Raw genomic sequence first — 115343 nt, forward strand, 5'->3', positions numbered from 1 at the left:
CGCTATCGTGACGAAATTCGCAGTTGGGCTCGGATCACCGGCAACCCGGTTCCGGGTTCCGTCAGCGAAGGCGATGACACGGGATCAGGCGGCGCTCCGGCAGCCGTGGCTTCGGCTAGTCCATTGGCCGCGGGCGATACCGGCGAAGGCCCCACCGGCCCGGGCTGGGTGATCCAATTGAATTGCTACCACTATTACAACAGCCCCGACCGGATCGGTTTCGAAGGCAGTAACCACGTCCGCAACCTGATGACCACGGCGTTCCTGAAGAACACGGTCAAGCTGCCGATCGGCTTGGATGCCCAGGGCGAACAGCAATACATGGAGTTCACGCTGCCCGAAATGGGCATCACCTATCCGCTGCTGTTGGACGACAACAAAGACCAACCGATTACGATCAACAATCCAGACTTTGATCCCGAAGCGATCATGGCGGCCAACATGGCGGCTCGCAACGGGACCGGCCCGGCGATCGATCCCAAGGCCCCGATGGAACCGCCAACCTTGACGGTCCGCCGATTGGATTTCATCTACCAACTGTGCTGGCAAGAAAACGTTCTATCGGAACGGGTCGAAGCACGGCGTTTGAAAGAAGCAGAAGAAGCGGCGGCTGCCGAAGCAGCCGGCGAAAACATCGAAGGTGAGAACGGATCTGGCGAAGATCCCGCCGCCGGAGACTCGGTCGCTGCCCTGCCGTAACCGCAGCAGTGAAAATTTCACCGGCCAAGCAATCGCCGGTGGATCCACAACCTCGACTCATTGTGTTCCCGTCGCTCGCCCCTCCACTTATCTCAGCTGTTTCCAGTCATGGACCAAATCAAAGAAAAACTAGCCGTCGCACTGAAGTACGGCTTCTGGATCGGTTCGGCCGTCGTGTTCGTCGGTTCGCTGGGCGTCTGGTTCTGGTCGACGACCAAATTGGCGGATGAATCAGCCAGCCAGACGCAAAAGATCAAGTCCGCGATTCAGACCGTCAGCGGCGTCGAAATGGAGTTGCCCGAGCACCCCAACGATCTGTCGCACGAGAAGATGAACGAACTGATCGCGATTCGACAGGATGAAGTGCTGAAGTCATGGAAAACACTGTTCGACCGGCAACGGAACATCCTGACCTGGCCAGTCGACAAACTAAAGGAAGACTTCGTCAAGGAATATCGCGACAAGCTGCCGATCGAAGTCTTTGTCGAGTCGCCGACCCCGGAAGAAGACGAACTGGAAACGACCCTGTTGGTTCGCTACCAGCGTTACATCAAGAACGCTTTGCCCGACATCGCCAAGATGGCCAAAACCGAATGGGAGGCCGAGTTTGAATCGGTCGGCTCGGAGATGGGAATGAGCGGCATGGGTGGTGGTATGGGCGGCATGGACATGGGGATGGGCATGGGCGGCTATGGCCAGGCCGGCCCCCGCGTCAGTATCACCGGTGCGACCGAGGGGCCGCTGGTGAAATGGTCCTCGTCCAGCCAGTCCGCTTTGCTTTCGGACCTGTTCCCTTGGCGTGGTTCGGTGCCGTCGACGCTAGAGGTCTACTATTCGCAAGAAAACCTGTGGGTTTTGACCCAGTTGATGCAGATCATTGCCGAAGTCAACGGCGATGCTCGCCAACCCTATCAAGCCAAAATTCACGAGATCAATACGATCGCGATCGGCAGCTCGGTCAAGAACGGATCCGGCACGATCTCACTTCCCGGTGCGAACGCCACCGGTGGAATGGGCGGCATGGGAGGCATGGATGGCATGGACATGATGGGAATGGACATGGGAATGGATTCCGGCATGGACATGGGGATGGACTCCGGCATGGACATGGGAATGGGCGGCGGTGGCTTGGGCTTTGAAGCCCCCGACCCAGCAGAAAATCGCTACGTCAACGAAGCGATGGAACCGATCGCTGCGGCCGATCTACGAGCCGCACTCAATAGCAATCTGCCCAGCGATGTGTCGCTTGCCGTTGCCAAACGAGTCCCTGTGATGATGTCGGTCAAAATGGACCAACGATTCGTCCCCGAATTGCTGGCTGCCTGCGGCAGTGCACCACTGATGGTCCAAGTCACCCAGGTTCGCGTGCTGCCCCCCGGCACCAGCGCCTCGGCCGGGATGGACATGGGGATGGGAATGGGTGACGAGATGAGCGGAGGAATGGGCGGCGGAATGGACATGGGAATGGGTGGCGGTATGTCACAACCCAACGTGACCAAAGAACCCGTCAAGGAGTTCCCCCTGGACATGGCCGTCGAGATTTATGGTGTGATCAATATCTACAATCCACCGGACCCCGACAAATTGGCGTTGGACCAAGTCACCAAGGAAAACGTGGACGAGTTGATCGAAGATCCGAAACCGTCGGCGTCCACCAACGATGAACTGCCGGTTCCACAAGCGAACCCAGCTGGCGAACCACCAGCCGCAACCGACCCGAATGCGGATCCAGCAGCGACGCCACCGGCGGCAACAGACCCGGCTACCCCACCGGCTACCACACCGGCTACCACACCGGCCCCAACAGACCCGGCTACCACACCGGCGCCCTCAGACCCGGCCGCGGCCGACCCGGCGGCAGCCCCCGCCACACCAGACCCCGCGGCAGCGCCGGCTCCGTAACCTGATCGGCCTCGTCGACGAGACGGGCCAAGACACCGACGACCTGCCGCCATCACCGCGGCAGGTCCCTGGCAAATCGTTTCGCATCGGCGAAAGAATCGCCACGCAAAGCTACCAATTCCAACACGCCCCACATCGTCACCGCTTTTCCCAACCAGAGGCTGTCAGTCATGGACACCGACAAAATCAAACAGTTCTTTTTGTTGCACTTCGAGAAGATGCTTCTGGGTGTGCTGATTCTGGGATCGGGATTCTTGATCTACACCGGGATGCAGCTGCCGGATTTTTTGAAGGAGCATCAACCCGACAAACTGACGACCCAGGCATCGCGGGTGAAGCTTGCGATCGATGACGATCACACCGAAGCGATCATCGATGGGCAAGAGCGAAAGCCAACCTTCGACATCCTGGCGGAAACCGAAAAGCTATACACCCCCGTCAATGCCAAGCCCTACAAACTTGGACATACCTGGGAAGCCATCAACGAACAATCGATCGTTCGACGCCAAGACCCTGCGTTGCTGCCACCGTTGGAATTGATGACTCAGGGCGTGCTGACAACCATCGCCATCAAAGGCTCCAAATTGTCCGCCGATGACTACCCCATCGCTTCGCTGGAACCAGCCGACGAACTGGAGAAAGTCGAAAAGCCCAAACCTCGTGCCCGTCGCAGCCGCAACCGTGGCATGGACATGGGGATGGATATGGGAATGGACATGGGCATGGAAGAGATGTACGGCGGCATGGACATGGGGATGGATATGGGCATGGACATGGGGATGTCAGGATCCACCGGACCGGTTCGCAAACTCAGCAACGATTTTGACTTCGGCGTACGCCCGGTCGCCGACTCGGACAAACGCAATCCCAAGCCAGCAGTCGGCTGGTTCATTGCCGGCGTGGCTCTGCTGCCACACCGCGAAATCTACGAAGCCTATGAACTGGCTTTGAAGGACGCCGACGCCTATGACCCTCGCCGCGACACGCCGCTGTACTTCAATTTCGAAGTCGAACGCGCCGATGTGACGAACAAGCCGGTCGACACCTTGGTCGAAGCCGATTGGACCAAAGTATGGCACCTGAAAAAATACGCTCAGTTGGCCGATGGCTACTGGGCCGGATTCGCACCTGAAATCGTGCACCAAGATTATCGCGAAGACCAACTGACCGTCTGGATCCCGCCCGTCTTGGTCGATGACTACCGCCCCTTTTCGCTGCACCCCAAGATTCCAGTGCTATCGCAAGTGGAATTGGACAAACTGAAAGCCGAGCAACGTCAGATCGAAGCGGACGCCGAACAAAAGATATTCGATTTCCAAGACAACGATGATGTCGAACTCGCGGTCCCGGGTGCCGGGCGTGGCGCCGGCGGCATGGACATGGGAATGAGCGGCATGGATAGCGGCATGGACATGATGGACATGATGGCTGGCGGCGGCATGATGATGATGGGCCGCGGCAAGGTCGAAGCCAATCCGGTCGAGTACAAGTTGATGCGGTTCTATGACTTTGCTGGTGATCGTCTATTCCGAAACGCGCCCGTCTTCGGACGCACCTATGTCTATCGGTTGCGATATGCGGTGATCGATCCGAACTTCCCCGCTAGCCAGATCATGCAGCCGAAGACCAGTTCCCTTGGCCCCGATGTGGCTAAGCGAGTGCTGGACAAGATGAGCGATGCGTTGGCCAACAACAAACGCGACTTCCAACGTTGGAGCGAGTGGAGTGCGCCTTCGCCGCCCGCCACGCTGCCAACCATGGAACAGTACTACGTCGGCCCCGTTCAGCCCGGTTCGGTTTCTAAATGGACCGTCAACGGTCGACCAGTCGACTACCAACGCGATACTCCGACCGCCAAGATGGTCGTTTCGCAAATGGTTCCCGAATACGGCGTCAAAGTGCCGATGCAAGTCGAGATCACCGAAGGCAGCGTGCTGAGCCGTAAAGCGGAATCCGCCGATGTCGTGGATCCGATCACGTTAGAGGTCAAAAAGTTGCCCGAGCCGGAATTCAACAGCTCGACCACCGTTGTCGATCTGGACGGTGGCCGCGAATTGACCATCACCGATGATCTAACCGAACCGGGATTGTTCTTGCTGTTTGATCAGTCAGGCCGATTGACACTTAGCGATGACATCGATGACCAAGAGTTCTATCGGATTCAAACCTACGCCGAAGAACGCGGGGAGTAACACGCGTCTGAATTGAATTCGTAGGTGACCACGGGACCGTGCCCCATCGAGATTCGATACGGTCCTGTTAGGCAGGGGTTGGCTTGCAATCGCTGCCCGTGGATCTTCGCACGGCGGCGAAGGTCCGGTCGAATGTCCGGCACGGTTCCTCGCCCACTGTTGGGCGGACCGCCATGTCACTGCTGCCATGGCGAAACCCGCCATGCCAAATCAACGTGCACACCGGCATTCCTTTGGCGATGACCGATCCGTCCGGTGGGACGTCCGCGATCCGTGTGTGAGGATCCAGCAACCGATGGACCCGATCGCGGCGAAAGCGAAAGGTTGCCCTGGCGAACACGACTCGCTTGATACCGAAGCCATGCCCTGGCAATTCGGTCGACGATGGCCAGTCATCCCCCGACAGGCTGGCGATCAGCAATGACGGGCAACGCGTCGGGGATGCTTGATTGGCCAGGCTTCCACCAACCGATCGCAGATTGCCGAATCCAGAATCAGCTTCGTCCTGGCTGTGATTTCCCTGGCTGCGATCGACATGCTGGATCGACGGATGTTCAATCAGTTCACTGGAACCACTCCATCGCGGATTCGCTTCCAACAACCAAGTTCTGCCCTGGCGGTCGAGGACAAAATCCAGATTGCAAAGCCCCACCAATCCGGTCGCGTCCGCAATCCGGTTCCCCATCTGGACCAAGCGATCAGCGATCCAGCTGGGGCAGGGAAACGGCCCCGCAGACCCGGCGTAGACGAAGGGATACCGAAGCCCGCCGATGACCATGCTTTGGTGGAAAGAACGGCAAACGCCCAACAGTTTCGCTCCGCGGCTGCCTAGCATGAAGGTCGCGCCCATCGACCGGCCCGGAATCCATCGTTGGACGCTCGGCGATTGCAAAAGCCCAGGTGCGGTGGCATCCGGATCCGTTGGTCCGAACCAACGAACACCTAGCCCACCGGAACTATCCTGCGACTTCGTCAGCCATCGTCCACCGGCATCCGCAACCCGCGGATCGCCCACATCGACGGTTTCCGGGTAGTGCAGACCGGCCGATTCCGCCCACCGCTTCAGATTCGCCGGGGCTGCCACCATCGCCTGGCGGGTCAACGATGGTCGCAGCCGATCCGCAGCCCCCCCCAGTCGCTCGGCAATCCGGCTGACGCCTCCGACTTGGACGATCGGCTGGTTCGAATCCTGTTCCGACATCCAGGCCTGGATCGCATCCCGGTCATTCAGATCGGTGAAATGGCTGCAGGCTTGGCGGGTATCCTGGTCGCCAAAAAGGTCCATTCCGTGGACCAGATACCCGGCTCGCTGAGCCGACTGGGCGGCTGCCCGAATCGACGCCCCGACCATCACAATCGTCTGTTTGCGGGGTTTAACGGCCTGATTGGGCTGTGGATCTGGACGTTTCGAGGGCTCGGGTGGTTGCATCGGCAGTGGGGTCTGTTACTTTTTCGTTACGCTCCGCGTGCGGAATTTCCTGCTGTCCAGGCAATCCCGGGCGGACGCATAGTCTACTGTCCCCGATTCGAACCCGCCCGGCGGTCTGCGTCGTATCTTCGCCCGCTTTGCCGTGTCGAATCGTGGCCAAACTTTTTGTTGTCCCCCTAGCACTTAAATAGGCAGTCTCTGCAATGCAGTTCAATGTTGGTGAAGCACTTGTTGGCGATGGTAATGAAGTCGCCCACATCGACCTGATGATCGGTAGCAAGAACGGACCAGTCGGTACCGCGTTCGCAAACGCATTGGCTACGCAAAGCGAAGGCCACACAAACCTGATGGCCGTTTTGGCTCCTAACGTCGCCGTTAAACCTTCGACCGTCATGGTGACCAAGGTCACGATGAAGGGCATGAAGCAAGTCGTGCAAATGTTCGGCCCTGCACAAGCAGCGGTTGCCAAGGCGGTTGCCGACTGCGTCGCCGAAGGAATCATTCCAAAGGATCAAGCCGAAGACTTGGTTTGCGTCTGTGGCGTGTTCATTCACCCAGCCGCCGAAGACGACGAAAAGATCTATCAGTACAACTACGAAGCCGTCAAGCAATCGCTCGTCAACGCAATGGGCAACAAGCCAAGCGCTGACGAAATGATCGCTCAAAAGGATTCAGCTGCTCACCCATTCAAGGGATTCTAAGCAGCGGCGCAGTCGCCAACGATCCAACGAAAGCTTTTCGGCGATAATGCCGGAAAGCTTTTTTTATGCATCCACCTTTCCCGTTCCAGGCATCCCGCAACGGGTCGCCCTAGTTGACTGGCATCATGACCAAGAAAATCCTGATTCAATTCGACATCGATTCCCAACCCAGTTCGTTTGACTCGGTCGTGGCGATTGATGCCGGCGTCGATCACTTGTTGCGTTACGAAGGCATCCAGGTAACGAACGTCACACCGCTGGTGCATGGCGCCATGTTCACCCGTGGTGGCGATGACCTGAAGAACACAGCGATCTTCATTGGTGGCAGCGATGTGGGCCAAGCCGAAAAACTATTGGAAGCCTGCCAGCAAGCGTTCTTTGGCCCGGTGCGCGTATCGTTGATGTTGGACGCCAATGGCTGCAACACCACCGCGTCGGCAGCAGTCGTCGCCGCAGCCCGCCACGTCAACTTAGACGGCGCCCGTGCGGTCGTCTTAGGTGGCACCGGTCCGGTGGGACGCCGCGTGGCTCAGCTGTTGGCCAGCGATGGTGCGGATGTCGTGCTGACCAGTCGATCACTGGATCGCGCACAGCAGGCCGCCGATCAGGCCGCCACCAACGCGTCGACCGATTCCACCTCGGCAGGCTCTGTCAGCGGTGGGCAAGCCGGGTCCCCAGGACAGACCGCCGAAGTTCTTGACGGCGCAGCGATCGTGATCGCCTGTGGCGCCGCCGGTGTGGAACTGGTCGATGCCGCGACCATCCAATCGCTCGCCACGTTGAAAGTCGCGATCGACCTGAACGCGGTTCCGCCGGCGGGAATCGAAGGGATCGCGATCACCGACAAAGCCAAAGAATTTGGTCACGGCGTGGGGTACGGCGCGATCGGCGTGGGCGGTCTGAAGATGAAGACTCACCGCGCTGCGATCGAGTCGCTGTTTACCAGCAACGACAAAGTGCTGGACGCCGCTGAAATCTACGCGATCGCAAAGTCGATCGGATGAGCCGATAGTGAGTTCCGCGAAGCAAAAATCGCCCCCACGGATAACCTCAGAAGTCGAAACCGGACGGCTTGCGCCATGTGCCGCTACAAACGAGACGACACTGGGCGCCAGCCGATGGATACCGACGGCCAACCGAAACTAGTTCAGTTGAGCCAGGTTTTGCTTGCGTAGCCCGTCGACATAGTCGTGGGTCACGTTCATGACTTCGCGGTTATAGAAGTTGTCCCGGTAGATCTCTTCGGCACTCAACTGGGTTTCCAGAGTCTCTTCCTCTTCTTCCTTCTGGGAATCCAATTCTTTGCGGCGAGCCATGAACTGTTCTTCGTCCAACGACACCGTGTTCTGTTCCTTCTGAGACACATACAACTCGATGCGACGCAGCAGATCACCGAATTCCTTGTCGGCTGCAATCCGAGTCATCGATCGTTGGCGGAGCGATCCAATCAGATCGGCTGGCTTCATGTTATAGACACTGTGCCGAGCCGCTTTGACGCGATCGTGTTCGAGTGCAAACTTCAGATCGCCTTCGCTAACATCCATTTTGGATGTGATGCTGGGCAGGATCACGTCGGCTAGCACGCCCTTCAATTGGGTGCTTTCGCCATCGGGCAGATAGAACTGTTGCAGCGTAACCTTCAACGCACCGAAATTGGCTCGGTTGTTGCGGAACAATTGTTGTCCCAAATCCATCAGGGTTTGGACGGTTCCCTTGCCGTGGGTGGCGGGGTCACCGATGACGATTCCGCGGCGATAATCCTGGATGGCACCTGCGAAAATTTCGCTGGCACTGGCGCTGAACTTGCTAGTCAGAACGACCAACGGCTTGTCCCACGCGGTTCCCGAATCTTCGTCGGCATACTGTTGGACGCTGCCATCGGAATTTTTGACTTGAACCACGGGGCCGCGATCGATGAACAGTCCGGTCAGATTGATCGCTTCGGTCAAACTGCCGCCACCATTCTTGCTGAGGTCCAACACCACACCGTCGACCTGTTTGGCTTGGAAGTCTTGCAGAATGCGACGAACGTCTCGCGTGCTGCTGCGGAAATCTTGCTTGTCTTGCCGAGCCGATTCCATGTCCAGATAGAAACTGGGCAGATTGATGTAGCCGATTTTCAGCGTTTCGGGGGATCCGTCCATCGTGTGTTCGATGATCTCGCCACGAGCGGCTGATTCTTCGAGTTCGATACGGGCACGCACGATTTTGTATTCTTCGACGTTCCCAACGCCACCGGCTTTGACGCCCAAGCGGACGGTGGTTCCAGCTCGTCCACGAATCAAGTTCACGACGTCCGACAACGGCATTTCGACCACATCGACCGATTCACCCGAATCGTCTTGGCCGACCGTCACGATCACGTCATCGGTAGCCAGCTTGCCGTGTTTGGCAGCGGCACCGCCGGGGATCACGCGAGTCACGGTTGTCTTTCCGTCCTTCTCGCTCAACTGGGCTCCGATTCCGTCCAAGTTCAACCGCATTTGAATCTGGAAATCTTCCAGCGTTTGCGGCGACATGTAAGTCGAATGCGGGTCGTAACCCATCGTTACCGCGGTCAGGAACATTTCCAACAGGTCGTCGCTGTCGGTTTGTTTCCAGCGTCGTGCGTAGCGAGTGTAACGCCGTTTCAGCTGATCGACTGCTTCGGCTTGATCTTTGCCGTCGTCCTTCAGATCCAATAGCGAATACTTGATCTGACGACGCCAGCGATCACGAGCTTCATCTGGATTGCTAGCGTACTTGGCGGACTCGGGATCGATCACGATCGATTCGTCCGCGGTGAAATCGAAGTCACCATCTAGCAGTTCTTGAGCCACGGCGACGCGTTCGTCGACGCGTTGAATGAATCGGCCAAAGATGCTGTACGCCAGCGCCAGATCGCCTTGGCGGACCATGTCGTCGATCGAGGTAGCGTTAAGATCAAATTCACTGATGTCGCTTTGATAGAAATATAGTTTCAGCGGATCCAGCGAATCGGTGAACAGTTTCAGCGCCCGTTGGCTGATCGTATCGTTCAACACCTGAGCCGAAATGTGGTTTTCAGGCATCAGTTTGGCAATCGTCCGTGCCACCACGCTGTCGCGAGCCGATGGGACAGCAAGCGGTGCCGCAGCGGCGGGCTGTGCAGCAACGGCGGGCTGTGCAGAAGCGTCTTGCGGGCTCGAGCAGACCATCACCAATGAAGCGATCAACATCATCGACGACGCCGACCATCGATTGGCCAAAATGCGGCACGGAGACAACGATCGCAATGGATGCAGGAGGGTTTTCGGACGCAGACGACTGTCCATAGCGGATTCCTAGAAGGGTTTAATGCAAGCGGGAGTGCCAGAAGCAGGGCATGCCGGGTCATGATGGACCGCAATCCCACAGATTGGGGATAGTAGGAAAGCAGCGAAAAACGAGCAACTCCGTTTCTCAGCCCAGTTTACCACCATGGGGCAAGCGAAAACGACATCAGTCCGGCGCCGACACCCAAAAAAGCCCGCCCCCAATCACGCCACGCCATTTCCCAAGGCCCGTCGCGAATGCCGCCAAGACTTTCGGCAATTCCCAACCGCCGAAACTCTTGGCGAGTTGGTTGATTGAATCAGCCGAATGGGCGATCGGCGATTACTGGTAGATGAAGTCGATGGGGGCATCGATTTTGGGATGCAGACTCTGATGCACCGGGCATTTCCGTGCGGCCGATTCCAAGCGTGTCCTCATAGCATCATCGATCGCCAGACCGGCGGGCACCGTGACGACCGTTCGCAGCGATCCAATCCGGCGGACCGGGTCAGCGACCATTTCTTTCTCGACATGCACGCTGGTACTGCTTAGATCCAGATCGTGTCGATCGGCCACCAAGCCCAAGATCGTCATCACGCAGGTCCCCAGCGCGGTGGCCACTAAATCGGTGGGCGAAAACGAAGCACCTTTGCCGCCATTGTCCGTCGGTGCGTCGGTTTCCAGGCTGGTCCCGCTGGGGCCATGGGTGGCTTCGCAGTGAAGACCGCCACGGTACAAGATGTCGATTTCAACGGCCATGAAGCTACTTTTATCGGATGGAGGAAATTCAGGACTGACCGATCAGTCGCGTTTGCCAGACTCGTCACGTTGAATGGAACCACGGTTGCGGCGCAGCTGGCCACAGGCGGCATCGATTTCGCCGCCCTTGCGTTGCCGGAACTGCACGTTGACGCCGCCGGTTTCCAGAATCTTTCGAAAGTTATCGATCGCTTTCTTGCTGGGTGTTACGTATGGCAACCCTTCGACGGGGTTGTACGGAATCACGTTCAGCATGGCGGTGCGTTTGCGGAGCAGCCGAGCCAATTGTTTTGCTTCGTCATCGGAATCGTTCACACCGCCAAGCAGCACGTATTCGAAGGTCAGCCGCCGGCCGCAGGAATCGAAGTAACGATCCGCCGCCCCCAGCACCGCATCGACACCGATTTTATGGTTCACCGGCACCAACTTGTTTCGCAGTTCGTCATTGGGTGCATGCAGACTAACGGCCAGATTGTAGGGCACACCGCTGCGTGCCAACCGATCGATGGCCGGTGGCAGGCCGACCGTGCTGATCGTGATCCGACGTGGACTGATCGCCAGCCCGTCGCTGCTGCGAGCAACGTCCAGCGCGCCGAGCACCCGATCCAGGTTCGCAAGCGGTTCGCCCATCCCCATCATCACTATGTGGCTTAGCCGTTCGCCTTCGTCCAACTTGGATTGCAAACGAAGCATCTGTTCCAGAATCTCGCCCGTGGTCAGATTCCGGTCGACGCCATCCAGGCCGCTGGCACAAAACACGCATCCCATCGCGCAACCGACCTGGCTGCTGACACAAATGCTGCGCCGGATACCATCGCGAAGCAGCACGCATTCGACTTCGCCACCATCGGGCAGTCGCACCAACACCTTTTCGGTTCCATCGGATGACGTGACCAGCGTGGCCTCTTCGGTCACCCAGATGCGAAACGATTGTTCCAATTTTTGCCGCAGGGCTTTGGGCAGATCGCTCATTTCGGCGAACTCTTGCACCCGCCGCTGGAACACCCAATGGACGATTTGCTTGGCCCGAAATCCCGGCTGGCCTTGCTCCTTTAGCCACTCCTTTAGCTCGTCAACCGAAGTATCCAGCAGGTGCCGACGGGCATCCGCCGGGGGGCGGGCCGTCGCTGGCTGGGCAGCGTTGGGGTCGATGACTGGCAAATTCACGAGAAACGGTGACCGTGTTGAGTAGGTGGCAAGAAAGGAGGATGATAAAGCACGACCATATTCTAATGACCCTGCCCCGATTCTCCTGTCCCCGAGTGTAACGTGCCAGCGAAAAAGAACGAAGCTGATACTCTGATCGAAGTCGATTCCAAGTCGGCACTGGAGCGATTCATCTCGCTAGCACGGATCCCGGGCAAAAGCGGCGAAGAAGCGATGGTGGCGGCGGCGATCATCGAACACTTGAAGGAAGCCGGCGTCGCCGCTTCGCAGATCAAGTTCGACGATGCCAATACCCGCACCCCCATCGCCGGTGACTGCGGCAACCTATTCGTCTCGCTGCCGGGAAACGGTTCGGGACCACGAACCCTGCTATCGGCCCACATGGATACCGTGCCGATTTGCGTGGGTAGCCAACCGATGATCGATGGGAAAGAGATCCGCAGCAGCGTCGAAACGGGTCTAGGAGCGGACGACCGAGCCGGCTGCGCAGCGATCTTGACCGCCATCGTGGAACGGCTTGCCAAGGGCGACGAAAACTATCCACCGGCCGTCATCAGCTTTCTGATCCAAGAAGAAGTCGGCCTGCAGGGTGCCAAGGCCATCGACAAAGACGCGATCGGCCACGTCGACCGAGCGTTCAACTTTGATGGCGGAACCGTCGAAAAACTGACCATCGGTGCAATCGGCGGCGAGCGGATGTCGATCCAGGTCAACGGGATCCCCGCACACGCCGGCGTCGCCCCCGAAAAGGGTGTCAGCGCCATCGTGATCGCTGCACGCGCGATCGCCGACCTGGACGCCCGCGGGTGGCTAGGCAAAGTGGTCCAGGATGCTGGGGTCGGCACCGCCAACGTCGGCGTCATCCAAGGCGGCGATGCAACCAACGTGATCACCCCCCAAGTCAATCTGCGCGCCGAAGCCCGCAGCCATGATGCGGAAATGCGAACTCGAATCGTCCAAGAAATCCGCTCGGCCTTTGAACGTGCGGCCAGCGAAGTGAAGTCGGACGACGGCCGAACGGGCAGCATCGAATTCGATTCCAACGTCGACTACGAATCCTTCCAATTGGCCGATGACCATCCCTCGATCGCGGCTGCTTTCGATGCGATCCGCCGGATTGGCCGCGAACCGTTCGCCGAAGTTTCCAACGGCGGACTGGATGCCAATTGGTTGTTCCTGCATGGCATCGAAGCGGTGACGATGGGGTGCGGTCAAAAGAACATCCACACCGCGGACGAACGACTGGTGATGGCCGACTATGACGACGCCTGCCGAATCGCCACTTGGCTGATCACCGACGGAGCCAGCGGATGATCGACGAAGATCAAGAACTGTGCCTTTGCTTTCACGTCACACGCCGTAAAGTGGTCCAGTACATTCGCGTCCATCGACCGAAAGTCGTCAGCCAGTTGTCGCAGTGCTACGGTGCCGGCACCGGATGCGGATGGTGCCGTCCGCTGCTGAAACGTTTGATGGAAGACACCGACCCACAATCGGTCGAAGTCCCCGATGCGCAAAGCTACGCTCGCGATCGCGCCCGATACCGCAAGACCTAAAAAAAGCCTCGACACCCTTGGGCGTCGAAGCTTTGAATTGGTTCGCTGAAACTGCCGCTGGCGCGGGAACGCGTTAGTTGCAGTTCGTACAACCAGCGCCCGTTTGGACGGGAGCTTCGATGATCGGTCGTTCCATCGATTGGCCTTCGTACACGCCTTGGCCCGACATGGTTGCGTCGATGATTGGGCCGTCAAAAACGACACCGTCCATCACGGATTCACCAAGTGGTTGGCCATCGATGATGTGCTCCGGTGGCAGCGACGACGATTGGTAATGCGATTCATCGGTACTGCACACGGGCACCTGGATCGTCGTTGCAACGGGCTTGCACACACGCACACGGACCGTTCGACATTTCTGGACCGGCACGCACACACTGTACGTTTCCGGAATTTCCTCGGTCACGCAGTCGTACACCTTCACGTTGTAGTTGCGGACGCGTTGCTGCGGCACACAGACGGTGAAGTTGACTTGGCGGCTGCGAACCTGAGTTTCCATTCGCGTGCACTGGATGGTCCGGGTCCGGGTTTCGGTGGTCATCGTGGTTTGCGGAATCAAGCGGGTGCGGGTTTCCAATCGGGTCCGCGTGACAGGTACCATTCGCGACCGCGTTTCGGTCGTCATCCGGGTCACGGGGACCATCCGAGTACGAGTTTCGGTGCGGCACTTGGTCACTTGATACTGACGCGACCGTTGTTCTTCGCGGTATCGCTGCACGGGAACCATCCGAGTACGATCCTCGGTCTTGTATTCCGTGTAAGGAACCGTTCGAGTCCGCGTTTCGGTTCGTGATTTCTGAACCGGTACTCTGCGAGTACGAGTTTGCGTGGTCATCGTTGTGACGGGGATATCGCGGGTACGAGTTTCCATGCGGGTGCGATTGACGGGCACTTCGCGGGTGCGAGTTTCGGTTCGATACTTCGTCACGCTGTACTGGCGACTGCGTTGTTCGGTTCGTGTACGAGTGACCGGCACCGATCGGCTACGAGTTTCGGTTTTGTACTTGGTCACGTTGACAGTTCGCGAACGTGTTTCGGTACGGCAACGGGTGACAGGCACCATTCGGGTGCGAGTTTCGCAGGTGTAGCTTGTCGTGGTGTAGCAGTAGGGCACCTGGGTGCATTGGTTTTGGTAGGTCGTGACAGGAACCTGTTCGCAGACCAAGTTGGGCACGTAAACCTTTCGATAAACAATCGTTGGGCAACAAGCATCGCCCACCACTCCGCTATTGCAGGGATCGGCATTGCAAGTGCATGCGGAAGCCGACAGACAGCCACCGCGGCAACCGCCGACCAAACCGCCCAATAGACTTCCGATCAACCCTTGCCCGCCGGTCAGGCAGGACGATGGAGCGACCGACGATTGAACTTCGGTAGGCACGCATTGGTAACTGCCCTGATCACGCGTCACGGTCTTCATCGTCGTCACGGGAACGCAGCGATTGACGGTGCGATACGCCGTGTGCGTCTGTGTTACCGGAACCTGAACTTGATAGTTCTGGGCCACATGTTCGACGTACGGAATGTTGACGGTGTAGTTCTGCTGAACCGCTTCGGTGTACGGAACGGTCACGGTGTAGGGCTGTTCAATGTTCTCGGTATAGGGAACATCTACCTGATAGTTCTGAGTTGCCATTTCCGTGTAAGGCACCTGAATGGTGTACGACTGAGTCGTCGTTTCGGTGTAGGGCACCGACACCTGATAGGTTTCGGTACGAGTCGATGTGACGGGAACCTGAACCGTGTAGGTCTGTTCGACTTCGTCGGTGTAGGGGACTTCGACCGTGTAGGTTTCGTCGCGAGTTTGGTGAACGGGAATCTGCACCGTGTACCGCTGTTCCACCTGGTCGGTGTAGGGAACGCTAACGGTATAGTTCTGCGTTTGAATTTCGGTGTAGGGAACTTCGACCGTGTAGGTTTGTTCGACTTGGTCGGTGTGCGGAATCTGAACCGTGTACGCCTGGGCCACCTGTTCGGTGTACGGGATCGACACCTGATAGGTCTGTTCGATCTGCGTGGTCACCGGAATCTGAACGGTGTACGGCACCTGTTGGGTGTACGGAACGGCAACCTGAACGTTGTAGTTTTCCGTCCGCGTTTGAGTGGTCGGAACCTGGACCGTGTAGGTCTGTTGGCGCGATTCCACGCGAGCGACGCGGCGAGTGACCGTGCGCATGCGAGTGCGGGTTTCGCGTTGGTACGCGGTGTAGGGAACTTGGCGTGTTTCCGTGACGTACTGCGACCGCATCACCGTCCGCGGTTGATACGAGATTTGCGGCCCGCATGCATCGCCCAGGAAACTGGATGTTCCATTGGCCAGTGTGGTTCCGGCTGTCACCAGCGTTAGAGCCGACACCCAAACAAACTTGACAAACCAGTTCACAATCGATTCCTTAACAGGCGAAGTTCGTCGATCGACGACAAACGATACTAGGGGCGATGTCCGGCATGAAGAATTCTGGGACGCCCCGAGAATTCCACCCATGCGTTATCAAGAGCCTAGATTCGCCAATCGGCAAGACAATCAATCACTTGTCAGAAAGGACGTTTTTCACGCCCGGTTGTAACGGTTGCGTCCGGCCGATCGGTTGTCCGGATCGCGCGGTTCCCATTGGATGCATCGGAATCCAAAAAACAAACGGCGAATCACCAAGTGATTCGCCGTTGGGGGAAAGTCAAGTTCGCGTTGTCCGACGCCAGGCGGATTTAGAATTTCCGCGTTACCGAGATTCGCTTGCGTGTCAGGTCGATCTCCATCACCTTCACTTTCATAACGTCGCCGACGGAAACCACGTCACTGGGATCACTGACGTAGGTATCCGACAACTGCGAAATATGGATCAGCCCGTCTTGGTGCACGCCCAGATCGATGAAGGCACCAAAGTGGGTCACGTTGGTGATCACGCCTTCCAGCACCATGTCGGGTCGCAGGTCCTTCATGTCGTTGACCTTGTCATTGAACTGGACTGCCCGAAACTCGCTTCGCGGATCCCGCCCCGGCTTCGCCAATTCCGTAATGATGTCGGTCACGGTTGGCACGCCATAGCGATCACTTACGAACTGTTCCGGTTGAAGTTTCTGGCTTAGACCTGCATTGCCGACCAACGCCTTGGTGTCGGTGCCAAGTTTTTTGGCCATCGCTGCGACGACGCCGTAACATTCGGGATGGACCGCCGATTCATCCAGCGGTTGATCGCCACCGCGGATCCGCAAAAAACCAGCCGCTTGTTCGAAAGCTTTCTTGCCTAGCTTGGCGACCTTGGTCAATTCGCTGCGGTTGCGAAAACGTCCGTTCTGGTCACGGTACTCGACGATGTTCTCGGCCAATTTGGGGCCGATACCCGCCACGTGGGACAACAGCGGGACGCTGGCCATATTCAGATCCACCCCCACCTGATTGACACAGGACTCGACAATCCGGTCCAAACACTTTCGCAACTTGGTTTGATTGACATCGTGTTGATACTGACCGACGCCGATCGACTTGGGATCCGATTTGACCAGTTCGGCCAACGGGTCCTGCAGACGTCTGGCGATGCTGATGGCGCCGCGAACGGTGATGTCCAAGTCCGGAAACTCTTTCCCTGCCAACTCGCTGGCCGAATAGATCGATGCCCCAGCCTCGCTGACCATCACCTTGGTGATGTCCAACTTGTGTTGTTTGATCAGGTCGCCAACAAATGCGTCGGTTTCGCGTGATGCAGTCCCGTTGCCGATCGCAACCAATTCGACGTTGTACTTTTGGATCAATTCCAACATCGTTTTGGCCGCGCCTGCGGAGTCGGACTTTGGCGGTGTCGGATAGATCGTGCGGTTGGATAGGAATTTTCCCGTCGCGTCGATCACCGCCACCTTGCAGCCCGTTCGAAATCCAGGATCAATCCCGATCGTGACGCGTGGTCCAGCAGGGGCAGCCATCAACAGTTCGCGAAGGTTCTTTGCGAACACTTCGATCGCTTCTTCGTCGGCTTGCTCTTTCAACGCTTGCAACATCGACGACTCGGTCGCCGGCATCAGCAAACGGTCATAGCAATCCTGGGCGGTGCGGACCAACGCATCGTGAAATTCGAAGTCGCGGTTGTGAATCACTTTGGGTTTGAACCGACGCAACATTTCTTCGTCGTCCAACGACACGCCAATGCGAAGCAAACCATCGGCTTCCCCACGCAGCATCGCCAACAATCGGTGCGACGGGATCCGAGCGGCTGATTCTTGATGGTCGACGTACAGTTCGAACTTTTCGGCTGCGGCGTCTTTCTTTCCACGCTTGGCTTGCGACGTGATCCGACCTTGCTTGTTGCCCTGGTCGATCATCCACGACCGAATCTCGGCGTCTTCGGACCACTGTTCCGCCACGATATCCATCGCTCCCTGCAGCGCAGCATCCGAATCGGGAACGTCTTTGGCGGCGTCGACGAACGCGGCCAGGGTTTCCGATTGCGAACGGCCCAAGCGTTTCTGGTCCAACAACAAATGGGCCAACGGTTCCAATCCCCGTTCACGGGCGATCGTGGCCCGGGTTCGTCGTTTGGGTTTGAAGGGCAGATAGATCGCTTCGAGCGCCGCCAATTCGGTACAGGCGTCAATTTTGCGGCGCAGTGCATCCGTCAACAAACCCTGTTGATCGATCGACTTGATCACCGTCACTTTTCGCGCCGCCAATGCCGTTGCTCGTTCAAGCGAATCCTCGATCAATCGCAAAGCAACCTCGTCGAGTCCGCCGGTTGCTTCTTTTCGGTAACGAGCGATGAAGGGAATCGTATTCCCATCCTGCAGCAGTTCGATCGCTGCGGCGACCTGGTGTTCGGTGGCCCCCAAGTCGGTGGCGATTTGGCGAGCGAGCGCCGACAGGTTGATGGGGGCGGATGACTTCGTTGCCATGAATATCTCAGTCGGTATGTTTGATCGATTGGTCTAAAAAGTGTCGTACGGCTCGCCCGCTGATGGTCGTTCGCACGACCAATTCGGTGGCGATCAGCTTGATGGCTTCCGCGTAGGCATCGTCTCGCAAAATATGCTCGGTCTTGTCAAGGAATCGTCGCTGGTAACGTTCCATCTGACGCACGCTGCCGGGCCGTGACCGCACCAGTCGTTGGATCGCCCGCAAATCTTCGGCCGCACCGGACTGACAATAGTTGCCGGTAAAATGCGCCTCGGCAACCATCCCGGCATACAGGATCAACACCTCGTCTTCGAGCCAATCTTTGGACGCCTTGGATCGGCCTTTCTGGATCTGGCACAGCCCCAACCGGGTAGCACCGGTCTGAAGTTTACCCGGTTCGATGGTTACCTTTTGGATCGGACGGCCCAACAGCGTTGCCATCACGGCATGGCCGGCTTCGTGGTATGCCGTGGCGACTCGGTCGGCCAGTTGTTCAGGATCCCATTGACTTGCATCCCATTTGGCACGCTCAGGCGGTGGCTGACCGGCGTCGTCTTGCCCACGATGATTCGGGTTCTTTGCACTCATTCGGACAGCCTATCCGTATCGGCCGGCGCCGCCGTGTCACCCGTCCCATCCGAATCCGCAGGTTGCTCGGTCCCGTGGGATTGGGAACGACGCCGTCTTTCGTCGGCGCGAATGGCGCGGGTCAACAGCCGGTCGAAGGTTGCTGCAAAGGCCTTTTTGTCGGTGGCACTGTAGGGCGACGTCCGGCCCACCACCATGCCTTCACCACGCAGATCATCCATGAAATTTCGCATCGACAATCGGGAAGCGATCGTGTCTTGGGAGTATTCAACGCCGCGGGGGTCGATGACGTACAACCCGCCGTCCACCAAATCACTGGCCAAGGGCACATCGGCCGTGATCGCCAAATCACCGAAATCGGCCGTCATGGCGATATAGCGGTCGGCTTGATCGGCGCCTTCGGGCACGGTGACCGATCGCACCTGGGCATAGGCCGGGGGGGCGACGACCGGGCGGTTGGCGACCAAGATGGTTTCAATTTCCAGCCGCTTGGACGCTTTAAAAACAATCTCTTTGACGTCGGTCGGAGCCGCGTCAGCGTCGATCCAAATCTTCAAAGCAGGTTTTCCTGGAAACAGCGAAATGGCGGATGAATGGCGGTTTGGCGGCGACTGACCAAACGTGTCAATCGTGACCCCGATGATGATTTCTGTCGAGGGCAAGTCAGTTTCTTGCCGCTCGAAGATTGGTTTTCCACCTGAATCACGGAAGGTTTCACGATGTCCAAATTTTACGCTCAATCCGGCAGCCGCTCGATCGTCATCACCGCCGAAAACGCCCGCGAAGCAGCGACACAATTGGTGGATCACGTGCTGGGGGATCATGTCTGGATCTACGGCGACGATTCGCTAAGCCAATCCGACCGCCGCGCCCACCTGGCGATGGAAACGCTGCTGACCCTAGACCATCAGGTTTCGGTTAGCCTTCGTGGTGCCGGACGCGACGATGCCGGCAACTTTGATATCGCTGAACTGGTCAACGATTGGCACCGGCTGATGACCAGCGTCAGCCGCATGTATGGACAATCGGTGTAGCGGCTAGTGCGGCCCCGCATACTCGCATACTCGCATACTCGCATCCCAGCGGCCCCGGATGTCCAACGGGGGGCAATCGATCACGCCATCCGAAATTCCACGGTGCACGCTTTGACGTTTTTTCAATCGGCCCAACTGGCCAGCCGCGACTCGATGAACTCGATCACTTGCTGGTGCTGTGCTTCACCGCGGCCCACGACATCGATGGGAGATCCGAATTCGAAATGCACGGTCTTGCTGGGATCGATCGGGCCCAAGTCTTTGATCCGCTTTCCGTTGCCCCATGCATCGGTCCGCAGCGCGATCGGAATGACAGGCACGCCGCAGCGCGACGCCAATTTGATGCCGATCGAATTGAACTGTGATGGATCGAACGACGTGCTTCGTGTGGTCTGCGGAAAAACGACGACCGAGATGCCTCGTTGAAGCCTTTCCGCACCCTGGGTCATCACGACCTTGAAGTCTTCCCGTGCGTTGACTCGCGACACTGCGATCGGATTGCGCGAGCCGAGAATGTGTCGAAACACCGGATAGTCCACCAAGCTTTGCTTGACCACAAAGGTCACATCACAAATCGGTTGAACGATCGCTGGCAACACGATCGTTTCCAACATGCTCATGTGGTTGCCGACAAACACACAAGGCGAGTGCAACGATTGCAAGTTCCCAGTGCCGGCGACTTCGACGGTGATGCCTACTGATTCCAGGGCACGCAGCACTTCAAAACTGGTCCGGCTCCACGTTTCGTTGTCGTATCTGCCGCGTTTTGCAACCCGGCTAGAACGCAGAACGTTGCGCACAAACTGCTGATAGAAATGCAGGGTTGGAAACGTCCGTCCGACCATTGACGGTGGCTGACCTGCCGACCGATAGCCCCCATCGACGTATTGAATCTGGTCGTCACGACGGGGTGGCACAAGGTCGGACACGGCAACGATCGTTGTTGATAACGGTAAAGCGAGATCCAAGCGGATCGAAAGGTCCACAGACGATACGAGACGACTGCGACCCGCAGGTTTGGTGATCCAACGAATTCGTCGATCAGGCGGGTTCTTTGACCAGGCGATCTGAACTGGCCATCCGATTGGAACTTTGGGTCATCTCGCGAATCCGATCGGCAAGGTCGTCCGTGATCATTCCCGGCGTCAATCGCCAAGCCCAATTCCCATCGGCTTTGCCCGGCATGTTCATCTTAGCTTCGTTCCCGAGACCCAAGAAATCTTGAATCGGGACGATCGCGGTATCCGATGCGGATTGATAGACCGCGTCGATCATTTGCCAGTGCACATCGTCGCCACCGGTGACGATTTCATCCAGTGGATCCGGCGCGTCGGCGCGTGGCTTGCGACTGCGATACCACCCCACCAACGTGTCATTGTCGTGCGTACCGGTATATGCGACCGAACGCTCGGTATAGGAACGAGGGCGATGGAAATCGTCCTCTTCGGTATCGAAACCAAACTGGAACACTCGCATCCCGGGGAACCCGAGTTCATCACGAAGTTGATGGACCGCTTCGGTGATCATCCCCAAGTCTTCGGCAATCATCGGCAATTCGCCAAGTTTACGCCGTGCGGCCTGAAACGGCTTTGCACCGGGGCCGATCACCCAACGTCCACTGACGGCCGTTTTGGCGGATGCAGGCACTTCCCAATACGCTTCGAATCCACGGAAGTGGTCGACGCGAAGCAGGTCAAACTGCTGCAAGGCTCCGCGGAATCGTGCGGTCCACCAGGCATAGTCGGTTGATTCCAGCACATCCCAGCGGTACTGAGGGTTGCCCCACAGTTGGCCGGTCTTGCTGAAATAATCGGGCGGTACACCGGCGACTAGCGTCGGCTTGCCGAACATGTCCAATGCAAACAGATCTTGGTTGGCCCAAACATCGGCACTGTTGTGCGCGACGAAGATCGGCATGTCGCCGTACATCTGGATGCCGCGGTCGTTGGCGTAGGCCTTCAACCGTTTCCACTGTCGATCAAAAATGAATTGCTGGAACTCTGAAAAATCGATTTCGTCGCGCAGCTTCTGGTCCCAATTTTCGATCGCGTCCGAAAAGCGGCGCACGATTTCGATCGGCCACTGGGTCCAGTCGGAATTTCCGAAGTGCCGCATCATCGCTTCGAATCGTGCGAATTCGTCCAACCAGCTTGCACCGGCAACGAACTGATCCAGCGATGCTTGGATCTGCGGGTAGTTCCCGCTGGTGAATCGATCGAACGCCTTCCTTAGGATCGCTTGCTTGAACTCCGCCACGGCGGCGTAGTCCACTTTGGACGAATCGGCGGACACAGATTCCGATGGTTGAATATCGTCTGCATCCAGCAATCCGTCTTGGACAAGCAATTCAGGACTGATCATCAACGGGTTGCCGGCAAACGCCGAATACCCGCTATACGGCGAATCACAGGCCGACGGTGGCACCAACGGCAGGATCTGCCAGATGCCTTGACCGGCGGCTTGCAAAAAATCGACGAACGCAAACGCGTTCGGACCGAGGTCGCCGATGCCATAATCACCTGCAAGGCTGGTGATGTGGCAGAGCACTCCTGAAGATCTTTGGAAACGCATCGTTCGAATCAGCCCTTTCCGTTTTTTTGTGCTGCGCCGCTCTTTGCAGCGCCCAGCGGCTTCGCCTTCCAAATTTCGTCCGCATACTGACCAATCGTTCGGTCGCTAGAGAACCACCCACTCGTGGCCGAATTTAGAATGCTCATGCGATTCCAAAGTTTCTGGTCCGAGTAAGTCTTGGCGGCTTCGGCCTGTGCATCAATGTAGCTTCGGAAGTCGGCGATCGTCAGCCACTGATCGTGCGGATTTCGCAAACCCGAAGTCAGCAGATCAAAGATCCCTGGCTCAGTGGCATTGAAATGGCCGCCTTCGATCAGTTCCATCACGCGTCGAATATCTTCGTCTTTCGAAATGATCGCGTTCGGATCGTAGTCCTTCTTGGTCGCCACCACTCCGTCGGCATCCAGGCCGAACAAGAAAAAGTTTTCCTCGCCCGCCTTCTCGCGGATTTCGATGTTGGCACCGTCCAGAGTTCCGATCGTCAACGCACCGTTCATCATGAACTTCATGTTGCCGGTACCCGACGCTTCTTTGCCAGCCGTCGAAATCTGCTCGGAAAGCTCGGTTCCCGGACAAATGATCTCCATCGACGAAACGCGATAGTTCGGGAAAAAGACAAGTTTCAACATGTCCTTGTTCATCGGATCCGAATTCACCACCGACCCCACGTTGTTGATCAATTTGACGATCAACTTTGCCACATGGTATCCCGGGGCCGCTTTGCCGCCGATCAGAACACAGCGTGGGACCATGCCCTCGGTGTCGCCGCGGCGAATACGGTCATACAGATGGACAACGTGCAGCACGTTCAACAGTTGTCGTTTGTATTCGTGGATCCGTTTGACTTGGACATCGAACAACGCCGACGTGTTGAATTCAACGCCGGTGTTGGCTTTGACGTACTGAGCCAAACGTTGTTTGTTTCTCTGTTTGACGTCCGACCATTTCTTTTGGAACGCAGGATCGTCGGCATAGGGCACCAACTTCTCTATTTGCCCCAGATCGGATTCCCACCCGGTGCCGATGGTTTCGTACAACAGGTTCCGCAGGTCTGGATTGCAGTGCGACAACCATCGACGCTGGGTCACACCGTTGGTCTTGTTGTTGAACTTCTCGGGCCACATCGCATAGAAGTCAGAGAACAACCCGCTCTTCAACAGTTCGGTGTGCAACGCCGCCACGCCGTTGACCGAGAAACTGCCGACGATCGACAGATAGGCCATGCGGATGTGGGGCTGATCCCCCTCTTCGACCAACGACACACGACGTCGCAGTTCCATGTCGCCGGGGTACAGCTTGGTGACCTCGGCCAAGAAACGTTCGTTGATCTCGAAGATGATTTCTAGCAAACGTGGCAACAGACGGCTGAACAAACTGACCGACCATCGTTCCAAGGCTTCGGGCAGCAACGTGTGGTTGGTGTAGGCCATGCAACCGGAAGTAATCTTCCACGCCTGATCCCAATCCAAACCGTGTTCGTCCATCAACAGACGCATCAACTCGGGAACGGCCGACGCAGGGTGCGTGTCATTCAACTGGAAACAATTCAGCTTGCCGAAATCGGTGAAGTCGTCTCCGTGCTGGTCAACCCATTTTGCCAAAACATCCTGAAGGCTAGCCGAGACCAGGAAGTACTGCTGTTTTAGCCGCAGCTCTTTCCCGTTCTCGCTGGCATCATTCGGATACAGAACCATCGAAATCTGCTCGGCGTTGTTCTTCTGAACCACGGCGTCGGGATAGTTGCCCGAGTTGAATTCTTCCAGGTTGAACACGTCGGTCGCTTCGGCTTTCCACAGGCGAAGCGTGTTGACGGTTTCGTTCTTGTAGCCCGGGATCGGCATGTCGTAGGGCACGGCCAACAAATCGTGGGTTCCCACCCACTTGCTGAACGGTTTCCCCTGGTCGTTGATGCCGCGGTGGGTGTGCCCGTAGAACTTGATCGTCCGAGTATTTTCTGGTCGCTCGATTTCCCAAGGGTTGCCTTCACGCAACCAGTGATCGGGGGCTTCGACTTGGCGACCATCTTCGATGTATTGATGGAACATGCCGAATTCATATCGGATTCCATAGCCAACCACGGGCAGCTGCAGGTTGGCACAGCTGTCCAAGAAACATGCGGCCAAGCGGCCCAAGCCACCATTGCCGAGACCCGCATCCGGTTCGGATTCTTCGATTTCCTCTAGCTTCAATCCGTACTGGTGAAGCGCCAGACGGGCATCTTCGTCCAAGCCCAAATTCTGAATCGCGTTGTTCAGCGAACGACCAAGCAGGAATTCGAGGGAGAAGTAATGAACACGACGTTCGTTGCTTTCGGCAAACCGCTTTCGCGTCGCTCCCCAGTGCTTCGTCACTCGATCACGAACCGCTGTCGCCAATGCCCGATAGTAATAGGCGTCGTCTGCTTTGTCGGTGAAGTGACCGAGCGTGAAGTACAGGTGTCGCCGCAATTCTTCGGGCAACGGCGCTAGGATGTCAGCGATGGGCATGCTTGGGGTGGCCTTCGGTGTAGCTTTCAATGTCTAGTCCAGCATTTCAATTGGAGGTCTGTCTGCGTATATCGTCTATCGTCGGACAGATCCCTACGAATCGCAAATATTGTCACGGAATTCTATAGCTCTGTCGACGTTCATCTGCCAGCGTCCGATTTCGGCCCCCAACGATCCGATGAATGCGGGGGATGCCGTTATTGAAAAACGCGGCAGTCGTGCAGACTGGTATCGATTGTCGTCTGGACACGTCAAGCCCACACCGCCGCCGCATCCGTGAAAGACGCCACCAGACTGCGATCCGCCATGCAAAATGCAAATCAACCACGGCGTGAAACAAACCGCCTGTCCGAGTGAAACTTTGCAATCGCCAAACTTGCTTCGGGGGGGGCACCACCAACATCGATGTTTGCAACCTGCCCGTCGGCAATGGGCAGTCGGCAACGATGGACTCGGCCCGAACACCGCGGACCGCCAACAGATCTGGGCAAGCTAGGGGGACCACGCAAAGCGACGGCGCCTGCAAGCGACAAGCATCCCACAGCGCTGGAATAAAGCACCCCAGCACGTCCATCTGCCGCAGGTCCCGCGAACCTTTCCCCCCGCCATCGACTCTTTCGTACCCAGTGATGGCATGTGCCATCCTATGATTTTAAAAAAGGAACATCGATGGACACGATCAACCCGAACCTACGAATCAGTGGACCGGCGACGGCAACCATCGATGTTGGCGACGCACACAGCCCAATCACCGTGATCGGCAACGATGCGATCCGGCAAACGTTCGACGACCAAACAATCCAACAAGCCATCAACAGTCGCTTGGCACCAGGTGTTACCGACGTTGTGCTGAACCCGGACGCGCACGTCGGTTACGGAGCACCGGTCGGATGCGTGATGCTATCCCCCACGCACGTGTACCCAGGTCCCGTCGGTGTGGACATCAAGTGCAGCATGAGCCTGCTGCAAACCGATATCCCTGCCGATGAAATCGTATCCCAAACGGTGCGACGGAAACTGATCCAAGCGATCGGTAAACGAGTCCCCAGTGGTGCCGGACGTGGCCAACGACACGTCCCCAAAAGCCGACCAGTCGATGGCCGATTGGGATTCCAGCTGACCACCGAAGGCGCATCCAAAAACGTTCTGAAGAAGCTGGGGATCCCCAAGGCCTGGGCCGACCGATGCGAAGACTGGCACCACACCGCGCCGGACGGGTCGTCGGACACACTTGCCGCACGACTGGAATTCCTAGGCCGCAATCGCGACAGCTTGGATCGCTTGGAAAGCAAGTACCGACAACTGGGCAGCTACGGTGGCGGAAACCACTTTGGCGAGGCAGAGGTTGTACGCTTTGCCAAGGACCAAGCCAGCCGCGAAGTGGCCCAGTCGTTTGGACTGCGCGATGGTCACGTCGCGTTCCTGTCGCACTGCGGTTCACGCGGTCTCGGTCACGACCTAGCCATGGGACAGTTCCGATCGTTGAAGACATCGTTTCAAAAACAGGGCCTGGCGTTTCCCGCAGGTGATCCGCAATTGGTGTACGCCGATGCGCGTAGCGACGAAGGGCGTCTGTATCTGTGCGATATGGCGATGGGTGCCAACTTTGCAACCGTCAACCATTTGATGATCAATCAACTGGTGCTGGAAGCATTCCGCGAAGTGTTCCCATCGGTCCGCGGCGAACTGGTGTACTTCATCAGCCACAACATCGTACGACAAGAACAGGTCGGCCAGCAGCTGCAGTGGGTGCACCGCAAGGGCGCCACGCGAGCGTTTCCGGCTAGGCACCCGGGTTTGCAGCGAACACCGTTTGCCGAAACAGGCCACCCGATCCTGCTGCCTGGGAACCCTCGCGATGGATCTAGCGTGATGGTCGCTCTGCCAGGCGCCGAACGTTCCGCGTTCAGCGTGAACCACGGTGCGGGGCGACGCATGAGCCGTACCAAGGCAAAGAAGATGTTGGACCAACACCAGATCGATACCGAACTGATGAACCACGACATCCTTAGCAATTGTCGACAATACCCACGCGACGAAGCACCGGATGCGTACAAGGATTTCAATCAGGTACTGGCAAGTGTCGAACAGGCCGGACTAGCAACGGAAGTCGCTCGGTTGGAAGCCAAGTTCGTGATCAAAGATGGCGCGCCTGCGGACGACTGATGCGTCCAGCACGACCGAGGGATCTTAGGCAGTGCCACAGCGCCCGCTCGTGAAGCAACGAGCGATCAATCAGCGTCGCGATTCAAGTCCTCTCGCCCCCGCCGCGCAGCGGTTTGCGGGGGAGAGAGCTAGAGAGAGGGGGAAGAAAGAAACGACACTGATTGATCGCTCGTCGTGAACGGTACGAAAGCAGCGTCCGTAAGAGCGGCCTGTTGAGTGAGCCGCGACGCGTCACGGAACGTCCGGCTTAAAACAGCCTCAAAGAGGCGAAAGCATCATGCCGTTTGGGCGGGCCCCACGGATTCAGTGTTACCACCGCCCCCTCACCCCAGCCCTCTCCCCCTAGATAATCGAAGCTCCACTTCGATAATCCAGGGGGAGAGGGGGCAAAGGAAAACCAACCAACCGCAGTGTCTCCCCCAACTCGTTTTGCCCCCTCTCCCCCGCGTTGAACGCGAGTTCCGCTCGCGTTCAATGTGGGGGAGAGGGTTGGGGTGAGGGGGCAAAAGAAAACCAACCAACCGCAGTGTCTCCCCAAATCGTTTTGCCCCCTCTCCCCCGCGTTGAACGCGAGTTCTGCTCGCATTCAATGTGGGGGAGAGGGTTGGGGTGAGGGGGCAAAAGAAAACCAACCAACCGCAGTGTCTCCCCACCTCGTTTTGCCCCCTCTCCCCCGCGTTGAACGCGAGTTCTGCTCGCATTCAATGTGGGGGAGAGGGTTGGGGTGAGGGGGCAAAAGAAAACCAACCAACCGCAGTGTCTCCCCACCTCGTTTTGCCCCCTCTCCCCCGCGTTGAACGCGAGTTCCGCTCGCGTTCAATGTGGGGGAGAGGGTTGGGGAGAGGGGGCAAAAGAAAACCAACCAACCGCAGTGTCTCCCCAAATCGTTTTGCCCCCTCTCCCCCGCGTTGAACGCGAGTTCTGCTCGCATTCAATGTGGGGGAGAGGGTTGGGGTGAGGGGGCAAAGGAAAACCAACTAACCGCAGTGTCGCCCCAACTCGTCTTGCCCCCTCTCCCCCGCGTTGAACGCGAGTTCTGCTCGCGTTCAACGTGGGGGAGAGGGCTGGGGTGAGGGGGCACGACCTTCGCCGCTCCGCGGCCAAGCCGGACGTTCTCGTAAGCGGCCGGCAATCCCACGTTGGCCGACATTCGGCGCGAACTCTCTGTGCTTTGGCGGCACTTGACCGGACGGCTCGCGTCGTTTCGCTACCAAGGAAGTGGCATTCGCCGCTAGCCAGCAACCGAGCTAAGTCCGCAACGGTCCTGACCGCGCATAAAAAAACACCACGGCCCTAAAAACCAGGACAGCGGTGTTCTATTTCATCAAAAGGGTTGGTTCCCCACCGCATGTGCATCCTTGATGCGGGGATAACCAAGATCCGGATTCAAAGCGATGGCAAGCACCGGCTTTGTTGTGAACTGCCTTGTGTGGTCGCGATGAACAATCCGTTCATCAATCGAACACGGGTGCGGTTAGTTTCCTAACCTTCGATCAAACGCACGTTTTCAGCGCGAGGGCCCTTCGGGCCTTGTCCGACGCTATATTCAACCTTTTGGCCTTCGCGTAGGTCGTCGTAAGCGACGCCCTCAAGCGAAGAGCTGTGGAAAAACATATCCGTGCCGGATTCGTTCTCGATGAATCCGAAACCTTTGTCGGTGATACGTTTGATTTTGCCTTCTGCCATCTCTCTACTTCCAATACTCTTCAAAACAGTTGCACAGTCAACGCCGAAAGAAACGTTCGCACGACATCGATTGCACAGGGTCAACGGTTATCAGCGGGATCGGCTTGTGATATTCGCTTGAATACCAGGGCCGCTTTTACACCCACTTAAAATATATTTGTCTGACTGCCGTAACAGCAGTCTATCAGATTTGTTGCTCGTCAGGGACATCCATCGCACTATCTTCGCTCGCATTTTCGTCTTCGGATGAATCGTCCAATGCGTCAGTCGATAGATTGGTCCCGTTTTCTTGGGCCAATTTCCGCTCAGCCCGTCGGGCTAGCTTATCCTGGGCCTTGAACTTCTTTTCCATCTCGCGTTGGCGTTTTGCGAACGTGTTTTGATTCTTTGCGATGGGTTCTCTCCGTCGGTGTAAAGCTAATTCCAATTGGCGGCGTCTGGGCGGCCAAAATTATTCTATCCAGGTCGTCCCGACGTTGTCGGTCGGGAAAACACATCTAATTTCGGTTTCTAGCCCTGTTGGGGGCGTGGCTTTCGGCCGGAACCTTTGGGGCGAGGAGCGCGTGTTGCCGTGGCGACCGCTTCCCCGTCCATGATTCCGACACCAAAGCCGGCTTTTCGTTTTTGGCTGCGACGTGGCTTGGCGGCCACCGCGGTTCCCGCTCCGCCCGTCGCTGCGACGGGGTTGCCGGACATTTTAGGACCGCTGGATTTACCGGCCGGCCGAGCTGATCGGTTCCGACTGCGTGGGCCACCACGAGGCTTCGATGGACGACCACCGCTTCCACGAACCTCATCACGAGATCCACCTGGCGTCGGCTTGGGTTGGTTCGGAGCTAGCGGAACTTTCTTGCCGATCAATTGCTCGATCGCTCGCAGATCATCCCGTTCGGCAGACGTGCAAAATGAAATTGCAACGCCCGATGCTTCCGCACGACCGGTTCGTCCAATCCGGTGCACATAGCTTTCCGGTTCGGTTGGCAGGTCATAGTTGATCACGTGGGTGACACCATCGATGTCGATACCGCGAGCGGCAACGTCGGTGGCGACCAAGACGTGAATCTTGTTCTTACGAAATGCGTCCAGCGTCCGCTGACGTGCATTTTGCGATTTATTGCCGTGGATAGCGGCCGAGGAGATCCCGGCTTTTTCCAATTTGTCGGCAACCGTGTTGGCACCGCGTTTGGTGCGTGTGAACACGATCACTCGTTCGGCGTCATCCGCACGGACCAAGTCTTTCAACAAAGTCTGTTTGTCGCCGCGTTCGCAGAAAACGACCTGTTGATCAATCAACTGTGCAGTCGACTTCTTCGGCTTGACGGTCACGGTCACCGGATTCAGCAGCAATCGCTGTGAAAGATCAACGATCTTCGGTGGCATCGTTGCCGAGAAGAACAGAGACTGACGGTCTTCGGGAAGTTCCTGAATGATCCGCTTCAGATCAGGCAAGAAACCCATGTCCAACATGCGGTCGGCTTCGTCCAAGACAAAGACGTCCAGTCGGCTTAGATTGATGTGGCCCTGATTCATCAGGTCCAACAAGCGACCCGGGGTAGCAACCAGGACGTGAACGCCACGCTGCATCGCTCGGATTTGATTGTTCTGATTCACTCCGCCGTAGACCAAAGCGGTCTTCACACGAAGGTGTTTGCCATAGGTCGCAAAGCTTTCGCCGATTTGGATCGCCAACTCGCGGGTCGGTGCCAAAATCAAGGCGGCGGGCTGGTTGGGAACCGGCTTGCGGTTCTGTTTGCCAAGCCGGTTCAGGATCGGGAGTGCGAATGCGGCCGTTTTTCCGGTGCCTGTTTGGGCACATCCAAGGACGTCGCAACCAGTGATGGCGGCGGGGATCGTTTGCGCTTGGATCGGTGTAGGGGTAACGTAATTTTCGTCGGCCAGCGCTCGTTTGATGGGAGCGATCAGGTCGATTTCTTCAAAATGGTTCAAAAGGTAATTCCTAGAAGCAAAATTCTTGGGACACCTGGCGCATCGGTTTGATCGTGAGCGGCAATCCTGAACGGCAAAAGCCCAGGGGGCGATGCGTTCGATTGGGCTGCGGCTCGATTAGCCTTCGGCTGCGCTGATGTCGGATCGTTAGTGGGTTGCTGCGGTGCGATGACTGTTTGGAATGCGAATGAACATGGCGGCAATTCTGGCCGAACTTGATGAACTTCACACGAAAACAGCGTACATATACCGCACGTCGGGTTAACTCTGGACAAACAAGAAAGTCGCAGAATCCATTACGTCACTTGAGGGACGTCAGGCAGCTTTCCAGAGCGGTTAACACAACCGATAGTTGGCAGCATGTGGGTGTGACGAGATGCCAACACCGTATGAATCAGGCCTTGAGAGGATCCAACTCGTTAGAGAGCCTGACTCGGTCGGAAAGCGTCATTGGCATTCCAAAGACGCTACTCGCTTATTTCCGACTGATTGTGCCGCTGGAGAAATCATCTCGTTGCGACACAGATGAAACATACAAGGTGGACCGAAAAAAGCCAAGGGCAAAACTCACCATTCGCTCGTTCTAGCCCGACCGGCGGACATGATCTGCCGATTGACCGGCCTCGCAGGGCATGAAAACGCCGCAAAAACGGTGCCCATAGGTCCCAAAACGCAAAAACGGCCGTTGTTTTGCGAATCGAACCGGCATCACGGATTCCAGCGGCGAATCCACAAGACACTTGGGGCAGTGCCGCCATCGGAGGTCCCATTCGGACGCTCTATCCATGCATCGCGGCGATGCCGCCCCCGCAATCAACCGCATTGATTGCTCGCTGCCCGTTCGCCCGCCGGAATCGGCAAGCGAAACCTGACATCCACACTGGCATACCGCGACCAGCCGAAACCGTTGACCGGCCTGGCTGGACGAATCCAGCGTGATCGGACGATCAACCTTCGACGTCGATGCCCATGCTGCGGGCGGTGCCTTCGATCATCAACACAGCGTGGTCGATGTCGCGAGCGTTCAGGTCGGCCATTTTCTTTTCGGCGATATCCACGCACTGGGCGCGGGTTACCTTGGCAACTTTGTCCTTGTTCGGGACGCCACTGCCTTTGGCGATTCCAGCGGCCTGCTTCAACAGCGATGCTGCGGGCGGGCTTTTGGTGATGAATTCAAAACTACGGTCGTTGTAGACAGTCACGATCACAGGGATCGGGGTGCCGTTGTATTCCTTCGTCTTGTCGTTGAAGGCCTGGACGAACTGTCCCAGGTTCACGCCGAACTTACCCAGCGATGTACCGACAGGAGGAGCCGGGGTGGCTTGACCGCCAGGAACTTGGAACTTTGCGACGCCGGTGACTTGCTTTGCCATAAGGAATAGGTGTTAGGTTTAGGGGTGAGGTATTAGGAAAAAGGATCATCGGGAGCGTTGTTTCAGACCGGGCCCACGCCTTGGCATGGATCCCTGGATCGCAACAAGTAATCCCTATCCCTACAGTGGTTCGACCTGCCAGTGGTCCAGTTCCATCGGGACACTGCGTCCAAAAATGTTGATGATCACCGTGATTCGACCATTGGCTTCGTCGACCGTGTCGACATCGCCCTCTTGGTTCTCGAAGTTGCCTTCCTTGACGCGAACTCGATCGCCGACCTTGAACGGAATCCCGATCTTGATCGGTGCTTCTTCTTCGTCTTCGCCGACTTCTGGCTTGTTGATGAATCGTTCGATATCGCTTGGTTCCATCGGCATCGGCTTCCCGGCGGCGCCGGTAAAGTCGCTGATCCCGCCGGTTTCCCGAACCAGGAACCAAGTATCGTCGTTGATACGCATGTTGACCATGATGTAGCCGGGCAACAATTTGCGTTTGCTAACGCGGCGTTTGCCATCGCGATTGAACGTCGCAACGTCTTCGCTGGGCACCACGATCTCGCCAAAGTGTTCCGCCATGCCTTCCATCTTGACTCGCTTTCGCAGCGCATCAGCAATGGAATCTTCGCGGTTGAAGGCGACTTTCAAGATGTACCAATCCATCTTCGCTTCCACTTCCGTGTCCACCTTCGGCTTCGCAGCCGGGTCGACAGGGGCGGGAGGCGGAGGCGCCGGCGCACTGGCCGTCGCTTCCTCCGAATCACCTTCGGAAACATCGCTGGATTCAATCACCAACGATTCATCAGGCTCGGGGAACTGGGGATCTTCAGAAGGATCGACTTGGTTCACGTTTTCACCGCTTGCGGGCATTGGAATCTGTGAGGGATTGAGCGAGTTGGCGAAAACGGGGCGAGCACCGCCTGGAACCAGGTTCGCTCGAAGGCAAAGTTGCGAAAAACAGTTTAGTCAGTTCGCCATTTCGTCGAATCGCTATCGCGGGGAATCGCTGGCGATGACTAAGTGGTGACACCCAGGAAATCGAAAATCGCCTGCCACAGGACGTCAAACAAGAACAATGCGATCGCCAAGATAAAGATCGTCAGAATCACGACAACCGATGCTCGGATCAACTCGTCCTTGCTAGGCCAGGTGACCTTGTTCATTTCCGCTTCGACTGCGATCAAAAAGTCAGCAAATCGAGGCCAGTTGACGACCCGGTAACCGAACCAAAGACCAGCTGCCAGGACTGCCGATGGGATCCCCGGGATCAGATACGAACCGGACTCGATACCGCCTCGCAGCGACCCGTACAGCGACCAACACCCCAGAGCCGCTACCACCCAAATCGCCAACGCCGTCAATTGACGAACGATGCGGCCTTGGTTGGGCTTGTAAACGGTATTCTTGAACAGTTCGCTCGTCAGGGGAACGCTGTTGGCTGATGCAATGTCTCGTGACACCCGTCGGCTCCTACATGAGGGAATGGGCTTCTAGCTCAGCCACTCGTCCGTGGTGACCGGTCGCTAAATTCGTATTTGCCACCATCGGTGGACTCTCAGGCGGTGATTCGTGGGCGACTGGCTTACCTTGGCGATAAACCGCGACTGCCGACGGGTCGCACCTGATTTTGTTCTTCTATTGGATCAAACGTTTCACAACATACAAAGCAGGGGTGGAGGGACTCGAACCCCCAGCCGCTGGTTTTGGAAACCAGAGCTCTGCCAATTGAGCTACACCCCTTTCCAGGCCAGCGCCGCCGAAACGGAACACTGTCGCTGAATGACCAATGACCAACGCTCAAACTAGCAGAAGCTTGAACGCTGGTCATCAAAGGTTGGTCATCATTCTAAACGCCGATTTTACTCGACGATCTTACTCGACGATCTTGGTCACAACGCCCGAACCGACGGTGCGTCCACCTTCGCGAATTGCGAAGCGAACACCGTCATCGATAGCGATTGGCTTGTGCAGTTCGACGGTCACTTTGACGTTGTCGCCAGGCATGCACATTTCAGCACCGACCAAGTTCGCGGTTCCGGTCACGTCGGTCGTGCGGAAGTAGAACTGAGGACGATAGCCGCTGAAGAACGGCGTGTGACGGCCGCCTTCGTCCTTGCTCAAGCAATAAACTTCAGCTTCGAACTTGGTGTGCGGGTTGATGCTTTTGGGCTTCGCCAAAACTTGACCGCGTTGGATATCTTCCCGCTTCACACCGCGAAGCAAGCAACCAACGTTGTCACCAGCACGGCCTTCGGTCATTTCCTTGCGGAACATTTCGACGCCGGTGCAGATGGTTTTGACAGGTGCAGCCGACAAGCCGATGATTTCGACTTCTTCGCCGACCTTCACAACACCACGCTCGATACGACCGGTAGCAACCGTTCCACGACCTTCGATCGAGAACACGTCTTCGATCGCCATCAGGAAAGGCTTGTCGTCTTCACGAACAGGCTCAGGAATGCTGGCATCCAAAGCGTCCATCAGTTCGCCAATGCACTTGCTGGCTTCTGGGTCGCTTGGGTTGTTCAGTGCAGGCAGTGACGAACCGCGAACGACAGGCACATCGTCGCCGGGGAAGTCGTACTTGGACAGCAATTCGCGTGCTTCCAATTCGACCAATTCCAGCAACTCTTCATCGTCGACGAGGTCACACTTGTTCAAGTAAACCACGATGTAAGGCACACCAACCTGGCGAGCCAGAAGCACGTGTTCCTTGGTTTGTGGCATCGGGCCGTCAGCGGCCGACACAACCAAAATAGCACCGTCCATTTGGGCGGCACCGGTGATCATGTTCTTGATAAAGTCGGCGTGTCCGGGGCAGTCGATGTGAGCGTAGTGCCGGTTGTCCGACTCGTACTCAACGTGAGCAACGGCGATCGTAACGGTCTTCGTCGCGTCACGAACGGTACCGCCCTTGGCGATGTCCGAATAATTCTTTGCCTGAGCAAGACCTTTAGCAGCTTGCACGGCCAAGATAGCCGCGGTCGTGGTGGTTTTGCCGTGGTCAATGTGACCGATGGTCCCGACATTGACGTGGGGCTTGGTCCGATTAAAAGCTTCTTTAGCCATGTTTCTAATTCACCTGCACCCAGCCGTGCCACTACTTCCAAGGATACGCCTCGAGAAGCCCGAATCCACGACGCCCGCGTTCACACCCACGGTAGCTCGCCGCAAACTCAGCCGCACCAGCCAAGCTCGTTCAACAAAGTATCAAAACGAATTCCAAACAATTTGCACCCCACCATGGGACGCGTTTGTATTTCACATTTATTTTCAGCCGGCCCCTGCGATCGACTGCGCCGGCCGGTTGCTGACCAGCAGCGACTGACCAACAGTGCGTTCGACAAGGCCTTCCTGAACTCTCGAAAGCCCGACTGAAATGGCTTGCGAATCTCTCGCTCAAGAAGCATGTTGTCGCGAAAATCACCTGATCTTGCAATCACCAGTGAATCGCGGCTCGCATTAAGCTGCTGATGGGATTTGAACCCATGACCTCTTCCTTACCAAGGAAGTGCTCTACCACTGAGCTACAGCAGCGAAAGCGGGTGAAGGGAATCGAACCCTCGTATTCAGCTTGGAAGGCTGCTGCACTACCATTGTGCTACACCCGCGATAAGAGAGAAGCCAGGCACTCCGAGACAAGACCCACCGGCGACACACCGTTTGCATCACACGGCCCCGTCGCGGCCACCACTGCTCTACTTTTCCTCTCTCACTCGCTCTCACTCTCTGCATGGGGGCTACAGGATTCGAACCTGTGTAGGCATAGCCAGCGGATTTACAGTCCGCCCCCTTTAACCACTCGGGCAAACCCCCAAAAAATCTCGATCGTCTCGCTTGTGTCCTGAACAACTTCGGCCCAGGACCCTCTCTGCTAAAATCTTACCGTCTTGTTCCCCGCAGCCAACCAGCCTGCAGCGGCCAATTGCCACTTCCGCTGATTCGCCACTGATGGGCATCGTTTTCCGTCGGTGCACCCATGGCTCTTGAAGAGCCAGCGGAGGGATTCGAACCCGCGACCGGCTGATTACAAATCAGCTGCTCTACCAACTGAGCTACGCTGGCCATTGTGTGGGAAATCGTTCGCCGAAAGCACTTCGAGGTCAGCTTGATGACAGGTCACCTGCGCCGACGGCTCCATCCGTGCGTCCGGGGGAACGAACCCATTGGGGCCCGACCGGAAGGGCAGAGTGTACCGATCCGACCAAATCGGGCAAGACGGAATTGGCCTGTTTCGCCACCAAAGTGCCAGGAAATTAACTTTCACAGCAAAAACCTCGCTCTCCAGCGCTCCGAATCGACCGATTCGACTCGCAGAACCCCCATTTGCCTCACGCGAACTACGACGCAAAGCCCACCCGAAAGGTTCAGCCGCCCGGCGGTCGCGCCCCCAATCCCATCGACGAGCGAACAGCTGCGAACCCCACCCGCGACAGGGACGGCGGCTTCCACCGCAGGGAAACTTAGGTCAGGTCGCGCAGATCCGAGATCAGTTCACGCATCACCTGATACCGATCTCCCGGCCGCTTTTCCAAGCATCGCATCACAATTTTGTCCACTCCCGCCGGCATCTCTCGATCGGGAGACCGCTCCGATGGCGGAGCGACTTCACGACTGCAAATGTTCTCGAACGTCTCGTCGATCGTGGCCCCCCGAAAAGGCTCTCGCAACGCCAACATCTCGTACAGACAGACCCCCACGCTGAACACATCCGTCCGCTCGTCGATCCCACGATTGCCGTCGACCTGCTCGGGCGACATGTAAAGCGGAGTCCCCGGACGCTGCCCACCGCCGGTCAGCGTGCTGGTGCGAGCCTCTTGCTCGTCCAGGGTCGATTGCGGAGGACGCAGCACGCTTTGGCGGATCGGCACGTTGTCGTCCGCATGCCCCCAAACCTTGGCCACGCCCCAGTCCAACAGGATCACTTCGCCAAAGTTCCCCACCCAGATATTCTCGGGCTTCACGTCCCGGTGGATCACGCCACGCGAATGCGAATAAGCCAGCGCCTGGCAGGCGCCCACGATGATTTCGATACGCCGATCGGCCGGATAGGCGTCGATGGTCTGCTGATCGCCGCGCGCGATCCGCTTCAGGATTTCGAACAGATTTTCGCCCGAAATCCGCTTCATCACAAAGAAGATCCCGGCATCCTCGTCGTCGCCGATGTCGTAGACCGGAACCGTGTTGGGATGCTGAAGCTGCGACGTGACGCGAGCCTCACGCAGCAAACGACGCCGCTCGTTGCGATCTCGCTTGGTCTCTGGCAACAACGACTTGATCGCGACGGTCCGCCCGGTCACCGGATCAAAGCAAGATTGCAGCAGCCCGCTGCCGCCGCGAGCCATCTCCCGAAACCGGGTATACCGCTTCAGTCCCGGCGGCAGGTTTTGGGGCAGGTCCGGGTCGGTGCCCGACAACAGAATGGTTGGTTCGGTAGTCATGGGCTGATTATATCGCGGCAACCGTGCGGACGAGATACCGCTAATCGGAATTCACGCCAACACGCCTGGATCTGCCGATCGCCGCAAGCGGCGGACGCAAGCTGCGGGCAAAACCGCACGATTGGCGACGCGGCAGGCGACACTGGCGAACAGCGCCGCCAGCGCATGCAAAAACCCGCCAGCATGGTCGATACTGACGGGTTTTCGGTTGGTTTGCGGTCCAACCGACCGCGATTTACAAATCAGCCGCTACCTACTGCGAACTAAGCAGTGGCAGGAACATCGGCGGTCTTGACCGTTCGGATGATCTCGGCAGCCACTTTGTAAGGATCGGCGTTGGATGCCGGGCGGCGATCTTCCAACCATCCCTTCCAGCCGTGTTCGACGGTGAAAATCGGAATCCGGATCGACGCGCCACGGTCGGAAATGCCGTAGCTGAACTGATCGATACGTTGGGTTTCGTGCAGACCGGTCAGGCGTTGATCGTTGTCAGCACCGTAGACGTCGATGTGCTCTTTGACGCGTGGTGCGAACGCCTTGCAGATCGTCTCGTAAACTTCCTTCGAACCGCAGGTTCGCAGGGTCGTGTTGGAGAAGTTGGCGTGCATGCCGCTGCCGTTCCAGTCACCCTTGATCGGCTTGCAGTGCCAGTCGACCTTGATGCCGTACTTTTCGCCAATTCGTTCTAGCAAGTAACGCGAGACCCAGATTTGGTCTCCGGCGTCCTGGGCACCCTTGGAAAAGATCTGGTATTCCCACTGGCCCATCATCACTTCGGCGTTGACGCCTTCGACGTTCAGGCCGCACTGCAGGCACAATTCGAGGTGTTCTTCGACCATTTCTCGCGCGACCGCGTTCTCTGCACCGACGCTGCAGTAGTACGGGCCTTGCGGGCCTGGATAACCCTTGTTTGGGAACCCAACTGGCTTGCCAGTTTCGATGTCCTGCAGGACGTATTCCTGTTCGAAACCGAACCAGAAATCGTCATCATCGTCGTCGATCGTCGCACGACCGTTGGACACGTGCGGTGTCTTATCGGAATTCAGCACTTCGCACATGACGATGTAGCTGTCGCCGATACGGCTGGGGTCAGGACAGATAAAGACAGGTTTCAGCAAGCAGTCGCTGCTGCCGCCTTCGGCTTGTTGGGTCGATGATCCGTCGAACGACCAAACTTCACAATCTTCCAATTTGCCGCTGAAATCGCTAACGACTTTTGTCTTGCCACGCAGACTTTGGGTGGGCTTGTAGCCATCGAGCCAGATGTACTCCAACTTGGACTTGGTCATAAAATGGATTCTCCCTAAGTGAATCTAAACTGTGTCGACCGTGGTGAATGAGTCTGCGATGTGCCGGAGGAGCACTGAAACCGCCTGTCATCCGCCGAAAAAAATACACGCGTCCTACGAAAATCTACCTACCACCCGGTGGCAACGATCAGCACAGAGTTTGCAAATTGACCGAGACCAGAGAGTTCGCGTCATGCGTCGTCCCGGTACACAAAATACCCGAATTTTCACAAAGGGAAAGTGTTCGCGTCGAAAGTCCGTCAACCGACAACGGTCTGGTCAACCTTACCGGCGGGCAAGGGGTTCGAAGCCAAGGCAGCAGCGACCATCGCCGACGGGCGCTGCGGAGGACGCCATCCCGGCGACAGGGCCCGAAGGGGAGATTCCTCCCCCGTCGCACTTAGAACGCTCGATCCAGCGCTGACAAAAATCGAAAATTCAGATTTTTAGATCGACAATGTCGCTATCGCGGTACCCCAAGCGAGTCGCTTTGCAGCGAACACGGCCATCGCTAGGGAATGAACGCGAATACAACTTCCAGTCGCTCCATTTCCCATTGTCGAAAACCTGGTAGACGATCGAAACGCCGTCACCGCTGGATTGGATACTGACTTGCTTGCCGTCCCTGCGAATGCTGGGCGGGTCCGTTTTCGGCGTCACCCCGCCCGGCTTCATCTCTTCCATCAGCACCGATTCGGGAATCATCCCGGTATCCGCGATCTGCCGCTGCCACCGCTCGGTCGCCTGCCGCATCCTGGCCAATCGCTCGGCGTACTGAGGCCGCAGAGCCAGGTTGGTCAGTTCCCAGGGATCGTTCTCGGTATCGTAAAGCTCTTCGATCGGCTTGGTCTCGGCAAACCAGTTTTTCTGGCCACCGGTCAACTCGCCAGCCGCATGGAGCCGACGCCAATCTTGCATGGTCGGCATTTCGTCCATGTAGTCGAGTCGCTGGGAATACGGTTTGTCCGGCTCGAAGTTGCGAATGTATTTCCACCTGCGGTCGCGAGCCGCACGCTGCAGTTCGTAGACCTCGTCCATACGGTCGCGGTGAAAGAAAAGATAAGGCGGTTCGTCGCTGGCCTCGTCGCCCTGATCGTCGACGATCAGCCGCCCGTGCATGTTCCGCGGAACCGGAACACCGGCGACCTTCAGCATCGTTGGCGGCAGGTCCAGGACACTGATCAAGTCGCTGCGAACTTCGCCGGCACCCATCCGGTCCGGCCATCGCATGATGACCGGCACCAAGGTCCCCGTGTCATAGATCCACCGCTTTCCACGCGGCAGCCCCATCCCATGGTCGCTCCAAAACACCACCAATGTGTTGTCGGCAAGGCCGTCTTCCTGCAACCGATCCAACACTTCCCCGGCCAACTGATCGACCAATGTGATGTTGTCCTGGTACCTAGCCCAATCCTTTTGCGTCGCTGGAGTACGGGGCAGGAAAGCGGGGATCGTATCAGCGACGACGGCCGGATCGTGCTGGTTTTCGGCTCCGATTTGCTGGATGACCTTGCGGTGCTGGGCATCCGAATGGCGAATCTGACTCTCGTGACACTGAGTAAAATTGATCACCGAAAAGAACGGCTGATCCGGATCGGGACGATCACGCCAATCATTGTGCCCGTCGCCTTGCAGATCCCAGATCGAATCGGTGGGATCGAACTGATAATCGGTTTTGCTGCGGTTGGTGGTGAAGTACCCGGCCGCTCGCAGTCGTTCGGGGAACGCCCGGACGTCCGATGGCGGAATGATCCGGCTTCGCATGTGTTGCGATCCGATTGCCGGCGGATACAAACCTGTGATGATGCCGCTGCGCACGACCGCGCAAACGCCCGCCGGGGTGAAGGCGCGAGTGAACCGGACTCCCTCGGATGCCAATCGGTCCAAGTTGGGCGTGACGGCATGCGGATCGCCGTAGCAGCCAAGATTGGATGAAATGTCTTCGACGCTGATCCACAGAATGTTGGGACGCCGGTCAGCAAAGGCGTTTGAAGCCGACAGCGTCAGGCCGCCCAACCACAGCGTGGCGAGCATCAGCAAGCTGAACACTGGGCGACAGAACACTGGGCGACAGAACACTGAGCGACAGAACACTGAGCGACAGAACACTGAGCGACAGAACAATGAGCGACAGAACAATGGGCGACAGAACAGAGCGATCAGAACCTTCATCGTTGTTCTCCTTGGTTTTCGTCTTTGATTTGAATCTTTCGCAGGGCGTTCAGACAGGCACCACCGATGTGGTAGTCGCCGCTAGAACCAGCCGCATTTTCCTTGGCCAACTTTTCCAAGACGGACGTGGCTGCCGCGGCGGGCGGTCCGATCTTGCCGATCAGTTCAGCCACGCTGCAAACGGTGCCACGTTCAGGGTACGACAAGCGTTCGATCAGCAAGGGCAAATGGTCATCGATCAGCCCCATCCGGCAAAGTGCATAGGCACACGCCTGTCGCACCGATAGCGAATCGTCGGACTCGGTCATTTCGACCAGTCTTTGGCGAACGTCATCCGTTGCCCGGTTCCCCCCCGCACCCGCTGCGGCGGAATCACTTTTCGCAGCCGAATCACTCGCAGCCGAATCACTCGCAGCTGGCGGATCACCGGCCGTTTCGGAAGCGTTTGCGTCGCCATTATCCGACGCGCCAGCATCCGACGCGGCGTTATCCGACGCGGCGGCATCCCGGCCGGCGTCTTCGATATCACCGAGCGCCACCGCAGCGAGGTACCGCATGGCCGCGTCGCCATGCCCCAGGGTTTGCTCGATCGGCTGGCGTGCCTCGTTGCCGAACGCCGCCAACGACCGGATCGCGATCAAACGGGTTGTGCGGTCGTCGTCCTTCAACGACTGAGACCACTGGGAAACACTGCGGCCAGCCACCATGGCGGAACTCGCCGTCTGGCTTGGCAACGATGCCGCACCCGACGGGGGTGCCGGCTGGGCGATTGCCGCCGACTTGGCCGCGGGCACCGGATCGACCGCGGGTAACGGATCACCCACGGGCAGCGGATCACCCACGGGTAACTGGGCTGGGACATCGGTCGCCATCGACAGACAGGCGACAGCAAATAGGAAAATGGATCGGGGTATCAACGGTGGGTCCTCGGCAAGCGTTGCGGGCGATCATCAGGACAGAGTGGATCAGAGGTCTCTATGACGATACACCGATCGCGGTTCTAATGTTGGGGATCGGACACCCCTCAAACAACGCCTTATTGGACAAGGATGATTTCCATGTCGATGTCTCCAGAGAACCCCTTCGACGCCAACCCGAACGCACCTGGAAATTCAGGCGGTGTCTACCCCGACTCGCCACCCAAGAAAAGCAAGGCGAAGTTCTGGCTGATGGGCTGTGGAATCTTGGGATTCGTTGGACTTCTGGTTTGCTGTGGCGGCCCATTGCTGATGACCCAATTTGGTCTATCGATGCTGGCTGGCGAATTCCAAAAGCAGCTTGACGGAAACCCCGTCATCGTCGAACACATCGGCGAGATCGAATCGTTGAGCATGAACTGGAGCGAAACGATCGCTCGAGCACAGAATGCCGAAGGCGGATCCGAAGAACTGGCGTTCGAAATCTCGGGCACCAAGGGATCCGGCGTTGTGATGATCCAACAAGACCAGTCGGGCGACGGAACGGGCATGCAATCGGCCACGTTGGTGATGGAAGACGGCACCCGCTATCCGATCGAATTCGCTCCCAGCCCAACCGACGAAATCGACATGGATTCGATCTTTGACGAAGGCGAAATCCCCGTCTCCGAAGAACCCATCGGCGTCCAGTAACCCCCCATCCATTTCTAAACCAACCACTCGATCCATTTCATTCAAGCGAGACACCATGAAAGTTGCGACCTTCGAAACCACCAAGGGCACCATCCGCATCGAACTGTTCGATGACAAGACGCCTAAGACGGTCGAGAATTTCGAAACCCTGTGCGGCAAGAACTTCTATGATGGCCTGAAGTTTCACCGCGTGATTCCTGATTTCATGGTCCAAGGCGGCTGCCCCGAAGGCACCGGCACGGGCGGACCAGGTTACAAATTCGAAGACGAATTCCACCCGGAACTGAAGCATGATGGCCCCGGCGTTCTGTCGATGGCCAATGCTGGACCGAACACCAACGGTTCGCAGTTCTTCATCACCCACTTGGCCACACCTCACTTGGACGGACGCCACAGCGTGTTCGGCAAAGTGATCGAAGGACAAGACGTTGTCGATTCGATCGAAATGGGCGACGAAATGACCACCGTCACGGTCACCGAAGAATAGTCACCATCGATTCGCGATCAGCCGGGCATGAACGTACCTAACAGCCTGCCGGTCGCGGCCGAAATGACAAACCTTCCACAGCAGTTGCCCCGGTCCTCGTTGACCAGCCAACTGCTGATTGCCCGGTGGATCGTGGGTGCGATCCTGGGCACGCTGGTGATCGCTGCGACATCGCCACTGTTTGTGCGCAGCTATCTGCCGCGAGAATTCAACCGGGGCGTTTGGACGCTGCCCGCGGGCGCCACCTATCGTTGGCGTTCGGAGGGATACGCGGCGACCCACATCGGCCCCCATGGCATGCCCGGCCGAACCAGCCTGGACAGTGCCCGACCGACCGACCACCGCATCGCAATCTGGGGCGACTCTCAGGCCGAAGGGGTCTGCGTCGATGATGCCGATAAAATCTTTGCCGCGGTTGCCAGCATCAGCGACGGCCGACTGCAAGCGTTTCCGTTGGCGCGCAGCGGCGATGACCTGGCGGATTGGATCGGCCAATTTGAATGGGCCCAGTCGCAGCTGGGCATCACGGACCATGTGCTGGTGATCGCGGAATTGTCCGACCTGCACGACATCGACGCATCCCCCGAACCGCCGCCGGGACACTGGTCCCAGTGGGGCGCCGCGAATCTGCCCGCGTTCGTTCTGCATGCGGTTCGCGGCCTGACCACGTCGCCCGATGGGTCAACACGGCGTCTGCGTTTTGCACCACGCTGGGGCGACGATTCACCACCAGACGAAGACCAAGATCGCCCCCCCACAGCGATGCCCGTTCCGGGCGACGAAGCAACGACGACCCGCGCAGCAGTTCCCGCTGGGTGGGATCGGATCCTGGCCAGCATCCAGAGTGCAGCCAGCGGATCGGTCACGTTGGTCTATTGCCCGCGCAGCCCGCACGTCATGGGTGGCCGCATCGTCACCGCCGACGCGGGCGATCAACGGTTCGCAGCACTGCGTGACGCCGCGGCGCACACCGACATCACGATCATCGACACGCGGCCCGCACTATCGGCATCGGCGATGTCCGGACAGTGGCCGCACGGGTTCGCCAACGGACAGATCGGCACTGGCCACCTGAACGCTTTCGGAAACCGAATCGTGGCCGAGGCGATCGTGCGACGATTTCCCGAGGCCCGCACCGGGACAGCGTCCCAGGGCGGGGCCGAATGATTTTCACACAGACCGAGTTCCTGATCTTCCTGATCATCGTCCTTGCAGCAACCTGGACGTGCCGTCGCCGGGTAACACGCAACGGTGTGCTGCTGGTCGCCAGCTACTACTTCTATGCCTACTGGGATGCCCGGTTCTGTGGCCTGCTGATTTTTTCGACCATCGTCGACTACATGATCGCCAACCGGATCGACGCATCCAGTTCTCTGGCAGTCCGTCGGCGTTGGTTGTGGGCCAGCATCACCACGAATCTTGGGTTGTTGGGGTTCTTCAAGTATTGCAACTTTTTCATCGAGTCGGCCGAAGCCGTGCTGGCTCCCTGGGGCATGTCGACATCGACGCTATCGATCATTTTGCCGGTGGGAATTTCGTTCTACACCTTCCAAACGATGTCGTACACGATCGATGTTTATCGCCGCCGCATCCCGGCGGCGACCCGACCGCTGGACTTTGCGTTGTACGTCGCTTTCTTCCCCCAGTTGGTTGCTGGCCCCATCGTCCGGGCCCGCGAACTGATGCCGCAGTTGGCAACCGTTCCGCGTCTGTCGCGTCGAAGGTTCTATGGCGGATTCCAACAACTGCTTCGTGGTGCCGTCAAGAAGGTTTTGATCGCTGACCGCTTGGGCGAAATGGTGGACGTGGTCTTCGCCGGCCCCGATCTGTACTCCGGTGCGACGGTCAGCATTGCCGTGATCGCTTATGCAGGTCAAATCTACTATGACTTTTCAGGCTATACCGACATGGCCATCGGTGTGGCAAAGCTGCTGGGCTATCGCTTCCCGGCGAACTTTCGTCATCCCTATCTGGCGACATCGATGTCACAGTTCTGGGGCCGCTGGCACATGACGCTATCGCGTTGGCTGCGAGACTATCTGTACATCCCGCTGGGCGGCAACCGAGATGGCAACCTGGCCACCTACCGCAACCTGATGATCACGATGGGCCTGGGCGGATTGTGGCATGGTGCGGCTTGGACGTTTGTGTTGTGGGGAATTTGGCATGGTGCGGCGCTGTGCGGCCAGCGATGGATTCGCATCCGCATCCCTGCCACGATCGGCTGGCTTGCAACGGTCCTGGTTGTCTTGTCGGGATGGGTTCTGTTCCGCAGCCCAGACCTCGCGACATCGGGCGATGTGTTCACCGCGGTGATGACATGGCAGGCAGGAATCGCCTGGTACCCGCCGCTGGCGATCGCGGCGATCGGATGCATGGCTGCCGAACACCTGGCCTGGAAAACACGGCTTCGACACGCCATGCGATTCCCCATGGATGCGTGGTATTCGCCCATCGGGACGGCGATCCTGCTATGGTCGCTGGTCCTCTATGCCCCCCAGGGATTCCAACCGTTCGTCTACTTCCAGTTCTAGGCACCCCGTCGTGGGATTCGCCAGATATTCCCGCTACTCCCAAAAAGGACTTCTAGCGAAGTCCACGACGCGAGCCACTCCCTCCCCCGCACGCGTGATCGTTTCTTTCACAGATTCAACTGATGATCTACCGTCGTTACCTGGCGGTACGACAGCAACATCGCGCTGATGACGCCGCCGGCAATCGCCGCGGCGATCACGAACATGATCATGATCTGGTACTGCACCGCTTGCATCGGCGGGGCCCCGGCTAACAACTGACCGGTCATCATGCCTGGGATGCTGACGATCCCGGAAACGGACATCGTATTCAAAATGGGAATCATGGCCGTGCGGGCCGCGGTGGCAAACACATCGTTGGTCGCCTCCCAACGCGTCGCCCCCAACGATAACCGCATCTCGATTTCGCTACGACGCGACTTCAAGTCGCCAACAAAACGGTCCACGCCCAACGAAATGCCCGTCAACGAATTCCCCAGCACCATGCCCAACAGCGGGATCACGACCTGCGGCGAATACCAAGGATCGGGCCGCACAATCAAACCCAACATGACGGCCGTCACCAACCAACTGCTAGCCCAAACCGAAATGATCGTCGCCACATGGATGCGTGGAAACCGGTTCTCGATCCGACCGACCGCCGACACCCCAGCGATCACCGTCATCGCGGTGGCCAGCAACATCACCGGCGGAAAACTTGCCAACGCAAAGATCTGCTTCAGCACCAACCCCAGCAAGAACAACTGCGCGGCCATCCGAGTGCCGCTGATTGCGATCCGATGTCCCAGTCCCAAACGCAACCACCACGACATCCCGCCGTTGACGACCAACAGCGAAGCGGCGATACCGATTTCCCACCACGTCAGCGATAAATCACCCATCGACAACACTCCCATCTGCTAGCCGAACCCTGCGCGACGTCAATCGATCCACTTGGTCCGCATCGTGACTGGTCCAAACCCAACTGCGGCGAGCATCCGCCCGTTTCCAAGTCGTCGCCAACTGCTCGAACCGATCCGTGGACGCCGGGTCCAACGACGCAGTCGGTTCGTCCAACAAGATCACGTCGGGATCCACCAGGATCGCACGGACCAATGCGATCAACTGCTGTTCGCCGCCGCTCAGTGTCATCGCATCCTGATCCAGCATCGATTCATCGCGGTCCAACACGCCTAACAACTCCACCGCCGCAGCGTGATCCAACCCACGCTCCGCTGAGGCGAACGTGAACGGCAAAGACAAATTTTGCAGCACGGTGCCGACCACCATCGATGGCCGCTGCGCCAGATAGACAACGTTGCGCCGGAAACCGGGCACCGCCGACTTCTGGATCACCTTGCCGAGATATCGAACTTCACCGCCTTCGATCGGATCCAAAAGCGCAAGTGCACGCAGCAAAGTCGACTTCCCCGATCCACTGGCGCCTTCTAAGCCCAAGGATTCGCCCGCGTCGACATGCAGGCTGACACCGGACAACAGAGTCCGATTGGTTTTCGAATCCCGGCGGACGATGCCGACGCCTTCGATGACCGGTGGTGCCAAAACGTCTGGATCATTCATTTTGGCTTTAGCCCTCGCGTGGTCGCCGTTGCGGTTGTCGGATCCTCGGGCCAATGATGCTTGGGATACCGCCGGCGAAGTTCCTTGCGAACGTGTTGGTAGGTTTCTCGCCAAAAATTCTGAAGATCTTCGGTAATCTGTTGGGGCCGGTAGTTTGGTCCCAACAAATGCAATTGCAACAGGACACGCCCGCCGGCGATCCGCGGCGTCTCGGCACATCCGAACAGTTCTTGAATGCGAACTTCCATCCAGGGGGATCGATCAGCCGCATAGTGGATGACCATCGAATTGCCGCTAGGGACTTTTAACTTGGTCGGGGCATGCTGGTCGATCAACTGCAATTGCGACCAGTCGTACCGGCCTTTCAGATGATCCAGCCAGGGTGCCGACTGCAACTGGGCAATCGATGTCCGCGTCTGGCAAAGCTGCTGCAACACCTCCTGCACTCCTTCGTCATCCAACGCAGGCAGTTCTAGTTCGGGCATCTGCGCCGTCAGGAATCGCACACGATCGATGAACGCACCGACCGCCTTATCTTTCCGCGGGAAGACGGATTCCAGATCGGCCAGGGCATGCCGCATCAGAATCTGCGCCGTTTCGGCGTTTGGCTGACAGGGGATCGGCGATTCCGCCAGCAACAGGTCGTCAAAGTAACGCCGCCGCCGAGCGACCACTGATTTCATGGACGGATAATAAAACGGTTCGTCGATTTCGCGAATCAGTTCATCGTCTAGCCAGCTTTCGTCGATCGTCGACGCCGCCCGCACGGTGGCTTCGGTCCCATTGGCATCGACATCAATGCACAGAAACAGCTCCCCACTGCGGCAGGATGAACCGCGGTCCAACTTGACTCCTCGCCCACCAACCATCACACCACTGGGATCCCCGGCCTTGCGTCGACGGGCAACTCGATCGGGATAGGCGGCCAATAACGACCGCTGCAATCGCGTCTCCGGTGCACCCCCATGTTTCGCCCCCGATCGAACAGGCGTCACACGCCGGATCTGATCCGCCACACGAAGCACCTGCTTGGCGGCTGCCACGTTCGCGACTGCCGATGCGTCCCCGTCACGGAACTGTTTCATCCGTTCCACCCGGTCCGTCACGTCACATGCGGTCACCAAAGAACCGCCGGACGACGGCATTCCCGCGGTCGAAGATCCTCGAAACGGGTCACGTTCGGTCAACAGCGCCGCGGCAATCGCCGCATCATCCACCTCGGACAACTCGGCCGCTTCGATCATGAATCGCGACAACCTGGGATGCAGTGGCAAAGCGGCCATCTGGTTGCCCATCGAAGTCACCTTTCCGTCGTCATCCACCGCGCCGACGCGTTGCAGGTATCGACGTGCCAGTTCAACCGATTCGATCGGCGGCGGCGTGATCCAGGGAAAGGCCAGCACGTCTCTTTCGCCCCACGCCGCCAACGTCAGCATCGCTCCGGAAAGATCACCGCGACTGATTTCAGGAGTATCGGCGGCACGGCGAGCGACGTTGGCCGCCGCTGGCCACAACCGAATGCAAACCCCTGGCTGAGTCCGACCGGCACGGCCGGATCGTTGGTCGGCCGACGCCTGGGAAATCGGTTCCAACATCAACTTTGGCAAACCAACCTGCCGGTCGAACCGCATCACACGGGCCAAACCGGAATCGACCACGGTCGTGACACCGGGGATCGTGATCGACGTCTCGGCAACGTTGGTCGCCAAAATGATCTTTCGCTCGACCGCCCCCCCGTCCGGCCGATCCCTCAACACCGCGTCCTGATCGGCCGGTGATAGGTCACCGTACAATTCCATCACGGTGGCATCGCGATCCAGCCGCCGCTGCCCGATCAACCGCGCGGTGGACCGGATTTCGCCCACACCGGGCAGGAAAACCAAGAGGTGGCCACGCGACGATTTCAGCGCATCCGGCAAGACGCCCGCGACTTGATCCGACACCCGGGCCTTGGCCGGCGGCTGCGAATATCGGACATCAACCGGATAGGTGCGTCCCTCGCTGACCACGGAAACCGCGTCACCAAGGAAATCAGCGATCGGCTGTGGATCCAGCGTTGCCGACATCACCATCAGTCGCAGTTCCGGCCGAAGTGTGGTCCGGATTCTTTGCAGCATGCCTAGTGCCAGATCAACCTCTAGCGACCGTTCATGGAATTCATCCAGCAGCACGCAGCCAACATCTTCCAATAACGGGTCGTCATGCAGTCGCCGCAGCAGCATCCCCGTCGTCATCGCAATCAAACGTGTCTGGTGCGAAACCTTTTTGTCGAACCGAACGTGATAGCCAACATCATCGCCCAGTTTGGTTCCCACCAGCGAAGCCAAGCGAGCGGCTGCCGAACGGGCCGCTAACCGACGTGGCTGGATCAACAATATTTTGCCTTCACCGGCGATCGCGTGATTCAGCAGAACCGGTGGGATCCCGGTCGTTTTGCCAGCCCCCGGCGGCGCCTTCAAGACCACTGATTTCCCAGCCTGCAGGGCAGCCAAGATCTCGGGTACGCACTGCATCACGGGCAGGTCGTCGGTCGTGGGGCGATTCACAAATGACTTTCAAACACAGGATGCGGAGAACAAAGGAATGCAATGCAGCCATGCTATCGGCTGATCCCGTGACCGCAATCGGCGGTGGAGGGGATGCGGTGGAAGTTTCAGGGATGCTGCTTGGGATGAAGCTTCGTTCAAGTTCAAGTTCAAGTTTCTGCCACGCATGCATTTGGACCTGAACTTGAACTCGCTCCCGAACCACCTGCCGCCCACAACGTTACCAGCGCAACCACCGCCTGAGCGGCAACGAACACGATCGTCTCGATCAACGTCGCACTGCTCCCGGGCATGAAAATCTGGAAACAGCACCGTAACATCACTCCCAGAGTGAGAACCATCAGCGCCAAAATCGGCAATCGAATCGCCGCGACAATCGCCCACCGCACCAGAAATCCGACCATTGCCGAGATGACCGCCAACGTCATCATCAACGTGCCGTCTTCTAATTCCACCATGGACAGCGTCAAGGTCCAATGATGGATAACGAAGCGAAGCAGACCGAACGAAAGGGCCGAGGCCATCGTGATCCCAAGCAATGTGCGTAGATCAAAGGATTGGCGATTTCGTCCGCCAAAGACGTTCCCGGCGGCGATCATCATGGCCAGCAAAACGGATTGCACCGCATGGCCGATAACCATCGCAGCGGAAAAGCTAGATTCGTTCGCCCACCCGCGAAAATCCAAAATTGCCAGCACGCACGCAAACACACCCACGGGCGCCAAGAGAGATCGGATCCAACTGGGCAACGACGAATCAGCCACCCACAGGATGACCAGTGAACACTGCGCGAAGGGGATCGCGAATAGAGCCACTTCGAAAAACCGGTCAGGCGAATCAGGCAACAGATCGGTGTAGAACGCCAACGCCAGGTGACAGGCCAACACCAACATGCCACGCATCGTGACCCCTGGGATGCGCCAGGACCGGCGCAACTTGCCAGGCGGACGACTACCGGACGGTTGCGTGATCAACCGAAAGTTCCAATCGGTGTCCGATTCTTCGCTCCCCACTTACTGTGCCATCAACATTTTTTCGAGGACCTGTTCGGCTTCACGCATCTTCAAAGCTTCGCGGTCCTGGGATGACAACGCAGCATCGGCACCGGTCCTGCCCAGCAACTGGTTCGCTTGATGGGCCGCCAAGGTGCCTGGGTACTGCTCCACGACACGCAAGTATGCCGCTCTGCCTGCTTGGCCACCATCGCGGCGTTGGATCCGGGATGCCAGATGCAGATACCCTCTGGCACGCCGTTCATCGCGGTCAAGCGTGCGTTCAACTTCGCTGATCAGATCCGGATTGCCGACCTGATCGGCCAGTGATTTCATCATCTGTTGCGCTCGCGCCTGGTCGCCTTCATGCTCAACCGCACGAGCCTCGGCGACAGCCTCTGATGCAAGGTCCAGGATCGCGTTTCGAATACGCCAATCTCGTCGAAATCGTTGGACCAAAGAATCCAACTGAACCAGTTTCTGGATCGCTTCCCCTCGCTGGGCGCTGCCGGTCACCTCGCTGCACTGGTCACAAAAATCACCGATGATGGACTGGTGCGTTTTGCTTGTCCTTTGCGACATCATCGCGGCCCCCATCGGATCGGGGTCCGGACGCAGAACGGCGATCGCGGCGACGACATCGCCTTGGTCGGCCAGAGACTGTGCCCGCTGGCAGCGAACCGCCGCCAACTTTTCGTGGATGGATGTGGCCGATGCGGCGGCGGGATCGGTCTGAATCTCGTCCATCCACTCGGCGACGGTGTTTAGATCATCGGCATACGGCCCCGCCTGCTGTCCTTTGGCGACAAGTTCTCGCAATACCTGTTCCTGACGCTCGCTTAAATTTCCTCCGCTGCCTTCAAGCCGAATGGTTTCGGTAAACAGTTCGGCGGCCGATTCGACTTGATCTTCGGCCAGTAATTCCGCCGCGCGATCAACCATCCGGTCCGCCAGTTTGCGTTGGGCGATTCCCACCGAATTGAAATCCAGATGCCGTTTCATGATCGTCCGCCAGATCAGCTCCGCTTCGTCGAAATCTCCCGCCACGACCGCCGCATCGGCATCGCTCAACATCTTGTCAGCGTGCACCGAAGCCTTGGATGCCTCGTATCGAAATTCACCGCCGGTGATCGAGGCTAATTTCTGCATGTTCGCTTTGCTGCTGGGATCTTCGAATGCGATCGCATGAATCGGCGCGGGCTCGGCGACGCCTGCGACCATCGAAAAAATATCCCCCGCCGGTCGCAGCGGCGAATTCGGTCCCGCACTCGCGGCACGGTCGAAACTGCCATCGGACAACATAAAGATGGCACTGGGGTTCATCTTCAACGCAACCCGGACGGCTTCGCGTGGGTAGGTGCCTCTCCCTTCGAACGTTTCATACAGCCATCGTTTCAAACGGCTGTGATTCTCTGGCGTTGCAGGGATCGGCTTGGGCCATGACGATCGCTCGCCAAACATGTGCGTGGTCCGCTGACTGAACAGCAACACGTAAAACTTCTGGTCAGGTCGCAGTTCCTCGACCGAGCGCAGCAGTTCATCGGTGGCACGCTGATACCGAGTCCCGCGCATGCTGCCCGACATATCCAGCACGTAAACAAAATCGTGACCGTTGGCTTCGATGCCAAAGAACGATCCGGCCGGCCCGCTGCCGCTGCCTTGATCACCGCCACCGCCCGACGCCCCAGTTATTTTCGGGGACAGGTTCCCTGCGACTTTGGGCCCCATCCCAGGAATCACCGGCGGTGCCGGCAGACTGGGAACAGGTGCGGCCATCATCATCGCAAACGCGGGCGCCCCAGCCCCCGATTCCAATTCCATGTCCATCGGGACGATTTCGGCAACGTCCTCGTTGTCAGTCTGCTGGAACGTCAGCACCAACATCGACACGCCCAAGTTGGCCGGCGCGATCAGCAAGAACATCACCAGCAACACCGCACCGTGGATCGCTAGCGATGTCGCAAGCCCAGCGGATTTCTGCTTCGCCCGTCGCCCGCCGTGCTTTCCCGCCATGTGACCGCGCTGGTCCGACGCAGCGGAATTCTGATCCCCACCGATCTCGACCAACAGCTCGACCGGGGGGGCAACGACCAAACGACTCGGACGTTCACTTGGCGACCCAACGTGACCTTGATTCCCCATAGCTCCCCCGAACGCCCAAGGATCCCCCCACCAACCGAACCTCGAACCTGATGCATTCAGCCCGACAAGTCAACCAAGTTTGTCGCGGGATGTCGAACGAGTCCGATTCTTCCGGTGCGAAGGGCTAGCGGTGTATGCCTCCCGCTTCCCCTGCCGAGCCATCCCAATCGAACCCCGTTGCGGCGCGGACGACAACCGGCCCGCCGACCACCAAAATCGACGGAAGCACGGCAAATCACGTTGTTTCCACAACACCGGAACGTCAAACAGCAGGCCGTCCCAACGTGTGAATTTTTGATGAACAACCGTTCCGGACCCTTCGGCTAGCAGTTAAAAGGTTCGCATCTGAGCTTCGAAACAGCGTTTCGGAATTGTGCTGCAAACGGTTCCGTTCCGCCCGCTTCCCCTGTCACTCATCCGCCTGACACTACCGATTCAAGAGCCCTGTTATGCAAACCCGCTGGTATCGTCTCATCGCGTCGTTCGCTTTGGTCGCAGCAGTCGCCACTGGCTGCAGTTCGTCCCAGTCGACCGGCGACGGCGCAGCGAACGTCAAGCTGCAAGGGTCGGGAGCAAGTTTTCCCGCACCGCTTTACGGTCGCTGGTTCAAGGAATACAGCGGAGCCACCGACGGCGTGAAAGTCGACTACCAAGCCAAAGGCAGTGGCGGTGGCATCAAAGACTTTATCGAACACACCGTTGATTTTGCTGCCAGCGACGCGGCGATGAACGACGAAGAAATCGCACAAGTCGATGTGGGGGTCGTCCTGTTGCCGATGACCGCTGGCAGTGTCGTGCTGGCTTACAACCTGCCCGAACTGGACAAACCGCTTCAACTTTCACGCGAAGCCTACACCGGGATCTTCTTGGGTCAAGTTTCCAGCTGGGACGATGAATCCATCGCCAAGACGAACGAAGGCGTCCAGCTTCCTTCGCTGCCGATCACGGTGGTGCGGCGAGCGGACAGCAGCGGAACGACATTCGTATTCACCAATCACATTAGCGAAATCAGCGACGATTTCCGCAGTGGCCCCGGTGTTGGCAAGAGCGTCAACTGGCCCGAAAGCGACAAGTTCATCGCTGCACCGAAGAACGACGGCGTGACCGCCACGATCAAACAAACCCCCGGAGCAATCGGCTACATCGAATTCGGTTTTGCCGAACAAGCCAAGTTGCCGATGGCTTCGCTGGAAAACAAGTCCGGTAACTTCGTGGCCCCTTCGCTGGAAAACGCCAAGGCCGCGTTGGCCGCGGTGGAAATGCCCGATGACCTGCGTGCTTGGTTGCCCGACCCCGCAGGCGAAAACGCGTACCCGATCGTCAGCTACACCTGGTTGCTGTGCTACCAAAAGTACGAAGACCCGTCGAAGGCCGATGCGTTGAAGGATCTGGTCCGATGGTGTTTGACCGAAGGCCAGAAGTCCAGCGCCGAAATGGGCTACGTGCCGCTTCCGCCCAACGTCGTAGAAACGATCACCGCGAAACTGGAAAACATCCAGTAGTTCGCCGGGCGACTGTTCGAAGTCCCGCCCTGAACCGCCAAACCTTTTCCCTTCGATCGTTCTGTATGTCGACCACCTTGCCCAACGCCGCGAACCGACCTGACGAGAGCGTGATTTCGACACCACCGTCGAAATTCGACATCGTCATCGATCGTGGCTTCCGTGGACTGACCGGCTTCTTTGCTTGGTCGACGGTGTCGCTGGTGTTCTTCATCGTCTACGAAGTGGGCGGCAAGGCGATGCCAGCGATCAAGACCCACGGTCTATCGTTTCTGACCACACAGACCTGGGACCTCCAGAACGAACAGTTTGGTGTGCTGCCGGAAATCTGGGGCACGCTGTACAGTTCGATCTTGGCTCTGATGATCGGCGGTTTCTTTGGAATTTCGATCGCGATCTTCCTGACCCAAGACTTCTTGCCACGCAAAGTCGAATGGGTGTTCAAGAACATCGTCGAACTGCTGGCAGCGATCCCCAGTGTGGTGTACGGATTGTGGGGCATCTTTGTGGTGATCCCGACGCTGCGACCCTCCGCCATCTGGTTGCACGAAAACCTGGGCTGGATCCCGTTCTTTGGAACGTCGTTGTCCGGCCCCGGAATGCTGCCGGCCGCATTGGTGCTTGCCATCATGGTGCTGCCAACGGTGTCGGCGATTTCTCGCGATTCGCTCAGCAACGTGCCCGGCAAATTGAAAGAAGCCGCCGTCGGACTCGGTGCGACCCGTTGGGAAGCCATCTTCGGCGTGATCCTGCCAACGGCGGCCAAAGGGATCTTCGGCGCCTTGGTGCTGGGCTTTGGCCGGGCGCTTGGCGAAACGATGGCGCTTGCGATGTTGGTGGGCAATTCCAACCAGATGAGCATCTCGTTGTTTTCGCCCGGCAATACGCTGGCCGCGCTGTTGGCGAATCACTTTCCCGAAGCTGGCGAAAAGGAAGAACCCGTGTTGATGTACGCAGCCCTGGTGCTGCTGGGGATCACTCTGCTGGTCAACATCTGCGGTGCATTCGTCCTGAGCCATACCACGCGTCGTGCAGCGGGAGGACAGAAATGAACGAAGAAGAAATCACCGCCGCATTCGAGGGCGTCGACTTTCCCCGCTTGGAAAGATCACTGCGTCACCCGCGCACCCTGATCAGTGTGGTGCTATCGCTGGGTACCGGCATCACCACGGTGATCGCCTGCATCCCGTTGTTCAGCGTGCTGTTCATGCTGGTCTATCGCGGTGGCAAGAAACTTTCGACCGAACTGTTCACCGAACTGCCACCGACGGCATTCGAACAGGGCGGTGGGTTCGGCAACGCGATCGTGGGTACCGCAGTGGTGGTTTCGATCGCAGCGGCGATCGCGATCCCCGTGGGCGTGTTGACCGCGGTTTTCTTGGCCGAATTCGGACCGGACAGCAAGACCGCTTCGGTGACTCGGTTCTGTGCCAAGACACTGACCGGTCTGCCATCGATCTTGGCGGGCGTGTTCGCTTATGCCGCCGTCGTGCTTGCAACCGGCAGCTACTCGGCACCCGCCGGCGGTGTGGCACTGTCGCTATTGATGCTTCCGACCATCATTTTGACGGCCGAAGAAGCGATGCGAATGGTGCCCCGAAAGATGAAAGAAGCCGCGATCGGCATGGGCTGCACCCGGACACAAGTGGCTTGGAAAATCGTATTGCCAACGGCTCTGCCGGGCATTCTGACAGGTGTCATGCTGGCGGTCGCTCGCGCGGCCGGCGAGACCGCACCGCTGTTGTTTACAGCGTTGTTTAGCAACTACTGGATCTTCGAAGATGGTCAGTCGCAGCTGATGGAGCCGACCGCGTCCCTGGCAGTCTTCATTTACAACTTCTCCGGAATGCCATTCGAGAATCAAATCGAAATGGCTTGGGCGGCTTCGCTGGTTCTGGTGCTGTTGGTGCTCGCCATCAACATCACGGGCCAATTGATTTCCAGCCGCGCAAAATCTCGTTAGGACCCTGTCATGATCGCTCCGACCCAAACAGCTGCCGCCGACGTCCTTGCCGACGCCAACAACGCAGCATTGATCGATTGCCGAATCAACAACCTTTACTACGGCAATTTTCGCGCAGTTCGCGACAGCCACATCCCCATCGACCGTGGTTCGATCACCGCGTTCATTGGACCATCGGGATGCGGTAAAAGCAGCGCACTGCGTTGTCTGAACCGGATGAACGACCTAGTTCGTGGTTTTCGTTTTGACGGCCATGTCCACTTCCGTGGCGCCGACATCTATCACCCCCGCGTTGATCCCGTCGCCGTCCGCCGCTATATCGGCATGGTGTTTCAACAACCCAATCCGTTTGCGATGAGCATCTTCAACAACGTCGCGTTCGGACTGCGATTGAATCGGTTCCGCGGCAATGTGGCTGCCAAGGTCGAAGAAGCACTCCGCGGCGCCGCCCTATGGGACGAAGTCAAAGACAAACTGAAGGCCAGCGGGCTGTCGCTTTCCGGCGGACAACAACAACGCCTGTGCATCGCACGCGCGATCGCGACGGAACCCGAAGTCATGTTGATGGACGAACCCTGCTCGGCTCTGGATCCGATCGCGACGCGTCGAATCGAAGAATTGATGGAAGAACTGAAGCAGAAGTACACGATCGCGATCGTCACCCATAACCTGCAACAAGCCAAACGTGTCGCCGACAAAACCGCGTTCATGTACGTCGACACTTCCGACGGCGGCCGAACGGGATACCTGGTCGAATTCGGTGACACGCAGCAGATCTTCGAAGATCCCCAGCAAGACGACACCAAGCGATACATCAGTGGCGAGTTCAGCTGAACCTGGCGCCACCCAAATGCCGCTGCCACTGCAGCGGGTCTATCGAACCAGATCTCCGGGAGCTTGCGCAATCGTTTCTGGCCGCTGCGTTTCCCAGATCGAAAACTCTGCCCAAACCGGCAGGTGATCGGACACCTTCAGCGCCTGTTCACGACTGATCCCGAACGCTTGTTCGATGTTCATCACGCCCCATCGACCGGTGTATTCGCTGGTCAATTGACGATCGAACAGAATGTTGTCGTAGCACTTGGTTTGCCGAGTGTTGGTCATCGTATCGCGAACAACCCAGTTGATTCCGGGGACCTGTCCCAACGGGCCAAGCTGTGTGTCGCTGGCGTTCAGGTCGCCCAGCAGGATGACATCGTCCTCGTCACCTCGTGCCCGCTGCATCACCTGGAAGACATCGGCCAGCGCCGCCACTTCTTCGCTGGCTTCGTCGGGATCCGTGTGGATATTGACCATCCAAAACGTGAACGCGTCGGCCGGCGACTGGGTCCGAGATCGAAATCGAGCCACAAACGGTTCGCGGTGCAATAGATCGTTCGCGTCGGACATCGTTCCCACGGCATACGGGTCGTGTTCGATTCGGTTGGTGTCGTAGATGAACGCGTACTGTTCGGTGCTGACGGTGCGACCGATACGTTCGCCGATCAGAAACGCGTATCGGCTTCCGTCCGCGTTGACCGATTGCATGAACCGCGGCAGGATTTCGTCGCTTTGGGCACGGATCTCTTGGATCGCGACCACGTCGAATTGACGGATCACGCTGGCCAAGATTTCGACCACATCGGGCTTCGACATTTTGCTTTCGCCGAACACCTGAATATTGAACGTCGCAATCCGCAGTCGGTCGTTGGGCTGACGCGACGCGGCAAGCTGGGCATCGGATCGAAGCGGCCCGGATCCTCCGCCGGGCGAAATCGGCGAAGTCTGATTCGGTAGCGGCCCAGTGGTTGGCCCAGTGGTTGGGGCCGTCGTTGGGCCGGTGCTTGGCGCAGTGGTTGAAGCTGTGGTGGGACGGGATCCTTCGATGGCCCGATCCGCGGCTGCGGTGGACGGGCGATCCATCGCATCCGAACGGGCATCGCCCATCCGCGGAATCAAGCCGTCTCGTTCGGCGCCATTGCCCGAGGCAACCATGCCCCCCGGTCCAAGCAGGCCACCCGAAGCCGCCAGACTATCCTTGGCGGCTTTGGAAAGCCGGTCGGTGATCGATTCGATATCGGGGTTGGTTTCGCCGCGTTCGAAAACCTTCTGGACCAACGGGCCGATGATCGGCAGATCCGGTTTGACGTAGCCGCCTATTCCGCCGCTGGTAATTCCAAGCAGCAGGAATCGGATCGCGGTCGATAGCCACGATCTGCGTCCAGCACGTCTCCGTCGTTTTGCCACACCAGGCCTCCCTGCCTGTCTGGGATCGCGCACGACCATCCTGGTCGCGTTTCCATCGGTCGATCCCGCGTTTTCTCGCTAGCGTTTCTTTTCGATTTGGATTTCCCGCAAATTGACGAAAGTCTTGGCGACTTGCGCTACGGGCGAACCCAAATCCGTATCGTTGACTAGCGAAAGATCGGCGCCGGAGTCTAGACCCGTTTTCGCGTTTTGCTTCCTGTAACGCAAAACCGCCAACGGTTTGTCGATTCAGTGAGCCGTGATCGCGTGAGCGGCCGGGAATTCCATCAATGCCCGTGGCCTGACGGCCAGCGGCTCACCTTTTGCCGTGCAAAGTTCGATTCAATCGACAAGTCGTCAAGAGTTTTGGCTGGACGACAAAGGGCCGAAAGTCTTGGCGACTTGCGCTACGGGCGAACCCCAATCCGTATCGCTGACTCGCGAAAGATCGGCGCCGGAGTCTAGACACGTTTTCGCGTTTTGCTTCCCGTAACGCAAAACCGCCAACGGTTTGTCGATTCAGTGAGCCGTGATCGCGTGAGCGGCCGGGAATTCCATCAATGCCCGTGGCCTGACGGCCAGCGGCTCACCTTTTGCCGTGCAAAGTTCGATTCAATCGACAAGTCGTCAAGAGTTTTGGCTGGACGACAAAGGGCCGAAAGTCTTGGCGACTTGCGCTACGGATGGAGCCAAATCCGTATCGCTGACTCGCGAAAGATCGGCGCCGGAGTCTAGACACGTTTTCGCGTTTTGCTGCCTGTAACGCAAAACCGCCAACGGTTTGTCGATTCAGTGAGCCGTGATCGCGTGAGCGGCCGGGAATTCCATCAATGCCCGTGGCCTGACGGCCAGCGGCCCACCTTTGCCGTGGAAAGTTCGATTCAATCGACAAGTCGTCAAGAGTTTTGGCCGGACGACAAAGGGCCGAAAGTCTTGGCGACTTGCGCTACGGATGGAGCCAAATCCGTATCGCTGACTCGCGAAAGATCGGCGCCGGAGTCTAGACACGTTTTCGCGTTTTGCTGCCTGTAACGCAAAACCGCCAACGGTTTGTCGATTCAGTGAGCCGTGATCGCGTGAGCGGCCGGGAATTACCATCAATGCCCGTGGCCTGACGGCCAGCGGCTCACCTTTTGCCGTGCAAAGTTCGATTCAATCGACAAGTCGTCAAGAGTTTTGGCCGGACGACAAAGGGCCGAAAGTCTTGGCGACTTGCGCTAAGGGCGAACCCCAATCCGTATCGTTGACTCGCGAAAGATCGGCGCCGGAGTCTAGCCCCGTTTTCGCGTTTAGCTTCCTGTAACGCAAAACCGCCAACGGTTTGTCGATTCAGTGAGGCCGTGATCGCGTGAGCGGCCGGGAATTCCATCAATGCCCGTGGCCTGACGGCCAGCGGCTCACCTTTGCCGTGCAAAGTTCGATTCAATCGACAAGTCGTCAAGAGTTTTGGCTGGACGACAAAGGGCCGAAAGTCTTGGCGACTTGCGCTACGGGCGAACCCCAATCCGTATCGCTGACTCGCGAAAGATCGGCGCCGGAGTCTAGACACGTTTTCGCGTTTTGCTTCCTGTAACGCAAAACCGCCAACGGTTTGTCGATTCAGTGAGCCGTGATCGCGTGAGCGGCCGGGAATTCCATCAATGCCCGTGGCCTGACGGCCAGCGGCTCACCTTTGCCGTGCAAAGTTCGATTCAATCGACAAGTCGTCAAGAGTTTTGGCCGGACGACAAAGGGCCGAAAGTCTTGGCGACTTGCGCTACGGATGGAGCCAAATCCGTATCGTTGACTCGCGAAAGATCGGCGCCGGAGTCTAGACCCGTTTTCGCGTTTTGCTTCCCGTAACGCAAAACCGCCAACGGTTTGTCGATTCAGTGAGCCGTGATCGCGTGAGCGGCCGGGAATTCCATCAATGCCCGTGGCTTGACGGCCAGCGGCTCACCTTTGCCGTGGAAAGTTCGATTCAATCGACAAGTCGTCAAGAGTTTTGGCCGGACGACAAAGGGCCGAAAGTCTTGGCGACTTGCGCTACGGATGGAGCCGAATTTGTTGCGATGATCCGCGTCAAAGGACGCTCGCGTGAATCCGAATTTTCGCTGGCCGAGGCTACACAATCGGCTTGCTGTAGATCCGATAGGTTTTATCCAACGTCGACCCAGCCGCTTCCAAGATGCCTCGCATGGCAGAATTGGTTTCCAAGATCCACGACATTTCGCAATGTTTGACTTGCATCGGTGCGTAGGCTTGGCGACAGAAATCGATCATCGCGAAGGTGATCGCGGCGCCGGTACGTGAACTCTGGTATTGGGGACGGATCCCCATCAACGGCACTCGCACGCTCGGGCAGCTGCCGAACTTCATCCGATACAACAGTTTCAACCAGCCCAGTGGAAACAAACGCCCGTCCAGATCGGCCGTCAATTCATTCAGGTTGGCGATCGCGACGATGAACCCAGCCACCTCGCCACCCACTTCGGCCAGCACGACCGAATCGGTGCCGAACAATCGGCGAACCATCATCGCCATGTCATCGACCTCGGCTTCGGTCATGGGGATGTGCCCCCAATTGTTCGACCAGGCCTCGTTGAAGATCGACAGCACCTGATGCAGTTCGGCCTCTAGATTCCGTTGATTGACGGTCCGCAATTTGATCCGCGGGTCACGTGCGGCCGAATGGATGATCCGTTCGATTCGATCCGGAAACGCCTTCTCGACCTCCAACAAATACGCGTACAGGTCGACTTCCTTGGCAAAGCCAGCCTGATCAAAATTGTGCTGATACCGCGGCAGACTATGCGCCATGAACACATAAGGCGGCCGGTGAAAGCCATCGACCAGCAATCCGGCTTCTTCGTTGATCGATAAATTGAAGGGCCCCAGCATCCGTTTCATGCCTCGCTGGCGCAGCCAATCGGCAGCGGCAGCGAACAGGGCATCGGCGGTCGCCTGAGAATCCTCGCATTCGAAAAACCCAAAATGCCCGTCACCAGCCTGCTGGTGGATCTGTGCCAATTGGCAAACCTGGGCTGTGATTCGCCCCACCGGGATTCCATCGCGTTCCGCTAAAAACATCGCCGCTTCGGCGTGTTCAAAGTACGGATTCTTCTTGGGATTCAGCCGCATTCGCATTTCCGCCAAGACCGGCGGGGACCATTGCGGATCGTCCTGATACAACGCCCAGGGCAGCTGCAGAAATCGCTGGATGTCTCGCGACGATTCAATCTTGCGAACGATCAGCGTAGACATAACGGTGGGGATTCCCTGAATTGGCTTGGCTCGTACAACGAGTCCGATCAACACGCCGATCGCCAGCATGCAACGCGATCATGCCAAGCGACGATGCGAAGGGCAATGGGAGCGTGCAGAGCAAGGGGAACGGAAACGTTCGGCGCGTCCGGTTGTGGCACCTTCACGGATCCTGCGGCGACTGCTGGCCCCCGGCGAAACGTTCGATCACCAGCACCGCGACAGCTGAACCGATCGCCAATGCTACCAGAGTTGGCAGACTTCCATCCCACTGGCTGGGCGAAACGTATTCCATCACCCGGAATTTCAATTCTTCGGACGCTGTTTCCGCCGTCGGACGCTGTAAAGGCCACAGTTTTCCGACACTGCCGATCATCAAACCCATCAACCACGCCATCGTTGCACCCCGGTGGTGCAGCAACAAGTAGCGTAGCAATCGCGAAAACGCCAACAGCCCGGTCAGACAGCCGGCCGCAAACACCGCAATCTGGACCAATGACCTAGCATCAAAGTTGCCGCGAGCCGCATCTTTGATCAACCCCGTCACGCCGTGGTAAACGCCCAACAGCAACAGCACGAATGCGCCACTGATTCCCGGCAAGATCATCGCACAGATCGCGATCGCCGCTGAAAAGAACAAATACGGCAAACTCATGTTGCCCGTCCCCATCGGAAGCAAGGTGATCACCACCGCTACCGCAGCACCGATCGACAACGACATCACCCGGCCAGGCGTCCAACGATCCACATAGCTGTGCACGATCCAGACACTGGCGACCAGCAATCCCAGAAACACCGCCAAGGTCTGAGGCATCCGATATTCCAACAACCAGTGCATCAGCCCGGACAACGTGGCCACGCCCGCCAGGATGCCAAACCCTAAAGCCACCAAGAACCGCAGATCCAGGTGCCGCGATGCTTCCGCCAGTCGGCGCTGTTTCACGAGCCCGAACCATTGCGAATCGACATGGCTGATCGCGGTGATCAACCGCGTGTAGTGCCCCAAAATCAACGCCACCGTGCCACCGCTGACCCCCGGCACGGTGTCCGCCGCCCCCATGCAGAAGCCTCGAATCACGTTGATGACGTCGCCGCCAAGGGTGTCGCAATCGTTCCTCGGGGTCGCCGTCACCGCTGCCACCGTTTCAACCGGACGAATCGGTTCAATCGGCGACATCGATTCATTCGAAGACGCCAAGGGATCGGTTGGGTTCGTGGGTTCCATCAGTGCTTCCTTCAAGCAAACCGGGCAGTGATACTTGGACCACCGACCATCCTTCGAATCCACCGTCATGCTCCGGCCGCACACTCGTTTGGCCACGGATGGTCCGGTGGTGTCCCATACCATCGTCTGACCTTCAAAGCGGATCAACATCACGTGCTAGAAATCTTGGTATTGGCCGTCGTCCAGGGGATCGCCGAATTCTTGCCCATCAGTTCCTCGGGTCACCTGGTGATCCTGGGCGCGTTGATGGGTGAATTAAGCGAATCGCCAACGCTGGAAGTGATCCTGCACGGCGGCACGCTGGGATCGATCCTGGTGGTCTATTGGCGGCGGATCCTGAACCTGCTGACCAGCGACCGACGCGTCATTTCGCTGCTGGTCGTCGGGACGCTACCGGCAGTGGTGATTGGGCTGACCATCAAGACTCAGTTCGAGCACATCATGCGCTATCCGCTGCTGGCCGGCGCGATGCTATTGGTCACCGGAGCAATCCTGGTGGTGCTGGGACGACTGAAACCACGGTCCGGCGTCTACCAAGAAATGACGCACAAAAATGCCTTTCTGATCGGATGTTTCCAAGCTTTCGCCATCCTGCCGGGGATCAGCCGCAGCGGTTCGACGATCCTGGGCGGACGCCTGCTGGGCCTCAAGAATGAAGATTCGGTCACGTTTTCCTTTTTGCTAGCTATTCCTGCTATCTTGGGTGCCACCGTTCTGACCTTGAAAGATGTCTATGAACAGTCGGTCGCTGGACAGCCCATGCAGTATTCAGGCATGGAACTCGCTGTCGGCGCTACCATTTCATTTCTGGTAGGAATTTTTGCACTGAAATGGCTGATCGGATGGAGTCGCCAAGACCGGCTCCATTGGTTCGCTTGGTGGTGCATTCCAGCCGGTTTTGTCGTCATTGCCTACTTCGGACACGATGCATTTTTTTCGTGATTCATCATGAGCCAGCAATGGACGCGTGTTTAGCGTGTGGTACAATCGATGTCACCGATGCGGCGTCTGCCGCTCACCACTAGTAGGAGCCGACAGATGTCCAGTCAACTAACCGATCGCCAGCAGAATGTCTACGACATGATCCGTGGCCTGATCGTCAAGCGCGGATACGGCCCGACCGTACGTGAAATCGGTGAACATTTTGGCATCAAGAGCCCCAATGGCGTGATGTGCCATCTTCGCGCTTTGGAACGCAAAGGGTTGATCACCCGCAGCCCGAACAAGTCGCGTGCGATCGAGCTGACGCATGCCGCCGACCGCAACGGTCACTCGCTGCCAATGGCTGGAATGGTCGCGGCCGGACCGACCACGTTGGCGTTTGAACAGAATGACCGAGTTGATTTCAGCGAAATGCTGTTCCGCGAAGACCGGTTCATCCTGCAGGTCTCCGGCGACTCGATGATCAACGCGCACATCGCCGATGGCGATTACGTTGTGATCCAAAAACAAGAGAACGCCGAACCGGGACAAATGGTCGTCGCACAGACCGACGAAGGCGAAGCGACCTTGAAGTTCTGGTTCCCCGAAGGCGACCGTGTCCGTCTGCAGCCCGCCAACGATTTGATGGCACCGATCTACGTGCGGAACGCTCGGGTCTTGGGCATCGCCGTTGGCGTCGTCCGCGCCGGCATCTAGTAACCGGTGGCATCTAGTAACCGGTGGCATCTAGAGACCGGTGGCATCTAGAAACCACTCGGCACCTAGTAACCCGAGGCATCCGCGGACGTTCCCTCGGCCCGCATTTGCCGGACAGCTTCGTCCGCTTGTTGATCTTCCCCCAAAGCGGTGTGGATCCGCACCAACAACTGCAGCGCGGACCGACGGGTCGAAGACTTGGCCGCCGCTGTCGCCATCAACGTATACGGCTTGGCTTGATCCAGCCGGCCGGTGTCGGCCAACAGAACCGCGAATCGCAGCAGCGCCGGTTCATACAACTGTTGATCCATCAACCGTTGGTATCGATCGATCGCTAAGTCGATAAGCCCCATCCGCACCAGCGAATCAGCCAACACGAACTGGCTTTCGGGGTCGCCCGGTAGCAAACGCAGCGCGTCCTCGGCATGGCGGGATGCTTCGGGAAATTTCCCGGACCAATGCATCACTTTGGCCAGATTGCGAAAGGCCACTCCCTGGTGCTGGGGATCCAGCGATTGATGGATGGCCTGATCGACCGCGGCAACCACCTCGGCCGCGGGCGCGGTCCCATCCATCCACTCGGACTGGACCAATGTTTCGATGATCCATACCGCCAGATCGCGATGGGTGTCGATGTTGGGATGAACGTGATCCAAAAAATACTCTTTGCCCAGACAACTGTGGCCCCAGTCTTCAACGCATTGCTGACGCAGTCGGCGTGCAAACGGCACCACCGGGACCTGTTGATCTTCAGCCACATCGGCGATCGCTTTGGAAATCGCCGTGGTCGCTCGCAAAGGACATACATCGCGATCGATCGCTTTGGCAAACAACGATTGGGCATCGTCGTATTGCCCGTCGGCAAACCGCTGTGTGGCGTCGTCAAAAAAGCTGTCCTGGTTCTTGAACGGGGCACAGTCTTTCTCGTTGCTGGCCGGTTCCACGAAGACGATCGCGGCGCCGGCGGATCGAGCGATCTGGACCATTCGATTCAGATTGGCTTCGTAGTGCGTCACGACCGCCGCCTGCCACGCGTCGTCTCGCTCGTAATCACTGGGGCCAACGGTATGGTTTAGCCGTTCGTCGACTTCGCCGGGAAGCATCTCGATGCCCCTGTCGTCATCAGCCAGCGGTGGTGCGAGTCCATCGTCCCCCACTGCACCGTCCGCAGGAGCTTGCTTGGTGGCGATCAAGTCGACGAACGCGTCGATCGCTGCAAAGGTCCGCGTCGAGCGCACCATCGATCCGATCGACTGCTGCCAATCTGGGGTCGCAAAGATCGACGCATAGGTCCGCCGCTCTAGGAATTCGTTGTGAGCGGTGTAGACGATGAACAGGTCTGGCTGGTAATCGGCCAATTCCTCCATCACCGCGGCAACTCGGTAACTGGCATAGCTGACCCCACCGGCATTGATGACCTCCCAATCGCTAGACGGATCGACTTGTGGCAATAGTCGCCGCAAATATCCGCTGTACGAAGTGGCATCGTCGAACGGACGCCCATAGGTGGTGGATCCCCCGACACAGAACACCCGCCGCGTCCCCGCCGGCTTGGGCGTCTTGAACCACTGCTGGTTGAACAGCCGAAGTTTGCCCGGCGCCGTGGTCATGACCGCGTCCCCGTCCGGGCCAACCGATGCCTGCATCAACGGTAGCGCTCCCGTAAAACCAACGTACGGATCGTCGACAATCCGGTCGCCGGGAAACCCGATCACAGCCAACGCGACTTCGATGACCAGGAAAAACGCAGCCAGCGTCGCCAGCGCAAACACCGCCTTCTTTCCAGTCGACAATCGTCGAACATCAGGGGGTGGTTCAGCCGTCAATCGATCACCCGATTTGGATTGCGAAAAGGTTGATGCAGGAAGTTCGATCCCAAAGATCGCAGCGCGATCACCCACACACATTTTTGGACCTCGCCCCCCAAATTATACGAAACCAGGCCACTGTCATCCCACGCCCTAAACGTGACGCCCCCAAACGTGACGCCCCCAAACGTGACGCCCGAAGGCGGCACCCAAACGACAAAGCAAGAACGCGACGCAACACCGAGGTGATTACGCCCAGGTCCGAGTCCAGGTCCAAGTCAAAAAAAATCTCGCCCCTCGCCCCTCGCCCCTCGCCCCTCGCCCCTCGCCCCTCGCCCCTCGCCCCTCGCCCCTCGCCCACCCAACAAGTTCCCCCATCCGAATCAGCCACTTCCAACATTCCTACGATGTGAACACCGATCGCACCTGCGGTGTCACTGAAAAACGGGGGCCCAGCACTCCCTTCCAATCCACGTCCACCCCACCCACTACAGGCTCGCTTGGCACTGGCATTCAAGGCCCTTCCCGCTATGCTTGGGGAACCTTTGGCGGACCGACCGACGTCCCCGCTATCGGGTGGTTAAAGTTTCTAAAGTCGAAGGCTGTTTGTTCATGTCCGCTCCTGTCGCGTCGTCTAACTCCAAAACTGTTCCCTTCACTCGGGCCCAGATTGACGAAATCCGCAAAACGCATCCAACTCCGTTTTACCTTTACGACGAAGCTGCGATTCGGGCGAACGTTCGCAAACTGAACGAAGCGTTTTCGTGGTGCCCAAGCTTTCGGGAATACTTCGCAGTGAAGGCGACACCGAACCCACGAATCCTACAAATCCTGATGGAAGAAGGATGTGGCGGCGACTGCAGCAGTCTGGGCGAACTACTGCTGTGCGAACGCATCGGCATGACGGGCGAAAAGGTGATGTTCACCTCCAACAATACGTTGGCCAAGGACTACAAGAAGGCTGCCGAGATGGGCGCGGTCATCAACCTGGATGACCTGTCGCATGTCGAATACCTCGACGAGAACGTCGGCACCCCCGATTTGATTTGTTTCCGGTACAACCCCGGACCGCTTCGCGAAGGCAACGTCATCATCGGCAAACCCGAAGAAGCGAAGTTCGGGTTCACACGCGAGCAACTGTTTACCGGATACCGGGAAGCCCAAACCAAGGGTGCCAAGCGATTTGGACTGCACACGATGGTGGCCAGCAACGAACTGAACCCTCAGTTCTTTGTCGAAACCGCTGTGATGCTGTTCGAATTAGCGGTCGACCTGCACAAGGAATTGGGCATCCGCTTGGAATTCGTCAACCTGGGCGGCGGCATGGGCATCCCCTATCGCCCGGGGGAAGCCGCCCTCAATTTCGAAGTGGTCGGAAACGGTGTCCGCGAAGCTTACGAGCGTTTGATCGGCGGCACCGAACTGGATCCATTGACGATCTATTTGGAAAACGGCCGGATCATCACCGGGCCCTACGGGTACCTGGTTACCGAAGTCGTGCATGCCAAGAACACCTACAAAAACTTTGTCGGCGTCGACGCTTGCATGGCCAACCTGATGCGACCGGGCATGTACGGTTCGTACCACCATCTATCGGTGCTGGGCAAAGAAGACGCGCCGCTGGACCTGACCGCCGACGTGGTCGGATCCCTGTGCGAAAACAACGACAAGTTCGCGATCGATCGCCAACTGCCTCAGGTGCAGCGGGGCGACGTGATGGTGATCCATGACGCCGGGGCCCACGGTCATTCGATGGGCTTCCAGTACAACGCCAAACTGCGAAGTGCCGAATTGCTGCTGAAGGAAGACGGCAGCGTCGATTTGATTCGCCGCGCCGAAACCATGGACGATTACTTCGCGACGCTAGACATCTAGCAATCGGCCGCGCAGTAACCGTCCACTGCCGGCCGTGATCTTCCTTTCCCGCATTTGTCTGTAACGCATTCCCATCGGTTCCGCTTAGCTGGGTAGTCGCACCACAGATCATTCGCCATCCATCCACGCCAGCAGAGCCTCGTCGTTCGCTTCCGGCTCTGCCGATGCTCTGCGAGCGATCGCATTGATCACTCGCAAGGCATCCTGAGCAGACGCCAATCCGTTGCCATCGACGTCGTAGTAGGGAGCCGGACGGACCGCGTCGGTGATCGCCACCAACTGCCCGGTATCGCGGTCATGCACCGAGGCCCGCGACAGCTCGTTCAACACCACCAACGCATCGCCGGCCGTCACATCGCCACTGTCGTTCACGTCGGCGGCCAGAATCGGATTCTGCCAGGATGTCGGCAATTCGTTCTCGATCCGACCGGACAAGCGTCCCATCTGGTTGATCACCTGCAACGCATCCAGCGCTGAAATCTGGCCATCACCGGTGACGTCATAAAACGGCGGCGGGCCGACATCGTCGGTAATCGCAAACAGGTCGCGAGTGACCGGATCATGGACACTCTTGCGAGCCAGTTCGTTGATGATCAACAGAGCATCGCGAGCGGTAACGGTGCCCATGTCATCGACATCAAAGCGATTGATAGGGTTTTGCCAGCCTGCATCAAAGTTCATCTGCACACCGCTGACCGTGATGCTGCTGTCATCAGCGCCAAACCCGATCAGATCAAAGTACAACGTCACCGCTTGGCCGGCAGCCGACTGGGGAACCGGCAAAGTCACACGGATGTCTTCGCGATTGACATCGATCACATCACCACTGGAAGTGGTGCCCGAGACCAACCCACCCTGGGCATAGCGCACCGTCCCATCGGCCTGCAGATTGAACATCGCATCTCCACCGGCCATTCCCACCATCTCGCCACCGACGGAAGTCGTATCATCAGCCAACAGGATCGCCGCCTCAAACGCTTCGGACGGATGCATTCCCCCCCCCACATCCATCGACACGCCCCCGATCGTAAACGAAACCGACCGCAACCCCGCCGGCACCACAAACGTCTGCGCCAAGTCCGAAATCATCCCCACATCTTCACTGATGGTGGCCACGCCGTCGGTAGTCGAAATGTCGCCAAGAGTGACCCAGCGGCCGTCGCGTTGATCGGCCAAAGCATCCAGCTCAACCAATGATGGTATCGGCAAATTCGCGGTGCTGATCGCGGTGGACAATGGCGTGAACCCGAGCGTCACGCCTTCGATCAGGTTGCCCAAGTGGTGTTTTTCTTCGGCCCAAGTCCACCACTGAGGTTGGTTCATAACCTGCCCGATGATATCGGCATCAACGGTCGTGATGTTACGGCGTACGCCAGGTTGCAGAGGCGATGCGAGCACAGCGTCGGGAAAATGGTCGATTGAAAGTTCGTTGCCAGTGGCATCAAGCCGATAGGACTTGCCGTCGATCGCCAAAAACGGTTTGCCACTCGATGGTGTCACCAATAACTGACTAAACGAATCGTAAACCGGACTGAATCCAAGCACGTGACCAATCTCGTGAGTCAGGAACGACTTTAGATCGAACCCACTAACGGTTGTCTCCGGCTGATTGAATTCTTCGTCAACCCGTGGGCTTGGATCAACAAACCAGCCTTGCGATGCAGCATCACGGTCGATATCAATCTGCGCTAGCAGCCACTGACCATCTGAAATATTCGCCAGCGACGCTTCGCCCAGTTGCCCATTGGGAAGATCAGCGGCTGCCAATACGATATCCATGCTTGGCAGATCGCGATCGAGTGCTAGTTCCCAATCATTGACAACAACCGCAAGCTGACTTCGCCACGAACTGGTGTCGGTTAGATCTAGCAAGCTCGGATCCAACCACAATGTCGTCGTCTCATCGATCGTCAATCGAATCAGATTATCATCTGTCGCAACCACTTCGCTAGAATGATCCGGCAGCCACAATCCGCGTGGTGTTACGTAGCCGTCTGCAACCAATTGACCGGCCGAACGACCGTTTGCAATGCTGCCTTTCAGTCCAAGGTTCAGAGTCGATCGGAATCCTCCGCCTACTTCGTCCGCGACTTTTTCCAGAAACGTTCCCTCGAACAACAGTGAACGATTAGCAAACACTTCGATTTCACCACTGGCGTTTCTTGCAATCGAAACGGCTCCCTTTCGAATTTGCGCGCTGCGGAGCTGGTCAATGTCCTTTAGGTTGGCGAACTCAATCGCATCTTGGTAATAGATCTCGATTGGTGGATTGATCGACGTGTCATTGATAATTCGCAGATAGGCCGCTTGGTTAGCAGCAGAAAGATTTCCTTCCTGTTGAATGAATTTCACGACTTGACCAACCGCGACGCCACCTTTCAAGCTCTGTGGTTGGTCGCGTCCAGGGAACAACACCGATCCTTCCTGGTGGAGCGCTCGGAATTTGTCGCCACCGCCGCGAATAACGATGTTGAAATCGATATCGCTGAGGTCCGAAAGCGGACTTTTGTAAAGATCCGACAGCGTGCGAAAGGCTAGGTTTGGCGACAGCAGTTGCTTGCTCAGCGTGTGCACATCGCCGGAAAAAACTGCTTCGACAAAGTTCGCGCGATAGGCGATCTGTTCCAACGATGCTCCGCTGGTGCCGCGGTACACAAACGCTACAAAATCGCCGACGTCCAGACCGGAAAGCGTCGAACCTGTCTTGTTCAGCCCCTGCACGATTTCCTTGGCGCCTTCGGTAAGCTCCTTGCTGATAAAGGGGGCGTTCAAGAATGTCTTGATGTCGTCGACCCTATTAACATCCAGTTTCTCAATTCCCTCTACCAATTCCCTCCAAGGGCCCGACATCGAGAATCGGTGTCTTTCGACCAGATTGGTTAGCAGTGCGATACTTTTCAAGTCGTCGACACCGGCTTTGGCCAACGTTGCACTGAGTTGCCGAATCTTGGTCAAAGCACGTCCACGACGAATCAGGTCTGTCAGCGGAAAATCGGCCGCTCGACCAACAAAGTCTTCGATGCGTTGACCAATGACAGCGATGCGATCAAAGTCTGCTTGCTTGGCGGCGAAATCCCAGTGCTTTCCGATCACACCGGCGCTTGTGATCGTGTTGCGCGGGTCGTGAAGCCTGCCGGCTTCTTCCATCACCGCCAGGATGCTGTGCAGCGTTCGCTGCGTTCGCTGCGAGAATTTCAGTCCGTCGCGGGCCATCGCGGCTTGGATCAAGTTGCTGTAGCGAACCGAGTTGGTGCCAGTTGAGAGGCGCCAAAAGGCTCCGGATACATTGGATGCATATTTGATCTTGTCTACAACGGACACGACTTGGTTGTAGGCACTGGTGTTGGCATAGTCGATGATCTTGGCAGCTTCTTGCCCGATCTCGATCGCAACGCCTTTGCCAACGGTCGTCAGAGATTCTCCCCCGCGAATGGCAACGGCGGCACGACCAAACGAACGTGCGGTTGTCTTGCCAAATGCGGAAACTTTTGCCGGCGGAAGCGCGGTGACAAGATCAAAGATACCTTGGCTGGCCCGCTGGGAATCTCCCTCCAAGACACCTAACACGAAGTTCCCAGGAGCGGTAACAACGGACTCAAGACCCGCGCCAACCACTTCAAAAAATGTTTCGCCCGGTCCAGTGATGTACCGCAACACATTGCCTTGCATGTCACGTTGCTGGTTGTTCAGCTGAGTCATCTCGACCAATCCAGGAACAATGTTCCCAAGTGGCTGGTAACCCGTGATGGAAAGATCGTAGCCAGGGATGTAATTGACCAATGATCGCACCGCGTTTTTTTGCGCGGTCACTGAATACCCAACCAAATCAATCGCCCCTATTCCAAGCTCTTTCACAGTGTCCACGCCCATCGACAGCAAGTCGATACCTACATCGGCGGCAAAGACAAAGGGTGCACGGATGCCGTAGTTGTCGTAGTACGCATTCCATTTATTCGTCGACTGGGCCAAGTAGGCATCGCCCAATTGAGTAGAGATCGTTGGCTGCAGATTGAACGATTGCCCCAGCGTTCGGTCCAGTTCTTCTCTCCGCGTCAGCGATGCGGCTTGCAATCCTGATGGATCGATCGCATTGACTGGATCATTGTGAACGTAGCGGTACAGGTTCTCATCCAAGCCCGACAAGCCGGTTGGATCCGGAGTCAGGAAACGACCGGTGTTGGTGTCGAAGTATCGATTGCGATAGTAGTAAAGTCCGGTTTCGGCATCGTATTCACGCCCGGTAAATCCGTAACGTGAACCATCCAGCGGCCCCCCAACGGCATTACCAAAGCTGTCGTAGGTCGCCCGTTCAATCACATTGCCGGTGCCATCGACCAAGTGGGTCGTCGAATGCGTTTGATCGGCCAAGTACCACTGCAGAGTCCCGTCGGCGGCGGTGTCCGCCAAAACTTCGTCGGACGTGGTGCCATGAAAGTACTGTCGCGAAAGTTCGGGCGCCGCACCGCTGTCGAGACCATCAGCGTCGGTGTATTCCGCAATCACATCGTCGCCACCGGCGTAAACGAACAGTGTCCACGCGCCATCCGCGGTGTCGGTTGCGTCGGCGTCAACGTATTTGGCGACGCGCCGGTTCAACGAATCGTAGCGGTAACGAGATTCAGATCGCAGCACGCCTGCGGCGTCAAATGTCTGTACCTGCGTCAGGCGTTGCCGCGGGTCATACGAGTAAGTTTGACGCGTCTGGTCGCTCGTGTCGACGCGAACGACTAGCAATCCGGCGTCATTGTAGGCGTAGCTGTAACGGTCGTCGGCCTCCAGACGGTTCGCTGGTGTCACGACGTGCGTCGAACTCAGGTAAGACGTCGTCCGATTGCCCGCTGCATCGTAGGAATAGAATTCGTCGCTGCGAGTTGGGTCCGAGTGATCAGCCGACACTAATTGACCGATGCCGTCGTAGACGAATGTTGTAACATTGCCCGACGAATCGGTACGGGTCGCTAATCTTCCGTCTGGGTCGCGTGTGTAAGCCTCCGACGCAACGGTTTGTCCGGCACCGTCTGTGTGCACAAGCGATTCAAGCAATCCGCTTGCACCATATTGATAAGTGGTCGTCAGCACGGCCGCGCCGGCGTCCAAACGCCCCACCGTCTCCAATCGCCCAGCAACGTCATAAGTCAGTCGCTTTGCCAACGTGCGACCGCCGACGGTCTCGCTGAGCTGTTCAATCCAACCGGCACTGTTGTAGTCGTAGTCTTGGGCCGCGATCGTGGTACTGCCGATTCTTCGGGTCACCGTGTCAACTTGATCCAGCAACGTATAGGTCAACAGTGTTTCAATTGGGGGAAGACCAGGTTGGCTTTCGGTGGTGCGAATCAACCGACCCGCATCGTCATGGTCATAGTCAATGGTCGAATCCACCCCCGAGATCACATCCAGAACATTCAATTGATCAAAGGACGACGTGATGGTATTGACCAGCGTACCGCTTGCATCCAGCCACCTTTCGGCTTGGGCTTTCCCTAGTTCGTCGTAGTCGCGTTCAATTTTAGATCCGTCGCCAAAGGTTTGATCCGTCAAACCAGATGCTTCATCGTAGCCAAGAGTCGTGACGCTGCCCGCCGCATCCGTCGCTGTCAGAATGCGTCCAAGGCCGTCACGAACATAGGTCGTCGTATTGTCGCCAGGGTCGGTAATCGTTTCCAAACGCCCCTTAGCGTCGTAGGTATAAGTGATTTCGCCCGGCCCCGGTCGATCGATGGTTAGCAGTCGGTATTGATCGTCGTAGGTGTAAGACGTCGCGCCACGGTGTGTGGTGGTTTCACGCAACAGTCCGCTGTCGTAGTAGTCATTGGTGACTGCGTTTCCATTAATGGACGTAGAGATCAATTGATTCAGATCATTGTAGGTTCGCTGCAGCACGTACTGCGGCGCTGCGCCGATGTTGGGATCGCTTTCGGCGATCAAGTTACCAGAACCATCAAACACACTGCTGCTTTGGTAACCAGCGGGATCGGTAACAGTCGAAAGCTGGTTCTGTCCGTCGTATCCGAACGTTGTCACCAAATTCAGCGGGTCGGTCACCGAAGCCACACGTCCACTGGGGTCATACGACCATTGGAACAACCGTTGTTGACCGTCGATCGAATCGGTCAATTCCGTCTTTCGCGACAACGCGTCGTAGCCAAAGTTACTATCAAATCCTCCCGGACCATCGACGGTTGTGACACGTCCCGCCGCATCATGGATGTAGGTTGTCGAATTGCCACGAGCGTCGGTGAAGGTTTTTAGTTCTCCGGCGACAGTATACGAGTAGATCGATGCATTATTCAACGTATCGATGATCTTGGTGGGGCGACCGAGCGAATCAAATTCGAACGTTTCGGTTTGCGAAAGTCCGTCGGAGCTGACCGTGCGGCTGATCTTTTGATTCAGATCGTTGTAGCCGTAGTTAGTCGTGACGGCCGGTGTGATTTCCTGCAAAACGTTGCCAACCGCATCGTACATCATTGTGTGTGTTAACGGAGCTGCGCTGCCCACCGCGGTGGTGACTTGCGACATCCGCCCAAGGGAATCGAATTCAAATTCAGTGCGTCGACCATCGGGTTCGATTCGGTAAGTCAACTGGTCCGCTTCGTCGTACCCGAATTGCTCAGTCGATCCCGCCGTCGTGCGAGAATCCAATCGGCTATGTTCGTCGTACTCGATGGTCGTTTCGACTGTCTTGGCAGCATCCCCCAGGCCGGTGATCTGACGAGTCAACATGGGCCGACTGAGGTCGTCGTAGTCGGTTTCCAATCGAAACTGCTCTCGAGTATTCGCTCCGGTAATCTCTGCGATCGTGCGTCCGGCGGTATCGTACTCGTAGCGAGTCGTGTCACTCTGGCCGTTTCCGGATGTTGTGACCTGAGTCAATTCAAAACCAACGAAAGTGCTGGCTGTGGTCACGGCGTCGGGGGTTCCGGCACCTTGCACCGATTCGATGATTCGATCGTAGTCATCAAATTCGGTTGTCGTTCGGAGCACGACGCCGGCACCAGCATTGACGCGGGTTTCGACTAAGCGATTAGAGGTGTCGTAAACGTATTGCGTCGATCGTTCGTCCGCAGTGCCCGCGGCGACTCGAACAGCTTTGCGTCGATTGAGTGAATCGTAATCGTATTCAGTCCGCTCGCTGGCGACGCCATTGCCAGTGTTGTTCGCGGTCGTGATGGCGCTGACCATCGACGCCGCATTGTATTCGTAGGACACCGAGTATTCGTCGCTGGTGCCTTTCGCAATCGTCACCTTGGTGATTCGGCCAAGCACATCACGATCATATTCGCTGGTGATGCCGGTCGGGCTGATTTCTCGCTTGACTTCACCTGACGCCCCGTATTCGAACCGTGTCGTCGCTGCGTCCGCGCCCGTTCCGTCTATGATTCGGTCCAGACGGCCGGCGTCGTCATAAATGGTTTGTCGCGAATGGTTTTCGCTAACGCCCGTGACGGTCAGCACTTGGCTTTTGACTTTACCGTCGGGCCAGTACTCGAACTCTGTCTTTTTGGGTTGGCGGGTATTGCTGCCGACGTTTTCAAGCCTGACGCGATTGTTCTTGTCGTATTCGTACGTGGTCACACGACCGTCCAATCCGGTCCTTGTCACGACGTTCCCAGCTTTGTCGTAGGTCGTCGTTTCCAATGCGACGACCTGATTACCGAAAGTCGACTTGGTCTCACTGATTTGCCCCAGCGGCGTGTATTGGAAAGTCGTGATGGCCCCGTTGGGTTCAATGCGTTCGGTAAGGTTGTTCTGTGAATCGTACTTCGTGTACCGCGTTTCCATCAGCAATTTTTCACTGGCGTCCAAGATTCGCATCGACGTGACACGCTGCGTTTGGTCTCGACCAAGTTCCGTGATTCGTCCGTCTTGGGCGATCCGTCGGGTCAGGTTGCCCATGCTGTCGTACTCGAATCTCTCTTCAAGGGGACCATTGGGAAGATCCGGCCCCGTGTAGGTCACTTTCAAAATTTGACCGCGATCGGTGTAGGCGTACGTTTGAACCAACCCGTTTGGATGATCCAGTTGTGACAGTCGGCCGTCGAGTCCGTACTTCTTGGTGGCGACGGATTCTGAACTCGTTCCGACGCCGATCTTTGTTTCGATCTCTCGGTTCAGCGCGTCGTATTTTCGCGTGATCACTCGAGTGCCGTCGTCGGTAGTGGTTTCTTCGCGAGTCACGTTTCCGATCGGGTCGAACGTGTACTTCACGACCTGTTCCGCCACAGTTCCCTTCGCGCTGGTGACGGTGGTGCGTTGACCACGATCGTTGTAGCCGAATTCAGTAACCAGACCTCGAGGATCCTTGATGGTTTTCAACCTACCACGATCGTCAAAAGTCCGCTCGGTCTTATTGCCTTCGGCGTCGGTCGTAAAACGCTCTTGATTCTTTTCATTGAAGATCGACGTGGAGACAAAGCCTCTTTCGTCACTAAGCGAAACCAGATTGCCGCGCAGGTAGGTGTACTGAAGTTTGCCACCACCGAATGCGATCGTCGTGATCAGTTCGTCGTCGCTGTTGTAATCATGATCTTGAATGACGCGGTTTTCTGGATCGATCGTTGTGTCCAGCAGTCCGCCATAGGTGTAGGTGAATCGCAAGGTGTTGTCGGCCACGTCAGTGCGACTGATTTGTCGGTTCAGCACATCGTAAGTGAATTCTTCCGTCCCGTTGGCGGCATCAACAACACTGCGAATGTTGCCAGCGGCATCGCGGTTATACGTCCGCAGCACGGTTCCGTCCGGCGCGACATCCGACTTCAGCCGATTCATCGCGTCGTAAGTATTTCCCAGTCGGTGGCCAAGCGTGTTGGATTGCCCAGCGATGTTGCCTGCGGCGTCATGAGCGAACGTCGAATTCGTTGCAGGAGTGTCGGCGTCGGTTGGGTAATCGATTTTAATCAAGTTACTTAGCGTACCGCCGTACGTAAATTTGGCTTCCCGGTTCAGCCCATCGCTTTCTGTTGACAGTCGTCCTTTGTCATCATAGACCTGAGTTTTGGTGACATCGCCGAGTGTCGATCGCAAAATCGTCTTACGCGTCTTTCCATTGTTTTCGAACGTGTAGTCCGTCGTGATTCCGTCCGGTGCAATGTGCTTGGACTGGAACGTGTAGTTGAATCGACTGTCGATCGGATGCGAGACACTTGTGTACCTAAATTCCGTTACTTGCCCGCCGGGATCGGTGACTTTGGTGAGTTCGCCATTGGAATCATATTCGTAGGTTGTCGCGGTGGCGTCACTGAGCGTTTCGTCGCTGAACAATTCGGTTTCGATGCGGTTTTCTGCATCACGCACAACCGTGACGCTTCGTCTTGTCTCACCAATGCCGTCTTGATTGTCCGACGTGTCGCGATAGAGCCCGAACACATCGACGCGACTAAATTGGTCGGTGCCATCCGCGTCGCGATAGCGGACACGAATCGGTTTCAGTTCAACGGCTTTCGACCGCACATTGTCCGGGTTGTTGGTCTCGTCCGATTTATACAGCCCCAGCATCTGGGCTGGTTCCATTTCAAGATCGCGTCCGTCAATTCGTTTGGAACTCTCAAAACGGCCTGCGAAGGTATAGTTGAATGTTTCTTTAAAATTGTCAGTCAACGATTCGGCGCTGGCTGCGGCGACGACGGTCGCACGTTTGTGCGTTTGTTCTGTCATCAAAAGATCGGTGTCATACTTAAATTGACGGACTGATTCATCTGCGTCCGTGATCTTCATCAGTCCGCCGTTGGCGTCGTAAGTGAACTTTGTCTCTCGTCCAGCAGGGTCTTTGATGGAGCTGACCTGATCGCCTTGGTAAGTGAATTCGAACGATTTCTCGAATGGGTCCGTGATCTTTTGCAGTTTGTCGCCGGAATAGCTGTAAGTTGTTTTGTTCCCAAACAGATCCACGACTTCTGTCATCTTGCCTTTGGCATCAAACTGGCGAAGCGTGCCATCGGGGCTGCCCAGCGTATACCCTCCGTTGGCGTTCCGGAAAAGCGAAGATCGATCCCCCGATGGGCGATCAGTTGGTGTGGTGGTCGAATCGACAATGTTGCGGATCGATTCATTGCCGTCACCGTTGACGACCAACGCAGCGGCCCCCCCCAGATCATAGATTCGATAGTGGCCTTCCAGTCCCCAGCCGGCACCGAAGATTCCCTCTCGGTCATTGACGACTGGCAGTTGGCCACGGAACTCGCCCATTTCGCCAATGAATCGGCGATCGGTCGTTTGGTCGTAAACGCCGGCTTCGAAACGATACTCGTAAACGCCGCTGTCGGCAGTGGTCAAATCGATCTGAAGTGCGGCACCAAAACCTTCGTCCAGCTTTCCGTCGGGAAGCTTGAAGAAGTTTTCACCACCGGTCAGGCCGCGATTCACTCCAGCGTTGTCGATCTCGTATCCATCCGCTTGATACTCTACTCCGTCAAGCGTTGCGGTCAGTCTCGCCAAAATGACGGGGTTGACTTGGTCGATGTTGGCATCATTGAATTCAAAGTGCAGAATGGGTTTCGGGTTCGCGCGCAACGAGTCGTAATGAAAAACTAGATTGCGAGAAATGCCGCCGCTGGTGTAGGACGCGATGCCGTGCGACTCGTGAACGACACCACTGTGAAGTTCCGCATTTGCGCTCACGCCGATCGACTCTTTTCGGGAACAGTTCGCAGCGCCGGTTTCGCATAGGTTGACGCGTTGGTTGTATTCATTGTCTTCTGGGAAAGCGGGCGCAGCGGGCAAGCGTTGAACCGCCAAACCTCTAACAGCCGCACCCGTGGCGATCGGTGCGAACGGGTTTTCGCCAGGCTCGTGCTGCGTACCGATCGGCGATGTATCAGGTACACCGAAAAACAACGCACTGTAGGGTTCGCCCGCGGGATTGAGCTGATCGGAATCGGGGTTGGCGATTTCTCGAGAGAAAAAACGAAAATCGCCAGCGAGGGCGAGACCCGGGCGTATGTCGTCAATGGGGATCAACGATAGCGGGCTGCCCTGAGGTGCGTCAGCTGGCAGATCCACAAAGGAGGGACCATTGAAGAACTGCGCCAGTTCGTCGAGTTGCGTTTGTTGTTCGACCGTCCGAATCATTTCCGAGAGACTGAATCCAAAGATTCCTCTGGCGGCCGTGTAGGGCGACAGTACTAAACCGCCCAAGTTTCGGGTGTAGTCAACGTTGTCAGCGAACGCCGCGGGCACGTTACGGGTACCGGCGACGATTCGCGGTGATTCGCCTTGCGCCGTTTCGCGACCGGGCAATCGGATCAAGCCCAGATTGCTGCCAGCGGTGACCGGGAACGGTCGCGTCTTGACGCCGTTGGCAGTGTTGATGGTGACCGATGGATGGCTGGTGATCCCCAACGGAAAGGTTGGATCATGCTTGGGATCGCCAGGTTCGAAACGGTTGAAACCCGAAACAATCAAGTATGGTGGATGGGGTGATACGAGTTCAGGTTGGCCTTGTTCATTGAGCTGAAAACCAAATTCGTTCTCCGGGACGTAGGTCAACCCTTGCGCATTCGAAATTCCGAATACTTGATCGGCTCGGCCACGCGCGACATCTTGCAAGCCCAACGGCAACAGCGAAATTGTTTCCACGTCGTACTCGATCCGCGGCGGCCCTGTTTCCGAAGGCAATTCTCGCCGGGTGAGAATCGAAACACCTTCGTTGTCGGCAAGGTGATCGGTGACGTAGATCACATCCGAGTTGCTGGTGTCGGGCGTCAGATTCAACGGGCTGGATGCGACTTCGACGACGGTCATTTGCTTTTCGTCGTAAACGTCGTCCGAATTTGTCGATTCCAAATCGAAGGCAATCACATTTCCGTTTCCGGCATTCCCGAACTCAAAGAACGTTCGCGCGGGCGCGGCGGCTAGCAGGACCTTGCCGTCACTGCTGACCGTTAAGCCACGGAAGCCGATCGGCACGTCCGCGTAGTCGGCTTGAATCGCACGCACAACTTGATGGTAGGTGCTTGATTCGATGTCGATATCAACCACATAGATGTTCGGACGTATCCGATCGCTTACAAACAACCGTCGGCCTTGGTGATCGGCGACTGCGGCAAAAGGCACGGCCCCCACGGGCAACAGGATATTGTTCACGCCATCGGTTGGATTGTTGACGCTGCCAAATCCAGAATCGTCGGGCCGCGTATCAATCTGCTGCAGCGCTACCGCATCGATGACAGCGACGCTACCTGCGCGTTCCAACGGCACGTAGCCTCGCGACTGGTCTCGCGTCAGGAACACCCCACGCGGCGCAGGAAAGCTATTCAAGCTTTCCAGTTTTATCCGTGCGACCTCTTTCGGATCGGGAATCGTCTGCGTGTTCGGACCTCCGAACGGATCCAAATCGCCAATTTCAAATTGGTTGGTTAGCAACGCGGCCAAGTTATCAAGGACCAACTGAGTGCCTTGGAAAATCTTTGGTCCCGTGATATCGATGGATTCCGTTTGGGTCGTATCGATCACGGTGATTTCACCGATGCTTGGCAAGGCCGCAAAAGCGTATCGGTCGCCAAGTCGGCTAATGCCACCGCCTCTTAGAACGACATCGCCACTGATGAATTCGCGCTCGACGACTTCACCGCCGCGCCGAAGGTTCATTTTTCGCACCAATTGGATCTTCGCGGTCCCCAACAATACGGTGTCAGGAATCGGAATCGTCAGTTTGGCCGGCCCATCGACACGTCCCTCCAACACACCTTCGCTGCCATTGACGACGGCATCAACGCCACCCAGGACAACGGTGGGCATCGGGAAATTGACAACATCCTTTCCACCCACGATGAATCGGACTTCTAAGTCGTCCGACGACGATCCTCGCGCACCAACAATGCCAAACTGGCCTCCACTGACGGTAAAGTGATCGCCTTCCAGTTCTAGCATCGGCGTTCCACTTCCGTCCGAACCGATCACCACTTTGGCCGATGTGATATTGGGACGTTGGATGCCAACCGGTTTCGGCGGCGTCGGTGTAACCAACAATCCGACGTTCGCAATTTCACCTTGAGCAACACGAATTGACTGGTTTTCCGATCCCGTCACCAATCCGGTGCCATCGTACTCGAGAGCTTGCAGTGTGTAGTCGCGATTGGAAACCACCGGAACTAAGAAGTCACCGAACAAACCCGGAATAACGTTGTAAGTCTTCCCATGTGAATCGGTGACACGTGTTCTCGCTCGCTCCGCCATTTGGCCCAGTGCAAACGAAAGCGTCGCGAGGTTGGGAGATGCTGTGACCATCAGTCCCTCAACAGCCGGCCGAATGAATACACCTCGATCGTCGGCCATCCTTGCTCCTTCGTAGCCAGCCGACGCGGTTCGTATTTGGCCATCAACTCCAACGACCATATGGTCAAGCAATACCCATTCGGCTGTTAACTCGCCGTCGGTCCCCAGAACGTCCATCAACTGGAAGAGGTATTCATCCGATCCCGCTGGCAACCCGCTCGTATTGGGCACTGAGATCGCCAACGGAATGTCGGCTGGCTTGCCTTGGGTATCTAGCCAGAATGAAGACGACAAGTTAAAGCCGTCGGGCAACCCAACAGGTAACGCGCCGGTAAAGGCATTGATCGCGACCTCGGTGCCTTCGGGCAGCGCACCCGCGGGAACGGACAACACCATACCTTCGGCATTCGTTACGGCCGCACCATTTGCATCCACCGAATCCGTGCCCATCACTGGTGGACGTACCGTGATTGGTACTCGTGAAATCCGGCCACCGTTCACGACCGTTACAAAGGTGGATCCTGCCGCAACCGGTGTCAGCAATCCCTCTGCATCGATCGATACCGTTGTCGGGTCATTGGAGATGTACGTCGAACCAGATGAAGATGCCGTGATGTCCAAAATCTCCGTCGCTTCACCAGGCGTTCGCACAGTGAACTGGCGTGTTTGATTTAGATCGACCAGATACGACGTAGGGAAGAACTCGACTTCGCGATTGTCATTTGTGTCGACCGACACGACCATCGCGGCAGTCAATCCATGTAGGGTCGCAGTGATGACCGCATGTCCGGGCGATTGAGCGAGGATTTGCCCTCGGTCCGTCACTAACGCTACGTCGGGGTTTTGCGACACGTAAATTGGATCACCAAAGTCCGCAGGCAACACTCGGGCGTCTGCCAGTGTGAAGGTGGTTTGCACTTGTCCCGTTTGACCGACGGGCAGCGAAAGCGATGTCACAACCAGGTCTACCTGAATTGGGTCCGCTGAAAGCACATCGATCGATATCGAATCGCCCGCAGAAGATAGCAGGCCGTCGTCAAGCACGTAGTCGACGCTGATGTTTTCAGTCGCGCCATCAAGACGATAAAGACCACCACCGAGCGGTATCAGTACTGATGATCCGGCTTGAACAGATCGAACGAAGAATGGATCAGATTCTGGATCGATCGCACCGTTGGCCGGCGAAACAATGATCGGGTCGCCAGCAAAGGCGATGATCGAATCAGCGGTGGTGACCGAGCCTGGTGGTTGGTTAGCAACAAAGCCAAACGCAGCCGCTAGCGTCGGGTTGTCGTTGGCGTCGACTTGGCCGTCGTTGTTGACGTCGCCGGCCAGGAATAGTGATGCGGTGTATGCGCCGGGGCCGTCACCGACGATGGGGAAGGTGTACGTGCCGGGTTCGCTAATCGTGATCAGTGACGTGCTTGGCGTGAAATCGGGCGAAGTCACTTCGATGCCGATCGTCAAGCTGCCGGTGGGACTGGTTCGTAGTTCGCCGGCGGTAATGGTGAAGGCGTAGCGGTCGGTTTCGCCGGCGGTCAGCGTGCCGGTCACCGGGGCGGCAATCAACGCTCGCGTGCCGCCAATGTGTGGCTCGATTGTCGACTGAGTCTCGACCGTGCCGTCGCCGTTGTACGTTCGCAGCGTGCCAACCGCATGGGTCGGCGCGATCGTTGTCAGCCGGCCTTCGCTACCGTAGGCAAAGAAGGTCCGATCTCCGGATGCCGCATCGATGGCAACTGTCATTTGCCCAGAATCGTCATAGCGATACACGACATGCTGGCCGTCCGGTCCGACCAGTTCGTTGATTTGCCCGTCGCTGTCTCGGACGATGGTCAGGCGTGATCCATCGGGTGCGATGATGCCGCTGTCGGTGACTCGCAGCGACGTGCTGCCATCGGCTGCCGCGATCCGATGCAGCGTGAAGGCGCCGGGCGTCTTCTGAGTGAACTGATGTCGCTTGCCGCCCGGATCAACCAGCGTGAAGGCGACTCCCTCGGCGATCGTTGGCGAATACGGCAACCCTGTGCCGACAACGAAGTACTTGTTGCCGGCGCGGCGCAGGGGTGCACTGGCAACACTTTCTAGGGACCACGTCACTACCGCATCCGCGGTCCAGGCGGGTTGGAACGTTTGCACGCCCGAGGCGGCATTGGTCAGTTCGGTCGGCGCGAACGTGTAGCCCACTCGCTGACCATCTGGCAGCGTCAGGTACAACCGCGTGCCATCGGCGTATCCGGCGAAGGCGTCACGCTGTTCCACACCAACGGCGATCTGTGGATCGATCAGTGGCCACGACCAGGCGGCGCCAAAGGTGGACTGGCTGTCGTGGGAACGAAGTGAGCTGTAGAGCCGCGTGACATCAAGGTCGATGCCTGCCAACGACATGGAAAGGTCGGTCGACGATTCTTCCACCGCACCCGACTTGGCGGCGGAATTGATCTCCAGGTCGAAGGTCTTCACCGACGTTAAACCGCCAAAATCACTCGCGGTCACTCGTGCGGTGTAAAAACCATTCTCGAACTTGGCGGGGTCAATGGTCACCAGCCGGACAATGCTGGTCGTCCCCTGGCGTAGCAACGTCGCTTCGCCACCGCCCTGCGGAACCAGTTCAACTTTGTATTCCGCCAGCCCGTCATCAAAGATGTCGAACATCATGTCACGGGTGCCGGTGACAATCGGCGGAGTGAATTCGGTGATCTCGATCCTAGGCGCCGCACGGTCGGCGAGGTTGCGAACAAAGATCGGCTGCGTCAATGTCGTCGTGCGTCCCTCGATGTCCGTGACTGTTGCCGTCACCTCATAGCGACCGGGGGCATCAGCGACGAACGTGCCACGGCCCAGCGAATCGAGGTTGATCGTGTTGCCATCGACAGTCAGCGTCGCTTCGCCGATCGTCACATCGCTGTCGGCAATCGGCTCGATCGTGATGGTCTGGCCCGGCGTCGCGGGGAAGCTAGGTGTCAGCACGATTCGCAGGTCCGGCGAAACCGGCTGCAACGATGCTTCCAATGTCAAAGCACGCCGTGTTTGAATCTGTCCGTCATCCGCGATCAACCGCACCGTATACGTGCCGGCTTGGAAACTTTGCGGCGTCCACTCCAACACACTGTTGCCGCCGACCACATTCAGTGTCGCACCATCTGGCAAATCGGTTGCCGTCAACGTCACGCTGTCACCGTCCAAGTCGGCCGTCGGGATCACCAACGAGAAACTTTCGCCGATCTGTGCGTTGCGAAGCTGGGGTACGTCGATCGACGGGGCGCGGTTGGTCGCCAAAACCTGCACCTGGACGTCTAACGTGTCACGTCCGCCGCTAGGGTCCGCCACTTCAAACGGCAAGACGTAGTCGCCCGCGGAATCAAAATCGACATCCCAAATCACCGTGCGAGATTCGGGGCTGAATTGAAATCCATTGATCACGTCACCGGTGTAGCTGTAGATCAAGGATTCGCCATCGGCGTCGCCACCGCTGATCGCAAACACCATCTGATCCCCTTCGCGGGCAAACAGTTTCGGCAGTGTGTTCAGAACAGGCGGTTGGTTCGTGTTGTTGACGGTAATCAACACATCATCGCTGCGCGAACCGGCTCCGTCGGTCGCCGTGATCCGGATTCGATAGGTGCCGGCTTGCGTCGACGAAGGCGTCCAAGTCAGCGTACCGCTTGCGGCATCGAAACCGGCTCCCGCGGGCAACCTGCCCGTCGTCGCACCGACAACCAGAGCGGCGGCAAAATGGACGTTGTCGTTTTCGGCATCCGTGGCAACGGCATGGACGGTCAAGGTTTGACCTTCGGCGATCGTTTGCGATCCGATGGGCTGCAAAGCTGGTCGCGTGTTGCTGTCGCGAACCGTCAACGTGATGCTGCCGGTGTCGCTCAGTACGCTGCCCGCACCTTCATTGCCACTGTCGGATACGTTGAAAGTGATCGACGTCGAACCGACATCCGCTGCGGTGGGCGTCCACTGGAAGGTGGCCCGCCCATAGAAATCGTTTTCGACAAAGGTGGCACCGGCCGGCAGCGTGCTGGTCGTGAAAGTCAGCGGATCTTGATCGGCGTCACTAACGTCCAGAACCAAGGTAAAGGGCTGACCGACCAAAGCGACCGAATCGAAGACGGGTGCCAGCTTGGGAGGCTCATTCACACTGGTCGCTTGCAAAATGAACTGAACCGATTCAGCCAGCGGCGATTCGCCGGCCGCTTCGGTGGCGGTCACGGTGACCAGGTAGTCATCGCGATCACCCGGTTGGGGTGAAACCGATAGTAGTCCCGTTCCATCCCCGTTGTCAGTGAAGGTCGCCCAGGTGGGCAGCACCGTCGCTTGGCCGATTTTCACGCCCAACGCGATCGTGGTTCCGTCCGGATCGGTCGCCACGATCGGAATGTCCAACGTCGATCCGACCGGCACGACCTTGTTGTCGATGGCTGGAATTTCCGGACGAAAATTTGCGTCGCGGACATTGATGGCCAGCGTCACCGTGTCGCTGGTTGGCGTGCCGGTTCCATCACCATCGTCGGTGGCGGTGAAGGCGATTTCGTAGCGCTGCGTTTCCGTGGAACCGGTGGCATCAAAGGATGGCGACCATGCAAAGATCTGTCGTTCGGCATCAAAGGTCGCACCGGCGGGCAAGATGCCGTGCGAGTACGTCAGGTTGGGCAGCAAGCCTTCGAAGTCGACAAAGAAATCTTCACTGGTTGCAAGCGGATTCGTGGGAGCCACCGGGAACTCGGGATCGAACGCGGCAACGCGAACTTGTAGCGGCTGCCCTTCGAAGATCGTGAATTCATTGATCGTGGGGAACGTGACCGGGCCGTTGATGTTGTTGACCGTCAACGTAGTCGTTGCCTGCGTTAGCGAGGTTCCGTCATCAGCGAAAAACTTCAGGTCGAAAACACCATGCTGGTCAAATCCAGGCGTCCATTCGAACAGCCCGGTGTTTGGATCCAGGAACGCCCCCGGTGGCAAGTTGGGCGACACGTACCGCAGCCGATCGCCGTCTTCGTCACTTCCGAACAAACGAAACGAAATCGCGTCCCCTTCATTGATTGTGCGATCGGCAATCGGCGCTAGGGTGGGTGCAACGTTGTTGTTTGCGATCACGATTTCCAACGACACGATCGATTCGACAAACCCGTCGCTGGCGATCAACTTGATGTTTTCATAGACACCTGCGTCATCGCCGCCTGGGCGCCAACGCAGTGCCTGCCCCACCGAATCAAAGACGGCACCGGGCGGCAAGTTATCCGCGAAGTAGAACAGCGGATCTCCATCGGGATCGAACGCGCTAACGGGGATCTCGATCAAGTCGCCTTCGGTGGCAAGCCGATCCTCGACGGCAGCCAGGATGGGAGCACGGTTGGCGCCCGTCACATCCACCGTCCACACCTGTCGTTCGAACGCACCGCGAGCGTCGTAGGCGCGCAGTTCGAACTGTGTCGTCGGGTCCGCCCCTTTCGACGGCATCCAATCGATTTTTCCGGTGTTAGGGTCGACCGTCGCACCGGCAGGCGCATCGGTCAACACATAGGTCAGCCGGTTGCCGTCGGGGTCACTCGCCGATGCGGCGTATTCGTATTCCGCGTTGGCGGTCGCGGCCAACAATGGCTGCGATTGGAATTCGGGAAGCATGTTTGGCGGTAACGTCGCCAGCACGCGTGGATCGAAATTCAGATCCAATAGGTTCGGGTTGGCGATCACGACCGTTTGGGCAAGCGAGGATTCACCGGCAGCCAGAACCGTGCCGTCTGCCAGAACTTGATAGCCCGACTCACCCGCCGGCGCACCACCGTTGCCAAAGAAGACGACGGACGAATCCCCCAGTTGATCAAAGACAACGTTGATAGGGCCCGCAATGTCAAAGTCTGATGTGTTGCTAACAATCACATCGAACAGCAAGGTTCCATCAGCACGATTCACTCGCGTGTTGGCGTACGAGACACGGGTGCCAATCGAAACGTCTTCGAAGACGCGAAAGGTCGTTGTGAAACCATTTCCGCCGATCGGGATTCCTTGTTCGCTTTCAATCGACGGAGCCACCGTCAACTCGTATTCCGCCGGTGCCAGCGATTCGAACAGCAATTCGCTGGTTCTGGAATCCGCATCGTATTGGACCGCACCGATGGAAACCGATTGGCCGGTCACCTTGTTCACTAAGGTATAGTTTGCACCGCGAATCGCACTGGTTTGCGAGACGCCATCACGCGCATCGAGCGCCACATCGAATACCAACGCGGCCCGATTGTTTTCACGGATGATGGTCTCGACCACACGTGGTGCCGCGACCGTAAAGAACACGTCGACCTGATCCCCTTGGGTCACCAGGAATCGACCGTCGGGAAGGGATTCGATGCCTTCGACCCGACCTGAACCACCGCTTGCGATGACCGTTTGACGCAGCGACAAAGGATCGATCACGGAAACGGTTCCATGATTCTGGTGGCCCACGATCAGAGCTCCCTCGATCAGCGACCCGGCGGATCCGAACGCCAGCGATTCCGCCCCACCATCGATTTGCGCGACCACTTCGGCGCGTCCACGAAAATCAAATCGCAGCACATCCCCGGCAGACGGCCAGGCCGTCCCGTACAACGTGCCATCGGCGGCGACAGCCATCGAATCAACGCGAACGTTGCTGAAGGGAGTCAATTTCCGAGTCGCCGTGTCCAAGCGGCTGATCCCGCCGGTGGTGGCGACGTAGATCGCGTTCTGGCCGGGAATCGATGCGATGCCCAACGAGATACCAGCGCCCACGACATCCAGAACGGCACCCGTCACGGGGTCCAGTTGCAGCAACCCTTGGCCACCGGTCGATGCCCACAGTTGGCCTGCGGCGTCGAACACCATCTCATAGATTGGCAGGGTCCCCGTCGCGAGTGCAACAGGTTCGCTAGACAGGGTTGTCAAACGGTAGATTTGGTTCCGCCCAGATCCACCGGAAACGTAAACACTGCCATCGGGTGCCACCGCCATCGCCAACGCGCCGATCCCTGCCCCCGACAACCCTGGAATGACCGCCAAACGCTCAGCCGCCAATGGACGGATGACACGTGCAAACCGACTCGGCTGCGTCGCACTGGTCCGCGCGGGGATCCCCAACGCCGATTCTTCGAACAGGCGATCGGCGACGGTGGTCGCCTGTGGCTGGGCGGCGGGCAGTTCTTCGGCCACCACGACCGTGACCGCCGGCGCACTGCCTAGATTGATGTCCGGCAAAAGCCGGGGAACGCGGACTCCATCGGCCACCGGTTCGACGTTGCCGGCCGCGTCGATGGCGCGGACCAAGAAAGTCGGCTGCTGGCCGGTTTCCGCTTCATACACGTAAGACGTCGTCGCGGTTCGGTACAGCACACTTCGAAATCGGCTGCCCCCATCGTTGGACACTAACAAAGAATACGAACTGACTCCACTGCCACCGACATCATCCACGGCCGACCAATCCAATTGGTAACGATTGCCACCAATCGGTGTGGCCGTGAAGGTGCTAGTCGGCGCGATCGCGTCCAAGGTTGCCGAGCTGACTTCGCTATCGACCGGCGCCGATCCATCGATGATCACTCGCGCGGTCATCTGGATCAGATCGCCGGTTTGCGGGTCATCTGTTTGGCCGGCGGCATTGGTATCGTTCACACTGGCAAAGAAACCGACGGTGATTGACTGTCCGGGCTGCAGCAAACCGACATCCGAATCGACCGGCGGCAATCCGTCACGCGGATCGATCGCGCGAAGCAGATACGACGCCACTCGCGTGTTGGCATCGACACCAGCGGTGATTTGCAGCTGGTAACCCTCGACGACATTGAGATCAAATTCACCGACAAAGTTTGGACGGCCGGGCGGCAGCGTGATGTTACGCCCCCCCAGCGAGATGTTTCCGAGCTGGAAACTACGTTCGTCAAGCGTGTCGTCCATCGGGACGATGATACGAATCTCGCGAGCCGCTTCGGAGGAACCTCGGTCGTAGGTTGCCGTCACGCTGTACGGTAGCGGCGTTTCGAACGGGACAAAATTGGCTTCGGTAACGCCTGTCGGACCTGTGATCGTGATCGAATCGCCAATCAACTGACCCAAGTCATCCAGATTAAAGACAATGTCGTCTGCGACCTCGCCATTCAATTCATCCAACTGAACAGCGCGTAATTCGAAGGTGACAAAGGAGGTCGGGTTGGGCAGTCCCAAGTCGTATTTTTCAAACAGGGGAACGGAGCCGCCCGCATGGACATCCGCGGTATGTCCGAAGTAGCCGCGTAGCTTTTCGACCAGATCCCCCAATGTTTTTTGTGCCTCATCCAAATCCGCCGCCGCGGTGTCGATGATTCCCGATCCGGAATCGCCTGCCAACAGTCCCCCCAGCGCACTGAAGAACAGATTGACGTTGTCCGATGTTGGCGTAGCCGTCGGTGGCGTGTCCTCGGCACGCAACAACCCGACATCGGCCAGCGCCGACAAAAACAGATTGGCAAACGCGTCCCCGTCGCCTGCGATGGAAACCAGAGACGCAGGCGCAGTGGCATCGGCCAAGATCGCATCGCGAAGCCGGGCCGCTTCCCCGAGTTGATAGTCGACGTATTGGGCGCTGGTCAGCGGCGTCGCCGACGCTGTGACATAGAAATCGAACGCCAAGTCCTCCAGATCAAACGGGCTTAGTTCCTGCAGGAAATTTGGATTTTCTTCCAACTCTTCTCGCAGTCCCGGATAGACGGTCACAAGTCCGCCCAGCTCGGTCACGCCACTAGCAGGCAAATCGAACGCCACCGCCCGCGCCGTCAAAACCCCATCAAGGTTTAGCTCGGGCGTGATCCCGGACGTGTCGTACGTCGAAATGGAATCGAACAGAGGCGATATGGTTCCGGCATCACCGCGCACTCCGGTCGTGAATTCGAGCGCTTCGCCGCGAATCAGACCCGACGTGTTTTCGATATTGGGAAACGCGTACTCGATGATCGTGTACGGCGTATCCACGTTGGAAAAGTTCTGAACGGCAACGCCATAGGCACCGCTTTCACCTAGCCCGACCAAACTTGGGCCTCCGACGCCCACGTTGACTTCCAACGGGTCTGCGGATTCCACTTGGAAACGGTAGGGATCCACTGCAAGGCGACCATCGGGGTGCAGCACTTGGACGTCGTACAACCCGTGCGGCGCGTCACGCAAATCGAAGACGGCAATGATTTTGGTCGCGTCGACCCGAGTGACCGCCACCGGTGCGAACTCGGCATAGGTCGGACGCACCAAACGCACCGCTGCCTGGGCAGGGAACTCGGCTCCCGTGATCGTCACGGTGACGTATCGGTCGTCGCCGCCTGCATCGGGCGTGACGCCAGTGATACCGAACGGAATACGGCTCGCCGTCATCTCGACGGGATACTCGCTGCGCGTTCGCGGATCGTAAGTTTCGTCTTCCAAATCAATGCGAATGCCGGCGCGAGCCAGAATGAAATAGCGCCCGCCCAGCGTTTCCGGAATGACCAGCGTTTGATCGGCCTTCAAATAGCCTTGATAAGCGGCGTCAAAGTCGAACGGCTTCGGCAACGCTTCGTGCTTGGCATACAGTTCATGCGATCCAACGTTCGTCGTGCTATCCAAGCCGACGCGGATCGTTTGACCGGGCGAAGTATCAAGTTGGAATAGTCGCGAAACACCAACGGCCAACTGATCGGCGAGCGGAATGTCCAATCGCAACAACGGCACCGTCACGTTGATCGCATCGGCCGATGGCAAATCGTTGTTGCGATTATTTTCGCCTTCAAAAACATCATCAAAGATGTCCGTGCGAACGATGATGCGGTAGTCGCCCGGCAACGTCGCGGGGATTTCGAAATCGAGAGATGACGAATAGGTCTCGCCGGGATTGAGCGTGCGGATGCCAATGGGGTCGATGCGTCCAAGCAGCAGGTCGCCGACGTCCCAGACGTTGTCAGCGGACAAGTAAACCGCGTCGGCAATTCGGGCGCGGGCTCGTTCTTCACCCGTGTTCTGTACCGTCCAGCTGACCGAGGAAATGTCGCCGACCTGTCCCGAGGCGGCGGTCGAAACATCGATGACCTGCAAATCAGACGGCGGCGGCAAAACGATCAGCATCGGCGTTTCGCTGATGATGATGTTGTTGGTTTCGTTCGACTCAAGCACTTCGCCGTCTGGCCGTGACGATCGCGGCACATCGGTGGCAACGATCACGTAGTAATCGCCGACGAGCCCACGCGGCACGCGGACGGTTTGAGTGATCGAACCGGTCTCGCTTGCCGAAAGCGGATCCGTTCGCTTGATTTCCCGAACGTAATGGTCGCTGGAAACGTCCAAGAAACGATCTCGCGAGAGGTAGACGCGATCGTAGTAGGGCGTCTGCCGATCCGGTACGGCGCCGCCATCGTTGCTATAGACGTAGGTGAACGTGAAATCGTCGCCGACATCAACGCTGGCCGTGTGAGTCAGCGAGTCGATGACCAGATCCGGTGCTGGAACAAAATTGACATCCAGCGGCACCGAAACTTGGTTGTTGCCTTCGCCATCGAACTCCAGCACAGCGTCAGCGACTTGACGAGACCGCGTCGGCCCTGTGGTTGCCGGATAGGGCAGTGGACGTCCATAGCCTCCACTACCGAAGGTCGCATCGACGAACGCGATCAAGTTGAAGTCGCCGCCAATGTTGTCAGGCACTCGGACCGGAAAACTGACTTCGTAGCTATCACCGATTGCCAGCACCTCGCGATGCCGCAGCTTGCCCAGTTCGATATCGTAGGCATCCGTCGACGTATCGACCGACAAGAAAACGCGGTCCGTCCAATCATCGACACGAGTCGCTCGCGTGCCCGTGTTGGTCACGGTGAACGAAACCGTCAACAAACTGCCGCTGTCTGGATCCACCGGCACAGCCGTCAGTCCACTGATCGTCAGATCGGCTTCGGCGTACTCGATCGCGATCGGGTTGCTAACTTTGAAGTTGTTGTCTTTGTTGCCGTCTTCCCACGGTTTGTCTTCGAGGGCATCGACCCAACCGGGCCACGCACTGGGGCTCCAACGATTCAGGATAGGGTTGCGACTTCGACTGAGCCCGATGTTCGTGAAGACGTGCGCGTACCAAGTCCCGCTGCTGCCCGGCGGCGACGACACCACCAGGCTGTCCGTGTAGGTTTCCCCGGGGCCGACGGGCCCGTCGAAAACGTGGACCTTCGAACCCACGTACACATCACGACTGGGGTCGTAGACTTCGTCTTTGGAAAGGAAGACGTACTGGCGAACCGAATCGGTGTCGGCTGCAGTCGCGAAGTCGCCTTCGTTTCGGACGGTCCATCGAACCGTGATCGGTTCGCCCGATTGGCTGGTCGGTGTTGCGGTGACTTCTTCGACCACAAGATCGGTCAATGCGTCGGTGACGGAAACCGCGGTGCTGCCGACGTTGTTGTCGGTAAACGGACCTTCGTAGACTTCTTCTAACCTGTTGGTGGGACCGGCCAGGATTGCGCGCAACTCCGCTTGCGAGAACTTTTGCAAGTCGCTGATCTTCGTCTGGCCAATCGGTTTTCCCGTGGCGGCTTCGACTCGCTGCAAGACCGCTTTGACTTCATCCAAAAACTTGTCTTCATCGGTCAGCGCGATGCGAGGATCGACGTTGGTGCGCACCAAGATGTGCTGGCCGCGAGCCGTCGGCGGCAGCGTGAATTCGGCTTCCTGGGAATACGATTGGCCCGGTTGCAGTCGGCCTGAATGCGGCAGGGCGAAGACCAATTGATCACTGCTGTCGAAGATGTCGTCTTCCGAGACATAGATCGCGTCGGCCCACGAATCACGATCCGTCGCGGCGGTACCGATATTATCGACCGTCCATGTCAGCGACAGCTTTTCGCCGCCGATGATCGGGATCGCGTTGCCACCGGTGTCGGTCGGAACCGTCACCGTCGAAACGCGCAAGTCGGCCGGCGGCGTCAGCAACACGTTCAATGGCGTACTGCCGTAATTGGAACCATCCAGATCGTTGGGGGCATCGGGGTTCACATTCGACGCAAAGGACGCTTCGTAGACGCGGCCATACCCATCGGCATAAACCGTCAAGAAATATTGGCCGGTCAAACCCGCAGGAATACGCACGGTGGTCTCGGCTTCGTAGCTGTCGCCAATTTCCAGTACACCGCTGTGGCGATAGGTGCCGACCAAGCGGTCACCGCGTCCCGGTTTCGGTCCGTCCGTGCCCAACGTCAACCAAATTTGATCAGTCCACGATCCTGGATCGGTGGGCCCGGACCCCAAATTCGAAACACCGTAGCGAACGGTAAAGGACGAATCGTCAAAGGTATCCCCTGGTCCTTGGATCGACGTCACGACCAAGTCAGGCGGTGGCACCGGATTGGCATCAATGGCGACGGCCGCCGCGGCGCGGTTGTTATTCTCGCTGGGGAATTCGTCAACAGCACCCCGCGCATCGGTCTCGACCAATACGAACCAAGTTCCCGAGATTGCTCGCGGGATCAAGAAACTGGCCGTCGTCACGTACTCAGTCGACAAACCATTGGGCGATCCCGGGAACCCAAGCGCCGATCCGTTATTGAGTTCACCCAACAACAGTGCGCCCGACGTGCTGCTGGACGACGACGAGAGCCAAACGCGATCCTTCCAACGGCTGCCGGCCGACGGCGTATCCGCGGTACCGAGGTTGCGCACACGAAATTCGACCGGCAAAATCGTTCCGGCGGTGATCGCCTGCGAGTATTCGCTTTGCACGGTCACCTGCAGGTCGGCCCGTGGCTTCAAGTTGATTTGAAACGAGTCCGTGAATCCCGTGTTCAGAACATTGTCGGTTTCAAAAATGATATCGTCGGTGTCGGTTTCGACAAAGAATTGAAATTGGCCGGATGTCCGCGGCAACAGCACCACTTCGGTGCGTGTGATCGATTTACCCGCTTCGATGGGTTCATCAACCGCGTACTTTCCGAACTGATAGGTTTCGCTGCTGCCAGTTGATTTCAAATACAGTTTGTCTCGCCAACCGGTTTCCGTCGTCTCGCCTTCGTTCTTGATCGTCCAAGTCACTTCGACCTGGGTGCCATCGTTGAATTCGGTCGCACCGCCGACGGAGACGTTGGTCACCACCAAATCGGCATTGGGTGGTGGTACCAGGAAAACATCGATCGCTTCGCTGCGGCCTTGATTGCCACCGCCCCCATCTGCCGTTGGCAGGTTCGAACCGTAGATGAACTCGTTCGGCCCACCGGTACGAACGAAAACGTATTGCAGGCCGCCGGTCGTTCGCGGCAGCACGAAATGATCGGTCCGCGAGTACGAACCGCCCAGCGACAAAGCGCCACCGCGAGTGCTGCTGCCGATCAGCTTCAGTCCACTTGCGCCACTAGGATCGGACGAAATGTAAACGTAGTCCGTCCAAGCATCTCGGTCGGTCGTGGCGATACCACGGTCGGCGTTGTTGCGAACCGTCCAACTGATTTGAATCGGTTGCCCGGAAACCGGATCGCCCGCGGTCGTGACCGAATCAACGACCAGGTCGCTATAGGGCGTCCGCGACACGTCCACGAAATGATCGGGCGAACCGACGTTGGACGCATCGTCGGCAAGCTCGTAGACGGCGTCGCCGGAATCCGTTTGCACAAACAGCGTGAAGCGGCCATTGGTTCGATTGGCCAACTGCACGATTTCAGTTCGCGCGTACTCGGCGCCGACGGGTACCGCGCCGGTATGCGTGTATGTGCCCAGCACAATGTCGTCGGCGTCACCAAAGATATCGTCCGTCGACAAGATCACGCGATCCGTCCAGACATTGACTCGGCCAACCCCCGCCCCGACGTTCTTCACCGTCCAGGAAACCGTCAAATCAACCGGATCACCCACCAACACATCCGCAGCAGTGACCTGAGTCACGGTCAGGTCCGCGTAAGGGAACAACGAAATTTCGACGGCATCACTAGCGGCTGGCGGGGTGGCTTCGCCAGCGCCTTCGTTGACGTCATTGTTCGCATCGGTGACGACGACGAAATGGTAGTCGCCCGAGACGGACTCGGGCAAACGCACCGACACCGATCGGGCGATCGAACCGCCAATGGCTAAGTCGTCGCTGGTCATTAGTTCGCCCAGTCGGACGTCGTCGTTCGAAAAGGCATCGTCGGACGAAAGGTAGACCGCATCAGTCCAGTCGGACGTGGCTGCTTTATCGCCGTCGTTGGCAATCGTCCAATTGACGGTGACCAATTCACCGCTGGTCGGCGTTTGGCCGGCCGCCAACGCGACACCGCTGGCAATCAAGTCGGGCAGCGGCGCGGTGCTGATCGCGATCGATGCTGTCGATGACGTCGTATTATTCCCCTCTGCGGTCGGCTCGACGACACGATTGGTTGCGTCGGTCTGCACAATCGCAAAGTAGTTGCCTTCGGCAACCGACGCGGGCACGACGAAACTACTGGTCATCGTGTAGGACGCATTGGAACCCAACGAACTGCTGCGAGTCACGCTACCCAACAAGATGTCGCCACCGAGGTCGGTGTCACTGGACAGGTAGACGCGATCAACCCAACTGGTCGCGATCGTCGTCGCGGTACCGTCGTTCCGAACTCGCCAAGTCACATCGATGGTGTCACCGATAAAGCCAGTGATCGGGACCGTGATCGCGTCGACGATCAGGTCGGCCGGCGGGTCCGCAAGAGCGATCTTGATCGGTGCGATCGTCGTGTTATTGGCATCGTCGATTTCGAACACTTTGTTCGACGAATCGGTGCGAACCAAAACGAAGTAGTCGTCTTGAATGCCAAACGGAATCGCCGCATCCAAGGTCGCAGTATAATTTGCACCGGCTGACAAAGCGGTGTCATGAACGACCGTCCCAAGCAGGATATCATCCGAGTTTCCGTACACACGATCCTGTGAAAGGACCACGCGGTCGGTCCAGGGATGCCCGGCTGCTGCGTCACCTGTGTTTTGGACCGTCCACGAAACCGCGACGATGTCGCCATTCTTGGCGGCGGCCGGAACAACGGAGGATGCGAACGATAGGTCCGGGGCTTCGAAGGTCACCGTCGCGATGAACGTGTCCTCGATCGCCTCGCCAAAGATGCCGTCACCGTCCTGGTTCATCGCGTTGCCCGACGGATCCAGGATGTCAGGCCCGATGATCAACGTGTATTCGCCCAGTGTGGTTTGAGTCCCGAATGACACACGAACCTTGTTCATGTCCATGCCAACCACTTGGCTAACAGGAACCACGCCGTTGGGACCGGTCATCGTGATATCTTGCGGTGTAAACGTCGCAAGGTTGATGTCCTCGTCGAACACGATGTCAATGAATGTGTAGGGCCGCGTGACGAAGTCGGGTGTGTACGAAACGACCTTGGGTCCACCGGAATCGATTTTGAACGAACTTGTGAAAACGTCCTGAACAGCTTCGCCTGCGTTCCCGTCCTGATCTTGGTCCATCAACGTGCCTGCGATGTCGGTCAGGTTCGGCCCAATCGCGACCGTGTAGTCACCGGAAGTGGCTAGAGGCAAAAACGACAAGGTGTAGGTCAGGGTGCCGTCAAAGGTGATGCCGGTAACCGGGACGTTTCCATCGGGGCCCGTGATGACCACATCGGCCGAAGTAAAACTGGCCATGTCGATTGCTTCACTGAACTTGACGTTGACCGACGACAGCGGCGCAGGGTTCACGCCACGCGGTGTGAAAGCGGAAACGAACGGACCAGCACCGACGACCGTTAACTGACTCTCGTAACGGTCCGCGACTTCGCCGGGGACCGCATCCCCGTCGCTATCCATTAGCGTGCCGCCAACGTCGGCAATCCCCGGCCCCACGATGATGCTGTAGACGCCATCCGCAGTGCTGCGAGTCAGATGAATGCGGTAGGTGGTGTCATTGATCCGTTCAATACCGGTGGGAGTGACCAATCCAGCCGGACCGGTGATTCGAACATCACCGGTCGAAAAACTGCCCTGGTCAATCGGCACGTTGAACGTGACCAATAGCGACTCCCAAGCACCGACTTGTGTCCCGGTTGGATCTTGAGAAACAATCCGCAGTGGTTGCCGATCCACGGTGATCGTGCTGACGTAGACGTCCGAGGCTTCGCCACCGACCCCGTTGGTGTTTTGATCATGCAGGTTGCCCGAAGTATCGCGGGCGACCGGTTGGATACGCAGTTCGTAGTCACCATCAATCGGTTGTGGTGGGAAGTGGATTCGAAATGTGGTGTTGGTGTCATCCTGCGGTTCGACACTCAGAATTGGAATCGGACTGGTTGGCAGAACGGGACTGGTCGTCACCGCCAGCCCATCCTCGCTGCCGATCAGTTTAAAGGTGTCGGCATCGAACGTTGCCACTTCGCCTTCGATCGCCGACAGTTCGAACCCCGCAGACCCCGTCAGTTCAAAGAACACCAGTCGCAGTGGATATTCGCCGGCGGCCGCAAAATCGAAGGTGACCAAATCGGTCGCAAAAGTTCGCCCGGTGGGGTGGTGAGCATAAAAGTCGCCAATCGAAAGCGAGTATCCGTCATCGCTTCCGATCGCAAAGGTCCATTGGCCCGCCGTCGGTATCACCACATTGGCAGTGGCTTCCCACGCCAAATAGCTGCCCTGGTTCTCAGGATCTAGCGGCAGAACACGGTCACCGGCAAAGGATCCGCCAACCGCTCCGTAGTTGATGGTCGGAACAATCTCGCTCGCACGTCGTCCGGCCGCGCGATCATCGGCAAGCAAAGCTTCCGCGTGATCCAGATTGGCGAACGTGCCCGGCGAATCGATCCCGCGCACCTTCCATCCGTCCAGGATCGCATCCGGGTTGTAGGTTGAAAGAGCGGCCAAGGTTGCTTCGTCAATCAAATCGATCGCACCAGCTGTCAACGTCGCTGGGTCAATCGGTTCATTGAACGTGACCGTGATCGAGGTCAGCACAGACGATGTCGTCCCCGCGGGCGACTGAGAGACAATCTGCGGGCCCGATCGGTCGACGTTAAACACACCATGGAAAACATCGTCCCCCGGTTCGCCGGCGATACCATCCAGGTCTTGATCCATCGCAATCCCAGCGGTCCCCAAGATCGCTGGCCCAACCGCAAGCGTGTAATCGCCCGCGTTGACCAGTGCGTCCGATAGTGTCACCTGGATCGTACGGTCGTTGATGGCGACGACCGATTCGATCCCAACCAAGTCCGGCCCACTGATCGATAGATCGTCGACGTCGACAGAATCAGACAGGATCGGCGAATCGAAAGTGACCTGCAATCGTTCGGGAGGCGAAACCAGATCGACCGAACCATTGTCGCGCAAGGATAGAATTCCAGCATCACTGACGCTGCCTTCGATGATCGATATTTCGTCAATCAATCCCGTTAACGATGTGGCGCCGACGTAGGCATTGCCGCCGATGCTGACCCCCGCCCCACTGGGTGAATACGGAACAGGTATCTCCATGCTGCCGCGCAGCACGCCGTCGATGTACAAATTGAGTTTCGTTCCGCGATAAGTGGCCGCGACGTGAGTCCAGGTGTCGGGCGTTGCAGCGATGCCGCTGTCGACGATCCCGTAGTACGTGTTGGCGACATAGTTACCATCCTGGATAAAGATCGCCCAATCAGCGAACGAGTTTGTGATCCCAGCAATACTGATCCGTCCCGATGCGGGCACTTCGGCCGGATTCACCCACGCGGCGATCGTCCATTCGCCAACCGGTGCCCAGGCTCCCAAATCGATTCGATTGCTGCCATCGAAGCGGAACGAATTGCCGCCAATCCGACCGGGACCATAGGAAACGAATCCTACCGATTTGCCGTCGCGGGTGCCGGATTCGTCAGATGCGTTTCGATCGGCCTGATAGCGATGATGGGTCGCAACCGGCCGAGGATCCAAACGTTTGATTTCGATCGCTCGAGGTCCCAGCGGACGTGGTGGGACCGACAGGAATGAACCGTAATCAACGTAATCACCCACCGGTGTGCCCAGCGGGTTGTCGTTGACAAATCCATCGGCACCCGACGCGTCATGAGGCCCGCCCGGATGTCCCCAATAGTTGCCGGTCAGATTCGCCGCGGATCGATCCGAACCAAGCTGGTCAGCACCAAAAGAAGTCTGACCCACGAAACTGCTGCCGGTAACCGTCGCGCTGGATCCACTGTCAATCAGAATCCCCTCGGGACTGCCGATGAAATCAGAATCCGTAATCGTTACGTTGCCATCATCGACATGCACGCCCTGTGCATCAACATTGATTACCCGCAATCGATTCAGTTCGACGTTGGCCCCACTGGCGATACGAACGCCACGATTGTTCGACGATGCAACCGTGGTATCGGCCACCAATGCATCGGCGCGCATCTCAATCGCCGCAACGCGGTTGCCATTATCGGGGCCGGAAGTCGACCCCGCATAGCGAACCTCGACATGCGACAGCACCGATTCATCGGTCCCCAAATAAATCGATTCCCAATTCCCTGGGACGGGCGATGTGGCATCTGCATTCGCATTGGAATCACCACCCACCGTGTCATCGTGCATTGACGTGAACATGATTGGCGCATCGGCGGTCCCTTGGGCTTTTAGAATCCCTGGACCGGCGCTGATATACTGGGCCGTAGCGACCTTGATCACACTGCCCGGAACGATGGTTAACGTTGCCGGGACGCCTTCCAATGCGTCAATATTTACATCATTGACCAAGTGAACCGGCAAACCGTCAAAGTCCCAGGTTCGATCTGTCTTCAAGGTTCCGCCGGCCAATTGCACATGATTGCCACCAGCATTGCCGCGGACCGTGACACCGTCATAGATCGGATCGGCCGCGAAGGCTTGACGGATCGCAAATGCGTCGCTGTCGGTGATCACCACGTTCTGCAGGGTCGCAGATCCGGATTGAAGGTCAATCCCGATGAAATCGTTATGAGAGATACGAACGTTGCTGAGCGACGGACTTGCAGACACTACTACCGCACCGATGCTGTCGCCGTTATTCGGTCCGGAGGTCGAACCGGCATAGCGGACTTCGACATGGGACAACACCGATTCATCCGTCGCCAAGTAGATCGATTCCCAATCCCCTGGGACGGGCGATGTGGCATCTGCATTTGCGTTGGAATCGCCCCCCACCGTGTCATCGTGAATCGACGTGAACATGATCGGTGCATCGGCGGTCCCTTGGGCTTTTAAAATCCCTGGACCGGCGTCGATATACTGGGCCGTACCAACCTTGATCACACTGCCGGGAACAATCGTCAACGTTGCCGGGACATCATCGGTTGCCCCAATACTAAGGTTGCTGGTCAAATGAACCGGCAAGCCACCGAAGTCCCAGGTGCGATCCGTTCTCAGCGTGCCACCGGCCAACTGCACATGGTTGCCGCCAAGGTTGTTGTTAGCGGTGACACCGTCATAAGTTGGGTCAGAATCAAACGCCTGCCGAATCGCAATCGAATCACTATCGGTGATCACAATGTTTTGAAGGGTTGAATTTCCAGCAGTAATATCGATCCCGATGAAGTTGCTGTCGGAAACCCGAACATTGCCCAGCGATGGACTGGCGAAAATTTTAATCGCACCGACGCTGTTGCCGTTATCCGGACCGGCAAGCGAACCTGCATAGCGAACTTCGACATTCGATAGCACCGAATCATCGGACCCCAGGTAGATCGTTTCCCAGTTGCCAGGCACCGGCTGAGTGGCATCCCCATTCGCGTTCGAGTCGCCGCCGACGGTGTCATCATGCAACGAAGTAAACACGATCGGCGCGTCGACCGTCCCCTGGGCTTTCAAGATCCCTGGGTCGGCGCCGATATACTGGGCCGCACCAACCTTGATCACACTGCCGGGAACAATCGTCAACGTTGCTGGGACACCATCGGTTACCCCGATATCAAGGTTGCTAGTCAAGTGGACCGGCAAGCCATCGAAGTCCCAGGTACGATCGGTTTTCAGAGTTCCGCCGGCCAACAGCACATGATTGCCACCGGCATTGTTGATGGCCGTGACGCCATCGTAGATGGGATCGGCAGCGAAAGCCTGCCGAATGGCGAATGCATCGCTATCAGCAATCACCACGTCATGAAAACGTGGAATGCCTGATACAATATCGATTCCGATGAAATTGCTATCGACGATGCGAACATCGTCCAGCGATGGACTAGCGAAAATCTTTACCGCGGCCACGCTGTTGCCGTTGTTGGGACCGGCCAGCGAACCTGCATAGCGAACTTCGATGTTCGACAGCACGGATTCGTCCGTCCCCAGATAGATCGACTCCCAATTGCCCGGAACTGGCGAAGTGGCATCGCCATCTGCATTCGAATCACCGCCGACCGTGTCGTCTTGCAGTGAAGTAAAAACGATGGGTGCATCGGGCGTGCCTTGGGCCTTCAGGATCCCCGGGTCGGCGCTAATGAATTGAGCGTTTGCCACTTTGATGATGCTGCCGGGAACGATCGTCAACGTCGCTGGCGTCCCATCCAGTTGGCTGATCCGAACGTCACCGGTCAAGTGGACCGGCAGCCCATCAAAGTCCCAAGTTCGGTCGGCGTACAGAGTGCCGCCGGCCAACTGCACATGATTTCCGCCGGCGTTGTTCACCGCGGTGACGCCATCGTAGGTTGGATCAGAGCTAAAGGCCTGACGAATGGCGAAGGCATCACTGTCAGAGATCACCACGTTTTGAAACGTCGGATCCCCCGATTCGATATCGATCCCAATGAAATCACTGTTTGAAATTCGAACGTTACGAAGCGATGGACTTGCCTTGATTTCCACCGCACCAAGGCTGTCGCCATTGTTGGGACCGGAGGTCGAACCGGCATAGCGCACCTCGACGTTGTCCAGTACCGATTCGTCAGACCACAGATAGATCGATTCCCAATTGCCGGGCACCGGCGCGCTAGCGTCCCCATCAGCATTCGAATCACCACCAACGGTATCATCATGAAGGGACGTGAACACAATCGGCGCATCGACGGTTCCCTGGGCATGCAAGATCCCCGGATTGGCACTGATCAGCTGCGCTTGGGCGACCTTGATCACGCTGCCGGGAACGACCGTCAAAGTCGCTGGCGTGCCGTCCAGGGAGCCAATGGTAACGTTGTTGGTCAGGTGAACCGGCAGCCCATCGAAGTCCCATGTGCGATCGGTTCGGATTGTACCGCCGGCCAACTGCACGTGATCGCCGCCAAGGTTGCCCTGGACGCTCACCGAGTCATAAGTTGGGTTGGCCACAAAGGCTTGGCGGATCGCAAACGCGTCGCTGTCGGTGATCCTGACGTTTTGCAAAGTCGGACTTCCGGATTCAATGTCGATTCCGACAAAGTTGCTGTTCGTGATCAGCACATCGGAAATCTGCGGCGACGCATTGGCACGAACCTCGACAGCCCCCACGCTGTTGCCATTGTTCGGGCTGGTAGTCGAACCGGCATACCGCACTTCGACGTGGGACAAAGTCGACGTGTCGCTTTCCAGATAAAGTGATTCCCATTGGCCCGGCACGGGAACGCCGCTGCCCGAACTGGACAAGCTTTCGCCAACGGTATCATCTTCCAGCGACGTGAAGATGATGGGATTTGCTGCGGTCCCGATCGCGTCCACCGTACCGATGCCTTTAAGCCAGCGGCTGGCTCGAAATTTGACGACCGTGCCCGGATCGATGGTCAGATTCACACCATCGGGAATGGTGACGTCGCCGGTGACTTCGACGGTGCCCGACCACGTGTCGTCCGCCATCAGCACGCCAGCGACCTCGCGTGCCAACAATTGCCGAACTTCTAGTCGTTCAATCTGAGAGCGCCGTCGGCGATGCCTGCGTCGGCCAACGGAGGTGGATGCAAGGGATGGCTTCGGAGCGGCGGATCGCCCGCGTCCAAGTTTCCAACTGGGCAACATCGATGTGGCTCATGACATAGGTGCATTCTGAATTGACATCTGCCACCCCAGACTGCCCCCCCGACCTGGAATCGCACGCCCCATGTTGAGGGGAAGGGGGGCCATATGCAACGAACGATTGGCAAATCTTTCGTAAATATCGGCACAACCCGCACCAGTGAACGCTAGGCCACCTGCCAGTAGAGAGGGGATCTGCGATCAGACAATCGGTCGATCCGATCGTTTCCGGCCCATCTGGCTTTGACTGGCTGGCATCCCGCACTGTGGGTCCCGCTGGTTCAGATCAGCTCGGTCCACCAAGCCCCATCGCTGGTCACCGGTTGGATCGGGCACTGCATCGACGCCAGCGCCGAAACGAGTTCAGAAACCGCCCAATCCATGTCGTCCACTTCCAAGCGGTATTCGGGCCAAGCCCAGCCCGACGGCCACATCTGGTGCGGCGCTGGCCACGCGGTATCGGGCGTGGATCGCTGGATCCGCGTCACCAAACGCGGGACCGCCGGATCAAGAACCCGGCCAGACACCCGGCCAGCGTTCGGATCAGCGTCAAGGTCGCCACCCACAGGCGTGCCGGGCAGCGCCGGGCCGATGCGAGGCAGCACCGGCACAAAGCTAGAAATCCATGGCACCGTCCTATCGGATCCCAGATCGATACCGGCATCGGGATCGGTAAAGACCGTGACGCCATGTTCGTCCGCCACACGCATGCACAGTTGGCGGCGGATCAGATCCTGGCCACCGACCAGGGCCAATGACGCTGCGGATTGCCCGAGATGATCCGACAATTGCTGGATCGTCCACCCGAACCGCGGGTCCCGATAGTGTGGGGCGACGTCACAAGCCGGTTGCAACACAAATTGCCTCGCGGTGTAGCGTGGATGTGGCACAACCAACCCTGTGCCTCCGCCGATCAATTCACCGTGCAGCACCACGTCCAGATCGATCGACCGGGCTCCCCACCGCTGCCGTCGTTGGCGGCCCAGCTGGTTTTCGGTTTCCTGCAAAAACGCCAACACCTGCCGCGCGGTCGCGTCGGTATCGAACGCCGCCACAGCGTTTAGAAACGGATCCTGGCCCTCGGGTCCACCGATCGGCGGCGTTTCAAACAGCCGGCTAGCGGCGAAATTCACCGTCAGCGGGCTGTCGGCCAAAATCCTAGCGGCCTCTGCGATGCTGTGACCGCGGTCGCCTAGATTGCTTCCGAAACTGATCAAACACTGAGACTTGCTTGGATCCCCCGATTCGGCGGACCAAGACGCAGGCGACGTAGGAAATGTCACGCCGGCAGCTCGGTGGAAGGCGGAATCGGCGGAGCGACCAAACGCAGGGTCAACACATTCGCATAGGCGGCGCAAACATCGCGGCGACAGGACAAAATCGCCATTTGCCCGTCGCGACGTGAATGGATCAAACCGGCCGCGACCAGTTCCTTCAAGTGGTGCGAGATCGTTGCCTGAGTCACCGGAAACTCGGCCACCAACGCCTTGCAAGGAATCTCTGTCCGTGCGGCAATGCAGTCCAAGATGGCAAATCGCTGAGGATCAGCCAGTGCTTTGGCGATCCGCTGACGCTGGTCATCGCTAAGATCCTCCGCAACGACGATCGCGTCGGCAGCAATTCCGTTTTTCGGGGCAGGCTGGAAGCCGCCGGGTGGGTCACACGGGTCGGTCATGCCACCAATTTAGCTGCCCGTCGACCGTTTGGTTAGCCGGTTTCGCCCAGGGTCTACATTCAGACCACCAAGTGCCACAATGGTGGCCCCGCCATCGGCCGTCTCCCCCCCCCCAATCTCAACTTCAAAAAATCAGGCAAAGCCACCCGCATGGACGACGAGCAACCCGAAATGCAATCGGCCAACGAAGTCTTCGTAACAACGGTGCTGTTCGAATCGGCGCTCGGCGTGCTCGCGATCCTGTTGGGCTGGGGATTGGGACCGGACGCCCGCGAGATGATCCCCGAGATTCACTGGTCCGCATTCGTCCCGGCCATCGACTGGGACGCCGTGATGCCGATCGCCAGCGGAATCGGATACGGTTTTTTGGCTGCATTCCCGATGTTGGCCGCGATCGAGGTCCTACGACGAATTCCATGGGAACCCGTCCGAGCCCTGGAACGGCTTAACGACGATGGCGCGGTCGCCGCGCTGTTGCAACTGCGGACGTCGGAAATGATCGTGATCAGCCTGTGCGCGGGAATCGGCGAAGAATTGCTGTTCCGCGGCTGGCTGATGTACTGGATCGCCGACGGCTGGACGATGGCGCAATCGGCGGACAGTTCGCCCACGGTTGCGATCGTGGCTGGCCTGATCGTGTCGTCGATCGCGTTTGGATTGGTGCATCCGTTGACCAAGCTGTACATCGCCGTGGCCGCGGTGATGGGCGTCTATTTCGGCGTCCTGCTGATGTATTCCGGCAATTTGCTGGTCCCGATCGTCGCCCATGCGACCTACGACGCCTTGCAGTTGATCATGACGGCCAGATCCGGCCGCCGAGAAAATTCAGAAAAGAACGGTCGCGTTGCCGCCTCATGATGGGCTACTCTATTAGGGTTCTCTGGCCTCCCTACGAGAATCCCTCCGTGAAGCACCCCACCGCTGCAGCCTGCCTAGCATCTTTTCTGTTCACCGCTGGATGGATCGCGACTGCCTGCCCATCGGCGATTGCCGAACCGACGACTAGCGCCACCGACGAACATTTGCGTTTCTTTGAATCGCGAATCCGTCCGCTATTGATCCGCCGTTGCTATGAATGCCATAGCGGCGAAGATCGGGAAGGCGGCCTTCGTCTGGACACGGCCAATTCACTGACCGCCGGCGGCGATAGCGGTCCAGCGGCGATTGCCGGGGATCCCGACGCCAGCCTGTTGGTCGCTGCGATTCGGTACGACGGACTGGAAATGCCGCCCGACGAACCACTGTCGGCCACTGAAAAAGGCGACATCGAACGCTGGATCCGCGATGGCGCCGCCTGGCCCATCCAAACCGAAGCGGGCCACGGCGAAACCGATCTCGACGATGCCCCATGGTGGGCGGCCGAACCGATCACACGCCCCGTGGTACCGGCACCGGTCCCCGGCGTCGATTCGCCAACTGCGATCGATCGATTTATCGACGCCCAATTGGATGCCCAGGGACTGCACCGTGCACCACACACCGATCGGCGCAGCCTGATTCGCCGGCTTTCCTATGACCTGCTGGGCGTGCCGCCGTCCCCCGACGCGATTCGTCAATTCGTCCAGGACCGTCGCCCCAACGCATACGCCCGACTGGTCGAATCGATGTTTGCCGACCCGGCCTACGGCACTCGCATGGGTCGCCTGTGGCTAGACCTGGTTCGCTATGCCGAATCCGACGGGTACCGTGCCGACGCGTATCGCCCACAGGCTTGGCGTTATCGAGACTTCGTTGTCGACGCGTTCAATTCAAAAATGCCCTACGACGAATTCGTGCAGTTGCAAATTGCCGGTGACGAAATCGCGCCCAACGACGACCGGGCGCTCGCCGCGGCCGGATTTTTGCGGCTTGGTATTTTCGAATACAACCAGCGGGATGCCGAAGGCCAGTGGGAGGTCATCGTTGACGAGATGACGGATGTCACCGCGGACGTCTTCCTGTCGACCGGACTGGCCTGTGCGAAATGTCACGACCACAAATTCGATCCGATCCCACGATCCGATTACTTTCGGTTTCGCAGCGTTTTTGAACCGGTTCTATTCGTCGACCGACAACAGCCACCCCCACCATCGCGCGAAGTCCAATCGTTATTGGATGAACTGCGGGCGGTTGAATCCGACACGCTTGAAAAGATGGGCGAAGCACAGGTCGATCGCTTTCCCGAAGAAGTGCAAGCGGCGTATCGAAAACCCGCGGCGAATCGCAACAGCTATGAACACCAATTGCATTACATCGTCGCCCGCCAAGTGGTCGAAGAAGCGTTGCAGGACGGCAAGATCAAGTCCGCGTTGGGCAAAGAACGATACGAACGCCGTGCCGAAATTCTTCGCCAATTGGACCAACGGGATGCCAACCCGTACGCACCTGCCGATCTGATTAGCGTCGTCGATGCCGAGGGCGAAATCCGGCCAACCCGGTTACCGGGCCGCAGCCAGGGCAAACAGTTTTCGCCTGGCGTGCCAGAAATTTTTGGTGGCCAGGACTTGGCCCCAACGCCACCGATCGACGCGCCATCGTCGACCGGCCGACGTTCCGCACTGGCGCGTTGGATCACCGATGCCCACAATCCGATCACCCCGCGAGTGATGGTCAATCGATTGTGGCAGTATCACTTTGGTCAAGGATTAGCGACTAGCCCGAATGACTTTGGTCGCTTGGGGCAACCGCCCAGCCATCCTGAACTGCTAGATCATTTGGCCAACCGATTGGTGGATTCGGGTTGGTCGATCGAAGCGATCCAGCGCGAACTGGTCACCAGCGCGACCTACCAACAATCTGCGATCCATCCCGACGCCGAATCCGCTCTTGCGATCGATGCATCCAACCGACTGCATTGGCATCGCACGGTTCGCCGATTGGATGCCGAGCAATATCGCGACACCCTGTTGGTTGCGATGGACAACTTGATCGATCAAATGAACGGTCCTGGTCCATCGGGTACCCAAGGCCGTCGTTCCATTTATATCCGACGATATCGCAATCGAACGGACGAAATGCTGGGGGCGTTGGACGCCCCGCCCGGCATCGTTGGAACCGCCAAACGCGATGTCACGACGACCGCTCCCCAGTCGTTGATGATGCTGAACAACGCCCGCATCCTGCACACCGCAGCTCAGTTTGCGTCTCGAGTTCGCAAGGACGTCCAAACGCCGCAGTCTGGTTCTTCCGACGGAGTCATCGCCGACGATTTCGCAGAGCAATTCATTGACCGGGCGCACCAGATCCTGACCGGATCCCCCGCCGATCCGGTCACAATCGAATTGCTTGGCCCGTTGGTGACCAGCGGCGAAACCGGTCAGGTCGATGCCTGTCACGTACTGCTAAACAGCAACGCATTCTTGTTCGTGGAATAGGCCCTTTCCGATGAAACCGAACCAATCCAGTCTGTGCCGCCGCGCCGGGGTCCCGCATGTCCAGACGATGCGCAGCCGTCGTGAATTCTTAGCATCCGCCGGCGCCGGTTTTGGCGCAGTAGCGCTGCAAGGATTGATGGCCGAAACCGCGATGGCCGAATCGACATCGCCCATCGGACTGCATCATGCACCGACGGCGAAAAGCGTGATCTTTCTGTTCATGGAAGGCGGCCCGAGCCAGATGGACACGTTCGACCGCAAACCGCTGTTGAATGAATTGGCCGGGAAAGATCTCCCCACCAGCTTCAAAGCACCGATCCTGGCGATGGGCGAAAAGAACGCCCCGCTGTTAGCATCCAAACGGAAATGGTCACGTCACGGCGAAAGCGGGCTGGAGATCAGTGATTGGTTTCCGCATACCGCTGCCCATGCCGATGACTTGGCGATCATTCGATCTTGCTATGGCGAAGGCATCAATCATGCCGGCGGCTGCAATTTGATGAACACAGGATCGATCCTGGGCGGACGTCCCTCGCTGGGTTCCTGGATCACCTACGGGCTGGGTACCGAAAACAAGGACCTGCCCGCGTTTGTGGTCATGAAGGACAAAAAGAGCCAACCGGTCAACGGCGTTCGCAGTTGGGGTCCCGGTTTCATTCCAGCAACCTTTCAAGGCACCCCGATCGGCGATGGGCCGACCGGCGAAACGATCGCGAATCTAAAACTGCCTGCCGGGATGACCGCCGAACGCCAGATGCGGAAACTCGATTTGATTACCCAACTGAATCGACAGCATGCGGACCGGCTTGCCGATGTTTCGACATTGGATGCCCGCATCCGATCTTACGAATTGGCGGCCCGCATGCAGGCTGCTGCACCGGAGGCGGTGGACCTATCGCGTGAATCCGCCGAAACCGAGGCGTTGTACGGATTGGACGACAAACGCACTCAGCCGTACGGCAAAATCTGTTTGTTGGCGCGGCGGTTGGTCGAACGCGGCGTCCGATTCATCCAACTCTATAGCGGCACCGGCAGCGGCTGGGACGCGCACTCGAACATCGAATCCAATCACTCCCGATACTGTGGCGAAGTCGACCGTCCTATCGCCGGACTGTTGTCGGACTTGAAGCGACGTGGCCTGCTGGACGAAACGTTGGTCGTTTGGGGCGGAGAATTTGGTCGCACGCCGATGAGCGAAAAGGGAGATGGCCGCGATCACAATCCAACCGGGTTCACGATGTGGATGGCCGGTGGCGGCGTCCGCGGTGGGCAAACCATCGGTGCGACCGACGAATTGGGGCTGTACGCGATCGAGAATCGGGCCCACGTCCACGACGTGCACGCCAGTATCTTGCACCTGATGGGACTGGACCGACTAAAGTTGTCTTATAATCACCAGGGTCGACTCGAACGCCCGACCGTCAACGAAGGTGAAATGATCCGGCAATTGATCAGCTGATTCGGTTGATCGGTTCTGTGAAAATCATGTCATCGGCCGTTTCGGCTAATTCGCGTGCCGACATTTGGCCAACGATCCACGGGACCGCACGGTTGGTGTTGACGCGATCCCGTTCTGATCCCCCCCATCCCAAATTCCGACGAAAGTCTTTCCACATGCGTTTGTTTGCAATCCTGTGCTTCTCTTTGGCCGTCATTTCTTGTTCCCAAGCGGACGACGGTCCGCTGGTTTACCAGGGCGAATCGGGGCCAGGTGCGGGGCGACACATCGTTTTCCTAGCCGGTGACCACGAATACCGCAGCGAAGAAGCTTTGCCAGCGATGGCACGCGTCATGGCAAAGAACCTGGGTTTCAAGTGCACGGTACTGTTCAACGTGGATCCGGAAACCGGATTCATCCATCCGGGCAACAGCAATATGCCGCATACCGATGTGATCGAAACGGCCGATCTGTTGGTGTTTGGACTTCGATTTCAAAATTTCCCGGCCGAACAGATGCAGCCGATCGTGGACTATTTGGAACGCGGTGGCCCCGTCGTGGGGACGCGAACGAGCACCCATGCGTTCAAGATTCCCGCCAATTCGGCGTTCGCCAGATTTGACCACCAGTATCGTGGCGAGGAAATGAAAGGCGGTTTTGGCCGCCAAATCTTGGGCGAAACCTGGGTCAGCCACTACGGCAAAAACCACGTGATGAGCACTCGATTGGACATCGTGCCGGAACAGGCCGATCACCCGATCCTGCGAGGCGTCAAAAATCCGTGGGTCGAAGCCGGTGGATACTGGGTCGATCCGATGCCCGGCAGCCTCGTGCTGGCCAACGCCCAACCGTTGGACGGGATGACGCCAGATTCGCCGCCGGCAAAGGACAAGTCGCCCTGCCCGGGCGTCTGGGTCCGCACCTATACCGGCAAAGATGACCAGAGCGGCCGAGTATTCACGACGACCTACGGTGCCAGCGAAGACCTGCGAAACGATGGATTTCGCCGCATGTTGATCAACGGCAGCATGTGGGCGATGGGAATGGAAGATGCGATCACCGGGGATTTGAACGTCGACCTGGTCGGCCCCTATCACCCGTCGACATTCCGTTTCAACGGATTTCGCCGCGGCGTGCGTCCGCTAGACCTGGCGGGATGGGACACCCCCATCATGGCCCCGTCCAAACCCACCAAGTAACCGGAAACGGCTGATTAGTCGCGTTTGTCCCGTCCTCTACGGGTCGGCGATGTTTTGTTATTCTGGCCGGGAATTTGCCCGAGCGCATGCAAGTGCGCCTGCCTTGACCGGCGGCGCGTGGACATCTGAACAACAAATCTCTGCTGGAATTATACCTGTGCCCGCCCGCGACGACATCAAAACCATCTTGATCATTGGCAGTGGTCCCATCGTGATCGGCCAAGCCTGCGAGTTCGACTATTCAGGAACTCAGGCCTGCAAGGCGCTTCGCGAGGAGGGGTACCGGGTCGTCCTGGTCAACAGCAACCCCGCCACGATCATGACCGATCCTGGTACCGCTGACGCAACCTACATCGAACCGCTGTCCTGGCAGATGATCGAAAAGATCATCGAAAAGGAACGCCCCGATGCACTGCTGCCGACATTGGGTGGCCAGACCGCGCTGAACGCAGCGATGGAACTGGAAGCCAACGGGGTGCTGGAAAAGTACAACGTGGAAATGATCGGGGCCAACACCAAGGTCATCGCCAAAGCCGAAGAACGTGACCAGTTCAAAGAGGCAATGGAAAAGATCGGACTGGATGTCTGCGAAGGGTACACCGTGCACACCTTGGAAGAGGCTCGCGCGGCGCTCAAGAAAGTCGGACTGCCAGCGGTCGTGCGTCCCAGCTTTACGATGGGCGGATCCGGATCAGCCATCGCCTACAACAAAGACGAATTCGATTCGCTTTGCCAAAACGGACTGGATCAATCACCGGTGACCGAAGTGCTGATCGAAGAATCGATCATCGGTTGGAAAGAATACGAAATGGAAGTGATGCGCGACGTGGATGACAACGTCGTCATCATTTGCAGCATCGAAAACTTTGACGCGATGGGCGTTCACACGGGAGACTCGATCACTGTCGCGCCAGCGCAAACGTTGACCGACCGAGAGTACCAACGGATGCGTGACGCTTCGCTGGCCGTGATCCGCGAAATCGGTGTCGAAACCGGTGGTAGCAACATCCAGTTTGCGATCAAACCCGACACCGGTCGAATGATCGTGATCGAGATGAACCCGCGGGTTAGCCGATCCAGTGCGCTGGCCAGCAAAGCGACCGGGTTCCCGATCGCTAAGATCGCCGCCAAGCTAGCCGTTGGCTATCGGTTGTGGGAATTGCCCAACGACATCACACAAAAAACAAAAGCCTGTTTCGAACCGACGATCGATTACGTCGTCACCAAGATCCCTCGCTTCGCCTTCGAAAAGTTTCCCGAAGCCGATGCGACGCTGACCACGCAAATGAAAAGCGTTGGCGAAACGATGGCGATCGGACGAAGTTTCCGAGAATCGTTTCAAAAGGCGATGCGTGGATTGGAAGTCGGCGCCTTCGGACTCGGCAGCGATAACCGCGACAAGTGGGGCACCGAAGAACAGCCCGACATGGACGAGATCACTGCCAAACTGAGCACGCCCAACGCGGAACGGATCTTCCATATCCGTTACGCGATGAAGGCCGGCATGTCGATCGACCAAATCCACGAAATCACTCATATCGATGTTTGGTTCTTGGATCACCTGTCTCAGATCATCGAAGAAGAAACTCGTCTGATTGAAATCGGGTCACTGGCGAAGATCACTCGCGATGATCTGTGGACGGCCAAACGAAACGGTTTCTCGGACCGCCAATTGGCGCACATCTTCGGAACCACCGAAACCAAAGTTCGCACCAAACGATTGGAACTGGGACTCCGCCCCGTGTTCAAGAGTGTGGACACCTGTGCGGCCGAATTCGAAGCCTACACGCCGTACTACTACAGCACCTATGAAGCGGAAACCGAATTGCCGCCCAAGGGCGACAAGAAACGCATCATGATTTTGGGTGGCGGTCCCAACCGTATCGGACAGGGGATCGAATTCGATTACTGCTGCTGTCACGCTAGTTACGCGCTTCGCGAAATTGGCATCGAAAGCGTGATGGTCAACAGCAACCCGGAAACGGTCAGCACCGATTACGACACATCCGACATCCTGTTCTTTGAACCGCTAACGATCGAAGACGTGTTGAACATCTGCGACGCTGTTCAACCCGATGGCGTGATCGTGCAGTTCGGCGGACAGACGCCGCTGAACCTGGCTCGCGGATTGCAAGAAGCGGGCGTGCCAATCATCGGCACCAGTGTCGACACGATTGACGCTGCCGAGGACCGCGAACTGTTCCAGCAACTGATCAACGAACTGGGACTGCGACAGCCACCGAGCGGCATCGCCCGGAACATGGAAGAAGCCCGCCGCGAAGGCAAACTGATCGGCTTCCCGATGCTGGTTCGCCCTAGCTTTGTGCTGGGGGGGCGAGCGATGGAAATCTGCTATGACCAACCTCAGTTTGAACGCTACGTTGCCGAAGCCTTTGTTGTCGCCGATGGCCAACCGGTCCTGATCGACCGCTTCCTAGAAGACGCGACCGAAGTCGACGTGGATGCGGTTTCCGACGGCACCGATTGTGTGATCATGGGCATCATGGAACACATCGAAGAGGCCGGCGTCCACTCCGGCGACTCGGCTTGTGCGATCCCACCGTTCAGTTTGTCGCCTGCCGTCATCGACGAGATCCGCGAATCCACCAAACGGCTTGCCAAACGATTGCAAGTCATCGGCTTGATGAACATTCAATTTGCGATCAAGCAGGAAGCCGACGGACCGATCGTCTACATCCTGGAAGTCAACCCGCGTGCCAGCCGCACGGCGCCGTTCGTGGCCAAGGCCACCGGTGTCCCCTTGGCGGGAATCGCAACCAAGGTGATGGCCGGCATGACGCTGAAAGAATTGGGCATCACGTCCGAACCGATCCCACGGCACGTGTCGATCAAAGAAAGCGTGTTCCCGTTCCGCAAATTCGCGGGCGTCGACATCGTGCTGGGGCCAGAAATGCGAAGCACCGGCGAAGTGATGGGGATCAGCAACGATTTCTCGATCGCATTTGCGAAAAGCCAAATCGCAGCCGGCAGCGTGCTTCCCGAATCGGGCAAGATTTTCATGAGCCTGTCGTCCCGCAATAAAGAAGCGGCGATCGCCATCGGCACCGAACTGATCAGCCTTGGATTCGAGATTTTGGCGACTTCGGGAACCGCAGCCCGATTGAAGGAAGGCGGCGTCGCTGTCACCCAGGTCAAAAAATTGGCCGAGGGACATCCGAATCTGATCGACTACCTGAAGAACGACGACGTGCAATTGATCCTCAATACGCCTAGCGGCAAGGGCGCGCGAACCGACGAAGGCCGGATTCGAGCTGCCGCTGTCCAAGCCGGGGTCCCCTGCATCACGACGATCGCGGCCGCAGAAGTTGCCGTCAAAGCAATGAAGGCGATGAACGAAGGATCGATGGAAGTCGAATCCCTGCAAAAACGATACGCCGACGCAGAATAAGGCGTATCCGCCCAAGTCGCCGGACGAATCCTCGGGGCCCACCCGAATCTCCGGCGACCAATGTCGATAGCGTCGATGCAGATTTTGAAATGATGCTGGTCCACAACGGTCATTTTCCAACGCTTCCAATCCTCTTGTCTCGCTGACGTCATGCCATCCGATTCCGACGCCGCCAACCCCTTTGACCCAGCCGTTCTGAAACTGCTGGTCGTCGATAACGAAGCGGCACACGCACGTGCGATGACAGAGAGTTTGGAAAAGGTTGGCTATCGGTGCGAGGTCGCAACCAGTGGCCCCGAAGCGGCCAAACTGATCCAACGCGAAACCTACGATATCGTGATCACCGACATGGTGATGAACGACGTGGACGGCATGAAGATCCTGAACCTGGCCAAGGAGCGGTTGCCGGACTGCGAGGTCGTGATGGTGACCGGACATGCCACCGTTCCGATCGCCGTCGAAGCGATGCAGAAGGGTGCGTTCAATTTCTTAGAAAAACCGATCACGCCGGCCCGTTTGCGAGCGATCGCCGAGAAGGCTGCCAATGCCGTTTTCCTGC

General features: G+C 57.7%; 60 protein-coding genes and 5 tRNA genes (2 of these 65 running past the window's edge). 26 read left to right on the top strand and 39 right to left on the bottom strand.

Annotated elements, in window-relative coordinates; genetic code table 11:
• The 3 genes from pilM to K227x_RS24015 form a co-directional block, all read left to right on the top strand.
• Window positions 1–699 carry the 3' end of a type IV pilus assembly protein PilM gene (gene pilM / locus K227x_RS24005; protein WP_145173894.1) on the top strand. It extends 1563 nt beyond the left edge of the window, so the window shows 699 of its 2262 coding nt (coding positions 1564–2262); the start codon falls outside the window, past its left edge; it ends in the stop codon at window positions 697–699.
• A gap of 108 nt (window positions 700–807) precedes the next feature.
• Window positions 808–2601 (top strand): hypothetical protein, encoded by a 1794-nt coding sequence (locus K227x_RS24010; protein WP_145173897.1) that lies wholly within the window; start codon window positions 808–810, stop codon window positions 2599–2601.
• Between the two features lie 170 nt (window positions 2602–2771).
• Window positions 2772–4793, top strand: coding sequence for a hypothetical protein (locus K227x_RS24015; RefSeq protein WP_145173900.1), 2022 nt, complete (start codon window positions 2772–2774; stop codon window positions 4791–4793).
• Between the two features lie 67 nt (window positions 4794–4860).
• On the opposite strand, the gene K227x_RS24020 is transcribed toward K227x_RS24015, so the two are convergent.
• Window positions 4861–6222: an ATP-grasp domain-containing protein gene (locus tag K227x_RS24020; RefSeq protein ID WP_145173903.1), complete on the bottom strand. Its 1362-nt coding sequence runs from the start codon at window positions 6220–6222 to the stop codon at window positions 4861–4863.
• A gap of 203 nt (window positions 6223–6425) precedes the next feature.
• Here K227x_RS24020 and fae point away from each other — a divergent pair, with 203 nt between their 5' ends.
• Together fae and K227x_RS24030 are read left to right on the top strand one after the other, a co-directional pair.
• Window positions 6426–6923, top strand: coding sequence for a formaldehyde-activating enzyme (fae, locus tag K227x_RS24025; protein ID WP_145173906.1), 498 nt, complete (start codon window positions 6426–6428; stop codon window positions 6921–6923).
• Window positions 6924–7048: 125 nt separating this feature from the next.
• Complete coding sequence (locus tag K227x_RS24030) at window positions 7049–7927, top strand: NAD(P)-dependent methylenetetrahydromethanopterin dehydrogenase (RefSeq protein WP_145173908.1); 879 nt, start codon at window positions 7049–7051, stop codon at window positions 7925–7927.
• Window positions 7928–8065: 138 nt separating this feature from the next.
• On the opposite strand, the gene K227x_RS24035 is transcribed toward K227x_RS24030, so the two are convergent.
• The 3 genes from K227x_RS24035 to rlmN all read right to left on the bottom strand — a co-directional run bounded on the left by K227x_RS24035 (window position 8066) and on the right by rlmN (window position 12122).
• A complete protein-coding gene (locus K227x_RS24035) occupies window positions 8066–10123 on the bottom strand; it encodes a carboxy terminal-processing peptidase (protein WP_145178386.1) in 2058 nt (685 codons plus the stop codon).
• Between the two features lie 415 nt (window positions 10124–10538).
• Window positions 10539–10955, bottom strand: coding sequence for an OsmC family protein (locus tag K227x_RS24040; protein WP_145173911.1), 417 nt, complete (start codon window positions 10953–10955; stop codon window positions 10539–10541).
• A gap of 42 nt (window positions 10956–10997) precedes the next feature.
• Window positions 10998–12122: a 23S rRNA (adenine(2503)-C(2))-methyltransferase RlmN gene (rlmN, locus tag K227x_RS24045; protein WP_145173914.1), complete on the bottom strand. Its 1125-nt coding sequence runs from the start codon at window positions 12120–12122 to the stop codon at window positions 10998–11000.
• A gap of 102 nt (window positions 12123–12224) precedes the next feature.
• Here rlmN and K227x_RS24050 point away from each other — a divergent pair, with 102 nt between their 5' ends.
• On the top strand, window positions 12225–13436 hold the full coding sequence (locus tag K227x_RS24050; RefSeq protein WP_246146179.1) for a M20/M25/M40 family metallo-hydrolase: 1212 nt from the start codon (window positions 12225–12227) through the stop codon (window positions 13434–13436).
• Window positions 13433–13678: a (2Fe-2S)-binding protein gene (locus K227x_RS24055; protein ID WP_145173917.1), complete on the top strand. Its 246-nt coding sequence runs from the start codon at window positions 13433–13435 to the stop codon at window positions 13676–13678. The genes K227x_RS24050 and K227x_RS24055 overlap by 4 nt, the downstream gene beginning before the upstream one ends.
• 73 nt (window positions 13679–13751) lie before the next feature.
• Here the strand turns inward: K227x_RS24055 and K227x_RS24060 are convergent, their stop codons facing one another.
• The 4 genes from K227x_RS24060 to K227x_RS24075 all read right to left on the bottom strand — a co-directional run bounded on the left by K227x_RS24060 (window position 13752) and on the right by K227x_RS24075 (window position 19705).
• Window positions 13752–15926, bottom strand: coding sequence for a hypothetical protein (locus K227x_RS24060; RefSeq protein ID WP_449314270.1), 2175 nt, complete (start codon window positions 15924–15926; stop codon window positions 13752–13754).
• A 458-nt stretch (window positions 15927–16384) separates the two neighbouring features.
• Window positions 16385–18559 carry a Tex family protein gene (locus tag K227x_RS24065; RefSeq protein ID WP_145173923.1) on the bottom strand — a complete coding sequence of 725 codons (2175 nt, stop codon included), beginning with the start codon at window positions 18557–18559 and terminating at the stop codon, window positions 16385–16387.
• A 7-nt stretch (window positions 18560–18566) separates the two neighbouring features.
• Window positions 18567–19148 carry an ATP-dependent metallopeptidase FtsH/Yme1/Tma family protein gene (locus K227x_RS24070; RefSeq protein ID WP_145173926.1) on the bottom strand — a complete coding sequence of 194 codons (582 nt, stop codon included), beginning with the start codon at window positions 19146–19148 and terminating at the stop codon, window positions 18567–18569.
• Window positions 19145–19705, bottom strand: a complete 561-nt coding sequence (locus K227x_RS24075; protein ID WP_145178390.1) for a YaiI/YqxD family protein — start codon at window positions 19703–19705, stop codon at window positions 19145–19147. Before K227x_RS24075 ends, K227x_RS24070 begins: the two co-directional genes overlap by 4 nt.
• Before the next feature lie 162 nt (window positions 19706–19867).
• On the opposite strand from K227x_RS24075, the gene K227x_RS24080 reads away from it, so the two are divergent.
• A complete protein-coding gene (locus K227x_RS24080) occupies window positions 19868–20182 on the top strand; it encodes a hypothetical protein (protein WP_145173929.1) in 315 nt (104 codons plus the stop codon).
• Window positions 20183–20304: 122 nt separating this feature from the next.
• Here the strand turns inward: K227x_RS24080 and K227x_RS24085 are convergent, their stop codons facing one another.
• The 3 genes from K227x_RS24085 to K227x_RS24095 all read right to left on the bottom strand — a co-directional run bounded on the left by K227x_RS24085 (window position 20305) and on the right by K227x_RS24095 (window position 25239).
• Window positions 20305–21111, bottom strand: coding sequence for a lysophospholipid acyltransferase family protein (locus K227x_RS24085; protein ID WP_246146181.1), 807 nt, complete (start codon window positions 21109–21111; stop codon window positions 20305–20307).
• Between the two features lie 112 nt (window positions 21112–21223).
• On the bottom strand, window positions 21224–22753 hold the full coding sequence (gene malQ, locus K227x_RS24090) for a 4-alpha-glucanotransferase (protein WP_145173932.1): 1530 nt from the start codon (window positions 22751–22753) through the stop codon (window positions 21224–21226).
• Window positions 22754–22761: 8 nt separating this feature from the next.
• A complete protein-coding gene (locus tag K227x_RS24095; RefSeq protein WP_145173935.1) occupies window positions 22762–25239 on the bottom strand; it encodes a glycogen/starch/alpha-glucan phosphorylase in 2478 nt (825 codons plus the stop codon).
• 669 nt (window positions 25240–25908) lie between these two features.
• Between K227x_RS24095 and K227x_RS24100 the strand changes: the two genes are divergently transcribed.
• Window positions 25909–27405, top strand: coding sequence for an RtcB family protein (locus K227x_RS24100; protein WP_145173938.1), 1497 nt, complete (start codon window positions 25909–25911; stop codon window positions 27403–27405).
• A 1482-nt stretch (window positions 27406–28887) separates the two neighbouring features.
• On the opposite strand, the gene K227x_RS24105 is transcribed toward K227x_RS24100, so the two are convergent.
• The 16 genes from K227x_RS24105 to K227x_RS24180 form a co-directional block, all read right to left on the bottom strand.
• Entirely contained in the window at window positions 28888–29091 is a 204-nt protein-coding gene (locus K227x_RS24105; protein WP_145173941.1) for a cold-shock protein, read from the bottom strand.
• A gap of 184 nt (window positions 29092–29275) precedes the next feature.
• Entirely contained in the window at window positions 29276–29443 is a 168-nt protein-coding gene (locus tag K227x_RS24110) for a hypothetical protein (protein ID WP_218933487.1), read from the bottom strand.
• 158 nt (window positions 29444–29601) lie between these two features.
• Window positions 29602–31038 (bottom strand): DEAD/DEAH box helicase, encoded by a 1437-nt coding sequence (locus tag K227x_RS24115; protein ID WP_145173947.1) that lies wholly within the window; start codon window positions 31036–31038, stop codon window positions 29602–29604.
• 947 nt (window positions 31039–31985) lie between these two features.
• Complete coding sequence (gene rplK, locus K227x_RS24120; RefSeq protein WP_145173950.1) at window positions 31986–32411, bottom strand: 50S ribosomal protein L11; 426 nt, start codon at window positions 32409–32411, stop codon at window positions 31986–31988.
• A gap of 120 nt (window positions 32412–32531) precedes the next feature.
• Window positions 32532–33257, bottom strand: coding sequence for a transcription termination/antitermination protein NusG (nusG, locus tag K227x_RS24125; RefSeq protein ID WP_145178394.1), 726 nt, complete (start codon window positions 33255–33257; stop codon window positions 32532–32534).
• Window positions 33258–33424: 167 nt separating this feature from the next.
• Window positions 33425–33868 (bottom strand): preprotein translocase subunit SecE, encoded by a 444-nt coding sequence (gene secE, locus K227x_RS24130; protein ID WP_145173953.1) that lies wholly within the window; start codon window positions 33866–33868, stop codon window positions 33425–33427.
• Between the two features lie 207 nt (window positions 33869–34075).
• Window positions 34076–34148 (bottom strand) — tRNA-Trp (locus K227x_RS24135).
• 132 nt (window positions 34149–34280) lie between these two features.
• A complete protein-coding gene (gene tuf, locus K227x_RS24140; protein ID WP_145173956.1) occupies window positions 34281–35477 on the bottom strand; it encodes an elongation factor Tu in 1197 nt (398 codons plus the stop codon).
• 396 nt (window positions 35478–35873) lie between these two features.
• Window positions 35874–35945: transfer RNA gene (locus K227x_RS24145), tRNA-Thr, on the bottom strand.
• A 3-nt stretch (window positions 35946–35948) separates the two neighbouring features.
• Window positions 35949–36019, bottom strand: a tRNA-Gly gene (locus tag K227x_RS24150).
• Between the two features lie 123 nt (window positions 36020–36142).
• Window positions 36143–36224 (bottom strand) — tRNA-Tyr (locus tag K227x_RS24155).
• Window positions 36225–36400: 176 nt separating this feature from the next.
• Window positions 36401–36473 (bottom strand) — tRNA-Thr (locus K227x_RS24160).
• A gap of 398 nt (window positions 36474–36871) precedes the next feature.
• Window positions 36872–37849, bottom strand: a complete 978-nt coding sequence (locus K227x_RS24165) for a serine/threonine-protein kinase (protein ID WP_145173958.1) — start codon at window positions 37847–37849, stop codon at window positions 36872–36874.
• A gap of 263 nt (window positions 37850–38112) precedes the next feature.
• Entirely contained in the window at window positions 38113–39138 is a 1026-nt protein-coding gene (locus K227x_RS24170; protein ID WP_145173961.1) for a glutamine synthetase beta-grasp domain-containing protein, read from the bottom strand.
• Between the two features lie 438 nt (window positions 39139–39576).
• The gene (locus K227x_RS24175) at window positions 39577–41310 is read right to left on the bottom strand and encodes a sulfatase-like hydrolase/transferase (RefSeq protein ID WP_145173964.1); all 1734 of its coding nucleotides are present in this window, start codon (window positions 41308–41310) and stop codon (window positions 39577–39579) included.
• A complete protein-coding gene (locus K227x_RS24180; RefSeq protein WP_145173968.1) occupies window positions 41307–42227 on the bottom strand; it encodes a HEAT repeat domain-containing protein in 921 nt (306 codons plus the stop codon). The genes K227x_RS24175 and K227x_RS24180 overlap by 4 nt, the downstream gene beginning before the upstream one ends.
• 141 nt (window positions 42228–42368) lie before the next feature.
• Here K227x_RS24180 and K227x_RS24185 point away from each other — a divergent pair, with 141 nt between their 5' ends.
• Genes K227x_RS24185 through K227x_RS24200 form a run of 4 tightly spaced genes read left to right on the top strand, consistent with a single transcriptional unit; the run spans window position 42369 to window position 45941 of the window.
• The gene (locus tag K227x_RS24185; RefSeq protein ID WP_145173970.1) at window positions 42369–42920 is read left to right on the top strand and encodes a Coa1/Tim21 domain-containing protein; all 552 of its coding nucleotides are present in this window, start codon (window positions 42369–42371) and stop codon (window positions 42918–42920) included.
• Window positions 42921–42975: 55 nt separating this feature from the next.
• Window positions 42976–43407 carry a peptidylprolyl isomerase gene (locus K227x_RS24190; protein ID WP_145173973.1) on the top strand — a complete coding sequence of 144 codons (432 nt, stop codon included), beginning with the start codon at window positions 42976–42978 and terminating at the stop codon, window positions 43405–43407.
• Between the two features lie 27 nt (window positions 43408–43434).
• Window positions 43435–44574 carry a hypothetical protein gene (locus K227x_RS24195; protein WP_145173976.1) on the top strand — a complete coding sequence of 380 codons (1140 nt, stop codon included), beginning with the start codon at window positions 43435–43437 and terminating at the stop codon, window positions 44572–44574.
• The gene (locus K227x_RS24200) at window positions 44571–45941 is read left to right on the top strand and encodes an MBOAT family O-acyltransferase (protein WP_145173979.1); all 1371 of its coding nucleotides are present in this window, start codon (window positions 44571–44573) and stop codon (window positions 45939–45941) included. Before K227x_RS24195 ends, K227x_RS24200 begins: the two co-directional genes overlap by 4 nt.
• A gap of 107 nt (window positions 45942–46048) precedes the next feature.
• On the opposite strand, the gene K227x_RS24205 is transcribed toward K227x_RS24200, so the two are convergent.
• The 5 genes from K227x_RS24205 to K227x_RS24225 form a co-directional block, all read right to left on the bottom strand.
• Complete coding sequence (locus tag K227x_RS24205) at window positions 46049–46822, bottom strand: ABC transporter permease (protein WP_218933488.1); 774 nt, start codon at window positions 46820–46822, stop codon at window positions 46049–46051.
• The gene (locus K227x_RS24210) at window positions 46815–47501 is read right to left on the bottom strand and encodes an ABC transporter ATP-binding protein (RefSeq protein WP_145173982.1); all 687 of its coding nucleotides are present in this window, start codon (window positions 47499–47501) and stop codon (window positions 46815–46817) included. The genes K227x_RS24205 and K227x_RS24210 overlap by 8 nt, the downstream gene beginning before the upstream one ends.
• Window positions 47498–50047 (bottom strand): ATP-dependent helicase HrpB, encoded by a 2550-nt coding sequence (gene hrpB, locus K227x_RS24215; protein ID WP_145173985.1) that lies wholly within the window; start codon window positions 50045–50047, stop codon window positions 47498–47500. The genes K227x_RS24210 and hrpB overlap by 4 nt, the downstream gene beginning before the upstream one ends.
• 149 nt (window positions 50048–50196) lie before the next feature.
• Window positions 50197–50949, bottom strand: a complete 753-nt coding sequence (locus K227x_RS24220) for a hypothetical protein (RefSeq protein ID WP_218933489.1) — start codon at window positions 50947–50949, stop codon at window positions 50197–50199.
• Between the two features lie 111 nt (window positions 50950–51060).
• Window positions 51061–53133 (bottom strand): vWA domain-containing protein, encoded by a 2073-nt coding sequence (locus tag K227x_RS24225; protein ID WP_218933490.1) that lies wholly within the window; start codon window positions 53131–53133, stop codon window positions 51061–51063.
• Window positions 53134–53630: 497 nt separating this feature from the next.
• Between K227x_RS24225 and pstS the strand changes: the two genes are divergently transcribed.
• The 4 genes from pstS to pstB all read left to right on the top strand — a co-directional run bounded on the left by pstS (window position 53631) and on the right by pstB (window position 57480).
• Window positions 53631–54683, top strand: a complete 1053-nt coding sequence (gene pstS / locus K227x_RS24230) for a phosphate ABC transporter substrate-binding protein PstS (RefSeq protein ID WP_145173994.1) — start codon at window positions 53631–53633, stop codon at window positions 54681–54683.
• A 65-nt stretch (window positions 54684–54748) separates the two neighbouring features.
• Window positions 54749–55735: a phosphate ABC transporter permease subunit PstC gene (gene pstC / locus K227x_RS24235; protein WP_145173997.1), complete on the top strand. Its 987-nt coding sequence runs from the start codon at window positions 54749–54751 to the stop codon at window positions 55733–55735.
• Window positions 55732–56646: a phosphate ABC transporter permease PstA gene (gene pstA, locus K227x_RS24240; RefSeq protein WP_145174000.1), complete on the top strand. Its 915-nt coding sequence runs from the start codon at window positions 55732–55734 to the stop codon at window positions 56644–56646. The genes pstC and pstA overlap by 4 nt, the downstream gene beginning before the upstream one ends.
• Before the next feature lie 9 nt (window positions 56647–56655).
• Window positions 56656–57480: a phosphate ABC transporter ATP-binding protein PstB gene (gene pstB, locus K227x_RS24245; protein WP_145174003.1), complete on the top strand. Its 825-nt coding sequence runs from the start codon at window positions 56656–56658 to the stop codon at window positions 57478–57480.
• 39 nt (window positions 57481–57519) lie between these two features.
• Here pstB and K227x_RS24250 read toward each other — a convergent pair whose 3' ends face one another.
• From K227x_RS24250 to K227x_RS24260, 3 genes are all read right to left on the bottom strand, one after another.
• Complete coding sequence (locus K227x_RS24250; RefSeq protein ID WP_218933491.1) at window positions 57520–58872, bottom strand: endonuclease/exonuclease/phosphatase family protein; 1353 nt, start codon at window positions 58870–58872, stop codon at window positions 57520–57522.
• A gap of 2103 nt (window positions 58873–60975) precedes the next feature.
• Window positions 60976–62115 (bottom strand): N-acetyltransferase, encoded by a 1140-nt coding sequence (locus tag K227x_RS24255; protein ID WP_145174009.1) that lies wholly within the window; start codon window positions 62113–62115, stop codon window positions 60976–60978.
• Between the two features lie 163 nt (window positions 62116–62278).
• Window positions 62279–63490 carry a DUF368 domain-containing protein gene (locus K227x_RS24260; protein ID WP_246146183.1) on the bottom strand — a complete coding sequence of 404 codons (1212 nt, stop codon included), beginning with the start codon at window positions 63488–63490 and terminating at the stop codon, window positions 62279–62281.
• Between the two features lie 3 nt (window positions 63491–63493).
• Here K227x_RS24260 and K227x_RS24265 point away from each other — a divergent pair, with 3 nt between their 5' ends.
• Both K227x_RS24265 and lexA read left to right on the top strand, forming a co-directional pair.
• On the top strand, window positions 63494–64282 hold the full coding sequence (locus K227x_RS24265) for an undecaprenyl-diphosphate phosphatase (protein WP_145174012.1): 789 nt from the start codon (window positions 63494–63496) through the stop codon (window positions 64280–64282).
• 96 nt (window positions 64283–64378) lie between these two features.
• Entirely contained in the window at window positions 64379–64978 is a 600-nt protein-coding gene (lexA, locus tag K227x_RS24270) for a transcriptional repressor LexA (protein ID WP_145174016.1), read from the top strand.
• A gap of 65 nt (window positions 64979–65043) precedes the next feature.
• Here lexA and K227x_RS24275 read toward each other — a convergent pair whose 3' ends face one another.
• Entirely contained in the window at window positions 65044–66804 is a 1761-nt protein-coding gene (locus K227x_RS24275; RefSeq protein ID WP_145174020.1) for a tetratricopeptide repeat protein, read from the bottom strand.
• 594 nt (window positions 66805–67398) lie between these two features.
• Between K227x_RS24275 and lysA the strand changes: the two genes are divergently transcribed.
• Window positions 67399–68661, top strand: coding sequence for a diaminopimelate decarboxylase (gene lysA, locus K227x_RS24280; protein WP_145174023.1), 1263 nt, complete (start codon window positions 67399–67401; stop codon window positions 68659–68661).
• 108 nt (window positions 68662–68769) lie between these two features.
• On the opposite strand, the gene K227x_RS24285 is transcribed toward lysA, so the two are convergent.
• From K227x_RS24285 to K227x_RS24295, 3 genes are all read right to left on the bottom strand, one after another.
• A complete protein-coding gene (locus K227x_RS24285; RefSeq protein WP_145174027.1) occupies window positions 68770–103713 on the bottom strand; it encodes a CARDB domain-containing protein in 34944 nt (11647 codons plus the stop codon).
• A 278-nt stretch (window positions 103714–103991) separates the two neighbouring features.
• Entirely contained in the window at window positions 103992–104993 is a 1002-nt protein-coding gene (gene folK / locus K227x_RS24290) for a 2-amino-4-hydroxy-6-hydroxymethyldihydropteridine diphosphokinase (RefSeq protein WP_145174031.1), read from the bottom strand.
• Window positions 104990–105385, bottom strand: a complete 396-nt coding sequence (locus tag K227x_RS24295; protein WP_145174033.1) for an ArsR/SmtB family transcription factor — start codon at window positions 105383–105385, stop codon at window positions 104990–104992. Before K227x_RS24295 ends, folK begins: the two co-directional genes overlap by 4 nt.
• 150 nt (window positions 105386–105535) lie before the next feature.
• Between K227x_RS24295 and K227x_RS24300 the strand changes: the two genes are divergently transcribed.
• The 6 genes from K227x_RS24300 to K227x_RS24325 all read left to right on the top strand — a co-directional run.
• Window positions 105536–106243: a CPBP family intramembrane glutamic endopeptidase gene (locus K227x_RS24300; protein WP_145174036.1), complete on the top strand. Its 708-nt coding sequence runs from the start codon at window positions 105536–105538 to the stop codon at window positions 106241–106243.
• Between the two features lie 47 nt (window positions 106244–106290).
• Entirely contained in the window at window positions 106291–108738 is a 2448-nt protein-coding gene (locus tag K227x_RS24305; protein WP_218933492.1) for a PSD1 and planctomycete cytochrome C domain-containing protein, read from the top strand.
• 67 nt (window positions 108739–108805) lie between these two features.
• A complete protein-coding gene (locus tag K227x_RS24310; RefSeq protein WP_246146883.1) occupies window positions 108806–110197 on the top strand; it encodes a DUF1501 domain-containing protein in 1392 nt (463 codons plus the stop codon).
• Window positions 110198–110352: 155 nt separating this feature from the next.
• Window positions 110353–111375, top strand: a complete 1023-nt coding sequence (locus tag K227x_RS24315) for a ThuA domain-containing protein (RefSeq protein WP_145174045.1) — start codon at window positions 110353–110355, stop codon at window positions 111373–111375.
• 157 nt (window positions 111376–111532) lie between these two features.
• Complete coding sequence (gene carB / locus K227x_RS24320; protein ID WP_145174047.1) at window positions 111533–114784, top strand: carbamoyl-phosphate synthase large subunit; 3252 nt, start codon at window positions 111533–111535, stop codon at window positions 114782–114784.
• A 150-nt stretch (window positions 114785–114934) separates the two neighbouring features.
• Window positions 114935–115343, top strand: the 5' end (the start) of a protein-coding gene (locus K227x_RS24325) for a sigma-54-dependent transcriptional regulator (RefSeq protein WP_145174050.1). Its footprint extends 1067 nt past the window's final position; 409 of the gene's 1476 nt are visible here — the first part of the coding sequence; the start codon lies at window positions 114935–114937; the stop codon falls past the right edge of the window.

This window comes from Rubripirellula lacrimiformis, assembly GCF_007741535.1.
GTDB lineage: Bacteria > Planctomycetota > Planctomycetia > Pirellulales > Pirellulaceae > Rubripirellula > Rubripirellula lacrimiformis.

Coding starts and splice junctions, on each gene's coding strand:
- K227x_RS24095 (WP_145173935.1), bottom strand. CDS start 25,239: ATGCCCATCGCTGACATCCTAGCGCCGTTGCCCGAAGAATTGCGGCGA.
- K227x_RS24105 (WP_145173941.1), bottom strand. CDS start 29,091: ATGGCAGAAGGCAAAATCAAACGTATCACCGACAAAGGTTTCGGATTC.
- K227x_RS24165 (WP_145173958.1), bottom strand. CDS start 37,849: ATGACTACCGAACCAACCATTCTGTTGTCGGGCACCGACCCGGACCTG.
- K227x_RS24285 (WP_145174027.1), bottom strand. CDS start 103,713: ATGTTGCCCAGTTGGAAACTTGGACGCGGGCGATCCGCCGCTCCGAAG.
- K227x_RS24185 (WP_145173970.1), top strand. CDS start 42,369: ATGTCGATGTCTCCAGAGAACCCCTTCGACGCCAACCCGAACGCACCT.
- K227x_RS24260 (WP_246146183.1), bottom strand. CDS start 63,490: ATGTTGATCCGCTTTGAAGGTCAGACGATGGTATGGGACACCACCGGA.
- K227x_RS24200 (WP_145173979.1), top strand. CDS start 44,571: ATGATTTTCACACAGACCGAGTTCCTGATCTTCCTGATCATCGTCCTT.
- K227x_RS24175 (WP_145173964.1), bottom strand. CDS start 41,310: ATGAAGGTTCTGATCGCTCTGTTCTGTCGCCCATTGTTCTGTCGCTCA.
- K227x_RS24220 (WP_218933489.1), bottom strand. CDS start 50,949: ATGCGTGGCATGTTGGTGTTGGCCTGTCACCTGGCGTTGGCGTTCTAC.
- K227x_RS24205 (WP_218933488.1), bottom strand. CDS start 46,822: ATGGGTGATTTATCGCTGACGTGGTGGGAAATCGGTATCGCCGCTTCG.
- K227x_RS24030 (WP_145173908.1), top strand. CDS start 7,049: ATGACCAAGAAAATCCTGATTCAATTCGACATCGATTCCCAACCCAGT.
- K227x_RS24080 (WP_145173929.1), top strand. CDS start 19,868: ATGTCCAAATTTTACGCTCAATCCGGCAGCCGCTCGATCGTCATCACC.
- K227x_RS24010 (WP_145173897.1), top strand. CDS start 808: ATGGACCAAATCAAAGAAAAACTAGCCGTCGCACTGAAGTACGGCTTC.
- rplK (WP_145173950.1), bottom strand. CDS start 32,411: ATGGCAAAGCAAGTCACCGGCGTCGCAAAGTTCCAAGTTCCTGGCGGT.
- K227x_RS24040 (WP_145173911.1), bottom strand. CDS start 10,955: ATGGCCGTTGAAATCGACATCTTGTACCGTGGCGGTCTTCACTGCGAA.
- K227x_RS24310 (WP_246146883.1), top strand. CDS start 108,806: ATGCGCAGCCGTCGTGAATTCTTAGCATCCGCCGGCGCCGGTTTTGGC.
- pstC (WP_145173997.1), top strand. CDS start 54,749: ATGTCGACCACCTTGCCCAACGCCGCGAACCGACCTGACGAGAGCGTG.
- K227x_RS24170 (WP_145173961.1), bottom strand. CDS start 39,138: ATGACCAAGTCCAAGTTGGAGTACATCTGGCTCGATGGCTACAAGCCC.
- K227x_RS24035 (WP_145178386.1), bottom strand. CDS start 10,123: ATGATGTTGATCGCTTCATTGGTGATGGTCTGCTCGAGCCCGCAAGAC.
- K227x_RS24060 (WP_449314270.1), bottom strand. CDS start 15,926: ATGCGGTCGCAGTACGTCACGGAAACACGCCAAGTTCCCTACACCGCG.
- K227x_RS24100 (WP_145173938.1), top strand. CDS start 25,909: ATGGACACGATCAACCCGAACCTACGAATCAGTGGACCGGCGACGGCA.
- K227x_RS24255 (WP_145174009.1), bottom strand. CDS start 62,115: ATGTCTACGCTGATCGTTCGCAAGATTGAATCGTCGCGAGACATCCAG.
- K227x_RS24315 (WP_145174045.1), top strand. CDS start 110,353: ATGCGTTTGTTTGCAATCCTGTGCTTCTCTTTGGCCGTCATTTCTTGT.
- pstS (WP_145173994.1), top strand. CDS start 53,631: ATGCAAACCCGCTGGTATCGTCTCATCGCGTCGTTCGCTTTGGTCGCA.
- K227x_RS24295 (WP_145174033.1), bottom strand. CDS start 105,385: ATGACCGACCCGTGTGACCCACCCGGCGGCTTCCAGCCTGCCCCGAAA.
- K227x_RS24300 (WP_145174036.1), top strand. CDS start 105,536: ATGGACGACGAGCAACCCGAAATGCAATCGGCCAACGAAGTCTTCGTA.
- fae (WP_145173906.1), top strand. CDS start 6,426: ATGCAGTTCAATGTTGGTGAAGCACTTGTTGGCGATGGTAATGAAGTC.
- K227x_RS24070 (WP_145173926.1), bottom strand. CDS start 19,148: ATGAGTGCAAAGAACCCGAATCATCGTGGGCAAGACGACGCCGGTCAG.
- K227x_RS24065 (WP_145173923.1), bottom strand. CDS start 18,559: ATGGCAACGAAGTCATCCGCCCCCATCAACCTGTCGGCGCTCGCTCGC.
- K227x_RS24020 (WP_145173903.1), bottom strand. CDS start 6,222: ATGCAACCACCCGAGCCCTCGAAACGTCCAGATCCACAGCCCAATCAG.
- lexA (WP_145174016.1), top strand. CDS start 64,379: ATGTCCAGTCAACTAACCGATCGCCAGCAGAATGTCTACGACATGATC.
- malQ (WP_145173932.1), bottom strand. CDS start 22,753: ATGCGTTTCCAAAGATCTTCAGGAGTGCTCTGCCACATCACCAGCCTT.
- pstB (WP_145174003.1), top strand. CDS start 56,656: ATGATCGCTCCGACCCAAACAGCTGCCGCCGACGTCCTTGCCGACGCC.
- K227x_RS24190 (WP_145173973.1), top strand. CDS start 42,976: ATGAAAGTTGCGACCTTCGAAACCACCAAGGGCACCATCCGCATCGAA.
- lysA (WP_145174023.1), top strand. CDS start 67,399: ATGTCCGCTCCTGTCGCGTCGTCTAACTCCAAAACTGTTCCCTTCACT.
- K227x_RS24110 (WP_218933487.1), bottom strand. CDS start 29,443: ATGGAAAAGAAGTTCAAGGCCCAGGATAAGCTAGCCCGACGGGCTGAG.
- K227x_RS24210 (WP_145173982.1), bottom strand. CDS start 47,501: ATGAATGATCCAGACGTTTTGGCACCACCGGTCATCGAAGGCGTCGGC.
- K227x_RS24195 (WP_145173976.1), top strand. CDS start 43,435: ATGAACGTACCTAACAGCCTGCCGGTCGCGGCCGAAATGACAAACCTT.
- pstA (WP_145174000.1), top strand. CDS start 55,732: ATGAACGAAGAAGAAATCACCGCCGCATTCGAGGGCGTCGACTTTCCC.
- K227x_RS24015 (WP_145173900.1), top strand. CDS start 2,772: ATGGACACCGACAAAATCAAACAGTTCTTTTTGTTGCACTTCGAGAAG.
- K227x_RS24055 (WP_145173917.1), top strand. CDS start 13,433: ATGATCGACGAAGATCAAGAACTGTGCCTTTGCTTTCACGTCACACGC.
- tuf (WP_145173956.1), bottom strand. CDS start 35,477: ATGGCTAAAGAAGCTTTTAATCGGACCAAGCCCCACGTCAATGTCGGG.